83 protein-coding genes and 1 tRNA gene (1 of these 84 cut by a window edge) are annotated in these 83,660 nt (G+C 59.5%); 34 read left to right on the forward strand and 50 right to left on the reverse strand.

What is annotated here, in order from left to right; translation table 11 throughout:
* The 9 genes from ACQRAX_RS16985 to ACQRAX_RS17025 form a co-directional block, all read left to right on the forward strand.
* Nucleotides 1-790, forward strand: partial view of an ABC transporter substrate-binding protein gene (locus ACQRAX_RS16985; RefSeq protein WP_412038700.1) — the 3' portion only. The gene continues 806 nt to the left of window position 1, outside the view; the window shows 790 of its 1,596 coding nt (coding positions 807-1,596); its start codon lies off the left edge, out of view; it ends in the stop codon at nt 788-790.
* 72 nt (nt 791-862) lie between these two features.
* Nucleotides 863-1,873 (forward strand): ABC transporter permease subunit, encoded by a 1,011-nt coding sequence (locus ACQRAX_RS16990; RefSeq protein ID WP_045184696.1) that lies wholly within the window; start codon nt 863-865, stop codon nt 1,871-1,873.
* A gap of 10 nt (nt 1,874-1,883) precedes the next feature.
* Nucleotides 1,884-2,813 (forward strand): ABC transporter permease subunit, encoded by a 930-nt coding sequence (locus ACQRAX_RS16995; protein WP_412038699.1) that lies wholly within the window; start codon nt 1,884-1,886, stop codon nt 2,811-2,813.
* Nucleotides 2,814-2,823: 10 nt separating this feature from the next.
* Nucleotides 2,824-3,792, forward strand: a complete 969-nt coding sequence (locus ACQRAX_RS17000; RefSeq protein ID WP_412038698.1) for an ABC transporter ATP-binding protein — start codon at nt 2,824-2,826, stop codon at nt 3,790-3,792.
* On the forward strand, nt 3,792-4,760 hold the full coding sequence (locus tag ACQRAX_RS17005; RefSeq protein ID WP_412038697.1) for a peptide ABC transporter ATP-binding protein: 969 nt from the start codon (nt 3,792-3,794) through the stop codon (nt 4,758-4,760). Before ACQRAX_RS17000 ends, ACQRAX_RS17005 begins: the two co-directional genes overlap by 1 nt.
* Nucleotides 4,761-4,886: 126 nt before the next feature.
* A complete protein-coding gene (locus ACQRAX_RS17010; RefSeq protein ID WP_412038696.1) occupies nt 4,887-5,696 on the forward strand; it encodes an AraC family transcriptional regulator in 810 nt (269 codons plus the stop codon).
* A 64-nt stretch (nt 5,697-5,760) separates the two neighbouring features.
* Nucleotides 5,761-7,167 carry an NAD(P)/FAD-dependent oxidoreductase gene (locus ACQRAX_RS17015; RefSeq protein ID WP_412038695.1) on the forward strand — a complete coding sequence of 469 codons (1,407 nt, stop codon included), beginning with the start codon at nt 5,761-5,763 and terminating at the stop codon, nt 7,165-7,167.
* A gap of 32 nt (nt 7,168-7,199) precedes the next feature.
* Nucleotides 7,200-7,541, forward strand: coding sequence for a cupin domain-containing protein (locus tag ACQRAX_RS17020; RefSeq protein ID WP_412038694.1), 342 nt, complete (start codon nt 7,200-7,202; stop codon nt 7,539-7,541).
* A gap of 54 nt (nt 7,542-7,595) precedes the next feature.
* Nucleotides 7,596-8,675: a polyamine ABC transporter substrate-binding protein gene (locus tag ACQRAX_RS17025; RefSeq protein WP_412038693.1), complete on the forward strand. Its 1,080-nt coding sequence runs from the start codon at nt 7,596-7,598 to the stop codon at nt 8,673-8,675.
* Between the two features lie 104 nt (nt 8,676-8,779).
* Here the strand turns inward: ACQRAX_RS17025 and ACQRAX_RS17030 are convergent, their stop codons facing one another.
* Nucleotides 8,780-10,363 carry a peptide chain release factor 3 gene (locus tag ACQRAX_RS17030; protein WP_412038692.1) on the reverse strand — a complete coding sequence of 528 codons (1,584 nt, stop codon included), beginning with the start codon at nt 10,361-10,363 and terminating at the stop codon, nt 8,780-8,782.
* Between the two features lie 333 nt (nt 10,364-10,696).
* Between ACQRAX_RS17030 and ACQRAX_RS17035 the strand changes: the two genes are divergently transcribed.
* The 4 genes from ACQRAX_RS17035 to ACQRAX_RS17050 are packed head-to-tail and all read left to right on the forward strand — an operon-like array spanning nt 10,697 to nt 14,134.
* Entirely contained in the window at nt 10,697-11,410 is a 714-nt protein-coding gene (locus ACQRAX_RS17035) for an ABC transporter permease (RefSeq protein WP_412038691.1), read from the forward strand.
* Between the two features lie 14 nt (nt 11,411-11,424).
* Nucleotides 11,425-12,333, forward strand: a complete 909-nt coding sequence (locus tag ACQRAX_RS17040) for a glycine betaine ABC transporter substrate-binding protein (protein ID WP_412038690.1) — start codon at nt 11,425-11,427, stop codon at nt 12,331-12,333.
* Nucleotides 12,330-12,983, forward strand: a complete 654-nt coding sequence (locus ACQRAX_RS17045) for an ABC transporter permease (RefSeq protein ID WP_412038689.1) — start codon at nt 12,330-12,332, stop codon at nt 12,981-12,983. The genes ACQRAX_RS17040 and ACQRAX_RS17045 overlap by 4 nt, the downstream gene beginning before the upstream one ends.
* Entirely contained in the window at nt 12,980-14,134 is a 1,155-nt protein-coding gene (locus ACQRAX_RS17050; protein ID WP_412038688.1) for a betaine/proline/choline family ABC transporter ATP-binding protein, read from the forward strand. The genes ACQRAX_RS17045 and ACQRAX_RS17050 overlap by 4 nt, the downstream gene beginning before the upstream one ends.
* Before the next feature lie 57 nt (nt 14,135-14,191).
* Here the strand turns inward: ACQRAX_RS17050 and ACQRAX_RS17055 are convergent, their stop codons facing one another.
* The 3 genes from ACQRAX_RS17055 to ACQRAX_RS17065 form a co-directional block, all read right to left on the reverse strand.
* Nucleotides 14,192-16,639: a TonB-dependent siderophore receptor gene (locus ACQRAX_RS17055; protein WP_412038687.1), complete on the reverse strand. Its 2,448-nt coding sequence runs from the start codon at nt 16,637-16,639 to the stop codon at nt 14,192-14,194.
* 109 nt (nt 16,640-16,748) lie between these two features.
* Nucleotides 16,749-17,723, reverse strand: a complete 975-nt coding sequence (locus ACQRAX_RS17060; RefSeq protein WP_412038686.1) for a FecR family protein — start codon at nt 17,721-17,723, stop codon at nt 16,749-16,751.
* Nucleotides 17,724-17,740: 17 nt separating this feature from the next.
* Nucleotides 17,741-18,229, reverse strand: coding sequence for an RNA polymerase sigma factor (locus tag ACQRAX_RS17065; protein ID WP_412038685.1), 489 nt, complete (start codon nt 18,227-18,229; stop codon nt 17,741-17,743).
* A 661-nt stretch (nt 18,230-18,890) separates the two neighbouring features.
* On the opposite strand from ACQRAX_RS17065, the gene ACQRAX_RS17070 reads away from it, so the two are divergent.
* Nucleotides 18,891-20,054, forward strand: coding sequence for a type III PLP-dependent enzyme (locus ACQRAX_RS17070; protein ID WP_412038684.1), 1,164 nt, complete (start codon nt 18,891-18,893; stop codon nt 20,052-20,054).
* Between the two features lie 39 nt (nt 20,055-20,093).
* Here ACQRAX_RS17070 and ACQRAX_RS17075 read toward each other — a convergent pair whose 3' ends face one another.
* Both ACQRAX_RS17075 and ACQRAX_RS17080 read right to left on the reverse strand, forming a co-directional pair.
* Nucleotides 20,094-20,852, reverse strand: coding sequence for a tetratricopeptide repeat protein (locus ACQRAX_RS17075; protein ID WP_412038683.1), 759 nt, complete (start codon nt 20,850-20,852; stop codon nt 20,094-20,096).
* A gap of 3 nt (nt 20,853-20,855) precedes the next feature.
* On the reverse strand, nt 20,856-21,536 hold the full coding sequence (locus tag ACQRAX_RS17080) for a Fe2+-dependent dioxygenase (protein ID WP_412038796.1): 681 nt from the start codon (nt 21,534-21,536) through the stop codon (nt 20,856-20,858).
* Between the two features lie 217 nt (nt 21,537-21,753).
* Between ACQRAX_RS17080 and ACQRAX_RS17085 the strand changes: the two genes are divergently transcribed.
* Together ACQRAX_RS17085 and ACQRAX_RS17090 are read left to right on the forward strand one after the other, a co-directional pair.
* Nucleotides 21,754-24,045, forward strand: a complete 2,292-nt coding sequence (locus ACQRAX_RS17085) for a TonB-dependent receptor (RefSeq protein WP_412038682.1) — start codon at nt 21,754-21,756, stop codon at nt 24,043-24,045.
* A 105-nt stretch (nt 24,046-24,150) separates the two neighbouring features.
* Nucleotides 24,151-26,703 (forward strand): PepSY domain-containing protein, encoded by a 2,553-nt coding sequence (locus ACQRAX_RS17090; RefSeq protein WP_412038681.1) that lies wholly within the window; start codon nt 24,151-24,153, stop codon nt 26,701-26,703.
* A gap of 74 nt (nt 26,704-26,777) precedes the next feature.
* Here the strand turns inward: ACQRAX_RS17090 and ACQRAX_RS17095 are convergent, their stop codons facing one another.
* From ACQRAX_RS17095 to trmJ, 21 genes are all read right to left on the reverse strand, one after another.
* Entirely contained in the window at nt 26,778-27,569 is a 792-nt protein-coding gene (locus ACQRAX_RS17095; RefSeq protein ID WP_412038680.1) for an amidohydrolase, read from the reverse strand.
* Nucleotides 27,557-28,705, reverse strand: coding sequence for a pyridoxal phosphate-dependent aminotransferase (locus ACQRAX_RS17100; protein WP_412038679.1), 1,149 nt, complete (start codon nt 28,703-28,705; stop codon nt 27,557-27,559). Before ACQRAX_RS17100 ends, ACQRAX_RS17095 begins: the two co-directional genes overlap by 13 nt.
* A 124-nt stretch (nt 28,706-28,829) precedes the next feature.
* Entirely contained in the window at nt 28,830-30,290 is a 1,461-nt protein-coding gene (gene der, locus ACQRAX_RS17105) for a ribosome biogenesis GTPase Der (RefSeq protein WP_412038678.1), read from the reverse strand.
* Between the two features lie 116 nt (nt 30,291-30,406).
* The gene (gene bamB / locus ACQRAX_RS17110) at nt 30,407-31,558 is read right to left on the reverse strand and encodes an outer membrane protein assembly factor BamB (protein ID WP_045184634.1); all 1,152 of its coding nucleotides are present in this window, start codon (nt 31,556-31,558) and stop codon (nt 30,407-30,409) included.
* Nucleotides 31,551-32,192, reverse strand: coding sequence for a YfgM family protein (locus tag ACQRAX_RS17115; RefSeq protein WP_412038677.1), 642 nt, complete (start codon nt 32,190-32,192; stop codon nt 31,551-31,553). The genes bamB and ACQRAX_RS17115 overlap by 8 nt, the downstream gene beginning before the upstream one ends.
* A 39-nt stretch (nt 32,193-32,231) precedes the next feature.
* Nucleotides 32,232-33,521, reverse strand: coding sequence for a histidine--tRNA ligase (gene hisS / locus ACQRAX_RS17120; protein ID WP_412038676.1), 1,290 nt, complete (start codon nt 33,519-33,521; stop codon nt 32,232-32,234).
* Nucleotides 33,522-33,545: 24 nt separating this feature from the next.
* Nucleotides 33,546-34,655: a flavodoxin-dependent (E)-4-hydroxy-3-methylbut-2-enyl-diphosphate synthase gene (gene ispG, locus ACQRAX_RS17125; protein ID WP_412038675.1), complete on the reverse strand. Its 1,110-nt coding sequence runs from the start codon at nt 34,653-34,655 to the stop codon at nt 33,546-33,548.
* A 3-nt stretch (nt 34,656-34,658) separates the two neighbouring features.
* Nucleotides 34,659-35,693: a RodZ domain-containing protein gene (locus tag ACQRAX_RS17130; protein ID WP_412038674.1), complete on the reverse strand. Its 1,035-nt coding sequence runs from the start codon at nt 35,691-35,693 to the stop codon at nt 34,659-34,661.
* Nucleotides 35,693-36,451 carry a type IV pilus biogenesis/stability protein PilW gene (gene pilW, locus ACQRAX_RS17135; RefSeq protein ID WP_412038673.1) on the reverse strand — a complete coding sequence of 253 codons (759 nt, stop codon included), beginning with the start codon at nt 36,449-36,451 and terminating at the stop codon, nt 35,693-35,695. Before pilW ends, ACQRAX_RS17130 begins: the two co-directional genes overlap by 1 nt.
* Before the next feature lie 13 nt (nt 36,452-36,464).
* Nucleotides 36,465-37,616 (reverse strand): 23S rRNA (adenine(2503)-C(2))-methyltransferase RlmN, encoded by a 1,152-nt coding sequence (gene rlmN / locus ACQRAX_RS17140; protein WP_412038672.1) that lies wholly within the window; start codon nt 37,614-37,616, stop codon nt 36,465-36,467.
* Between the two features lie 28 nt (nt 37,617-37,644).
* The gene (gene ndk / locus ACQRAX_RS17145) at nt 37,645-38,070 is read right to left on the reverse strand and encodes a nucleoside-diphosphate kinase (protein WP_033701183.1); all 426 of its coding nucleotides are present in this window, start codon (nt 38,068-38,070) and stop codon (nt 37,645-37,647) included.
* Nucleotides 38,071-38,161: 91 nt separating this feature from the next.
* Nucleotides 38,162-38,362: a Fe-S cluster assembly protein IscX gene (gene iscX, locus ACQRAX_RS17150; RefSeq protein ID WP_028942766.1), complete on the reverse strand. Its 201-nt coding sequence runs from the start codon at nt 38,360-38,362 to the stop codon at nt 38,162-38,164.
* A gap of 12 nt (nt 38,363-38,374) precedes the next feature.
* Nucleotides 38,375-38,716: an ISC system 2Fe-2S type ferredoxin gene (fdx, locus tag ACQRAX_RS17155; protein ID WP_043864467.1), complete on the reverse strand. Its 342-nt coding sequence runs from the start codon at nt 38,714-38,716 to the stop codon at nt 38,375-38,377.
* 3 nt (nt 38,717-38,719) lie between these two features.
* The gene (hscA, locus tag ACQRAX_RS17160; protein WP_412038671.1) at nt 38,720-40,582 is read right to left on the reverse strand and encodes a Fe-S protein assembly chaperone HscA; all 1,863 of its coding nucleotides are present in this window, start codon (nt 40,580-40,582) and stop codon (nt 38,720-38,722) included.
* A 42-nt stretch (nt 40,583-40,624) separates the two neighbouring features.
* Nucleotides 40,625-41,146, reverse strand: coding sequence for a co-chaperone HscB (hscB, locus tag ACQRAX_RS17165; RefSeq protein ID WP_045184606.1), 522 nt, complete (start codon nt 41,144-41,146; stop codon nt 40,625-40,627).
* An 8-nt stretch (nt 41,147-41,154) separates the two neighbouring features.
* Nucleotides 41,155-41,478: an iron-sulfur cluster assembly protein IscA gene (gene iscA, locus ACQRAX_RS17170; protein ID WP_412038670.1), complete on the reverse strand. Its 324-nt coding sequence runs from the start codon at nt 41,476-41,478 to the stop codon at nt 41,155-41,157.
* A gap of 28 nt (nt 41,479-41,506) precedes the next feature.
* Entirely contained in the window at nt 41,507-41,893 is a 387-nt protein-coding gene (gene iscU, locus ACQRAX_RS17175; RefSeq protein ID WP_040261926.1) for a Fe-S cluster assembly scaffold IscU, read from the reverse strand.
* 46 nt (nt 41,894-41,939) lie between these two features.
* Nucleotides 41,940-43,154, reverse strand: coding sequence for an IscS subfamily cysteine desulfurase (locus ACQRAX_RS17180; protein ID WP_412038669.1), 1,215 nt, complete (start codon nt 43,152-43,154; stop codon nt 41,940-41,942).
* Between the two features lie 42 nt (nt 43,155-43,196).
* Nucleotides 43,197-43,688 (reverse strand): Fe-S cluster assembly transcriptional regulator IscR, encoded by a 492-nt coding sequence (gene iscR, locus ACQRAX_RS17185; RefSeq protein WP_038614519.1) that lies wholly within the window; start codon nt 43,686-43,688, stop codon nt 43,197-43,199.
* A gap of 153 nt (nt 43,689-43,841) precedes the next feature.
* Nucleotides 43,842-44,624, reverse strand: coding sequence for a serine O-acetyltransferase (cysE, locus tag ACQRAX_RS17190; protein WP_412038668.1), 783 nt, complete (start codon nt 44,622-44,624; stop codon nt 43,842-43,844).
* A complete protein-coding gene (trmJ, locus tag ACQRAX_RS17195) occupies nt 44,625-45,398 on the reverse strand; it encodes a tRNA (cytosine(32)/uridine(32)-2'-O)-methyltransferase TrmJ (protein WP_412038667.1) in 774 nt (257 codons plus the stop codon).
* A 145-nt stretch (nt 45,399-45,543) separates the two neighbouring features.
* Between trmJ and suhB the strand changes: the two genes are divergently transcribed.
* The gene (gene suhB / locus ACQRAX_RS17200; protein WP_412038666.1) at nt 45,544-46,362 is read left to right on the forward strand and encodes an inositol-phosphate phosphatase; all 819 of its coding nucleotides are present in this window, start codon (nt 45,544-45,546) and stop codon (nt 46,360-46,362) included.
* Nucleotides 46,363-46,451: 89 nt separating this feature from the next.
* Here the strand turns inward: suhB and ACQRAX_RS17205 are convergent, their stop codons facing one another.
* The 6 genes from ACQRAX_RS17205 to queA all read right to left on the reverse strand — a co-directional run bounded on the left by ACQRAX_RS17205 (nt 46,452) and on the right by queA (nt 52,533).
* A complete protein-coding gene (locus ACQRAX_RS17205; RefSeq protein WP_197875763.1) occupies nt 46,452-47,000 on the reverse strand; it encodes a glycine zipper 2TM domain-containing protein in 549 nt (182 codons plus the stop codon).
* 121 nt (nt 47,001-47,121) lie between these two features.
* Nucleotides 47,122-48,033: a protein translocase subunit SecF gene (gene secF / locus ACQRAX_RS17210; RefSeq protein WP_412038665.1), complete on the reverse strand. Its 912-nt coding sequence runs from the start codon at nt 48,031-48,033 to the stop codon at nt 47,122-47,124.
* 9 nt (nt 48,034-48,042) lie between these two features.
* Complete coding sequence (gene secD / locus ACQRAX_RS17215; protein ID WP_412038664.1) at nt 48,043-49,908, reverse strand: protein translocase subunit SecD; 1,866 nt, start codon at nt 49,906-49,908, stop codon at nt 48,043-48,045.
* Nucleotides 49,909-49,971: 63 nt separating this feature from the next.
* Entirely contained in the window at nt 49,972-50,307 is a 336-nt protein-coding gene (gene yajC, locus ACQRAX_RS17220) for a preprotein translocase subunit YajC (RefSeq protein WP_010223473.1), read from the reverse strand.
* 46 nt (nt 50,308-50,353) lie between these two features.
* Complete coding sequence (gene tgt, locus ACQRAX_RS17225; protein ID WP_412038795.1) at nt 50,354-51,469, reverse strand: tRNA guanosine(34) transglycosylase Tgt; 1,116 nt, start codon at nt 51,467-51,469, stop codon at nt 50,354-50,356.
* 14 nt (nt 51,470-51,483) lie between these two features.
* Nucleotides 51,484-52,533 carry a tRNA preQ1(34) S-adenosylmethionine ribosyltransferase-isomerase QueA gene (gene queA, locus ACQRAX_RS17230; protein ID WP_412038663.1) on the reverse strand — a complete coding sequence of 350 codons (1,050 nt, stop codon included), beginning with the start codon at nt 52,531-52,533 and terminating at the stop codon, nt 51,484-51,486.
* Between the two features lie 108 nt (nt 52,534-52,641).
* Here queA and ACQRAX_RS17235 point away from each other — a divergent pair.
* Nucleotides 52,642-52,726, forward strand: a tRNA-Leu gene (locus ACQRAX_RS17235).
* Between the two features lie 136 nt (nt 52,727-52,862).
* Here ACQRAX_RS17235 and ACQRAX_RS17240 read toward each other — a convergent pair.
* The 5 genes from ACQRAX_RS17240 to ACQRAX_RS17260 all read right to left on the reverse strand — a co-directional run bounded on the left by ACQRAX_RS17240 (nt 52,863) and on the right by ACQRAX_RS17260 (nt 57,963).
* Entirely contained in the window at nt 52,863-55,268 is a 2,406-nt protein-coding gene (locus tag ACQRAX_RS17240) for a TonB-dependent siderophore receptor (protein ID WP_412038662.1), read from the reverse strand.
* 68 nt (nt 55,269-55,336) lie between these two features.
* Entirely contained in the window at nt 55,337-56,287 is a 951-nt protein-coding gene (locus ACQRAX_RS17245) for a FecR domain-containing protein (protein WP_412038661.1), read from the reverse strand.
* Nucleotides 56,284-56,793 (reverse strand): sigma-70 family RNA polymerase sigma factor, encoded by a 510-nt coding sequence (locus tag ACQRAX_RS17250; RefSeq protein ID WP_412038660.1) that lies wholly within the window; start codon nt 56,791-56,793, stop codon nt 56,284-56,286. The genes ACQRAX_RS17245 and ACQRAX_RS17250 overlap by 4 nt, the downstream gene beginning before the upstream one ends.
* A gap of 206 nt (nt 56,794-56,999) precedes the next feature.
* Entirely contained in the window at nt 57,000-57,512 is a 513-nt protein-coding gene (sodC, locus tag ACQRAX_RS17255) for a superoxide dismutase [Cu-Zn] SodC (RefSeq protein ID WP_412038659.1), read from the reverse strand.
* A 259-nt stretch (nt 57,513-57,771) separates the two neighbouring features.
* Nucleotides 57,772-57,963 carry a YhfL family protein gene (locus ACQRAX_RS17260; protein WP_045184564.1) on the reverse strand — a complete coding sequence of 64 codons (192 nt, stop codon included), beginning with the start codon at nt 57,961-57,963 and terminating at the stop codon, nt 57,772-57,774.
* Nucleotides 57,964-58,182: 219 nt separating this feature from the next.
* Here ACQRAX_RS17260 and gabP point away from each other — a divergent pair, with 219 nt between their 5' ends.
* The 3 genes from gabP (at nt 58,183) to ACQRAX_RS17275 (ending at nt 60,463) form a co-directional block, all read left to right on the forward strand.
* Entirely contained in the window at nt 58,183-59,586 is a 1,404-nt protein-coding gene (gene gabP, locus ACQRAX_RS17265) for a GABA permease (protein WP_412038658.1), read from the forward strand.
* A 387-nt stretch (nt 59,587-59,973) separates the two neighbouring features.
* A complete protein-coding gene (locus tag ACQRAX_RS17270; RefSeq protein ID WP_412038657.1) occupies nt 59,974-60,210 on the forward strand; it encodes a hypothetical protein in 237 nt (78 codons plus the stop codon).
* Between the two features lie 16 nt (nt 60,211-60,226).
* Nucleotides 60,227-60,463, forward strand: a complete 237-nt coding sequence (locus ACQRAX_RS17275) for a DUF3077 domain-containing protein (protein ID WP_412038656.1) — start codon at nt 60,227-60,229, stop codon at nt 60,461-60,463.
* A gap of 65 nt (nt 60,464-60,528) precedes the next feature.
* Here the strand turns inward: ACQRAX_RS17275 and ACQRAX_RS17280 are convergent, their stop codons facing one another.
* Together ACQRAX_RS17280 and ACQRAX_RS17285 are read right to left on the reverse strand one after the other, a co-directional pair.
* Nucleotides 60,529-61,617 carry a hypothetical protein gene (locus ACQRAX_RS17280; RefSeq protein ID WP_412038655.1) on the reverse strand — a complete coding sequence of 363 codons (1,089 nt, stop codon included), beginning with the start codon at nt 61,615-61,617 and terminating at the stop codon, nt 60,529-60,531.
* A 143-nt stretch (nt 61,618-61,760) separates the two neighbouring features.
* Nucleotides 61,761-62,972, reverse strand: a complete 1,212-nt coding sequence (locus ACQRAX_RS17285; protein ID WP_412038654.1) for a YeeE/YedE family protein — start codon at nt 62,970-62,972, stop codon at nt 61,761-61,763.
* Nucleotides 62,973-63,072: 100 nt separating this feature from the next.
* On the opposite strand from ACQRAX_RS17285, the gene ACQRAX_RS17290 reads away from it, so the two are divergent.
* Nucleotides 63,073-63,552 (forward strand): GNAT family N-acetyltransferase, encoded by a 480-nt coding sequence (locus tag ACQRAX_RS17290; RefSeq protein WP_412038653.1) that lies wholly within the window; start codon nt 63,073-63,075, stop codon nt 63,550-63,552.
* A gap of 73 nt (nt 63,553-63,625) precedes the next feature.
* The gene (locus ACQRAX_RS17295; RefSeq protein WP_412038652.1) at nt 63,626-64,516 is read left to right on the forward strand and encodes a bestrophin family protein; all 891 of its coding nucleotides are present in this window, start codon (nt 63,626-63,628) and stop codon (nt 64,514-64,516) included.
* Between the two features lie 74 nt (nt 64,517-64,590).
* Here ACQRAX_RS17295 and ACQRAX_RS17300 read toward each other — a convergent pair whose 3' ends face one another.
* Both ACQRAX_RS17300 and ACQRAX_RS17305 read right to left on the reverse strand, forming a co-directional pair.
* Complete coding sequence (locus ACQRAX_RS17300) at nt 64,591-65,232, reverse strand: DUF1109 domain-containing protein (protein ID WP_412038651.1); 642 nt, start codon at nt 65,230-65,232, stop codon at nt 64,591-64,593.
* The gene (locus tag ACQRAX_RS17305) at nt 65,232-65,801 is read right to left on the reverse strand and encodes a sigma-70 family RNA polymerase sigma factor (RefSeq protein WP_412038650.1); all 570 of its coding nucleotides are present in this window, start codon (nt 65,799-65,801) and stop codon (nt 65,232-65,234) included. Before ACQRAX_RS17305 ends, ACQRAX_RS17300 begins: the two co-directional genes overlap by 1 nt.
* Before the next feature lie 210 nt (nt 65,802-66,011).
* Between ACQRAX_RS17305 and ACQRAX_RS17310 the strand changes: the two genes are divergently transcribed.
* From ACQRAX_RS17310 to ACQRAX_RS17325, 4 genes are read left to right on the forward strand one after another with little or no spacing between them, the layout of a single operon-like run.
* Nucleotides 66,012-66,293, forward strand: coding sequence for a BufA1 family periplasmic bufferin-type metallophore (locus tag ACQRAX_RS17310; protein ID WP_412038649.1), 282 nt, complete (start codon nt 66,012-66,014; stop codon nt 66,291-66,293).
* A gap of 31 nt (nt 66,294-66,324) precedes the next feature.
* Entirely contained in the window at nt 66,325-67,176 is an 852-nt protein-coding gene (locus tag ACQRAX_RS17315) for a DUF692 domain-containing protein (protein WP_412038648.1), read from the forward strand.
* On the forward strand, nt 67,173-67,919 hold the full coding sequence (locus tag ACQRAX_RS17320) for an HvfC/BufC family peptide modification chaperone (RefSeq protein ID WP_412038647.1): 747 nt from the start codon (nt 67,173-67,175) through the stop codon (nt 67,917-67,919). Before ACQRAX_RS17315 ends, ACQRAX_RS17320 begins: the two co-directional genes overlap by 4 nt.
* A gap of 38 nt (nt 67,920-67,957) precedes the next feature.
* On the forward strand, nt 67,958-68,431 hold the full coding sequence (locus tag ACQRAX_RS17325; RefSeq protein WP_412038646.1) for a DoxX family protein: 474 nt from the start codon (nt 67,958-67,960) through the stop codon (nt 68,429-68,431).
* Here the strand turns inward: ACQRAX_RS17325 and phnE are convergent.
* Genes phnE through ACQRAX_RS17345 form a run of 4 tightly spaced genes read right to left on the reverse strand, consistent with a single transcriptional unit; the run spans nt 68,428 to nt 71,658 of the window.
* Nucleotides 68,428-69,195, reverse strand: coding sequence for a phosphonate ABC transporter, permease protein PhnE (gene phnE, locus ACQRAX_RS17330; protein WP_412038645.1), 768 nt, complete (start codon nt 69,193-69,195; stop codon nt 68,428-68,430). The genes ACQRAX_RS17325 and phnE overlap by 4 nt on opposite strands.
* On the reverse strand, nt 69,192-70,019 hold the full coding sequence (locus ACQRAX_RS17335) for a PhnE/PtxC family ABC transporter permease (protein ID WP_412038644.1): 828 nt from the start codon (nt 70,017-70,019) through the stop codon (nt 69,192-69,194). Before ACQRAX_RS17335 ends, phnE begins: the two co-directional genes overlap by 4 nt.
* Nucleotides 70,013-70,807: a phosphonate ABC transporter ATP-binding protein gene (locus ACQRAX_RS17340; protein ID WP_412038643.1), complete on the reverse strand. Its 795-nt coding sequence runs from the start codon at nt 70,805-70,807 to the stop codon at nt 70,013-70,015. The genes ACQRAX_RS17335 and ACQRAX_RS17340 overlap by 7 nt, the downstream gene beginning before the upstream one ends.
* Nucleotides 70,804-71,658: a putative selenate ABC transporter substrate-binding protein gene (locus tag ACQRAX_RS17345; protein WP_412038642.1), complete on the reverse strand. Its 855-nt coding sequence runs from the start codon at nt 71,656-71,658 to the stop codon at nt 70,804-70,806. The genes ACQRAX_RS17340 and ACQRAX_RS17345 overlap by 4 nt, the downstream gene beginning before the upstream one ends.
* Nucleotides 71,659-71,780: 122 nt before the next feature.
* Between ACQRAX_RS17345 and selD the strand changes: the two genes are divergently transcribed.
* Entirely contained in the window at nt 71,781-72,815 is a 1,035-nt protein-coding gene (selD, locus tag ACQRAX_RS17350) for a selenide, water dikinase SelD (protein ID WP_412038641.1), read from the forward strand.
* Nucleotides 72,815-73,918: a tRNA 2-selenouridine(34) synthase MnmH gene (mnmH, locus tag ACQRAX_RS17355; RefSeq protein ID WP_412038640.1), complete on the forward strand. Its 1,104-nt coding sequence runs from the start codon at nt 72,815-72,817 to the stop codon at nt 73,916-73,918. The genes selD and mnmH overlap by 1 nt, the downstream gene beginning before the upstream one ends.
* Before the next feature lie 71 nt (nt 73,919-73,989).
* Here the strand turns inward: mnmH and ACQRAX_RS17360 are convergent, their stop codons facing one another.
* Nucleotides 73,990-74,889: a LysR family transcriptional regulator gene (locus tag ACQRAX_RS17360; protein WP_412038639.1), complete on the reverse strand. Its 900-nt coding sequence runs from the start codon at nt 74,887-74,889 to the stop codon at nt 73,990-73,992.
* Between the two features lie 89 nt (nt 74,890-74,978).
* Here ACQRAX_RS17360 and ACQRAX_RS17365 point away from each other — a divergent pair, with 89 nt between their 5' ends.
* Complete coding sequence (locus ACQRAX_RS17365; RefSeq protein ID WP_412038638.1) at nt 74,979-75,458, forward strand: DMT family transporter; 480 nt, start codon at nt 74,979-74,981, stop codon at nt 75,456-75,458.
* Here ACQRAX_RS17365 and ACQRAX_RS17370 read toward each other — a convergent pair.
* From ACQRAX_RS17370 to ACQRAX_RS17380, 3 genes are all read right to left on the reverse strand, one after another.
* Entirely contained in the window at nt 75,455-76,009 is a 555-nt protein-coding gene (locus tag ACQRAX_RS17370) for a hypothetical protein (protein WP_412038794.1), read from the reverse strand. The genes ACQRAX_RS17365 and ACQRAX_RS17370 overlap by 4 nt on opposite strands.
* Nucleotides 76,010-76,011: 2 nt before the next feature.
* Nucleotides 76,012-76,572, reverse strand: coding sequence for a GNAT family N-acetyltransferase (locus tag ACQRAX_RS17375; RefSeq protein WP_412038637.1), 561 nt, complete (start codon nt 76,570-76,572; stop codon nt 76,012-76,014).
* 93 nt (nt 76,573-76,665) lie between these two features.
* Entirely contained in the window at nt 76,666-77,040 is a 375-nt protein-coding gene (locus ACQRAX_RS17380) for a YkgJ family cysteine cluster protein (protein WP_412038636.1), read from the reverse strand.
* Nucleotides 77,041-77,334: 294 nt separating this feature from the next.
* On the opposite strand from ACQRAX_RS17380, the gene ACQRAX_RS17385 reads away from it, so the two are divergent.
* The 4 genes from ACQRAX_RS17385 to ACQRAX_RS17400 are packed head-to-tail and all read left to right on the forward strand — an operon-like array spanning nt 77,335 to nt 83,538.
* Nucleotides 77,335-79,374, forward strand: a complete 2,040-nt coding sequence (locus ACQRAX_RS17385) for a type VI secretion system tip protein VgrG (RefSeq protein WP_412038635.1) — start codon at nt 77,335-77,337, stop codon at nt 79,372-79,374.
* Nucleotides 79,371-79,937, forward strand: coding sequence for a DUF4123 domain-containing protein (locus ACQRAX_RS17390; protein ID WP_412038634.1), 567 nt, complete (start codon nt 79,371-79,373; stop codon nt 79,935-79,937). The genes ACQRAX_RS17385 and ACQRAX_RS17390 overlap by 4 nt, the downstream gene beginning before the upstream one ends.
* On the forward strand, nt 79,934-82,627 hold the full coding sequence (locus ACQRAX_RS17395; RefSeq protein ID WP_412038633.1) for a toxin VasX: 2,694 nt from the start codon (nt 79,934-79,936) through the stop codon (nt 82,625-82,627). Before ACQRAX_RS17390 ends, ACQRAX_RS17395 begins: the two co-directional genes overlap by 4 nt.
* Complete coding sequence (locus ACQRAX_RS17400) at nt 82,618-83,538, forward strand: hypothetical protein (RefSeq protein WP_412038632.1); 921 nt, start codon at nt 82,618-82,620, stop codon at nt 83,536-83,538. The genes ACQRAX_RS17395 and ACQRAX_RS17400 overlap by 10 nt, the downstream gene beginning before the upstream one ends.
* Nucleotides 83,539-83,660: the final 122 nt, after the last annotated feature.

Below are 83,660 nucleotides of genomic sequence, written 5' to 3' on the forward strand. Positions count from 1 at the left end.
CAGTGTAAAAGCCGACCCCAAGTTGAAGGTCGTCGAGATGGAGGCCCTGACCACTGGGTACATCTCGCTGAACACCGAGCACAAATACTTGAGCGATGTACGCGTGCGTAAAGCCATCAACATCGCCTTCGACCGCCAGACTCACGTCGACCAACTGTTCGGCAAAGGCAATGCGCTGGTAGCAGTGAACCCCTACCCTCCAACCTTGATGGGCTACAACACCGCTAACCAGAACCCGCCGCGCGACCTCGACAAGGCCCGCGCCCTGCTCAAGGAAGCCGGGGTACCAGAGGGGACGGTGTTGACCCTGTTCACCCGCAATGGCGGCGGCCCGACCAATCCCAACCCGCGTTTGAGCGCGGAAATGCTCCAGGCGGACCTGGCCAAGATCGGCCTGAAAGTCGATATCCGCATCATGGAGTGGGCAGAAATGCTGCGCCGGGCGAAAAAGGGCGAACCCGATATGGTTTCTGCTGGCTGGGCCGGTGATAACGGCGACCCGGACAACTTCCTCACCCCGCTACTTAGTTGCGATGCGGTAAAAAGCGGGGAGAACTATGCCCGTTGGTGCAACAAGACCTTCCAGGCGTTGATCGACCAAGCTCGCGCAGTGAGCGACAACAATGAGCGTGCAGCGCTCTATGTAAAGGCGCTGGCGGTGTACGATGAAGACCAACCGTGGATCAGCATGGCGCATCCAAAGATGTTCACCGCCATGCGCAACAACGTGGAGGGGTACCACATCAACCCCCTCACCAATAACAACTTCGCCACCACCCAGGTGAAGTAGAACAAGAACGACCACCGTCACCCTACCCGGGTGCCGGTGGCATGCCATACGGCTGATGAGGTACACCAGAAGATGTTTAGTTTTATTGCCCGGCGCCTGGGACTCTTGATCCCGACCTTCTTCGGCATCACCTTGCTGACGTTCGCCCTCATACGCCTGATCCCCGGCGACCCGGTGGAAGTCATGATGGGTGAACGCCGGGTTGACCCGGAAATGCACGCCCAGGCCATGGAGCGCCTGGGCCTGAACAAACCCTTGCCAGAGCAATACCTGGATTATGTCAGCAAGCTGGCCCAGGGCGACCTTGGCGAGTCGCTGCGTACCCGTGAGAGCGTCTGGACCGAGTTTCTCGCGTTGTTCCCGGCGACCCTCGAGCTAGCCCTGGCGGCATTGTTCTTTGCCGGCATCATCGGTCTGCTGGCCGGCGTGATCGCGGCCCTCAAGCGCGGCTCATTGTTCGACCACGGGGTCATGGGTATTTCTCTGGCGGGCTACTCGATGCCGATCTTCTGGTGGGGCCTGATCCTGATCATGTTCTTCTCCGTGAGCCTGGGCTGGACCCCGGTTTCCGGACGTATCGACCTGCTCTACGACATCGAGCCGACAACCGGCTTCATGCTTATCGACACCCTGCTCAGCGATGAAGAGGGCGCCTTCAAGGATGCGCTGATGCACCTGATCCTGCCGGCCATCGTCCTGGGCACCATTCCGTTAGCGGTGATCGCGCGGATGACCCGCTCCTCGATGCTCGAGGTGCTGCGCGAAGACTACATTCGCACCGCTCGCGCCAAAGGCCTGTCGCCCGCGCGCGTGGTATTCGTCCACGGCCTGCGCAATGCCTTGATTCCGGTACTCACAGTGTTCGGCTTGCAGGTCGGCACCTTGCTCGCCGGCGCAGTCCTGACCGAAACCATCTTTTCCTGGCCGGGCATCGGCAAATGGCTGATTGAAGCCATCGGCGCCCGTGACTACCCCGTGGTCCAGAACGGCATCCTGTTGATTGCCTGCCTGGTGATCCTGGTCAACTTCGTCGTGGATATCCTCTACGGCCTGGCCAACCCACGCATCCGTCATCAGCGCTAAGGGCCCCGCCATGACCACCCCACTTGCAAAAGCCATTACCCCCCCGGCCACCACTGTTGACCAGAGCCTGCTCTACCCCTCTCCCTACAAGGAGTTCTGGCACGCGTTTTCGCGTAACAAAGGCGCGGTCGCCGGGCTGATGTTCATGAGCCTGATCGTGTTCTGCGCGCTGTTCGCCCCCTGGGTCGCACCGCACAACCCCAGCGAGCAGTACCGCGACTTCTTGCTCACCCCACCGGTATGGCTCGAAGGCGGCAACTGGCAATTCATTCTCGGCACCGACGAGCTCGGTCGCGACCTGCTTTCGCGGCTGATTCAGGGCTCGCGGCTGTCGCTGTTGATCGGCCTGTCATCGGTGGTGATCTCACTGATTCCGGGGATTTTCCTTGGCCTGTTGGCCGGTTTTTTCCCGCGCATCCTCGGCCCGTCGATCATGCGCCTGATGGACGTCATGCTGGCCCTGCCTTCGCTGCTGCTGGCCGTGGCCATCGTCGCGATCCTCGGCCCAGGCTTGATCAACACCGTGATCGCCATCGCCATCGTCTCGTTGCCATCCTATGTGCGCCTGACCCGCGCAGCGGTCATGGGCGAGCTGAACCGTGACTACGTCACCGCCGCACGCCTGGCCGGCGCCAGCCTGCCGCGACTGATGTTCGTCACCGTGCTGCCCAACTGCATGGCGCCGCTGATCGTGCAGGCCACCTTGAGCTTCTCCTCGGCGATTCTTGATGCCGCCGCCCTGGGCTTCCTGGGCCTGGGCGTACAACCACCCACCCCAGAGTGGGGCACCATGCTGGCCTCGGCTCGCGACTACATCGAACGCGCCTGGTGGGTCGTGAGCCTGCCGGGTTTGACCATTTTGCTCAGCGTGCTGGCAATCAACCTGATGGGTGACGGACTGCGCGATGCGCTGGACCCGAAACTCAAGAATGCCGCCTGAGGAGATCGCCATGTCACTTCTAGAAATCAAGAATCTGAATGTGCGCTTCGGCGATGCCAGCGCGGTACCGGTGGTCGACGGTCTCGACCTGACGGTCAACGAAGGCGAAGTACTGGCCATTGTCGGCGAGTCAGGCTCGGGCAAATCGGTGACCATGATGGCCTTGATGGGTCTGATCGACGCCCCAGGGCGCATCACCGCCGACGCCCTTACCTTCGACGGCACCAATATGCTCAAGCTCAGTGGTCGGCAACGGCGCAAGGTGGTCGGCAAGGATATGGCGATGGTCTTCCAGGACCCGATGACCGCCCTCAACCCGAGCTACACTGTTGGCTTCCAGATCGAGGAAGTCCTGCGCCAGCATCTGGGCCTGCGCGGTAAGGCGGCGCGTCAGCGTGCCCTGGAATTGCTCAAGAAAGTCGAAATACCCGCTGCCGAAAGTCGCCTGGACGCTTACCCGCATCAACTGTCCGGCGGCATGAGCCAACGCGTGGCGATCGCCATGGCCATCGCCGGTGAACCCAAATTGCTGATCGCCGACGAGCCGACCACCGCCCTGGACGTGACCATTCAGGCGCAGATCATGGAACTTCTGCTCAACCTGCAAAAAGAGCAGAATATGGCGCTGATCCTGATCACCCACGACCTGGCCGTGGTCGCCGAGACCGCCAAGCGGGTCTGCGTGATGTATGCCGGGCAAGCCGTGGAAGTCGGTCAGGTGCCGGAACTGTTCGAGGTTCCCGCGCACCCGTACAGCGAAGCCCTGCTCGCTGCGATTCCCGAGCACAGTGAAGGGGCCGAGCGCCTGGCCACCCTCCCCGGTATCGTCCCCGGTCGCTACGACCGCCCTGAAGGCTGCCTGCTGTCGCCACGTTGCCCGTATGTTCAGGACAATTGCCGCCGCCAGCGCCCATCCCTCGATCCTCAGGCCCACAGCCAGGTCCGTTGTTTCTACCCGTTGAACCAGGAGGTGGCGTAATGACCGTCGTCCTTACCGCCCGTGAACTGACCCGTCACTACGAAGTTTCCCGTGGCCTGTTCAAGGGCCATGCCCTGGTCAGGGCACTCAATGGTGTGTCGTTTGAACTGGAAGCCGGCAAGACCCTGGCGGTGGTCGGTGAATCCGGTTGTGGCAAGTCGACCTTGGCGCGGGCCCTGACCCTGATCGAAGAACCCTCGTCCGGATCGTTGAAAATTGCCGGCCAGGAAGTCACCGGGGCGAACAAGGCCGAACGCAAGCAACTGCGCAAAGATGTGCAGATGGTCTTCCAGAGCCCCTATGCCTCGCTCAATCCACGACAGAAGATCGGTGATCAACTGGCCGAACCGCTACTGATCAATACCAGCCTGTCGAAGAGCGAACGGCGGGAAAAGGTCCAGGCCATGATGATGCAGGTCGGCCTGCGGCCGGAGCATTACCAGCGCTATCCGCACATGTTTTCCGGTGGTCAGCGCCAACGCATCGCCCTCGCCCGGGCCATGATGTTGCAGCCCAAAGTATTGGTTGCCGATGAGCCGACTTCAGCCCTCGACGTGTCGATCCAGGCTCAGGTATTGAACCTGTTCATGGACCTGCAGAAGGAGTTCAATACCGCCTACGTGTTTATCTCCCACAACCTGGCGGTGGTGCGACATGTGGCCGATCAGGTACTGGTGATGTACCTCGGCCGTCCGGCGGAAATGGGACCCAAGGAAGATATCTACAACAAGCCGTTGCACCCTTATACCCAGGCGTTGTTGTCGGCCACGCCAACCATCCACCCGGACCCACTCAAGCCGAAGATCAAGATCGCTGGCGAGCTGCCCAACCCGTTGAATCCGCCGTCAGGCTGCGCGTTTCATAAGCGCTGCCCGTATGCCACTGAACGTTGCGCGTCTGAGGAGCCGGCGTTCAGGCAGGTGGGTACACGACAAGTGGCGTGTCATTACGCCGAGCAGTTCCTTTAGGGCTGCCATGCAGTCCATCGCAGGCAAGGCCAGCTCCTACAGGATTGGTATGGGGAGCCGGCCTTGCCAGCGATGGGCCCTGCGAGAGAAGTTGAGCCTGAATCAGCCTTGGGGCACACTCCGACAATGACCCCAGAATCGATCCCCGACGGCCCGCAGCAGACGCCGGAAACCGCCGCTACCGTGATGCGCTATCACCTGTGCTGGAAGCATCGCGACCTGGACGGGGTGATGGCGTTGTTTCATCCCGACATCCAGTACAACGACTACTTCCAGAACCGCGTATTGCACCTCGCCGAACTGCGCGAATACGTGCGCGTCAGCATGCCTAGAGAGGTCGATGAAGACATCGTCCACAGCGATCGCATCCGCGTCGATGGCTGCACTGCTTTTATCCAGTATCAAGTGACCCTGCGCGGTGGCGAAGGGTTGGTGGCCTTTCAATCCAGTGAAGCGATCACCGTGCGCGACGGGCTGGTCTGGCGGGTCAATGAATATGCTTCGCTGGTGCGCGAAGCCAAGGCAGAGTCGGGCCAGAGTGATGCACGCCCAACCATGAGTCGTCTAGGGCTGTCGCCACGGCAGCTGAGTTCCATGGCTCAGGACCTGGAGCAATACTTCCAGCGCCAGCAACCCTACCTTGACCCCGAACTGGACCTGCAACGGGTCGCGCGTGAGAGCGGTTACAGTCGCAACCAGATCTCCTACCTGCTCAATCAGGTGCTAGGCCAGAGTTTCTACCGCTACGTCAACCAGGCGCGCCTGCATCACCTGCTCAGTGGCCTAGATCAGGCACCGAGCACCACCAAGGTCGATGACCTGGCGTTTGCTGCCGGTTTCAACTCGCTGTCGGCCTTCTACAAGTGTTTTCGCCAACACACCGGCCTCTCGCCCAAGGCCTGGGTCAAGCAGAATTCTCTGCGTGCACGCAGCTAAGACAACGCCCCCCGCCAGCTTCTAGGATCGCCCACAGACCGAAACGAATGTGGAGCCGAACAGAATGCAGCCATGGCGCAAGATCAGCCTGTGGATGGACCAGCTCGATGAGACGCTGACCGCCCGCCCAGCCCTGGATCAGGATCTGGACGTGGATGTGTGCATCATCGGCGCCGGGTATACCGGGCTGTGGTCGGCGTACTACCTCAAGCAGTGGGCCCCGCACCTGAGCATCGCCATCATCGAAGCCAATATTGCCGGCTTCGGCGCCTCCGGGCGCAATGGTGGCTGGCTGATGGGCAACCTGCTGGGTGAAGACCGCCTGCTGGCGGACCTATCCCCGGTACAGCGGCGGGCATCGTTCGACCTGCTCCATGCCATCCCCGACGAAGTTCACGCTGTGCTGCAGCGTGAAGGCATCGGCTGCGATTACCGCAAAGGCGGCGTGCTCTATTGCGCGGCGCGCTATCCAGAGCAGGAAACCACCCTACGCAGCTACCTGGACAAACTCTACAAACAAGGCCTGAACGAAAACGACTACCGCTGGTTGAACCCAGAGCAACTGGCAGCGCAACTGCGGATCAGCAAACCGTACGGCGCCATTTTCAACCCCAATGTTGCCACCATCCAACCCGCAAAGCTGGTGCGCGGCCTGGCACGGACGGTAGAGCGTCTAGGCGTGCGCCTGTATGAAAACAGCCCAGTCACTCACTGGCAGGCAGGCGAGGTACGTACCGCCCAGGCACAGATCAAATGCCAGTGGCTGGTACCTGCAATCGAAGGCTACTCGGTCAACTTGCCACCGCTGGGGCACTATCAGTTACCGGTGCAAAGCCTGTTGGTTGCGACCGAACCCTTGCCTGAACAGGTCTGGGAAAAAATCGGCCTGAAACATGGCCAGGCCTTCAGTGAAAACAGCCGCCAGGTCACCTATGGCCAGCGCAGCATCGACAACCGTCTCGTGTTTGGTGCTCGTGGTGGCTACCGGTTTGGTGGGCGCCTGCGCGAAAATTTCGACCTCACCAGCAGTGAAATCGAACTGCGCCGCTACCTGTTTGGCGAACTGTTCCCGCAACTCAAAGACGTCGCCATTACCCACGCCTGGGGTGGCAATCTGGGCATGGCCCGGCGCTTCCAGCCGCACATGCTCTGTGATCGCAAACAAGGCATCGCCCTGGCCGGTGGCTACGGTGGCGAAGGCGTCGGTGCCAGCAACCTGGGGGGACGCACCGTGGCTGAGCTGATCCTCGAACGACGCAGTGAGCTGACCACGCAACCTTGGGTCCATGCCGACAGCACTCTGTCCAGCCTCAAAGGCTGGGAGCCGGAGCCGTGCCGCTGGCTGGGCTACAACGCCATCATCAAAAGTTTCGTCCATGAAGACCAGACCCTCGCCGACCCGACCAGCGCCCCTTGGCGCCGACGCCTGGCCAGCGGCGTGGCCGACTTCATGGAAGGTTTCATGCACTGACCTTTCGTTCCCTCTGCACAGGATCCACCGGTATGAGCATTACCCAGTTCAAGAACACCGACACAGTCGCCTTGCAAGAATCCAATCCGGTCGCCGTGCCCCTGGGCGAACCGGTGTCGGTTGCCTCGGTGACCGCTGTCGAGCGCAGCGACGGTGTCGAAACCGGCATCTGGGAGTGCACTCCCGGTCGTTGGCGGCGGCAGATTGTCCAGCAGGAGTTCTGCCACTTCATCAAGGGCCGCTGCACCTTTACTCCTGATGATGGCGAGCCGCTGACCATCGAAGCCGGCGACGCCATTATGCTGCCGGCTAACAGCACCGGAATCTGGGATATCCAGGAAACCGTGCGCAAAACCTACGTACTGATTTTCTGATCACTTGATCGCCTGCCTCCTTCAATAAAAACAGACAAAGCAAGGAATCCAGACATGCGCCCATTGCTCATCGCTCCGCTGTTGTTGGCCAGTGCCGTTGCTCAGGCCGCCGATTCGGTAAAAATCTACAACTGGTCCAGCTACATCGCCCCCGATACCCTGAAGAACTTCCAGCAGGCCAGCGGTATCGTGCCGACCTACGATGTGTTCGACAGCAACGAAACCCTTGATGGCAAGCTGATGACCGGAAACTCCGGCTACGACGTGGTGTTCCCATCCAACCACTTCATGGCCCGGCAGATCCAGGGCAAGGCGCTGAAGCAGCTCGACAAGAGCCAACTGCCCAATTGGCAGAACCTCAATCCAGTGTTGCTCAAGGCCCTGGAGGTCAACGACCCGGGTAACCAGTACGGCTTCCCATATCTGTGGGGCAGTACCGGGATTGGTTACAACATCGACAAGGTCAAGGCGGTGCTCGGCGACAATGCCCCGGTGGATTCCTGGGACCTGATCTTCAAACCCGAATACATCAGCAAACTGAAAAGTTGCGGCGTGGCCGTGCTAGACAATGGCCCGGAGCTGCTGCCCATCGCCCTCAACTACCTGGGGTTGCCGCACCACAGCCAGGACCCTAAGGACTATGACAAAGCCAAGGAACTGCTGATGAAGGTGCGCCCATACATCAGCTACTTCCACTCGTCCAAGTACACCGGCGACCTGGCCAATGGCGATATCTGCGTAGTGGTAGGTTTCTCGGGCGACGTGTTGCAGGCGAAGAACCGTGCAGAAGAAGCGAAGAACGGCATCAACGTCGGTTACTCGATTCCCAAGGAAGGTGCGCCGATGTGGTTCGACATGGTCGCCATGCCAGCCGATGCGCCGAATGAGAAAGCGGGTTACGCCTACATGAACTACCTGCTGCAGCCTGAGGTGATGGCCAACATCAGCAATCATGTGCAGTACGCCAACGGCAACCTCAAGGCTGACACCCTGGTGGAGCCGGCGCTGAAGGCCAATACGATGATTTACCCGAGCGACGAGATGCTCGGCAAGCTGTATGCACTGGAGGCGATGCCGGCCAAGATCGACCGCATTCGCACGCGGATCTGGACCAGTATCAAAGCGGGGAACTAGGCCTTCGGCCAGCTGTAAGCGGCAAGCTTTTAGCGGCAAGAAAGAGCGAAGTGTGTGCGGTCTGCTCTTTCTTGCAGCTAGAAGCTTACAGCTTGCGGCTTAAATCAGTGATGCTCGCGGGTTGCGCGGAATTTCACATCCGGCCAGCGCTCTTCCATCAGCGCCAGATTGACCCGGGTCGGGGCCAGGTAGGTCAGGTGGCCACCGCCGTCGATGGCCAGGTTTTCCACCGCCTTGTTCGAGAATTCCTCAAGCTTTTTCTTGTCGTCACAGCTAATCCAGCGCGCCGACCAGACGGTGATCGGCTCGTAGCCACATTCGACCTTGTACTCTTCCTTCAGACGGCTGGCGACCACATCGAACTGCAGCACACCAACGGCGCCAAGGATGATGTCGTTGCTGCGCTCAGGGAAGAACACCTGGGTCGCGCCTTCTTCAGCCAGCTGCTGCAAACCTTGGCGCAACTGCTTGGATTTGAGCGGGTCTTTCAGGCGCACGCGGCGGAACAGCTCTGGCGCGAAGTGCGGAATACCGGTGAAACCCAAGGCCTCGCCTTCGGTGAAGGTATCGCCGATCTGGATCGTGCCATGGTTATGCAGGCCGATGATGTCGCCTGCCCAGGCCTCTTCCAGTTGCTCACGCTCGGAAGAGAAGAAGGTCAGCGCGTCGCCAATCCGAACATCTTTACCGGTGCGCACATGGCGCATCTTCATGCCTTTCTCGTAACGGCCGGAACAGATCCGCATGAAGGCGATACGGTCGCGGTGCTTAGGGTCCATGTTCGCCTGAATCTTGAACACGAAACCGCTGAACTTCTCTTCGGTCGGCTCGACGCTGCGCTCGTTGGCAACGCGCGGCAGTGGACGTGGTGCCCAGTCGACGACGGCATCGAGCACGTGGTCAACACCGAAGTTGCCTAATGCCGTACCGAAGAATACCGGGGTCAACTCGCCGCGCATGAACTCGCCCTGGTCGAATTCGTGGCAGGCGCCCTGTACCAGCTCAAGTTGTTCGAGGAAACGCTCGTACTCGTCACCCAGGTGCGTGCGGGCTTCGTCGGAGTCGAGCTTCTCGATGATCTTCACCTCGGTACGCTCGTGGCCGTGACCTGGGGTGTAGACGATGATGTAGTCACCAGCCAGGTGGTACACACCTTTGAAGTCGCGGTAGCAACCAATCGGCCAGGTGATCGGCGCGGCCTTGATCTTGAGGACTGCCTCGATCTCGTCGAGCAGTTCGATCGGGTCGCGGATGTCACGGTCGAGTTTGTTGATGAAGCTGACGATCGGCGTATCACGCAGACGGCAGACGTCCATCAGCGCGATGGTCCGTGGCTCGACCCCTTTACCGCCGTCGAGCACCATCAGCGCCGAGTCCACTGCGGTCAAGGTGCGGTAGGTATCTTCGGAGAAGTCTTCGTGGCCCGGAGTGTCGAGCAGGTTGATCATGTGCTCGCGATATGGGAACTGCATCACCGAGGTGGTGATGGAGATACCACGTTGCTTCTCCATTTCCATCCAGTCGGAGGTGGCATGGCGGTCGGACTTTCGCGATTTCACCGTACCGGCAACGGCAATCGCCTTGCCCATCAGCAGGAGCTTTTCGGTGATGGTGGTCTTACCCGCATCGGGGTGGGAAATAATGGCGAAGGTGCGGCGTTTCGCGACTTCGGCGGCCTGGTTGGTCATGGGAAATCGCCTGGCAGGTGATTCAAAAAAAGGGCGCAGATTATAGCCCAAAACTACCCCTGAACTGAACCGTTGGGTGGATTAACGCTGGCCAAATGCTGCTTCAGATGGGAACCTTTACGGCTGTGGAGGCGTCCACTCCCCTGATTCGCAATCGGTTTTTACCGTTCGTCAGGGGTGATTTCACCGGCAACACGAGCCTGACGAGGCTTCGCTTATGGCGTGTTTCGCTCCGTTTCGGACAACGCGCTGCTTATCGCGATCACACTACCTGTCGCCTGGAATGGCGGCCGCCACGGGAGTGTGCTCGCCGACAATAAAAGGAGTCCGCCTGTGGCTAAAAGCTATGGCAAGGGGCTGATGGGATGTGCCTTTGTGCTCGTCATCCTGGCCCTGCTGATCCACTGGATCGGCATTGATACGATCGCGCATTACCGCGCCGATCTGTGGTTCTACCTGCAAGCACACCTGATCCTGGTGCTGTTATCGATGGTGGCGGCGTTAGCCGTGGGCATACCCGCTGGCATTGCCTTGAGTCGACCACACCGAGTCGACCGCGCCGAACGTTTCATGCAGTTCTTCAACATTGGCAACACCATCCCCCCCCTGGCCGTTCTGGCCATTGCCCTGAGTTTTCTCGGCATCGGTGCAGGTCCTGCGATCTTCGCCTTGTTCCTCGCCTCCCTCCTGCCCATCGTGCGCAACACCTACGAGGGCTTGAAAAACGTTCCCGCCTCGCTCAAGGAAGCCGCCACCGGTATCGGCATGACGCCCCGTCAACGCCTCTGGCGTGTCGAATTGCCCAATGCCGTGCCGATCATCGTCGGCGGTGTTCGGGTGGCCCTGGCGATCAATGTCGGCACTGCACCCCTGTCGTTCCTGATTGGCGCCAACAGTTTGGGTAGCCTGATTTTCCCCGGCATCGCCCTGAACAATCAGCCGCAATTGCTACTCGGCGCTGCCTGCACTGCCCTGCTCGCACTCCTGCTTGACGCCCTGGTGGCGCAAGGCAGTCGACGTTGGCTCGAACGCGGCCTGGCCCACTAAGCGAAGGAACTCCAATGAAAAGAATCGCCTTATTACTGGGCGCGGCGCTACTGTTCTCGGGATTTGCCCAAGCCGCGACAAAACCTGTGATTCGCCTCGGCGCACGGGTCTTCACCGAACAAAGTGTGCTGGCGGAAATCACCGCACGTTACCTCAACCAAAATGGCTTTGATGTGCGCATCACCGGCGGGCTGGGTAGCAATCTGGCGCGCAGCGCCCATGAAACCGGTCAGCTGGACATGGTCTGGGAATACACCGGTGTATCACTGGTGTCCTATAACCACATCGAGGAGCGCATGCCCAGTGCTGCTGCCACTTATGCCAAGGTCAAGGAACTGGACGCGAAGAAAGACCTGATCTGGCTGACACCCTCGAAGTTCAGCAATACCTACGCCCTGGCCCTACCGCGCAAAATCGCCGAGCTGTATCCGCAGGTGAACACCATCAGCGAACTGAACCAGGTGTTGCGCGAAGAAAAGGACCGCACCCATGTGGTCGCCCTGGACACCGAGTTCGCCAACCGCCCCGACGGCCTGGTCGGCCTGACTGAAACCTACGACCTGCAACTGACCCGCCGCAACATCCGCCAGATGGACGCCGGGCTGGTCTATACGGCCCTGCGTAATGGCCAGGTTTTCAGCGGCCTGGTCTACACCACCGACGGGCGCCTGAGCGCCTTCAACCTTAAGTTGCTCGAAGACGACAAACACTACTTCCCCGACTACACCGCAGCGCCTGTGGTGCGTAAGGAAACCCTCGACGCACACCCACAACTGGCGCGCCTGCTCAAGCCCCTGGCCGAGCAACTGGATGATGAAACCATGCGCCAGCTCAATGCCAAGGTCGACGTCGACCATCAGAGCCCAGGCAAAGTGGCCGATGAGTACCTGCGCCAGCACCCACCTGCACAGGAGCAGCCATGACCATGCTCGATACCTTCGCTCACCTGGACTGGGCCCAGGTCCTGCACCTGACCTGGCAGCACATCACCCTGGTCGGCATCGCCGTCAGCCTGGCGATTCTGTTCGGCGTACCGCTGGGCATCCTGATGACCCGTTTTCCGTCCCTCGCCGGGCCACTGCAGGCTGGCGCCACAGTGCTGCTGACCATTCCCTCCATCGCCCTGTTCGGTCTGCTGCTGCCGTTCTACTCCAAGTTTGGTCAGGGTCTTGGGCCATTACCGGCGATCACTGCCGTGTTCCTTTACTCACTGCTGCCGATTCTGCGCAACACCTACCTGGCGCTGACCAACGTCGAGCCAGGAATTCGTGAAGCCGCGCGCGGAATCGGCATGACCTTCGGCCAGCGCCTGCGCATGGTCGAACTACCCATCGCGGTGCCGGTGATCCTCGCTGGCGTTCGTACGGCGGTGGTGATGAATATCGGCGTCATGACCATCGCCGCGACCATCGGCGCCGGTGGCCTGGGCGTCCTTATCCTGACGTCCATCAGCCGTAGCGACATGTCGATGCTGCTGGTCGGTGCCGTATTGGTGAGCCTACTGGCTATCTTCGCCGACCTGCTGCTACAAACCCTGCAACGTGCCCTGACTCCAGAAGGACTGCGCAAATGATCGAACTTCAGAACCTGAGCAAGACCTTTCACGCCAACGGTAAAGACGTCAAAGCCGTCGACGCCGTGAGCCTGACCGTCAATGAAGGCGAGATCTGCGTGTTCCTCGGCCCGTCCGGTTGCGGCAAGAGCACCACGCTGAAAATGATCAATCGGCTGATCACGCCCACTTGCGGCAAGGTGCTGATCAATGGCGAAGACACCAGCGGCCTGGACGAGGTGACTCTGCGTCGGCGTATCGGCTATGTGATCCAGCAGATTGGCTTGTTCCCCAACATGACCATTGAGGAAAACATCACCGTGGTCCCGCGCCTGCTCGGCTGGGACAAGCAAAAATGTCACGAACGTGCGCGCGAATTGATGAGCATGATCAAGCTTGAACCCAAGCAGTATCTGCAGCGCTATCCACGTGAACTCTCCGGGGGTCAGCAGCAGCGAATCGGCGTGATTCGAGCCCTGGCCGCGGATGCCCCCCTGCTGCTGATGGATGAGCCCTTCGGTGCGGTTGACCCGATTAACCGCGAGATGATCCAGAACGAATTCTTCGAGATGCAGCGGGCGCTGAACAAGACCGTAATCATGGTCAGCCATGACATAGACGAGGCGATCAAGCTGGGCGACAAGATTGCCATCTTCCGCGCGGGGAAATTGATCCAGATCGACCATCCCGACACCTTGCTGGCGCACCCAGCCGATGACTTTGTCAGCAACTTTGTTGGCCAGGACAGTACCCTCAAGCGCCTGTTGTTGGTGCGCGCTGAAGATGCGGCGGATAACGCGCCGTCAGTCAGCCCGCAGACGCCGGTCAATGATGCCCTGGAGTTGATGGACGAGCATGATCGTCGCTATGTGGTGGTGACCTGTGAGCAGAACAAGGCCATGGGCTATGTGCGGCGCCGTGACCTGCATCGCCAGCAGGGTACCTGCGCCGACTTCTTGCGCACCTTCAATGCCACCGCTGCGCACGATGAACACCTGCGCATCCTGCTGTCGCGGATGTATGAGTTCAATCGCTCGTGGTTGCCGGTACTGGATGCCGAGCAGGTGTTCTTGGGTGAAGTCACTCAGGAATCGATTGCGGCTTACCTGAGTTCAGGGCGTTCGCGTGGTGGCAAGACCAGTATCGTCTCGCCGGCCGAAGCTGTGGCCTGATCCGCGAAGCCATCGCCGGCAAGGCCGGCGATGGGTCGCGAAAGCGGCCCCTAGCGATCAGAACCCTACACTGGCCTGTACATAAAACGTACGCGGCTCACCCAGGTAGATCCCCGAGTTGTTGTCGCTGGAACGGGTGTAGTACTGCTTGTCGAAGATGTTCTTCACCCCTGCCGCCAGCTTGAGGTTCGACAGCTCCTTACCGAAATCATAGCCACCGCGCGCAGCCCAGGTGACGTAACCGGGAATGTCGCCGTACTGGCCATCAGCACTCGGCTCAGTGATGTAATCGCCATTGAAGCTGCCATCGGCGTTCATCCCGGTACCCGGTGCGCGCTGCTTCGATTGGGCGTAGGCGTCTAGGTTCCAGGTCCAGCGATTGATCTGGTAGCGCAGCCCGGCATTGACGATCTGCCGCGAGTAGAACGGCAGGTCGCGGCCCTTGAAGCCTGGAATCTCGCCTTCATAGGTAGCACGGGTATAGGTGAACGCGGCGTTAGCGCTCAGGCCCTGCAGACGTGGATCCAGGCCCGACAGGTCATAGCGCATCGACGCTTCGATACCCTGGTGCTTGGTCGCACCGAGGTTGGTCCAGCCCACGTCATTGCTGATGTATTGCAGCTCGTCATCAAAGTCGATGTAGAACGCCGTCAGCTCACCACCCCAGGTGCCGTTGTTGTAGCGTGTGCCCACTTCGTACGTCTTGGCCTTTTCCGGCTCCAGGCCATTGGCCGTCTGGTCACCGCTGCCGCCCTGACCCAACTGGAAGTACTGCAGGCTGCCGAACGAGGTCTCGTAGTTGGCAAACAGCTTCCACTCATCCGACAGGTGATACATCACGCTTAGCGCTGGCAACGGCTCGTCGCTGCTGACGCTGCGCTTCTTCTCCTGCACCGGCACTCCGTTGGTGCCGAGCACCGGACGGTCGTGCCAGTCGGTATTGATGTGCTCGAAGCGAATGCCTGGCGTGACGGTCCAGTTGCCAACGTCGATCTTGTCATCGATGTAATAGGCACTCGCCTCAGTGCCACCGGTACGGTCCTGGTACACGTGCCCGTCAGAAGTCGGTGTCTCGACAGGCACGTTATTGATTAGCGCCAGGCGGCTCGCTTGCTCATGCATCGCTTCTTTCAAGTAGCGGTAACCAACACTGACTTCCTGAGTGGTCGGGCCGGCGAAAAAAATCCGCGACAGGCGTGGCTCGATAGCAAACACGTGGTAGCTACGCGGGTACGATGACAGGGTCTTTTGATCTCGGGAGGCGATAGTGCTGCCACGGAAGCTGTCGGTGTAGTAGGTCTGCACTTCAAACTGCGTAAGGTCGTCGATCTGGCGCAGGTACTTGAGCGAGACATCTTTGCGTCGACCACTGAAGTTGTCATAGTCACGATCAGACTGGTACGGATCGTCATCGAACTGTGCCTGGGTCAAGCCACCGGGCATGTCGGCCTTGGCATCGTAGTAGTGGAAGTTCAACCACAGCTCGTCGCTGTCGGTGACCGCCCAATGGGTCTTGAGCAACACGTCATCAATGTCATTGTCGTTATTGCTGCTGCGATAACCATTGCCATTGACCCCGGAATACAGCAACGCCGCCCCCAGACCGTTGTCTGCGGTGCCGCCGAGAAACGCCGACTCAATATGTTTCCAGCCACCATGCCGAGAGGTTTCCATGGTGGTGGACAGCTCACCGGTGGCCTTTTCGGGAATCGCCCGGGTAACGAAGTTGATCACTCCACCAACGTTTTGTGGGCCGTAGCGCACTGAGCCTGCACCTCGAACTACGTCGATGCTGTCGAGGTTGCCTGAGGAAATCGGCGCCATCGACAATTGCGGCTGGCCATACGGGGCAAAGGCTGCCGGGATGCCATCGATCAGTACGGTCGAGCGAGGGGACAAGCGCGAGGTCAGCCCGCGCACGCCGACGTTCAGGGCAATATCACTGCCGCCGGTGCCATTGGAATCCTGAACCTGAACACCCGGGATGCCGCGCAGCACATCCCGCACGTTCATCGCGCCCTGCTCAATCATCGCTTCACGACGTACCACCGTGCGGGCACCGGGGTGGTTCTGCACCACCGTTTCATCGGCATTACCGAGCCAGTCACCAACGACCTTGACGTCAGTCGGTGCCAGCTCAAGGCTGCCGGTGCTCAGGGTGCCGGCACTCTGTGCAGGCTTGAGCACTACCGTGCCTTGGGAGATCTCGTAGGTCAGCCCGCTTCCTTGCAGCAGCGTTTGCAGGGCTTGTTCCGGCGCAAGAGTACCGGACACCGCCGGGGCTTGCTTGCCGGCCACCAGCTCCGGGCTGAAGAACAGTTGCAGCGAGGTTTGCTGGCCCAACTGGCTCAAGGCCGAAGCCAAGGGTTGAGCCTGAATCTGGATGGTGGTCGCAGCTTCGTCGGCGTAGCTGCTGGCAACACCACCACTGACGGCGAGCGCCAACGCCAGAGGCAGCAAACGAGAGCGGGCGGCAGAACGCGGGGAAAACTTGTTGTTGTTCACGTCGTCGAGAAATCCTGAAGGTACGGGATAAATGCCAGCTGCATGCAAATGTAAATGCTTGGCAGTTGCAGTTGACCAGGAAGACGAACAACTGAAAAAAAACCTGAATTTATTTTGAGATTATTTCTTTGGAGCCATCGGCATGGGTCCTGATGGCCACTGGCAGAATGCTCGGCAGGGCCCGTAACAAGGCATCGGTGTCATCGCTACTGAAGGTGCTGCTCAGACGTAACGCCGCCACTTTGCCTGCTGCCACGCGCAAGGGTTGCTCACGGTAACGGGAAACTTCCTCGACCACTTCGCTCAACGGTGCATCATTGAACACCAGCTTGCCATTACGCCAGGCCGTCAGCGCGGCGGCGTCAATGGCATAAGGCCCAGCAACCTTGCCCTGGGCATCAATCTGCGAGCCAAGCCCGGCAGTGAGTAGCGCCTGACTGTCGTCACGGCCTTGAACCCGGACTGAGCCCTGCTCCACCGCAACCCGGGTTCGTGCCGGATCCAGGCGCACATCGAAACGGGTGCCGGTGACCGTGACGGTGCCGTTGGCGGTACGCACGACAAAGGGACGCGTGCTGTCATGGGCGACACTGAACATGACTTCCCCTGCGGCCAGTTCAATGCGCCGTTGCCCGACACTGAAATCGACCCGCAGTTGCGTGCGGCCATTGAGCTCCAGATGCGAGCCGTCTGGCAGCTCAAGTTGGCGTCGCTCACCCAGCGCAGTCTGCAACTGGTCCTGATAGTTGAGCTGATGCTGTTGCCAGCCGAACCAGCTCAACCCCACCGCAACAACGACAATACCAGCAGCCAGCGCCTGCTGAACAAAGCCTCGACGTGGCAGCTGACGCACCGGGTCTTCTTTACACAAGGCCTCTAGACGCGCACGCGGCAACACATCTGCTGCATCCCAGAGCTGGGCGAGCAGATCGTACTCGTACTGATGCTGTGCGTGCTGCGCCAGCCAGGCATCGAGTTGCGCCTGCTGGTCTGCGCCCAAGGCCCCGTCACGGCTGCGGGAAAACCACTGGGCCGCCTGCTCGCGCACGGCCTCGTTGCCACACGTGCACGACTGCTGATTCATGAAAACATTCGCCTGACTCATCTCGTCGACACATCCAGGTGCTCACGCAGATGCCGGAGCGTGCGGATCATATACTTTTCGACCGTGTTCTTGGTCAAGCCCATGCGTTCGGCGATTTCCACCTGGGTCAGCCCCTCAAGCTTCTGCCAGATAAACACCCGCCGGCAGTTGAGCGGCAATTGCGCCAGGGCACGCTCGACGCTGTCTGCCAGCTCAACGGCATGCATGTAGGCCTCCGGGTCACCCTGGGCGTCAGCGGCAGCATCAAAAATACCCTGCTCGATGGTCTGGCGACGGTCTTCGCGACGGTAACCGTCCACGGCGATGTTGCGCGCAGTCTGATGCAGATAAGCGCGTGGCTGCTCGACTCCGGCTTGGTCATTTTCCAGCACCCGGATAAAAGCATCATGGGCCAGATCCTCGGCCTGCTGGCGATTGCGCAACTTGCGCGTCCAGGTGCCAATCAGCTCATGGTAGTGGTCGAGAAAGCCTTTGTGTCGCGACACGATGCGGAGGTCTTCGCCAAGCTGTGAGGAATGACGCGAATAGTAATATTTCTTATTAAGCGCGGCAATCGAAGTTCATGACAGGCGACGAAGCGTGATCGGGGCAAAAAAATGTGTGACAGGCGACGGCCAACATCATCACTGAGCACGGAAAAAAATATGAACGGCCAGCACTTTGTGCTCCTGACGCAGCATGCGCTTTTATAGGCCAAGATCCGAGAGTTTTTTACTTCTTTCGCCGCTAACTTCGACGATTTCGCAACACCAGACCAAACTAGCCAGTTCGCTGAAAGATCCCTGAGCATTTCGGTATTTTTAACGCTTTTGTCATCAAATTGAACATCTACTGTTTACCTGGGTCGGTTACAAAGTGGCTGTGCAAGACCGGGCGACAGACGTGTGCGAAATCGCGACATTTTTTGTTGATCTTGAGCCCCTCAGGTCCTAAAGTTCGCGCCGAACGTCCATGCTGGAAACGATCCATCCGGCTCAAGTACTGACGACGAGACAGCAAGGTCACCCGTAGCTCGCTTCATCACGCACGGTTGACCTTTTTGCTTTCGGCGACATGCCTTGGGAAGTAGGCGAACCAAAGTGGGGATACGGAGGGCGTTCAGTTGCAGCCACTTTTTTATTCAGTTTGCCCATGGAGTTCCTAAGCATGTCGATTCAGGTCGAAGACTACTTCGCGCGCGATACCTTTGAGAAAATGAAGGCCTTCGCCGACAAGAAAGAAACCCCGTTCGTGCTCATCGACACCCAGATGATCAGCCAGGCCTATGACGACCTGCGCGCCGGTTTCGAATTCGCCAAGGTCTACTACGCGGTCAAGGCCAACCCGGCCGTGGAAATCATCGACCTGCTCAAGGAGAAAGGCTCGAGCTTCGACATCGCCTCGATCTACGAGCTCGACAAAGTGATGGACCGTGGCGTTAGCGCTGACCGCATCAGCTACGGCAACACCATCAAGAAATCCAAGGACATCCGCTACTTCTACGAGAAGGGCGTACGTCTGTATGCCACCGACTCTGAAGCGGACCTGCGCAACATCGCCAAGGCCGCGCCAGGCTCGAAAGTTTATGTGCGCATTCTCACCGAAGGCTCGACCACGGCCGACTGGCCGCTGTCGCGCAAGTTCGGCTGCCAGACCGACATGGCCATGGACCTGCTGATCCTCGCCCGCGACCTGGGCCTCGTGCCGTATGGCATCTCGTTCCACGTCGGCTCGCAGCAGCGTGACATCAGCGTCTGGGATGCGGCAATCGCCAAGGTCAAAGTGATCTTCGAGCGCCTCAAAGAAGAAGACGGCATCGAACTCAAGCTGATCAACATGGGTGGCGGCTTCCCGGCCAACTACATCACCCGTACCAACAGCCTGGAAACCTACGCCGAAGAAATCATCCGTTTCCTCAAGGAAGACTTCGGCGACGATCTGCCGGAAATCATCCTCGAGCCAGGCCGTTCGCTGATCGCCAACGCCGGTATTCTGGTCAGTGAAGTGGTGTTGGTGGCACGCAAGTCGCGTACTGCTGTCGAGCGTTGGGTCTACACCGACGTGGGCAAATTCTCCGGCCTGATCGAAACCATGGACGAGTCCATCAAGTTCCCGATCTGGACCGAGAAGAAAGGCGAGATGGAAGAAGTGGTTATCGCCGGCCCGACCTGCGACAGCGCCGACATCATGTACGAGCACTACAAGTACGGCCTGCCGCTCAACCTGGCGATCGGTGACCGTCTGTACTGGCTGTCGACCGGCGCTTACACCACCAGCTACAGCGCGGTGGAATTCAACGGCTTCCCGCCGCTGAAGGCCTACTACCTGTAAGTACCACACCGGGCTGCCCAGCAGCCCATTGCGGGGCGCTCAATGCCCCGCTTCAAGTTGCGCCAAGCGTGTTCGGTAAGCCGATGCCAAGCTGCGGATTTCTGACTGCTCGGCTTGCTCCAGCGCCGGCCCAGCCACCCTCAGAAAATTCGCGTTCCCCCCCGCCAATGCCCGCTGCAGCCAGGCCAGCGCTTCTTCTGTCTGCCCCAGGGCGGCCAGGACGCCCGCATGGCTGAACTGCCCACGAAAATCCCCGGCTTGAGCCGAGCGCTGGTACCAACCCTGTGCCTCCAGGACATTGCCTTGGCAATGCTGGCCTTCCTCCAGGTAGCGTCCCAACAGGTTCATCGACTTGCCATGCCCCTGCTCGGCCGCTTGTCGATACCATGCCTGTGCAGCCTTGTGGTCCTGGCTCACGCCGCGCCCGGTAGCCAGCATATTCGCGTAGTTGTACATCCCCCAGTCGAGCCCCGCCTCGGCCGCCATGCGGTAGTGACGCGCTGCCTGGGCCGGATTAACCGCCCCGCCCCAGCCATGCTCCAGGCAACGCCCGAGCATATTGCCGGCCATTGCACTGCCGCGACTGACGGCAATGCTGAACCAGCGACGTGCCAGATCCGGGTCTTTCTCGATGCCACGACCGTCGAGCAGGATCTGCCCAAGCAATAACTGAGCGTCGACAACGTCCTCTGCAGCTGCGGCCAAAATGGCCTGAGCGGCCTTGGCCGGGCTGTGTTCAAGCATTTGGGCGAACTGCTCGCTGTCCAGCTCCTGGCGATTGCGCAATGCGAATGCCATGACTCAGACCTCAACCCAGCGGCGCAGCAGATTGTGATAGGTGCCGGTCAACTGGATCAGCGCCGGGTGGTCGGGCAGGTCTGCCGTGAGCTGCTGAATCGCGTTATCCATCTCGAACAGCAACGCACGCTGACTGTCTTCGCGCACCAGGCTTTGAGTCCAGAAGAACGCTGCATAACGTGCGCCGCGAGTCACCGGGTTGACCTGGTGCAGGCTAGTGCCCGGGTAGAGCACCAGGTCCCCTGCTGTCAGCTTCACCTGCTGCACGCCGTAGGTGTCCTGAATAACCAGCTCACCACCGTCATAGTCCTCGGGATTGCTCAAGAACAGCGTCGACGACAGATCGGTGCGCACCCGCTCGTGGCTGCCACGGGGCTGACGCAAGGCGTTGTCGATATGAAATCCGAAGTTGCCACCTTCGCGATAACAGTTAATCAGGGGCGGAAACACCTTATGCGGCAAAGCCGCTGACATGAACTGCGGATGCTGCCACAGACGCTCCATCAGCGCAGTGCCGATCTCCTTGGCCAACGGATGGCCCTCAGGCAATTGCAGGTTGTGTTTGGCCTTGGCCGACTGATAGCCCGCAGTGATCTTGCCGTCGGCCCATTCGGTTTGCTCCAGCGCCTCACGGATACGCGTGACCTCCTCTGTGGAGAACAGTCCGGAAATGTGTAGCAGCATGGCGCAGGCACCTGAGAACGGAAAGACGTCAATGATATTGATTCCCATTGACTCACCACAAGTCCTTTCCGAGGGGTGGGACGTTTCAGCAGAGAAAAGCCGCAGTAACAATTTGTAAAGAATGTAAATTTCGAGTGAATAGCAATTCTTCTCAATTGTTACTCATATTTGTTTACATTATATTTCGCGGCCTTGAAACCCGGGGAAGAGGACCACCATGCCGCGTCACTACGTGCCAACCGCTGCTAGTTCACCACGCTTGCTCGCCTCCGCCATTGGAGTAGCGCTTACTGCTACTTCTGCAGGGCACCTGGCTTACGCCGCGGACGCTGAAGCGGCCAACAACGGCGCAATTTCCCTGGATGCCACCAGCGTCACCGGCCAGGCCGAAACGGCCAGCACCGATTACAAAGTCGAGAATGCTTCTTCGCCGAAGTACACCGCGCCGCTGGTCGACATTCCACGCTCGGTGACTGTGGTCCCACAGCAAGTGATCAAGGACACCAACGCCCTCAACCTGCAAGATGCTCTGCGCACGGTGCCGGGCATCACCATGGGTGCCGGCGAAGGCGGCAACCCGTCAGGCGACCGTCCGTTCATTCGTGGCTTTGACTCGCAGAACTCGATGTATCTGGATGGTGTACGTGACACCGGTTCGCAAACCCGTGAAATCTTCGCCATTGAATCGGTTGAAGTCGCCAAAGGCCCGAACTCGGCGATCGGTGGCCGCGGCGCAGCGGGCGGTACCATCAACCTGGTCAGCAAGCGCGCGCACCTGGGCAACGCTGTCGATGGTGGCTTTACCTGGGGCTCGGACCAGACCAATCGCTACACCTTCGATGGCAACTATCAGTTCCTGGATACCGCCGCATTCCGCCTGAACCTGATGAGCCACGAGAGCAACGTCGCCGGTCGCGATGAGGTCAACTATGACCGTTGGGGCGTGGCTCCCTCTTTGGTCTTTGGTCTGGGTACCCCTACCCGCCTGAGCCTGGACTACTACCACGTCGAGAGCGATGACCTGCCAGACTCGGGCATCCCCTACAGCCTGAGGTCCGGCAGTTCGGCCAATCGTACTTCGGCCAATCCAGACAAGCCGACCGATGGTGGTGACAGCGACAACTACTACGGTCTGGTCGGTCGCGACTTCTACAAAACCCGCGCCGATATCAGCACCATTGCCCTGGAACATGACCTGAGCGACTCGCTGACCATCAAGAACACCCTGCGCCACGGCAGCACCTTGCAGGACTACATTTACAGCCAGCCGGATGACAGCAAGGGCAACATCCTCAACGGTGAAGTCTGGCGCCGGCCAAACAACCGCGTGGCCAACACCCGCACTACCACCAACCAGACGGATCTGTTCGGTGAGGTGTACATCGGTGGTTTCAAGAACACCTTCTCTACCGGTATCGAGTTGAGCCGCGAAGCCTCAACCAAAGAAGGCTACGACATCACCGGTTTCCGCGCGGGTAACTGCTCGACGCCTACTGGCAAGATTCCGGGCGTCTGCACCTCATTCCCCAACCCAGACCCGAACGAAGCCTGGGGTGGTGACGTGAGCCGTACCGATGCGGGAGCCGATACCACCAGCAACACCCGTGCTATCTACCTGACCGACACCCTCGAACTGAATCCAGCGTGGCTGCTGACCATGGGCCTGCGCTACGACCATTTCGACACCAAAGCCAAAACCAAAGTGGCAGGCGGTGCAACCAGCTTCAAGACCGAAGACACCAGCGAGTTCGTCACTGGCCAGTTGGGCCTGACCTGGAAGCCTGCAGAAAACGGCAGCGTCTACATTTCTTACGCAACCTCGGCCACGCCGGCTGGCGCCTCGTTGGGTGAAGGCAGCGATGGCAACCCGCTGCTGACCGCCACCACCACCAGTGAGCTGAAACCCGAGGAAACCACCAATTACGAAATCGGCACCAAATGGGACCTGCTTGACCAGCGCCTGAACCTGACGGCTGCGGTGTTTCGCACAGAGAAGGAAAATGCCCGTGTACTGGTCGATGCCAACACCTACCAGAACGCAGGCAAGAGCCGCGTCGATGGACTGGAGCTGACCGCCACGGGTAAGTTGACCAACGCCTGGCAAGTGTTCGCCGGTTACACCTACATGGATGCCAAGCTGATCGACGGTGGCGCACAATCGGTAGGTGGCGTGCTGATCGACGGCTACAACGACGGCAACCAGATGCCTAACACGCCGAACAACAGCCTGACGCTGTGGACCACCTACAACGTCACGTCGAAGTTCACTGTCGGTGGCGGCGCCTTCTACGTCGACGACGTATTCGGCAACGTGACCAACAGCGTGATGGTCGATTCGTACTGGCGCTACGACGCCATGGCCAGCTACAAGCTGACCAAGAACGTCGATCTGCAACTGAACGTGCAAAACCTCACCAACGAGGTTTACTACGACAAAGCTTACGCTGCTCACTACGCCAACCAGGCAGCCGGGCGTACTGCCCTGCTGACCACCAGCTTCCACTTCTGACGGAAGCTGTCTGGCAAGCCCCGTTCATTTCGGTGAACGGGGCTTTTGTGTATCAAGGCATAATGCGCGACGCAAGGGTATTTGCGGCAAGACAAGGTGAAAGATGTGGTGAAGAAGTCGCTGTTCCAACTGCACTGGTTCTTCGGTATCACAGCCGGCCTGGTATTGGCCTTGATGGGCATTACCGGGGCGATCTGGTCGTTTCAGGATGAATTGTTGCGCCTGTTCAATCCCGATGTGCTTAAGGTCGAAGTGCGCCCGGAAGGTGTGTTACCGATGCCCGAGCTGGTGCGCCGAATCGAAGCCGAGCACGGCGACAAGGTGGCAATGCTTCGGGTCGATATCGGCAGTGATACGGCTGCACGCGTGTTCTTCACCCCGCCACCAGGTGAACGTCGGGGCCTGATGCGCTATGCCGATCCTTACACCGGCAGGCTGCAGGGCGAAGTCGCCGGCCAAGGCTTCTTTGATCTGATGCTGCAATTGCACCGTTTTCTGGCCATGGGCGACAGCGGCCGGCAGATTACCGGTGCCTGTACCCTAATGCTGATTTTCTTTTGCCTCTCCGGCCTGTACCTGCGTTGGCCACGCAAGGCGCTGAACTGGCGTGTGTGGCTCACCCTGGACTGGGCCAAGAAAGGTCGCGGCTTCAACTGGGACCTGCACGCAGTCGCCGGCACCTGGTGCCTGCTGTTCTATTTGTTGTTCGCCCTCACTGGCCTGTTCTGGTCGTACGAGTGGTACCGCGAAGGCTTGAACAGATTGCTGGCCGATGGCCCTGCTGCTGGTGAACAGCGCAAGCACGGTGAAGGCCGCGGACGCCCGGGAGGCGCTACGGAAAAAGGCGCCCAGCCTCTGGTAGTCGACTACGATGCCATCTGGAGCAACCTGCAAGCCGCCGCCGGCCCGGCGATGACCAGCTACAACCTGCGCCTGCCGCCTGCTGGCGGACAACCGGCGACCCTCTTCTACCTGCTTGAAGGCGCCGAACACGAGCGCGCCCTCAACACCCTGACCATCGACCCCGCCAACGGTCAGGTAAAAAAGCACGATCGCTACGCCGACAAGTCTTTCAAGGCGCAACTGCTGGCCAGCGTCTACGCCTTGCATGTGGGCAGCTACTTCGGCTTGACCGGACGTATTCTGGTAACCATTTTCAGCCTGACAATGCCGCTGTTCTTCATCACCGGCTGGTTGCTGTATCTGGATCGTCGGCGCAAGAAACGCCAGGTACAGGCAGCACGCAGTTCCCTGACGCCAGCAACACTTGAAGGCGATAGCTGGCTGGTGGGCTTCGCCAGCCAAAGTGGATTCGCCGAACAACTGGCCTGGCAGAGCGCCGGACAACTGCAGGCAGCCGGCTTGGCGGTTCAGGTTCGATCACTGGCCGAATTGAGCGAACACGATCTCAACCAGGCCCAGCGCGCGCTGTTCGTTGTCAGTACCTTTGGCGATGGCGAGGCCCCGGACAGTGCCCGTGGCTTCGAACGCAAAGTGCTCGGCCAACCCTGGAGACTGGACAACCTTAACTACGCCCTGCTCGCCTTGGGTGACCGTCAGTATCCGGAATTCTGTGGCTTTGCCCGACGCTTGCAGGCTTGGCTGGGTGAACGCGGTGCCACCTCGGCATTCGCCCCGGTGGAAGTCGACAGTGCTGACCCCGCGGCCCTGCAGCGCTGGCAGGAGCAGCTTGGCCAATTGACTGGCAGCAAGCCCCCTGCCGCCTGGCAAGCGCCTGCGTACAGTAACTGGACCCTGGTTCAACGTGAATTGATGAACCCCAGCAGCCAGGGCTCGGCCGTCTATTTGCTGGGGCTCAAGGCGCAGCAGCCAGCGCAGTGGCAGGCCGGCGATCTAGTGGACGTCCTGCCGCGCAACAGCCCTCAGAACCTTGCGCTGTTCCTGCGCGGGCTGGGTCTGGATGGCGAAACGCAGGTGCAGGTCGATGGCCTGCAGGAAAGCCTGCTTCAGGCCCTGGCCAGCCGTAATCTGCCCACGAGTCGTGAGCACCTGGTTGGCCTGCATGCCCAGGCTCTGGTCGATGCGTTGATTCCGCTGACGGCGCGGGAGTACTCAATTGCCTCAATCGCCAATGATGGCGTGCTGGAGCTGATCGTACGCCAGGAGCGGCACGCCGATGGCAGCCTTGGCCTGGGTTCCGGTTGGCTGACCGAACATCTGCCTGTGGATAACAGTGTCAGTCTGCGCCTGCGCAGCAACCGTGGTTTCCATCTGCCGGCGCCTGCGACACCGATGATTCTGATCGGTAATGGCACCGGAATTGCCGGGCTGCGCAGTTTGCTCAAGGCCCGTATCGTGGCCGGCGAGCAGCGTAACTGGTTGTTGTTTGGCGAGCGCAATCACGCCCATGACTTTTTGTGTGAAGAAGAACTGCAAGGTTGGTTGCACAATGGCGACTTGGAACGCCTCGATCTCGCGTTCTCACGGGATCAGGCACACAAAGTGTATGTTCAGGATCGCTTGCGCGAACACGCACCAGAGCTTAAACGCTGGCTGGCCGAGGGGGCTTCGATCTATATCTGCGGCAGTCTGCAAGGTATGGCCAGCGGGGTCGATGCGGTACTGAACGACGTGCTGGGTGCCGCCGAAGTTGAACGCTTGATTGAGCTTGGTCGCTATCGGCGGGATGTGTACTAGGACGTGAAGGCCTCATCGCCGGCAAGGCTGGCTCCCACAAGAGCCGGCCTTGCCATCCACCGTTCAGGCTGAGGTCAATGCAGCTCGAACGTGTCAGCGTCCAGATTGGCCGGAAAACGTGTGCGGTAAGCCGCCAAGTCAGCCGAACTCAAGACCACCGTGAACACCCCATCCGCCTCGCCCGCACTCAGTAAGCTTTCGCCCTGGAAATCCAGAACCTGGCTATCGCCCGAGTAAGCAAAGCCTTTGCCGTCAGTACCGACCCGGTTCACCGCGGCGACATAACACAGGTTCTCAATGCCCCTTGCCGGTAATAACCGGTTCCAGTGCTGACGACGCGCTGCCGGCCAGTTGGCGGTGTACAGCAACAGGTCAGTGTCCTGGGCATCACGACTCCACACTGGGAAGCGCAAGTCGTAGCAAATCAGCGTTCTTACCCGCCACCCCTTGACCTCGAACTGCACCTGGCGCTCGCCGGGGGTGTAGTGCTTATGCTCACCAGCCATGCGGAACAGGTGGCGCTTGTCATAGAACAGAATTTCGCCGTCCGGCCGCGCCCACAACAGACGGTTACGGTGACTCCCGTCCGCCGCCTGGATGATCACACTGCCCGTAACCACGGCATCGAGCTTTTTCGCCTGGCTCTTGAGCCACTTGTAGGTCGGACCGCTCTCAGGCTCGGCGAGGCTTTCAGAGTCCATTGAGAAGCCTGTGGTGAACATTTCCGGCAAGATGATCAGATCGGCGCCACGCGCTTGCTCCAACAGGTTTTCGAAATGCTCGTAGTTCGCCAGGCGGTCCTGCCAGGCCAGGGTTGTCTGAACCAGGGCCACTTTCAGATTGGGCAGAGCACTCAGATCGCGCATAGTTTTTCCGCTGCCTGACGCAGCGTCTCCTCGCGTTTGGCAAAACAAAGGCGCACCAGGCGCTGCTCGGGAATCGGTTGCTGGTAGAACACTGATACCGGGATGGTCGCCACGCCGTGCTCTCGGGTGAGCCACAGGGACATCTCGACGTCGTTGAGGTCCGGACGTATTGCCGAATAGTCGACCAGCTGGAAGTAAGTACCGGTAGTGCGGCTGAACTGGAAACGTGAAGTGGCCAGCAGATCGCAGAACAGATCGCGCTTTGCCTGGTAGAACGCCGGTAGCGCTTCAACGTGCTCTGGATGCTCAGCCATGAAATCGGCCAAGGCCCATTGCAGCGGGGTCACACCACAGAAGTTGACGTACTGGTGCACCTTGCGCAGTTCGGCACTCAGCGCCGGCGGCGCGACTACATAACCGGTTTTCCAGCCGGTGACGTGATAGGTCTTACCGAACGAGCTGACAACAAAAGCACGCTGATAAAGCGCTTCAACAGTCAGTACGCTGGCATGCTCAACGCCTTCGAACACCAGGTGCTCGTAGACTTCGTCACTGATCAGGTAGATATCGCGCTCGGCGATCAACAGCGCTAGCTTGTCCAGATCAGCGCGACTGATCAGCGCGCCACTGGGATTATGTGGCGAGTTGAGAATGATCATCCGCGTCCGCGGGCTCAAAGCATCGCTGAGTTTTTGCCAATCAATGGCAAATTGACCGTCGGTGAGCTGCACATGCACGCAGCGCCCACCCGCCAGCTCGACCGCAGGCTCGTAGCTGTCGTAGCACGGGTCGAAGACGATGACTTCGTCACCGGCGCGAATCACCGCATGGATCGCACAGAAGATCGCTTCGGTCGCCCCGGGCGTGATGGTAATTTCGTTCTCGGCATCGACCGCTACGCCATAGCTGCGGGCGATCTTGTTTGCCACTTGCTGGCGCAATGCGGGCAAGCCGGTCATCGGGCAATATTGGTTGTGCCCGGCACTGACATGCCGGCCGACTGCATCGAGCAGGGCCTGCGGGCCGTTAAAATCGGGAAACCCCTGAGACAGGTTCAAGGCGCCGGTTTGCGCGGCGAGTTGGGACATGGTGGTAAAGATGGTCGTGCCGACATTCGGCAACTTGCTGCTGATCATGGAGTCCTCTTTCCTGCTGAACAATCCGGCGGTCAGGGACCGAGCATAGCGGATTGAGTGGTCAGGAAAAAGCGGATGTAGGAGCCGGCGTCGCCGGCTCCTACAGTTTCACCAGCCAGCAACGTTAGCGTTTGTCTTTACGCTTCTTCTCAGCTTTCTTGTGGTGCGACATCAAACGACGCTTCTTGTTGACCTGACGGTCGGTCAAGGTGTTCTTGTTGCCTTCGTACGGGTTATCGCTGCCCTTGTACTCGATGCGGATCGGCGTACCAACCAGCTTGAGCACGCGGCGATAGGTGTTTTCCAGGTAGCGCGAGTAGGACTTGGGGACCTTCTCGACCTGGTTACCGTGGATCACGATGATCGGCGGGTTAGCACCCCCGAGGTGGGCATAACGCAGCTTGATCCGGCGACCGTTGACCATCGGTGGCTGGTGGTCGCTGACCGCATCTTCAAGGATCTGGGTCAGACGGCTGGTCGGCCAGCGGGTGACCGCCGACTTGAAGGAGTTCTGCACCGACTGGTACAGGTTGCCCACGCCAGTGCCGTGCAACGCCGAGATGAAGTGAATGTCGGCGAAGTCGACGAAGAACAGCCGACGCTCCAGCTCGGTCTTCACATAGTCGCGCTCGCCCGGCTGCATGCCATCCCACTTGTTCAAGGCGATGACGATGGCGCGACCGGCTTCCAGGGCAAAGCCCAGCAGGTTCAGGTCATGGTCAACCACACCTTCGCGGGCATCCATGACAAAGATGACCACGTTGGCATCCTTGATCGCCTGCAAGGTTTTGACCACGGAGAACTTCTCGACTTCTTCGTGGATCTTGCCGCGCTTGCGCACTCCGGCGGTGTCGATCAGGGTGTACTTCTCTTCGTTACGCTCGAAGGGAATGTAGATACTGTCGCGCGTGGTGCCCGGCTGGTCATAGACGATGACCCGGTCTTCACCGAGCATGCGGTTGACCAGGGTCGACTTGCCGACATTCGGACGACCAATGATGGCGATCTTGATGCCATCTTTCTCGCTCGGACCAGGAATACGTACCGCTTCCTCGCCCTCGGCGACGTCGGTATCGATCTCTTCTACATTGTCCCGCGGGAAGTCGCTGAGCACAGCCTCCAGCAGATTGTTGACGCCACGGCCCTGAGCACCGGCGACGCCGATGGCGTTACCCATACCCAGCGGCGAGAATTCGGCGATGGCGGTGTTCGGATCGATGTTATCGATCTTGTTGGCCACCAGGATCGAGCGCTTGTTGCGCTTGCGCAGGTGCTCGGAAATCATCTGGTCGGCGGCGGTCAGGCCAGCACGGGCATCAACCAGGAACAGGACCACATCGGCTTCTTCGATGGCCAGCAGCGACTGCTCGGCCATTTTTTCGTCCATGCCGTGCTCGTCACCGGAAATACCACCGGTGTCGACCAGAATGTACGAACGGCCTTGCCAGCTTGCTTCACCGTATTGGCGGTCACGGGTCAGCCCGGACAGGTCGCCGACGATGGCGTCGCGGGTCCTGGTCAGGCGGTTGAACATGGTGGATTTACCGACGTTCGGTCGGCCCACCAGGGCAATTACGGGAACCATGCGGCTCTCCACTTCATAAATTCAGAAAATACAAAGGCCGCTGCACTGCAGCGGCCGGAGTTCGGGCGGCACCCGAAGTGCCGCAGCCCGAGGCCGGTAAGGCCTCAAGCATAGCCTCAGCGGATGGTCAGTGCCTCGAGCTTGCCGCTGTTGCCGTACACATAGATGGTGTCACCCACCACCAGCGGACGGGCGCGCAGGCCATCGCTGTCAATTCGCTCACGACCGACGAAGCGACCGTCGACCTGGCTGAGCAGGTGCAGGTAGCCTTCCAGGTCACCTACCGCCACATAGCTGGAGAACACTTCCGGCGCCGACAACTGACGGCGTGCCAGCGAATCGTTGCTCCACAGTGCGCTGGACGAACGCTCGTCGATGCCTTCCACGGTCCCCGAAGCCAGGCTCACGTAGACGTTACCGAAGCCCTGGGCCACACCGGTGTAGCTGGAAGCATCACGCTGCCACATCACTCGACCGCTCTCCAGGTCCAGGCCGGCAACCCGACCCTGGTAGCTGCTCACGTACAAAGTACCACCAGACAGCAACAGGCCGCCGTCGATATCGACTACGCGGTCCAGCTCCGAGCGACCTTGCGGAATAGCCACACGCTGCTCCCAGACCGGCACACCGTTACGGGTATCGAGGGCCACGACCTTACCGGTCGACAGGCCTGCGACAGCCAGACGGTTGGTTACGATCGGCGCACCGGTACCGCGCAGGGTCAGTACGGCCGGCGTGCTTTCGTAGATCCAACGACGATCACCGGTGCTGGCGTCCAGGCCAATCACGCGGTCGTCCTGGGTCTGCACCACCACCACGTCACCGTTGGTGGCAGGCGGCGCCAGCACTTCACTGGTCACCCGCGAACGCCAACGCTCTTCACCGGTGCTGGCATCCAGGGCGATCACTTCACCGCGCAGCGTACCGAGCATGACCATGCCATAACCTACACCAACGGCGCCGGAGACAGGCAGTTCAAGGTCCTTTTTCCAGGCCACGTCGCCGTTGTTGCGGTCCATCGCCATGACAATGCCAGTGACATCGGCGGCGTAGATGCGATCGTTCTCGATCGCCGGCACCAGCATGTTGAAGGATTCGCCCTGACCGTCACCGATCGAACGGCTCCACTGTTTTTTCAGGACCACCTCTTCGGTGAACTTGGTCAGCTCGGCCGGCGGCAATTCCTTTTTGCTGTTGCTGCTGCAACCCACGGCCAGAAGGGCCAGGGTCAGCACTGCTGCATGTTTCCAACCGATCACGTCACGCATCCCCTTTGGCCAGGTCGTCGAGCTTGAGTTGCAAACCACCGATCGCGGCGTCGTCAGACAGCGCGGCCTTGGCCTTTTCATATGCGCTATGCGCATCAGCAGCGCGACCCAGCTGTACCAGCAGGTCGCCTTTGAGCTCTTCGCGACTGGCCAGGAATGCCTTGTCGGCGTCGCCGTCCAGCAATTTCAGGGCCTCGTCGACCTTGTTCTGGGCAGCCAGGACACGGGCCAGACGCTGACGGGCGATCTCGCCCAGTGTGTCGTCAGCCGGTTTGTCCATGATCGACTTGAGTTCGGCGGCAGCGTCATCCAGCTTGCCAGCCTCGACTGCGACCTTGGCCACGAACAGGCTGCCATACTGGGCATAAGCAGTACCGCTAAACTCGTTCTTGAGCTTGCCGGACAACTCCGCGACCTTGGCCGCATCAGGCTGACCGCTTGGCGTCAGGGTGGTTTCCAGCAGGGCCTGATAGAGGTTCGAGGCGCCTTGCGACTGGTTGCCCTGGTACTTCTGGAATGCTTGCCAGCCGAACACTATTACCAGTGCCAGCAGGCCGCCGGTTACCAGCGGCTTGCCGTTACGCTGCCACCAGTCTTTGAATGCTGCCAGCTGTTCATCATCGCTACTCGACACCCCAATACTCCTTTTCACCAAATCGGCTGTTGACCCGCTTCACGCCTGCGCGAGGGAAGCTTCCAGGTGCTCTGCCAGAGCATCCCAGGCAATGTTTTGTTGTTCGCCCTGGCCACGCAGGGGTTTGAAACCTACCACTTGTTGTGCCAGTTCGTCGTCCCCCAGGATCAAGGCGAACAGCGCGTTACTCTTGTCGGCTTTCTTGAACTGACTCTTGAAGCTGCCAGCGCCTGCGTTAACTTGCAGGCGCAGGTTCGGCAGGCGGTCACGAAGACGCTCGCTCAGGGCCAGGCCCGCCAGCTCTGCCTGCTCACCGAAGGCGCAGAGGTAGACATCAACCTGACGATTGATCGACTCAGGCACCTGTTCCAGGGTTTCCAGCAGCAGGATCAGGCGCTCGATACCCATGGCGAAACCAACGCCAGGGGTCGGCTTGCCGCCCATCTGCTCGACCAGGCCGTCGTAACGGCCACCGGCGCAGACAGTGCCCTGAGAGCCGAGCTTGTCGGTGACCCACTCGAATACGGTCTTGCTGTAGTAATCCAGGCCACGCACCAGCTTGGTGTTGATCACGAACGGAATACCGGCGGCATCCAGACGCGCCTTGAGGCCTTCGAAATGGATCCGTGACTCTTCGTCCAGGTAGTCTTCGAGCTTCGGTGCGCCGACCAGTACCGCCTGGGTATTGGCGTCCTTACTGTCGAGGATGCGCAGCGGGTTGCTCTTCAGGCGACGCTGACTGTCTTCGTCCAGCTGCTCCAGGCGCGCCGAGAGAAACTCGACCAGCGCATCACGGTAGCGGGCACGGGCTTCGCTAGTGCCCAGGCTGTTGAGTTCGAGCTTGACCGCGTCACGGATACCCAGCAGGCCCCACAGGCGCCAGGTAAGCACGATCAGTTCGGCATCGATGTCCGGACCGTCGAGGTTGAAGACTTCAACGCCGATCTGGTTGAACTGGCGATAACGGCCCTTCTGTGGGCGCTCGTGGCGGAACATCTGGCCGATGTACCAGAGTTTCTGCACCTGGCCACCACCGCTGATGCCGTGTTCGAGCACGGCACGCACGCAGGCTGCGGTGCCTTCAGGGCGCAGGGTCAGAGAGTCACCGTTGCGGTCGGCAAAGGTATACATCTCTTTTTCGACGATGTCGGTCACTTCACCGATCGAGCGTTTGAACAGTTCGGTGAACTCGACGATCGGCGTGCGGATCTGCCGATAGCCGTAGGTGTCCAGCAAGCCGGCCACGGTGCTCTCGAAGTAGCGCCACAGCGGGGTCTGCTCGGGCAGGATGTCGTTCATGCCACGGATGGCTTGTAGCGATTTACTCACGAAAAATCCTTACGAATCTGGGTGTCAGCCACGGGCGATCAGCGCCGCGTCGGCTTCGGCCTTTTCGGCCGCTTTCTGGCGGATGAGCCTTTCCAGCTCATCGACCAGGTTGTCATTGGTCAGCTTCTGCGCAGGCTTGCCATCGATGTAGATCAGGTTCGGCGTGCCGCCGGTCAGCCCCACATGGGCTTCCTTGGCTTCGCCAGGACCATTGACCACACAACCGATCACTGCCACGTCCATCGGGACCAGCAAGTCTTCCAGGCGCCCCTCCAGCTCGTTCATGGTTTTCACCACATCAAAGTTCTGCCGCGAGCAACTCGGGCAGGCGATGAAGTTGATGCCACGCGAACGTAAGTGCAGGGACTTGAGGATGTCGTAACCGACTTTTACTTCCTCAACCGGGTCTGCTGCCAGGGAGATACGAATAGTATCGCCAATCCCTTCGGCGAGTAGCATACCGAGGCCAACCGCGGATTTCACCGTACCCGAACGCAGGCCACCGGCTTCGGTGATGCCCAGGTGCAGTGGTTGGATGATCTGCTTGGCCAGCAGGCGGTAGGCTTCGACGGCCATGAACACGTCGGAAGCCTTGACGCTGACCTTGAAATCCTGGAAATCCAGGCGATCCAGGTGCTCGACGTGACGCATGGCCGATTCGACCAGCGCCGCTGGGGTCGGCTCGCCGTATTTTTTCTGCAGGTCTTTTTCCAGGGAACCGGCGTTGACGCCGATGCGGATTGGAATGCCGCGGTCACGGGCCGCGTCGACCACTGCGCGCACACGGTCTTCACGACCGATGTTGCCCGGGTTGATCCGCAGGCAATCGACACCCAGCTCAGCCACGCGCAAGGCAATGCGGTAATCGAAGTGGATATCGGCAACCAGCGGTACGCTGACCTGTTGCTTTATTTTGCCAAAGGCTTCGGCCGCGTCCATGTCCGGTACCGAGACACGGACGATATCGACGCCAGCATCAACCAGGCGGTTGATCTGCCCGACGGTAGCGGCAACGTCATTGGTGTCGGTGTTGGTCATGCTCTGCACGGCGATAGGGGCATCGCCGCCAACAGGAACATTACCTACCCAGATTTTTCGCGATTCGCGACGTTTGATCGGTGATTCGCCGTGCATGACTTATTGTCCCAACTTCAGGCGAGCAGTCTCGCCACTGGTGAACGGCGCAACGTCAACAGGCTGGCCGTTGTAGCTGACCTGCACGCCCCGGGCAAAGCCCAGACGCACCGCAAACGGCGGCTTGCCGGTCAGGTCCAGGCTGTCGCCCTTGCGCTTGATGGCGCTGAACAGCACTTTGCCATTACCGTCGGTGACCGAAGTCCAGCAATCGGCGGTGAATTGCAAGTGCAGTTGACCGCTGCCAGCCGCTGCTGGTGCTGGTGCTGGTACCCCAGGGGTGGCAACAGGAGCGGCCGCAGCCACTGCCGGCGCGACAGGCGCGGCAACCGCAGGGGCCGGTGCAGCAACGGCCGCCGGGGCTGCCGGGGCAATGGGTGCGATGGCTGTCGGGGTGACAGGAGCCACTGCAGTACTGGTGGATGTTTGTGGTGCAGCTGCGTCTTGCCCAGGCTCAGCGCTGACAGGCGCCTGCTCGAGATCCAGCGGAGTGCTATGCGGCTGCTGGGCAGCGTTGACCGCCTGGTCTTCCGGCTCGTCCAGTGGATGAATTTGCGTAGTGCCGTCGGCGCTTTCGACTTCGACATGCTCAAGGGCCATATTGACCAGGTCCTTGCTGCGCTGGCTGCTCTGGTCTTGCCACCAGAAGAAGCCACCACCAATCACCACCACCAACAGCAACAGGCTGACGATGCGCAGGATGTTATGTGACAGCCGCACCGGCTCTTCGATGCGCCCCAGCGCATGCACGTCGCTACCTTGGGCATGGGTGCCGGTGCACTGATCGAAGGCTTGCACCAAGGTAGCCTGGTCCATGTCCAGTAGCTTGGCATAAGCGCGGATGTAGCCACGGGCAAAGGTGTGCCCCGGCAGCTTGTCGAAGGCGCCGGTTTCAAGGTTATTCAGGGAACTCACGGTCAGGTTCAGCTTGCGTGCCACCTCGGCCTGCGACCAGTCCCTGCTTTCACGGGCCTGACGCAGAATGTCACCTGGATTTTCGCGAGTCGCTGCTGCTAATTCGGGATGCGCCGCTTTCATCATTGCTCCGACAGGTATTGCTGATATTCCGGCGTACCGGGATAAAGTCGTTGTAATTGCAGGCCCAGATCGGCGGCCTTGTTCCGTTCTTCGAAAACGTTGGCTAGGCGATTGCCCAGCAATAAGCTGCGGGCACTGTGGTCGCTCAGCTGGCTGAAACGATCGTAGTAGTCGCGGGCCGGCACATAATGCCTGTCTTCGTAAGACAACTCAGCCATTTCCAGCAACGCACGTGGTTGCTGCTGATTGAGTCGCAAAGCTTTTATCAGGTATTCCTGGGCCTGGTCGCGCTGGCCAAGCCGCAGGGCGGTCAGACCGAGGTTCTCGAATACCCGTGAACGCTCAGGATACAGGGTATCGGCCGCCGCTTGGGCAAACATCTGCTGCGCCTGCGCGTATTGCCCCTGAGCATAAAGGAAACTGCCGTAATTGTTACGGGTCCGCGTATCGCTCGGGCGACTGGCCAAAGCCTTGAGGTAGTGACCGCGGGCCAGCTCAGGCTCGTCTTCGGCCTGATACAGCAAAGCCAGGGCGGCGTTTGCAGCGGCATCCTGGCTATCGAGATCGAGGGCTTTTTTCAGTGGTCCCTTGGCCTGTTCGGTCAAACCTTGTTGCAAATAACCCAAGCCCAATTGCACGTAAGCCTGCGCGGCCTGCGCCCGCCCTTCGCGGCTTGCCAACGCGTCCGAACTCCCGCCGGACACGCAGCCTGCAAGCAGGGCGAGCGACAGGATCGACAGCGCGACGCGCAAGGTCATGGAGTTCCTCTCTTCAGTTGCCAGCAGCGCTTTCTTGCACTTGCACATCACCGTCGGCGTTCAACTGACGTACGGCGATATAACGCTCGCTGCGGCGGGTGCGGTCCATCACCTGGCCGACCAGTTGGCCACAGGCCGCATCAATGTCTTCACCACGGGTGGTGCGCACTGTGACGTTGTAGCCGGCATGATGCAGGTGGTCCTGGAAACGACGGATAGCGTTGTTGCTCGGCCGTTCGTAACCGGAATGCGGGAACGGGTTGAACGGGATCAAATTGATCTTGCACGGTACGTTCTTGAGCAGCTCGGCCATTTCCACGGCGTGTTCGAGCTTGTCGTTGACGTCCTTGAGCAGCGTGTACTCAATGGTCAGCACGCGCTTTTCGCCGAGTTGCGACATGTAGTTCATGCACGCTTCGAGCAGCACTTTAAGCGGGTACTTCTTGTTGATCGGCACCAGTTCGTTACGCAGCGCATCGTTCGGCGCGTGCAGCGACAGGGCCAGGGAGACGTCAATGTGCTTGGCCAGTTCTTCGATCATCGGCACCACACCAGAGGTGGACAAAGTCACCCGGCGCTTGGAAATGCCGTAGCCGAGGTCGTCCATCATCAGGTGCATGGCAGCGACCACATTGTCGAAGTTCAGCAGCGGCTCGCCCATGCCCATCATCACCACGTTGGTGATAGCACGGTCGATCTTGGCCGGTACGGTGCCGAACGACTTGTTGGCAATCCACACCTGGCCGATCACTTCGGCGGCGGTGAGGTTGCTGTTGAATCCTTGCTTGCCGGTGGAGCAGAAACTGCAGTCCAGGGCGCAACCGGCCTGGGACGAGACACACAGGGTGCCACGCTTGCCCTGGGGGATGTAGACGGTCTCGACGCAGCTGCCGGACGCCACGCGCACCACCCATTTACGGGTGCCGTCGCTGGAGATGTCCTCGCTGACCACTTCCGGACCGCGAACTTCGGCAACCTCCTTGAGCTTTTCGCGCAAGGCCTTGCCGACGTTGGTCATGGCGTCGAAATCATCGACGCCAAAGTGGTGAATCCATTTCATTACCTGACCGGCACGGAAACGCTTCTCCCCGATAGAGTCGAAGAATTTTTCCATTTCCGGCTGGGTAAGCCCCAACAGGTTAGTTTTGCCAGTCGATGTCGTCATGGATTCACCCTCACCCGTAAGCTTTCGCTTAGCGAGTGGTTACCTCGGTAGCTGCGAAGAAGTAAGCGATTTCGCGAGCAGCAGCGGCTTCGGAGTCCGAACCGTGCACGGCGTTGGCGTCGATGGACTCAGCGAAGTCAGCACGGATGGTGCCGGCAGCAGCTTCTTTAGGGTTGGTAGCGCCCATCAGCTCACGGTTCAGAGCAATGGCGTTTTCGCCTTCCAGAACCTGAACAACAACTGGACCGGAGGTCATGAAAGCAACCAGGTCGCCGAAGAAACCGCGCTCGCTGTGCTCAGCGTAGAAACCTTCGGCTTCAGCTTTGGACAGTTGCTTGATTTTCGAAGCAACGATTTTCAGGCCAGCGTCTTCGAAGCGAGTGGTGATCTTGCCGATCACGTTCTTGGCAACGGCGTCAGGCTTGATGATGGAGAAAGTACGTTGAACAGCCATGGTGAAACTCCAGAAACGTTGAGTGAAGCGAAAAATTAAACCCGCGAATTATACGCGGGTTCCGGGGGATTGCCTAACCTGCCGAGCGCGCTCAGTCGGCTTCTTCGATCCAGGCCGCCTGAATGGCTTCGAGAACCTTCTCGCCGCCACGCTGCGGATCGTCACTGAATTCCGGCAAAGCCAGCACCCACTGGTGCAGATCGACGAAGTTCACATAACGAGGATCGACTTCCGGCTTGCTTTCGGCAAGCTGGATTGCAATTTCAAGTACATCAACCCATTTCAGGCTCATGTCAGCTCCAGATCAATGCGGCGCTTCGGCGGCGTGGTTGAGTGAGTACTTGGGAATTTCAACGGTCACGTCTTCGGTGCCGACCTTGGCCTGGCAGGTCAGGCGCGACGTAGGCTCCAGGCCCCAGGCGCGGTCGAGGTAGTCCTCTTCCAGCTCATCGGCCTCATTGAGCGAATTGAAGCCTTCGCGAATGACGCAATGGCACGTGGTGCAGGCGCAGACGCCGCCGCAAGCGCTTTCAATCTCGATGTGGTTGTCGTGCGCCACTTCTAGAATGGACTTACCTGTCTCAGCCTCCACCACCATGCCATCCGGGCAGAACTTCTCGTGGGGTAGAAAAATCACCTGCGGCATTGGTTACTCCTCGATCTCATTCAGGTTGCGCCCGGCCAACGCGGCTTTTACCGTCGAATCAAGGCGACGGGCGGCAAAGGCATCGGTCACCTGCGACAGACGCTTGGTCTGCTGCTCGATGGCTGCGCCATCGGTGCCGTTGATCAAATCACGCAAGTCTTGCATCTGTTGCTCGATAGCCAGACGCTCTTCGGCGTCCAGCAGACGCTCGCCATCGGCGTCCAATGCGCCCTGCACTGCCTCAAGCAGGCGCTCGGCATCGACCTGGTGTTCACGCAACTGGCGCGCAACCTTGTCGAAACCGGCATGTTCGAAGGAGTCCTTGAGCATGCGGGCAATTTCGCCGTCGGTCAGACCGTAGGACGGTTTGACCTGAATGCTCGATTCAACACCCGAACCCAGCTCACGCGCCGAAACACTTAGCAGGCCATCGGCGTCAACCTGGAAGGTCACACGAATTTTCGCCGAGCCGGCAACCATCGCCGGAATCCCGCGCAATTCGAAGCGTGCCAGGGAGCGGCAGTCACTGATCAACTCACGCTCACCTTGCAGGACGTGAATCATCATGGCCGACTGGCCATCTTTGTAAGTGGTGAATTCCTGGGCGCGAGCGACCGGAATGGTGGTGTTACGCGGAATCACCTTTTCCATCAGCCCGCCCATGGTTTCCAGCCCCAGGGACAGCGGAATCACGTCGAGCAACAGCAGCTCGCCACCATCGCGGCGGTTACCGGCCAGGGTATCGGCCTGGATCGCCGCACCGATGGCGACCACTTGATCCGGGTCGATTTCGGTCAACGGGGTACGGCCAAACAGCGCCCCGACAGCCTCACGCACGCGCGGCACACGGGTCGAACCACCCACCATGACCACCGCACCGACTTCTTTTAGCTCTATACCGCTATCACGAACCGCGCGACGGCAGGCCTTGAGGCTACGGGCGATCATCGGCTCGATCAGTGCATCGAAGGCACCCCGGGTCAGCTCGGCCTGCCAACTGCCATAGATGACCGATACCGAATCGGCATTGGTCAGGGCTTCTTTGGCGGCGCAAGCGGTTTGCAGCAGTTGGCGTTGGGCGCCCGGATCCAGGTCCGAGGACAGCCCGGCCTGCTCGACGATCCAGCTGGCAATTGCGTGATCGAAGTCATCGCCACCCAGGGCGCTATCGCCACCCGTGGCCAGTACTTCAAAGACACCGCCGGTCAGGCGCAGGATCGAGATATCGAACGTGCCACCACCGAGGTCGTAAATCGCCACCAGGCCTTCGGCGTTCTGGTCCAGACCATAGGCCACCGCTGCCGCGGTAGGCTCATTAAGCAGACGCAGCACGTTCAGCCCCGCCAGACGCGCAGCGTCCTTGGTGGCCTGACGCTGAGCATCGTCGAAATAGGCAGGCACCGTGATCACCGCACCGACCAGCTCGCCCCCCAGGGTCTCTTCTGCACGCTGGCGCAGGACCTTGAGGATATCCGCAGAGACTTCCACTGGGCTTTTCGGCCCCTGAATGGTGTCGATGAACGGCATGTGCGACTCACCGCCGACAAAGCGGTACGGTAGCTGCTCGCCCAGTTGCTTGACGTCCGCCAGGCCACGCCCCATCAGGCGCTTGACCGACAGCACGGTATTGAGCGGATCACTGGAAGCGGCGTCACGCGCCCCCTGACCGACATCAATGCGGTCAGCGTGATAGCGCACTGCCGAAGGCAGGATGACCCTGCCTTGGGCGTCAGGCAGGGGCTCGCTACGGCCGCTGCGCAGGGCGGCAACCAGAGAGTTGGTGGTACCAAGGTCAATACCCACCGCCAGGCGACGCTGGTGCGGTTGAGGGCTCTGACCGGGTTCGGCGATCTGCAGTAGGGCCATGCTTATCTGAATACCAGGGGTGCCGCCAGAAGCAGCACCGAGTTAATCGTCGAGGCGCTCTTCCAGCTGGCGCACTTCATAGGCGAGCTTGTCGAGAAACTGCATGCGGCGCATCAGGCGTTCGGCCTGTTCACGCTGCGCAGGATCATCCCAGCAGGCGGCGAAGTCCTCGTTGAGCGCTTCCTGGGCGACTTTCAAGCGGCGCTTGAAGGTGGCAACGCCATCGAGGTCGGCACTGTCCTGCAGATCTTCGAGTTCTTCGCGCAATTGCATCTGCTGCAGGAGAAACTCGGGATCGTGGACGGTGACTTCCTGCGGCACTTCATGACCGCCGATCGCCAACAGGTAGCGGGCACGCCGGGGCGCGCTCTTGAGTGTCTGGTAGGCTTCGTTGAGCGCAGCCGAACGCTCCAGCGCAATGCGCTGCTCACGTTCGGAAGCGTCGGCGAAGCGATCCGGGTGAACCTCACGGGCCAGCTCGCGGTAGCGAACGGCCAACTTGTCGAGATCCAGACGGAAGCCAGGTTGCAGGTCAAACAGGGCGAAATGACAAGGAGTACCCACGCGCAGCCTCAGACGTTGAAGCTTTCGCCGCAGCCACACTCACCGCGCACGTTGGGGTTGTTGAACTTGAAGCCTTCGTTCAACCCTTCCTTGACGAAATCCAGCTCGGTGCCGTCGAGGTAAGTCAAGCTTTTCGGGTCGATGATGACCTTCTCGCCATGGCTTTCGAAGACCTGGTCTTCGCTGTCCGGCTGGTCAACGAACTCCAGCACATAGGCCAGGCCCGAGCAGCCGGTGGTACGCACGCCAAGGCGAATACCAACACCCTTGCCGCGACCTTCGAGGGAGCGCCGCACATGGTTGGCGGCGGCTTCTGTCATGCTGATAGCCATCGAGACTCCTTACCTGCAACAGGCGAACTTAGAGCAAACCTTTCTTCTGCTTGTAATCGCGTACGGCCGCCTTGATGGCGTCCTCGGCGAGTACCGAGCAGTGAATTTTCACCGGCGGCAACGCCAGTTCTTCGGCCAGCTGGGTGTTCTTGATGGTTTCAGCTTCGTCCAGCGTTTTACCCTTCATCCACTCAGTGGCCAGGGAGCTGGAGGCGATAGCCGAACCACAGCCGTAGGTCTTGAACTTGGCATCTTCGATGACGCCTTGCTCGTTGACCTTGATCTGCAGGCGCATCACGTCACCGCAGGCCGGAGCACCGACCATGCCGGTACCGACATCCGGGTCCTCGGCGTCCATCTTGCCGACGTTGCGTGGGTTTTCGTAGTGGTCGATGACCTTTTCACTGTAAGCCATGGTGCAATTCCTTCCTCATCAGAGAGCCGCTCTTGCCGGCGACTACTTAGTGCGCAGCCCACTCGATCTTGGAGATGTCGACGCCGTCTTTGTACATATCCCACAGCGGCGACAGTTCGCGCAGCTTGGTTACGGCCTCGCAAACTTTCTGCGCGGCGTAGTCGATTTCTTCTTCGGTGGTGAAACGACCGAAGGTGAAGCGAATCGAGCTGTGTGCCAGCTCGTCGTTGCGGCCCAGGGCACGCAGCACGTAGGACGGCTCCAGCGAAGCCGAGGTGCAGGCCGAACCCGAAGACACTGCCAGGTCCTTGAGGGCCATGATCAGCGACTCGCCTTCAACGTAGTTGAAGCTCAGGTTCAGGTTGTGCGGGATGCGCGCGGTCATGCTGCCGTTGATGTACAGCTCTTCCAGGGCTTCAACCTGCTGGTAGAAGCGGTCGCTCAGAGCCTTGATGCGCAGGTTTTCGCTGGCCATCTGCTCTTTGGCAATGGCGAAGGCTTCGCCCATGCCGACGATCTGGTGGGTAGCCAGGGTGCCCGAACGCATGCCGCGCTCGTGACCACCACCGTGCATGGTGGCTTCCAGGCGTACGCGAGGCTTGCGGCTGACGTACAGCGCGCCAATGCCTTTTGGACCGTAAGTTTTGTGTGCCGAGAACGACATCAGGTCGACTTTCAGCTTTTGCAGGTCGATTTCGACCTTGCCAGTGGACTGAGCGGCGTCGACGTGGAACATGATGCCGCGGGCGCGGGTCAGCTCGCCGATGGCAGCGATGTCGTTGATGGTGCCGATTTCGTTGTTCACGTGCATGACCGACACAAGGATGGTGTCGTCACGCAGGGCTGCTTCAATCATGGCCGGCGTGATCAGGCCATCGGCGCCGGGCTCGATGTAGGTCACTTCGAAGCCTTCACGCTCCAGCTGACGCGTGCTGTCCAGCACAGCTTTGTGCTCGATCTTGGAAGTGATCAGGTGCTTGCCCTTGGTGCTGTAGAAGTGCGCGACACCCTTGATTGCCAGGTTGTCGGACTCGGTGGCACCGCTGGTCCAGACAATTTCCCGCGGATCGGCATTGACCAGGTCAGCGACCTGGCGACGGGCATTCTCGACCGCTTCTTCGGCTTTCCAGCCAAAGACGTGAGAGCGCGACGCCGGGTTACCGAAGTTTCCGTCGACCAGCAGGCAGTCGCTCATCTTCTGGGCAACGCGTGGGTCGACCGGTGTGGTCGCGGAGTAATCGAGGTAGATCGGCAACTTCATTGAATATCTCCTATCAGGCGGTCGCGCCGCGCGTCGAAACGGTCATTCGACGGCTGACGTCTCAATCTTGTCCAGCTGCGGTGCCCGGCCTGCTATACGACGCAGATCCTGGCGCTGGGCGACTTCTTGTACCTCACGGCGAGTAACAAGGTCAGCCAGGCTGATGCCGCTGAGAAACTCGTGAATCTGCTGGCTCAGGTCACACCACAAGTGGTGGGTCAGGCAGGTATCGCCAGCGTGGCAATCACCCAGCCCCTGGCAGCGTGTGGCGTCGACCGATTCGTTGACCGCGTCGATGACCTGGGCAACCTGAATGCTCTCCATGCTTCGCGACAGCTGATAGCCGCCGCCAGGGCCGCGCACACTGGAAACCAGGCTGCTGCGGCGCAGCTTTGCAAACAGCTGCTCCAGATAAGAGAGGGAGATGCCTTGGCGCTCGGAAATGTCGGCCAGAGACACCGGCCCATGCTGCGCGTGCAACGCCAGGTCGAGCATGGCGGTCACGGCGTATCGGCCTTTTGTAGTCAGTCGCATGGCTAGTAGGTACCACGGGGTTACGGGATGGGAGCGAGTATGCTATTCCCGAGCATTTAAGTCAACTATAAGACCTAGTGCTTTAGTCGGGATTAGCGTAAGACGGCGGCCGAATGATAGCAAACTAAGGGGCGTCTGCGCACGCCCCTTCTGTCAATGCGCCGACGCGTCGCTACGGGCTTCATCCTTGATCTGGGCGAAGTCTTCTTCACGCAAGGCCGGCAGGTCTTTGGCGCAGTAATCGCTGCCCAGATTCTTCAGCGCACCGCACATGTCCTCAAGGCGCCCATCCACCGCTTGCAGGTGATCGAGTAACTGACCAATGGCGCGCGCCACCGGGTCCGGCATGTCTTCGCTGACACCATAGGCGTCAAAGCCGATCTTCTCGGCCATGGCCTTGCGCCTGGCTTCGACCTCGGCGTCAGTCTTGACGATGATCCGCCCCGGAATCCCCACCGCCGTGGCGCCCGCCGGCACAGCCTTGGTGACCACAGCATTGGAGCCGATCTTAGCCCCAGCACCGACAGTGAACGGCCCCAGCACTTTGGCCCCGGCCCCCACCACCACACCATCCTCCAGGGTCGGATGGCGCTTGCCCTTGTTCCAGCTGGTACCGCCCAGAGTCACACCCTGGTACAGGGTGACATCGTCACCGATCTCAGCGGTTTCGCCGATCACAATGCCCATGCCATGGTCGATAAAGAAGCGCCGCCCCACCTTGGCACCGGGATGAATTTCGATACCGGTCATCCAGCGCCCGAAGTTCGATACCAATCGGGCCAGCCACTTCCAATCACGCTTCCACAGCGCATGGGCCGCGCGGTGCAGCCAGATCGCATGCATGCCCGGGTAGCAGGTCAGCACGTCAAAGGCATTGCGCGCCGCCGGGTCACGGTGGAAAACGCTCTGGATATCTTCACGCAGACGCTCGAACATTTACTGATCCTTGCGCTTATGCGGCTCGCCACGGGCCACTTTCTGGGTTTCCGTGAGGATGCCGCGCAAAATACTCATTTCCGAACGGTTGACCGAGCTGCGTCCGTACAGCCGACGCAGGCGTGGCATCAGGTGCTTTGGCTTCTCCGGGTCGAGGAAGCCGATGTCGACCAGGGTCTTTTCCAAGTGTTCGTAGAACAGCTCCATTTCATCCATGGTCGCCAGCTCACTGCTGCGCACCGAAGTCACTTCGAATTTTTCCACTTTCGACGGCTGCCCTTCAGCGGCCAGCCAGGCCATACGCACTTCATAGGCCAGCACCTGGACCGCGGCTCCCAGGTTCAGCGAACTGAAGTCGGGGTTTGACGGGATGTGCACATGAAAGTGACAGCGCTGCAGCTCCTCATTAGTGAGGCCTGCGTATTCACGACCGAACACCAGAGCGATCTCCTCACCCTGGGCGGCGTGCTCGATGACCTTGCTGCCGCATTCACGCGGGTCGACCAACGGCCAAGGGATACGTCGCTCGCGAGCACTGGTGCCAAACACCAGACTGCAGCCGACCAGCGCCTCTTCCAGGGTGGCGACCACTTGCGCACCGGCCAGCACATCATTGGCACCCGACGCACGGGCATCAGCCTCGTGCGAGGGGAAATCCTGTGGGTCGACCAGCACCAGGCGCGACAAGCCCATGTTTTTCATGGCACGCGCAGCGCCGCCGATATTGCCGGGGTGGCTGGTATTGACCAGAACAACACGAATATTTTGCAGCAAGGCGAGCGCTCACAGACACGGAATAGAGGGTGCAAATCTTACAGAAGCGACCGACTTTACGCTACGAAAGCAAATGTGGCCCTTCTTCGCGCAAAGTTTTCTGCTAGAATGTTCGGCTTTCTTTAACGACCCAGGTGAAACGTCCATGCAGCCCATGCTGAATATCGCGCTGCGCGCCGCCCGCAGCGCCAGTGAATTGATTTTCCGCTCCATCGAGCGCCTGGATACCATCAAGGTTGATGAAAAAGACGCCAAGGATTACGTCTCGGAAGTCGATCGTGCGGCGGAGCAGAGCATCATCAATGCCCTGCGCAAGGCTTACCCGAACCACTCCATCTACGGCGAAGAAACCGGCCTGCACGCTGGCAACGGCGAAGAAGGCAAGGACTACCTGTGGATCATCGACCCACTGGACGGTACCACCAACTTCCTGCGTGGCGTTCCACACTTTGCTGTCAGCATTGCCTGCAAATACCGTGGCCGCCTTGAGCACGCCGTGGTGCTTGACCCTGTCCGCCAGGAAGAATTCACCGCCAGCCGTGGCCGTGGCGCCCAACTGAACGGCCGTCGCCTGCGCGTCAGCCCACGCACCAGCCTGGAAGGCGCACTGCTGGGCACCGGCTTCCCGTTCCGCGACAACCAAATGGCTGACCTGGACAACTACCTGGGCATGTTCCGCGCCCTGGTTGGCCAGACTGCTGGCATCCGCCGTGCCGGTGCGGCCAGCCTCGACCTGGCTTATGTCGCCGCTGGTCGTTTCGATGCCTTCTGGGAATCGGGCCTGTCGGAATGGGACATGGCTGCAGGCACCCTGCTGATTCAGGAAGCCGGCGGCCTGGTGAGCGACTTCACCGGCGGTCACGACTTCCTCGAGAAGGGCCACATTGTTGCCGGTAACACCAAGTGCTTCAAAGCCGTCTTGACGGCCATCCAGCCGCACCTGCCGGCCTCGATCAAGCGCTAAGTTTCGATCAGGCACAAAAAAGCACCCCTCGGGGTGCTTTTTTATTGCCTGCAGGAGCAGACTCATCCGCTCCTACGAAAAACGCGCAGTTACTGACCCGGCTGCGCCTGACTCAGCACCAGCTTGCCCTCTTTATCCAGCGGGATCTGCGAGCCCGGGTCACGGTCCATACGGATCTGCCCGACCTTGTCGCCAATCGAATACTTCACGTCATAACCCACAACCTTCTCGCTCAGGTCATTGACCGTGTTGCAGCGTGTTTGTGTGGTCGTGTAGGTATCACGCTCCTGCATGCCTTCCTGCACCTTGTTACCGGCATAACCACCGCCGACCGCACCGGCGACCGTGGCAATCTTCTTCCCGGTACCGCCACCAATCTGGTTACCCAACAGGCCACCCGCCAGAGCGCCGACCACGGTACCGGCAATCTGATGCTGATCCTTCACCGGAGCCTGACGCGTAACAGTCACGTCTTTGCACACTTCGCGCGGGGTCTTGACGGTCTGCTTGACCGGTTGCACCGCCAGCACTTCAGCATACTCCGGCCCACTCTTGACCAGATTGTAGGTGGCCACAGCACCTCCGGCGGTAACACCGACTGCACCCAGAACCGCACCCACCAGCATTGACTTGTTCACGTGAACCTCCTGATCGTACCTGCGGGAACATTGCCCGCCTTCTCCCTGCCTTGGAGCATAAAAAAAGGCGCGAGTTCAATTCTCGCGCCTTCTTCTATGACGAACAGTGTGGGGAAAAACCTTATGGGAGGTCGTCCACACCCTCAGCCTTGGCCGGGGGAATCAGGTCTTCGCTGTTCAGGTTCAGCCAGATCAGCACCACGTTAGCGATGTAGATCGACGAGTAGGTACCCGCCATGACACCGATGAACAGTGCTAACGAGAAGCCCCACAGGTTGTCACCACCGAAGAACAGCAGCGCTGCAATGGCCAGCAAGGTCGACACCGAAGTGGCCACGGTGCGCAGTAGCGTCTGGGTGGTCGAGATGTTGATGTTCTCGATCAGCGAAGCCTTGCGCAGCACACGGAAGTTCTCGCGCACCCGGTCAAATACAACGATGGTGTCGTTGAGCGAGTAACCAATGATCGCCAACACCGCCGCCAGCACCGTCAGGTCGAAGGTGATCTGGAAGAACGACAGGATACCCAGGGTCACCACGACGTCGTGGATCAGCGACAGGATCGCACCCAAGGCGAATTTCCACTGAAAGCGGAACGCCAGGTAGATCATGATGCCGCCCAGGGCCAGCAACATGCCCAGGCCACCCTGATCGCGCAGCTCCTCACCTACCTGTGGACCGACGAACTCAACGCGCTTGACCACCGCCGGGTTGTCGCCACTGACTTTCTGCAGGGCTTCGGAAACGCGATTACCGAGCATCGGGTCGTCGCCTGGCATACGCACCAGCAGGTCGGTGGTAGCGCCGAAACTCTGCACCACAGCGTCCTCGAAACCGGCCTTGACCAGCTCTTCACGCACCTGCCCAAGGTTGGCCGGACGCTCGTAGGTCAGCTCGATGAGCGTACCGCCGGTGAAGTCCAGGCCAAAGTTGAGGCCTTTATAGAACCAGCTAAACAACGCCAGCACGGTAAGAAGCAGGGTGATGCCGAACGCAACGTTGCGCACACCCATGAAGTTAATGGTACGTAACATGGCAGCCCCTTAAACCCACAACTTCTTGATATCACGCCCACCGCAGGTCAGGTTGACCATTGCGCGGGTAACCATGACGGCCGTGAACATCGAGGTGAAAATCCCGAGGGACATGGTAACTGCGAAGCCCTTGACCGGGCCGGTACCCATGGCGAAGAGGATGCCGCCGACCAGCAAGGTGGTCAGGTTGGCATCGACAATCGCCGAGTAAGCACGGTTGAAGCCTTCATGAATAGCGCGCTGCACCGACATGCCATTGGCCAGCTCTTCGCGGATCCGCGAGAAGATCAGCACGTTGGCGTCGACCGCCATCCCCATGGTCAGAACGATACCGGCAATACCCGGCAGGGTCAGGGTTGCACCCAGCAAGGACATCAGCGCCAGCAGCATGACCATGTTACCGGCCAGTGCGACAGTGGCAATTACACCGAAGAAGCGGTAGATGGCCATGATGAACAGCGAGACGAACAGCATGCCCCACAGCGACGCATCGATACCCTTGGTGATGTTGTCAGCACCCAGGCTCGGGCCGATGGTGCGCTCTTCAGCGAAGTACATCGGTGCCGCCAGGCCACCAGCACGCAGCAGCAGGGCCAGCTCCGAGGATTCGCCTTGACCGTTCAGGCCGGTAATACGGAACTGACTACCCAGCGGCGACTGAATGGTCGCCAGGCTGATGATCTTCTTCTCTTCGGTGAAGGTCTGGACAGCGACATCTTTCTCTACGCCTTCAACCATCTGCTTGACGTAACGAGTGGTCGGACGCTGCTCAATGAAAATCACCGCCATGCTACGACCGACGTTGCTGCGGGTCGCACGACTCATCAGCTCGCCACCGTGGCCATCCAGACGGATGTTCACCTGTGGACGGCCCTGCTCGTCAAAGCTGGCCTGGGCATCTGTCACCTGGTCACCAGTGATGATCAAGCCACGCTCGACAGCTGCAGAGCGACCACCTTCACGGAACTCGAAGGTTTCGGTGGTGGCTTTCGAAGCACCCGGCTCAGCGCCCAGACGGAATTCCAGGTTGGCGGTTTTACCGAGGATACGCTTGGCCTCGGCAGTGTCCTGCACGCCTGGCAGCTCGACCACGATGCGGTTGGCACCCTGGCGCTGAACCAGCGGCTCGGCTACGCCCAACTCGTTGACCCGGTTACGCACCGTGGTCAGGTTCTGCTTGATCGAGTATTCACGGATTTCCGCGACCTTGGCCGGGGTAATCGCCAGACGCAGCACCGACAGGCCATTACGCTCGGTGGCGGTCAGTTCGAAATCGTTGAAATTCTTGCGGATCAGGCTGCGCGCCTGTTCGCGGGCGTCTTCATCGGAGAAGCCCAGTTGAATGCCGCCATCTTGTTGCGGCAGGCTGCGATAGCGCACGCGCTCTTTGCGCAGCAGGCTTTTGACTTCGCCTTCGTAGACCTTCAGGCGAGCCTGCATGGCTTTGTCCATGTCTACTTCGAGGAGGAAGTGCACACCACCGGACAGGTCCAGACCCAGCTTCATCGGGCCTGCGCCCAGGTTGCGCAACCATTGCGGAGTGGTCGGAGCCAGGTTCAGTGCGACTACGTAGTCATCGCCCAGTGCCTTGCGCACAACATCCTTGGCTGGCAGTTGATCTTCCTGTTTGGTCAGACGCACCAGCGCGCCTTTGCCCTTCTCGCCCAGGCTCGCGGCCTTGACCTGGATACCGGCCTCGACGAGCGCTTTGCTCACGCGATCGAGATCCGCCTGAGTGACCTGCAGCGCCGTACTGGCACCGCTGACCTGGACGGCCGGATCATCAGGGTAGAGGTTGGGAGCGGAATAAATAAAACCGATCGCCAGTACCACCAGGATCAGTGCGTATTTCCACAGAGGGTATTTGTTCAGCATCACGCCGCCCGTTCAAGACGCGGGGCGCCTTGCGCGCCCCGTCGATTGGTAAAAAACTGAAACTTAGATCGCTTTGAGCGTACCTTTTGGCAGGGTCGCGGCAACGGCGCCCTTCTGGAACTTCAGTTCAACGTTGTCGGACACTTCCAGGACCACGAAGTCATCGGCAACTTTGACGATCTTGCCAGCGATACCGCCGTTGGTGACAACTTCATCACCTTTTTGCAGGTTGCTCAGCAGGTTTTTCTGCTCTTTGGCACGTTTGGCCTGTGGGCGCCAGATCATCAGATAGAAGATGACCAGGAAGCCAACCAGGAAAATCCACTCAAAACCGGTTCCGGCTGGGCCGGCGGCAGGGGCAGCGGCGTCCGCGTAAGCGGCAGGGATCAAAAAGCTCATTTAGCACTCCAGTTGCAATCAGTACTTGTTAGGGATCGACAAAACGTCAGTCCAAGGGCGGCACAGGCAGCCCGCGCTTGGCGTAAAAGGCATCGACAAAGACGGCCAATGTACCTTGTTGAATAGCCTCGCGTAAACCAGCCATCAACCGCTGGTAATGGCGCAAGTTATGGATCGTATTCAACATACTGCCCAACATTTCGCCGCACTTATCCAGGTGATGCAGATAAGCACGGGAGAAGTTCTGGCAGGTGTAGCAGTCACAGGTCGGATCCAGTGGCGAATCATCATGGCGATGGAACGCGTTGCGGATTTTGATCACGCCTGTATCGACAAATAGATGGCCATTGCGCGCATTGCGTGTGGGCATCACGCAATCGAACATGTCGACGCCGCGGCGCACACCCTCAACGAGATCTTCCGGCTTGCCTACCCCCATAAGGTAACGAGGTTTGTCAGCCGGCATCTGGCCTGGCAGGTAATCCAGCACCTTGATCATTTCGTGCTTGGGCTCGCCCACCGACAGGCCGCCGATGGCCAGGCCGTCGAAGCCGATCTTGTCCAGGCCTTCGAGCGAGCGCATGCGCAGATCCTGGTGCATGCCACCCTGAACGATACCGAACAGCGCTGCGGTGTTGTCACCGTGGGCATTCTTCGAGCGCTGGGCCCAGCGTAGCGACAGCTCCATGGAGATGCGCGCGACATCTTCATCGGCTGGGTATGGGGTGCATTCGTCGAAGATCATTACCACGTCGGAGCCCAGGTCACGCTGGACCTGCATCGACTCTTCCGGGCCCATGAACACCTTGGAGCCATCGACCGGCGAGGCGAAGGTCACGCCCTCTTCCTTGATCTTGCGCATGGCACCCAGGCTGAACACCTGGAAACCACCGGAGTCAGTGAGGATCGGGCCCTGCCATTTCATAAAATCGTGCAGGTCGCCGTGGGCCTTGATCACCTCGGTGCCTGGGCGCAGCCACAGGTGGAAGGTGTTGCCGAGGATCATCTGCGCGCCGATGGCTTCAATGTCGCGTGGCAACATGCCCTTGACCGTGCCATAGGTGCCCACCGGCATGAACGCCGGGGTTTCGACCACACCCCGAGGGAACGTCAGGCGGCCACGACGGGCCTTGCCATCGGTGGCCAGCAATTCGAAGGACATACGACAGGTGCGACTCATGCTTGATCCTCGGGGCCGCGCGGCGCCGGATTGCGGGTGATGAACATGGCATCACCATAACTGAAGAAGCGGTATCCGTTGTCGACCGCCGCCGCATAGGCAGCCATGGTCTCGGGATAACCGGCGAAGGCCGAAACCAGCATCAACAGCGTGGATTCAGGCAAATGGAAGTTAGTCACCAGGGCATCGACCACATGGAACGGCCGGCCCGGAAAAATAAAGATGTCGGTGTCGCCGCTGAACGCCTTGAGCACGCCGTCACGGGCGGCGCTTTCCAGCGAACGCACGCTGGTGGTACCAACAGCGATGACACGCCCGCCACGGGCACGACAGGCAGCGACGGCATCGACCACGCCCTGGTCAACCTCCAGCCACTCTTTATGCATGTGGTGGTCTTCAATACGCTCGACCCGCACCGGCTGGAAAGTGCCAGCGCCAACATGCAGGGTGACAAAGGCAGTTTCCACGCCCTTGACGGCGATCTTGCCCAGCAACTCTTCATCGAAGTGCAGACCGGCGGTGGGCGCTGCAACGGCCCCGGCACGCTCGGCATATACCGTTTGATAACGCTCGCGGTCGGCGCCCTCATCCGGACGGTCGATATAGGGTGGCAGCGGCATATGCCCCACGCGGTCGAGCAACGGCAACACTTCTTCGGCAAAGCGCAGCTCGAACAGCGTGTCGTGACGGGCGACCATCTCGGCCTCGCCACCACCGTCGATGAGAATCTGCGTACCTGGTTTTGGTGACTTGCTCGAACGCACATGGGCCAACACCCGATGACTGTCGAGCACCCGCTCAACCAGAATTTCCAGCTTGCCGCCGCTGGTCTTTTGGCCAAACAATCGCGCCGGAATTACCCGGGTATTGTTGAACACCATCAGGTCGCCCGGGCGCAGGTGCTCGAGCAAATCGGTGAACTGGCGATGAGCCAGCGCCCCGCTCGGCCCGTCCAGGGTCAACAGGCGGCTGCTATGGCGCTGCGCCAACGGATGGCGAGCGATCAGGGAATCAGGAAGCTCAAAGGAAAAATCAGCGACGCGCATGATGGTGTTCGGTTTGACAGGGCCGCAAAGTTTAGCCGAAAAGTCGAAAATTGACCATGAAACCTGATTGACCAACGGTAGAGGTCTCTCTATACTTCGCCGCCACAAGCCCTGATGGCGGAATTGGTAGACGCGGCGGATTCAAAATCCGTTTTCGAAAGGAGTGGGAGTTCGAGTCTCCCTCGGGGCACCAAATCGCAGTACACAGATATCCAAGGATGTCTGAGCAACACCCCCAAGAGCCCGCTAACTGCGGGCTTTTTGGTTTCTGGGGTTTAATCCCGACCATTGCCAAGCCACCCATCCATGGGCGTTACGCAAGCATCGAATCAAAAATCGACGGTCGCCGACAGCAGATAGGTGCGTGGCGTGGAGAGGGTCAGCCCCGGCTCGCTGTCGTCCGAAGCGCCAGCAGAGCTCCAATAGCGTTTGTCTGCCACGTTCTCGATGTTGGCGCGCAGGGTGACGTTCTTTTCATCGACCTTGAAGGCGTAGCGAGCGCCCATGTCCAAACGTTCCCAGGAATCAATTTCCTTGCCGTTGGCCTGGTCCAGATACTGCGAGCTGGAATAGATACCACGGCTGGTCAACGTCAGGCCCTGCACGCTCGGCACGTCCCACTCGGCACCCAGGTTGATGTTGTACTCGGGCGTGGCCGGGGCGCGGTTGCCATCGAAGGTGCCATTGGTGGTGTCAGTCAGTTCACTGTCGATGTACATCACGCCGCCGAGCAGACGAAAACCTTTGAGCGGTTCACCGAACACACTCACTTCCACACCCGTGTTCTCTCGCTTGCCGTTCGGGCCGAAAACGCGCGTCGTGGCGTTGGTCTCGTACGCAGGCTGTTTGATCCGGAACACCGCGGCGGTCACGGCAAACGCACCGGCGTCATACTTAGCGCCAACTTCGACCTGGCGGCTGATGAACGGCGGGAAGATCTCATCCTCGTTCAACGAAGTTGATGGCGCGATCTTGCCCTGGCTCAAGCCTTCCATGTAGTTGGCGTACAACGACAGTTCTTCGGTTGCCTTAAACAGGATGCCGCCTGACGGCGAAACCTTTTCCTCATCGTAAGCTGTGTCGCCTTTGACATCGTCCGACCAGTCATCAACCTTCACCCGCTGCCAGCGGGCGCCAAGTGTCAGCAGCAGTCGGTCGTCGAAGAAACCCAATGTGTCAGACAGTGCCACGCTACTGAAGCGGTTCTCGGTATAAACCTCGGGATCGAAGCGCGTGGGTCTGGCAGGCGTTGGTGTTTCCACCGGATCGTAGATGTTGCTAGGGGCTGCGGCATAGCGAGAACCGCCATTCTCGAAGTCCATGTAGAAGTAGCTGGCACCCAAGTTGACTTGGTGGCTCACCGGGCCGGTATGAAACCAGTTGCGCACCCCGGCTGTAGCCGTGCGGACATTTTCGTCACGGGTAAAGTCACGCGGTTGAACGCTGAAATCACCGGCATCATTGCTGACCGACACGGCATGGCGAAGAAACTCATGGTTGCTTTTACGTGCCCCCACACCGCCGTACAGCAAGACGGAATCGCTGACATCAAATTCGCCATTCACCGTACCGAAGGTGTCGTTGGTACTCGCCTTGCTCCAAGGCTGCGCATAGTTGTCGCGGACATCGCTGGCATGCGGAACCTGCGCCTTTGCATTGACCTGCACACGTTCTTGCGGCGCGTCGGTATCACGCTCGGTGCGGCCGATATCCGTCGACAGCCGCAGGCGCTCACCGCGAAAATCCAGGCCGAGGACGGCCAACTCGCGGTCGACACTCTGGTGATCCCAATCGGTATCGCCGGACTGTTTCACACCATTGAAACGTATGCCGAACTTGTTGTCTTCACCAAAACGGCGCCCGACGTCCACGGTACCACCGACCTGGCTGTCAGACGCGTAGCTCCCGGTGAACGAGGTGATGGGTTTGTCGGTCGCGCGCTTGGGCACCACGTTGATACCGCCCCCCACGCTGCCCCGCGGCGAGATGCCGTAGGTGAGCTGGCTCGGACCTTTGAGGATGTCGACGCGATCGGCCATTTCCATGTCGATCGTGTAGGTCGGCAGGACACCGTAGAGACCGTTGTAGGCGACATCACTGTTGAACAGGCTCAGCCCGCGAATAGTGAACTGCTCGTAACGCCCACCTGCCGGGTTGGTGGCGCGAACCGAGGGATCGTTGGCGATCAGGTCGCCCAGGGTACGCGCCTGCTGGTTCTTGACCACCTCGCTGGTGTAGGTGGTCATGCTGAACGGTGTTTCCATAAAATCATTGGAGCCCAGCAATCCTTGCGAACCACGGCGCGCGACCTGGCCACCGGCATATGGATAGCCGTGCTCCGAATCAAAGGTACCGACAATCGAGGTGGCCCCCAGTTGCAAGTTGCTGCCTTCTGGCGCCGGGGTCAGGATGTACGCTTGTTCACCCACCGGCTGCAGTTGCAGACCGGACCCCTGCAACAACCGCGCGAAACCTTCCTCGACCCCGTACTCGCCGGACAGACCATCGCTATTGCGGCCGCTGACCAAGGCCGGATCCACCGACAGGCTGACCCCGGAAAGCCCGGCGAAGCGGGTCAACGCGGCACTCAGACTGCCGGCCGGGACCTGATAACTGCGCCGCTCAGGGGTGTCGTCAGCCCAGCTCTGTGACATCAACAACGGAGTGGCACTCAGGCTCAACATGAAGCTCAACTGCAACAACGGACGCAAACGACTCGGGAATACTGCGGGCATTGGTAGAAGCTCTCGTTTTTTGTTCACTTACCTGGAATGACCAGCGAGGCGAAAAAAAGGGACAGGCTTCAGGCAGTATTTTTACGAGGAACCAGCGTTACCCAGAATCGGGTGCGTGACTGCACCTCCAGCGGCAGGCTCGCGGCCAGCAACGAAAGCACTCGATCAGTATTGTCGAGGCGGAAGCTGCCGGTAATGCGCAACGCTTCCAGCGCCGGATCCCAACGCAGCAGACCGGAACGATAACGGCTCAACTCGCGCAAGAAATCGCCCAACGGCTGGTTTTGTGCCATCAGCACGCCACTGCGCCAGTCGGGAAGCAATACATCGAACACCGCCACCGGCCCCGCACCACTGGCGTGCAGACTGAGCTGCTGCCCAGCTCGCAAGGTTATCGCCGGGCCTTGCGAGGGTTTGAGCTGCACCGAACCGCTGACCACCGAAACCCGGCAATCACGCTCGCTCAGGCGCACGCAGACTTCGCTGCGGCTGACGATGATGCGACCGTAAGGGGCCTGGATCGTCAAAGGCGCACTACCCGGCACCTTCAGCGCAATTTCGCCGCGTACCAGTGTTACCAGGCGGGCCGCGAGGTCAACATTCACCGCGCTGTCGGTATTGAGCTGCAACGAGCTGCCATCGGCCAACGGCAACTGCTTGAGTTCGCCAGTGCTGGTGCGCAGATCGGCGCGCCACATATCCAGCGGCAACTGACGGCTGATCAACCAGGCGGCCGGAACCAATGCCACCACCCCGAGCGCCTGCTTGAGCGCAGCGCGGCGTGCGGGATCCGGACGATCCAAGGTGGCCATCGCCAACGCCGAAGGCATGGCGCTGAAGCGCTGGCGTAACAATTGCGCCTTTTGCCATGCGTTTTCGTGGCTGCTGTGACTGATGCGCCAGTTGTGCAGGCGGACGTGATCGTCTGCGGTCGCATCACCGGATTCCAGCAGCGTCAGCCACTGCGCCGCAGCACGCGCGACTTCACGGGCTTCATTGGACGGTGCGGTACGCATCACAGATCCAGCAACAGGCAATGCTCATACGCCTGGGCCATGTAGCGCTTAATAGTGCGTTCGGACACTTTCAAGCGTTCGGCAATTTCCCGGTAGCCTAAGCCTTCGAGCTGACTCAACAGGAACGCACGGCGCACGGTCGGCGCCAGACCATCGAGCAATTCGTCCATTGCTTGCAGGGTTTCCAGCAGGACCCAGCGCTGCTCCGGCGACGGCACGTATTCTTCAGGCAGGTTCGCCAGGGCGTCCAGGTAGGCCTGTTCAAGGCTGCGACGGGTGTAGAAGTTGCTCAGCAGGCGTTTGCCGACGGTCAGCAAATATGCACGGGGTTCACGCATTTCCACGATTGACTGCGAACTGCCGAGCACCCGCAAAAAGGTGTCCTGACTCAGATCGGCCGCATCCCACGCATTGCCCATGCGCCGACGCAGCCAACTCTCCAGCCAGCTTCGGTGGTCACGGTATAGCGCGTGCAGGCTGTGCTCCGGTGGCGTCGCCGCTTCAATCATGACAAAGGACCCTGCGCGAAATTAGAACTCAAATGAGATTGATTCTAATTAATAACATTCCGCAACACAAAGACCTTTTAGAGCGGATGCGCTCACTCGATGCCAAAGAGAACATGACTTGATGACAACCCCTACCCCGGCAGCGACGCATCAAACCCAACGCACAGAAAAGCCGACTTCAATGTCAGCTTTTCTGTAGCCGCGACTTACTTCACCACCCCACACGCAATTCTCGCCCCACCTCCACCCAACGTCTGCGGGTGATCACTATGATTGTCGCCCCCGGCATGTACCATCAGTGCATGCCCCTTGAAGTCCTCAATGTTCAGACGAGGTGCCAGGACCGGATAGGTCGCCGTACCCTTGTCACTGACGTAAAGCGCCGGCAGATCGCCTTGGTGTCCACTGTCATCATAAGGCCCCTTGTGAAGCTTGCTGCTGCCCGGATCCCAATGCCCACCCGCAGCGCCAGCCGGCGTGTTCGTGCCTTCAACCATCGCCGCGGCGCAGGAAGGCTTTTCATGCAGGTGGAAGCCATGCACACCGGCTGGCAGGTCGCGCAGGTTCGGGGTCAACAAAGTGCCGTAGCGATTTTGCTCAAGGCTGATGGTGCCGATGGGCTTGGCGCTGCCGTCGGCTTTCATCAAGGCCATTTCGACTGTCTGCGCCTGAGCGGCAGCGGACGCGATCAATAACGTGGTGAACCAGAATACTTTCATGTGAAGACTCCATTGCCTGTCATGGGACCGAAGCGACCCACCTTAGCAATGGAGGCTGACTTAACACGCAGGGTTCCATTTCCAGGGTACTCAGCCACACCCAGGCCCCTCTCCCACAAAAACAGACAAGGCAGCACTACTTGTCGTAACCGCTGCCGAGCCACGAGCTCATCCAACCGCCCAATAAAAACCCCCTGCACCATCGGTAGCAGGGGGTCTCGATTAAGCCGAAATCGGACTAATCAGCGCGTCGCTAAAATCACTGCGGCTGAGGCAGTTTATCGATAGGACCGCAGCCGCCAATAACTTTAGAGATAGAAACCGAAGGGTGGAACAGGTAGTCATACGAGCAATTCTTTTGCTGGTTATATACCTGACCAGTGCAGCCGGACAGCAGGGCAACACCAGAAACCATGGCAGTAGCGACGGCTACTTTGAACAGCTTTTTCATACAAAAATCCTTTAATTTATGAAGCGCCATCATAGTGATGGCGGCGGGATTATACACAAAACCTCCCCGCAACTTGCTCTGGCCAATGGCGCAATCGGACTCAAGCACGGCGCAATCGACAAACCCACGCGCTAATGCACCTAGGTAATGTGACTTGGCCTTTTTCAACCGTGCATTCAGTCACGCGTCCCAAGATCAAATACAACGAGAATAAGCACAATGATCAGCCTGGGCTCCGAGGATTCGAAAGGTCAGTTGGCGCAGGGCTTCAAGCCTCGCCACGTCACTATGCTTTCAATTGCCGGCATCATCGGAGCCGGGCTGTTCGTCGGCTCCGGGCATGCGATTGCCGCCGCCGGTCCCGCCGCGATACTGGCCTATTTCTTGTCTGGCCTGCTGGTCATTCTGGTAATGCGCATGCTCGGCGAGATGGCCGTCGCTAACCCGGACACCGGATCGTTTTCCACTTACGCCGATCAGGCCATCGGGCCGTGGGCCGGGTTTACCATTGGCTGGATGTACTGGTGGTTCTGGGTACTGGTCATTCCTATCGAGGCCCTGGCCGCCGGGCATGTCCTCAATACCTGGTTTCCTCAGGTCGAGGCCTGGTTGTTTGCCCTGCTGTCGATCATTGCCTTGGCAGCAACCAATCTGTTCAGTGTCGCCAAGTACGGCGAATTCGAATTCTGGTTCGCCCTGTTCAAGGTGCTGGCAATCATCGCCTTCATCGGCCTCGGTGCTGCGGTGTTGGTCGGTTGGGTGCCGGACCGGGAAGTCAGCGGCTTCAGTCACCTGCTCGCTGAACACGGCGGTTTCGCGCCCAATGGCGCCTCGGCAGTGGTTGGAGCGTTCATTACGGTGATGTTCAGTTTTATCGGTATTGAGGCCGTAACCATCGCCGCCGCCGAGTCGCAAAGCCCGGCGAAGAATATTGCCAAGGCCACCCGCTCGGTGATCTGGCGAATCGGCGTGTTCTATCTGCTGTCGATCGCGGTGATTATTTCCATCGTGCCCTGGAATGATCCGCAACTGGCTTCGGTGGGGTCATACCAGCGAGCGCTGGAGCTGATGAACATCCCCCACGCCAAGTTCATGATGGATGTGGTGGTGCTGGTTGCCGTGGCCAGTTGCATGAACTCGTCGATCTACATCGCTTCACGCATGCTCTATTCCCTGGGCAAGCGCGGCGAGGCGCCCCGGCAGATCAAGGTCACCTCTAAAGCGGGGGTGCCCAGGGCGGCCGTTTTCGCCAGCACCGTGTTGGGTGCGGTGATCACCGTCGTCAGTTATTTCGCTCCGCCGAGCCTGTTTCAATTCTTGCTGGCCAGCTCAGGCGCCATTGCTTTGCTGGTGTACCTGGTCATTGCGATCTCGCAGTTGCGCATGCGCAAGAGGCTGCTGCGGCAAAACGTTCAACTCAACTTTCGTATGTGGCTGTTCCCCTGGCTTACCTACGCGGTGATTGCCTTCATCGTCGCCGCGCTCGGGGTCATGCTGGTGACGCCCGAACACCGGGCCGAGGTGACGACCACCATCGGCCTGGCGCTGATCATCTCATTGCTCGGCATTGTGCTGACCCGCCAGCACGGGCAACCGGCGCGAGTCAGCTCCACGGTTCAGTAAACCGTCACACAGCTCTTCAGCCCGATCCAGCTCATGTTCGCGGGCTGAAGTATCTCAGCGAGTTGAAGTAGGCATTAGGGAAAAGGTTGATGGTGTCAGCTACTTCGCTATTTCGTGTAGTCCTTTTCCCAAGCATAATCCGCGGGCATTGCAGCTGTTGCGCCCGCTTCGGTAGCTGCCTAGTCTTGGGCGGTCGTTGCCAATTCAACGACCGGTTTTGACAGACCGCTTCATACTTAGGCGCTACAACTGTCGCTATGGCAGCTGTACGTGGGGCACACTCGTGTGCGCCGGGTTCCTAAGTCCCTGGTCTGTCAACCCGCGTACGGCTGCCACCCATTCGTTTGACAGCGGTAAGTGGCAGCTCCACTGGCTTAGGAGTTGACCATGCTGAAAATCGTTCCCGATCCCCCGCTGCTTCCCACCGATTCCCCTCATTTCCTTGAAGACACCCTGGTCTATGCCTCAGAGCATCTGAGCTGCGCCCTGATCGTAAGCCAGCAAGCGGCGTTGCTTCACCCTGATGCGCACGGGCAAATACTTGTGCGTACAGCGGTGCATGAAATAGAGGCAGCGCGAAGACGCGTCGAGCTGGCGTTGGCTTGCATTCAGAGAAGTGGTTGATTGCGGGGATCACTTCATGACCTGGAAAACCGCTGGCGCAGTTGCCTTCGCCCATCATCAGCTGTTTCGCATCAACCCGGGCATTCCCGCTGAGCACGCACTAGAGCAGGCCTCGTTGCTCATGGCCTGCGTGAACAGGTTGACCGCAATGGGTGCCACGGATGAAGACCAGAGCCTGGTGTGGGCCGCGCATCTTCTCGGCGAAATGGCCAAGGCGATTGTTGATGACGTAAGCCTGGGTTTATCTCAATAGCGCTTGATGCTGGCCCAGGTCTGTCCTGGGCCAGCATTGCTCATGACGCTGCAGCGGAGCGAAAGTCAAAAACCTACCACCGTATAGGCAAATTCGTTCGGCCCACTGGCAATCCCGCAGGATGAGGAGTCAATCTGCATCCGGTCATCATCATGTACGATCAGCAAGTGTGCCTGATCTAGCACTTCCAGCCCTTCCGGTTTATTGACAAACTTCACCGGCAGACCATCTTCCGTGCGCACCAGTTGCGGCGACAAGCTGTCGCCTTCAAGCAACCCTCTCAAGGGTATCGACCAGAGGTAGCCACTGATGTTTTCTTCATCTTCAAAACTGGTCAATGCATAGAGGCGGTCTTGGTTGTAACGATCAAATTCAATAGACGACAGACCTAGATCCTGGGGTACTTGCTGAGTGTGGTGTGGCACGAACTCGAAGATCAGCTTGAACGGTGACGTAAACTGCAGCACACCGTTATCCAAGGAGAACGTGGTCGCCAATATCCGAAAAACTTCGCGGGCTTCCTTACGGTTTGCTCCTTGTTTGCGAATACCGACCAGTAAACGGTTACCCGGCGCGACGGACAGGCCTTCTACCTGAAAAAATTCTGCACCCAATGCTTGCGACATCTGCTCGCGTAAGGCCACTGAGCTGGCAACACCCTGGCGCACTGAGAGTGAGGCAATATCAACGCGTCCTGGGGCATCTGCAGGCCAGTAAACAATAGTGTTGTAATTATCGAACCCGGCATCACTGTCAGTACCCACCCTGCTGAACGCAGTACTGGCGATGACGTAACGGCCATCCAGCGTTGTGGTTAACGCTTCGAATTGCTGCGCCTGCTTGAGGACTGGAGCATTCAGGTACTCGGGAATAGCGTCAACAATTCGGTTGTTTTCCAGAGCCCGCGTGAAGATTGGAGAGCGTGAATTTCCCGGGAGCATTTTGTCATTGGCAAGTATGAGTGTGTCGCCCACCCTGGCGACGGCGGAAACCTCGCAAAGCACGCCACTGGTCTGACCAGGATCAAGGGCTTTGTCAGCACAAGTGGCAGTCGCATGCTCAAGCCACTTCACTCGCTCAGGTAGGGTTGAGGCGTAGGCGGAGGAAACACTCGAACTGATCAAGCCAACTAACATCAGCGTTTTGATATGCATAGTCATGACTCCTTGTCTGACGGGGGTACCGAAGCCCGGCCCTTGCACTATCACTGTTGCTCAACGTGCAGTTGAATCTGGAAACTTTTCAAGGTCCATTGAGACCTGGCCTGAGCGTGCTCAAGGCCAGTACTCATCACAACTCAACACCCATTCAGGGCTGCCGGGCGGCGTTCGCCTTCAAAAAAAAACGGCCGAATGCGCACCCCGATCACGTTGCCGGCATAGGCGGCGATCAACCACAACCAGCCATGCAGGCTTCCTGAGGCGATGCCGCTAAAGTACGCACCGATGTTGCAACCGTAGGCCAGGCGCGAACCGTAACCCAGCAGCAGACCGCCGATCACTGCAGCCACCAGCGAGCGCGTAGGGATGTTCAGATTGGGGGCAAAGCGACCGGCCAAGCCGGCAGCCAGTAACGCACCGAGGACAATACCGATATCCATCACCGTGGTGACATCCTCCCACAGCGGTGAGGCCAGCGCCTTAGCGTTAGCCGGCACCTGCCAGAACGCCCAGCTACCTACCTCTACACCCAGGCCACCGAGGGTTTTCGCGCCCCACAAGGCAAACGCCGAGGTGATCCCCCACGGGCGCCCAGCCAAGGCCAGGGTCACGTAGTTGAGCAAGGCCAGGGCTACAGCGCCCCAGAGCAACGGCCAAGGCCCTCGCAGAAAGCGTCGAAACCCTTGGCGTTCGCTGCGCGGAGCGGTTTCGAGCAGACCATGTCGACGACGCTCCAACAGCACGGTTAGCCAAGCAATCAGCGCGAATACAACCAGACTCACCAGCAAGGCTGGCAGCAGACCAAATTGCTGGACAATCGAAGTGGCCGGGAATGACGGCAGAGCGAACCACCAGTCAACATGATGAGTCGCTGTCACCGAACCGATGATGAAGAACAGCAAGGTCACCAGCATCCGTGCGTTACCGCCGCCCACAGTAAACAGGGTACCGGAAGCGCAACCGCCGCCCATTTGCATGCCGATGCCGAAGATGAAGGCACCGAACACCACCGAAACGCCTGCCGGCGCCACCAGTCCTTTAACCGGTTGACCGAACAAGGTTCCGGCATCCAGTGCCGGGAAGAACAGCAATACGGCGATGGTCAACATCACCATCTGCGCCCGCAGCCCGGCGCCACGGCGCTCGTTGATGAACACTCGCCAGGCGGAGGTGAAACCAAAGGCGGCGTGGTACAACGTCAGACCTAATGCGGCACCGACGATCAGCAGCAACACTTGATTGCTGCCGACATTGGCCTGGAGGAACAAGGCACCAATCAGCAGCAGTGCCAAGGCGAACAATGGCACACCGAAACGACGTTCAGGCACGATGGGGGCAGAAAGACTCATGGCAGTATCCGGGTGGCGGGTTTACAGGCGGCGATTGTACCTCCACACATCGCCTGGCAGTGTAGGATTCCTGCCACCGCCCCCTTGAGCGAGCCACTTTATGCAGCTGACTCATCGCCCTGTCCAGGCCCAGGACATCGCCAGCATTTGCCGCTTCCCCCAAGGCCCCGACGAACTGTTTTACATGTTCCCCAAGGCCAATTACCCACTGACATCAGCACAATTGAACGACGCCATCACTCAGCGCGTTGGCTCATCTGTGGTGGTGGGCGAAGGCAAGGTGCTGGCCTTTGCCAATCTCTACAAAGCTGAACATAACGGCATCTGTGCCTTGGGCAATGTCGTAGTAGCACCCGCTGCCCGCGGCCACGGCGTGGCGCGCTATCTGGTGCAAGCGATGATCGACCTGGCGCGCAAGCAATTCAATGCCCGCGAAGTCTGGGTGTCCTGCTTCAACAACAACACCGCAGGGCTGTTGCTGTATCCACAGCTGGGCTTTGTGCCCTTCGCCATTGAAGAGCGCCAGGGACCGGGCAATACCCGAGTGGCATTGATACAGATGAAGCAGGCGTTGCAGTGAATCGATGAGCTGCGACGAACCTTGAGCGCGCCATGGCGTCCGAACCTGTGCATCCGCCGTTCGAGGTTCACCTGTGAAAGACGTCATCACCCGCAAATATCGCCTGATCGTTAAAACCCTCGGTTACGTCGGCTGGTCGTTGTTCTGGCTACTGATCTGGGACGTACTGGTGACCATCGATTTCATGCTGTTCTTCAACAGCAAGTTCACCCTGCCACTGATGCCCTTGACCCTGCTCGGTTCGGCGCTGGTAGTACTGGTCAGCTTTCGCAACAGCAGTGCCTATAGCCGCTGGTGGGAAGCGCGGACCTTATGGGGTGGGCTGGTGAACAGTTCACGCAGTTTCGCCCGCCAGGTGCTGACCCTGATCGACGACCAAAGCGATGGCGTCAATCCGATCAAGGCAACGCTGTTGCGCCGCCACGTTGCCTATGTCAATTGCTTGGCCGCGCATCTGCGCGGTGAGCCATGCCCGGATGAGCTGATGGCGTTCATCCCGCCCGAGGAATTTGACCGCCGTAGTCGCTCGAACAATTTCGCCAACGACATCCTCACCGGATCGGCAACCTTGCTGGCACGTGAATACAAGGCCGGCCGCCTGGACAGCATCCGCCTGGCACGGCTGGAGTCGACTCTGGTCGACCTGTCCAACAGCCAAGGTGGCATGGAGCGTATTGCCAATACACCACTGCCCTACCCTTACGTGTATTTCCCGCGTTTGTTCATCTCGCTGTTCTGCCTGATCGTGCCGATCGGCCTGGTTGAGTCGCTGGGCTGGTTCACCCCGCTGGCCTCGACGGTGGTGGGCTTTATGCTGCTGGCCATCGAACGCATCGGTACGGATCTGCAAAGCCCGTTTCGCATAAGCGAGCATCAGATCCAGATGGACAACATTTGCGAAACCATCGAGCGCAATCTGGAGTCGATGCAACGTGATGCGCAGTGTCAGGAGTTGATTGGCTAATGCTAAATCTTGTCCGTCACCGGGCTAGATGGTCTGTACAAGGGGCCAGTCAAGACAGTTGCTCTCACAATAAATCACCAGCGCAACCAGCGAGGCCCGAGCAACGCACCTAGCAGCGTCGGAATGGCCATCCCAAGCACGTACCAGACACCCCAGAACGGCACCTCCATCTCCGGGCAATGCAGGCAGTAAGCCAAGGTCGCCGTGGAACTGGCCAACAGGCCGGCGACACCGCCGGCCAGACGCAAGCGTGTCGGGGCAAGCCCACGCATCACCCGCAACAGCGCGAAGAATCCCGGTATCGACAACAACACAATATTGAACGGACAGGTCCGCCAGGTACGGCCAAAGATCAGGCTCAATTGCTGGTCCTCCGGCACCCCGCTCAGCACCAGCAGCGTTGCCGCCCAAACGCCGAGTACCGGCATCCCGATGCCGCCCCAGCGTACGCCGACGTCAAAGCCAGGGCGCGCCAGGCGAATGAACACCAGCAGTGCCGCGACCACCAGCGTGGCCGGCAAAGCCAGTTTGGCCCAGAACAACGGGGTCGTTGCCACCTCAACAATGTCGGTACGCACGCCGAACACCACCACCATCAACAGGCACGCCCCCACCACGGCGACCAACATGGCCAGGCTCAAACGACGCGCGAACTGCCACCGGTCAATCGGCTCGATGCCAGTGGCAAGCAAGGAAATCAGGTCGTCAGTTTTCATCATGTACCTCGAATCATCGCGGCGAGTGCCTTGAGCCCCCGATGTATACCGACCTTCACCGCTGAACCGGACAGCCCGGTCAGTTCAGCGGTTTCCTCGACCGACAAGCCCTGAAGCTTGACGCTCATGATCGGAAGACGCTGTTTGTCCGGCAATTGTTGTAACAGTTTACCCAGGTCGCGCTGGGCTTGCGCCGGCTCTTGCTCATCCTGGGCAAACAATTCATCGCTACCATCCAGTGGATCGTTCAAGGCCTGCCGACGGCCCTGGCCACGCAGATGGTCAGCCATTTTATAGCGGGCAATAGCCTGCACCCAAGCGGTTAGCGGCTGTTCGCGCTGATAGCTGTGACGGGCGTTGTGCACCGCCAGCAGCACCTCCTGAAGCAGGTCTTCCAGATCATCTGGGCGAGCATACAGGCGTTTGCGCAAAAAGCTACGCAGGTGTCCGCTCAGTTGCTGCAGAAACCGCCGATACGCCTGCGCATCACCGTCCAATCCTGATACCAGCAAGCCTTGTAGCGCCGCCTCACGCGCGCGCAACATTTCACTCTGAGTAGTTCGATCCATCTTGGGCTCTGGTTACAGGGTCTGAAAGAAAGAGTCTGGAAGCCAGACAGCGTTGCTTGGAACCTTAGCGGCATTAGCTGTTTACCGAACAGAGGCAAAGTTGCCCAAAAAATTTCTACAGCACTGTAACCCCTCGGCAAATCCCGACGAACTACCTCACGAGCCGTAAGCAAATCTGCCCGGCCCCCCAACCTTTTGGAGTATGTCGTCATGAAAATTTTCGCCGCTACCGCTGCTGCCCTCGCTTTCTCATCGATTGCCGGGACTGCCATTGCTGCCTCCTCCACCGACGCCCCGGCGCCTGCCATGGAGAAATGTTACGGCGTGTCCATGGCCGGTAAAAACGACTGCAAAGCAGGGGCCGGCACCAGCTGCGCAGGTACTTCAAAAATGGATTACCAGGCCAACGCCTGGAAAAACGTACCCGCCGGCACCTGCACCTCGATCAAGACCCCCAATGGCATGGGTTCGCTGACGCCAAAACAGTCCTGATTCATAACTACCCGCACAGGGCGAAGCGACCATGAACAGTTTCTCTACGCCACCCGCCGAGGTCTGCCTGGGCGCAGGCCTGGGGCTCAAGGCCGAACATTACGAACATGCCAATGCCTGTGAAGCCCCTGGATTGTGGTTCGAAGTTCACCCGGAGAACTACATGGTCGCAGGCCCCAGGCTCACCTGGCTGGAGACCATCGCCGAGCGCCATCCGCTGTCCTTGCATGGAGTGTCACTGTCACTGGCCGCAGACCAGTTGCCTGACGCCGAGCACCTTTATCGGCTCAGGGCCCTGGTCAACCGGGTTCAACCACAGCTGATTTCGGAGCATCTGGCCTGGTCCACATGGCAAGGCCAGTACCACCCTGACCTGCTGCCGTTCCCGCGTAGCCAGGCAGCGCTGTTACGCATTGTCGACAACATTCACTACGCCCAGGACATCCTGGCCCGTCCACTGGCCCTCGAGAACCCCAGCCACTACGTGCATCTGGAGGGTCACGACTACAGTGAGATCGACTTTCTCAGCGAGCTGGCCCAACGCACCGGCTGTAGTATGTTGCTGGACATCAACAATGTTCACGTCAGCGCCCACAACATGGGCTTTGAGGCCCACACCTATCTGGACGCGTTTCCAGCGCACCTGATCAGCGAAATACACCTGGCTGGATTCAGCCAGGACGCTAACAGTGACCTACTGATCGATTCCCATGACGCGCCCATCGCCGCTGAAGTCTGGGCACTGTATCGGCATCTGTTGCAACGAATCGGGCCGCGCCCGACGTTGGTAGAACGTGATGATCAGCTTCCGCCATTCGAAACGCTGCTGGCTGAGCGCAACACCGCCCAGCGCCTGCTCGAAAGCCTCGGGAACCGGCCATGAACAACTCATCACTAGGCGCGTTCCAGTCAGCCTTCATTGACGCCTTGTATGGCCATCCGGAGTCGGCGAAATTACTGCCACTGACCCAGCAGACGGGTTTCACGGTATATCGCAACACGGTGTTCAAAGGTTGTGTCGACGCCTTACAGGCCAACTTCCCGGCCGTCGAACGATTGGTTGGCAGCGACTGGTTTCGTGCCGCAGCAGCCGTTCACGCCACGCAAACACCGCCCAGCGATGCGCGTTTGATTCTTTACGGTGAACACTTCGCAACGTTCCTCGAACACTTCAAGCCCGCGCAAAGCCTGCCTTACCTGGCGGATGTGGCACGCGCTGATCGTTTGTGGATTGAGGTTCACATTGCGCCTGAAGACAGTGCTCTGGACCTGGCCGCAATGACCAAAATCAGCCCCGAAGACCTTGGCCAGCAACACTTGCGGCCGCGACTCGACGTACGCTGGCAGTGGTTCAGCGGGCAACCGATCTACAGCATTTGGCACTGCAACCGCCAAGCCTTGGCGTTGCCCGAACCCCTTGTCTGGGTGAGCGAGGGACTACTGTTGCGCCGTCAGGGCGGCCAAGTGCTATGGCAATCGTTGAGCGAGGCTGAATGCATCTTTCTCGACGCCTGTGCTGCCGGTCAATCACTGGAAGAGGCCGCCCACACTGTACTGACTTTCGATTCGACACTGGACTTCACTACCCTGCTCGGCCGCGTGCTCGCGGCCGAGGTACTTACCTGAACAGCCCCTGGCCAGCACGGCCTCGATTGGAGCACACCATGCACTCGCTCAGTGATACCCCGCACAAACACCCCGCCGACGACAGTACTCGCTGGTCGCGTTGCGCCGAGCAATTGCACGGATTGATCAGCGACTCGTTGCTATCGCTAGTCGCACGTCTTGGTATCGCCGCGATTTTCTTTCTTTCAGGACGAACCAAGGTCGAAGGGTTGTTGAGCATCCCCCCCAGTACTTATGAGCTGTTTCGTACCGAGTACATGCTGCCTGTGCTATCACCCTGGCTAGCTGCACATCTGGCCACCTATGCCGAGCACCTGTTTCCGCTGCTGCTGGTGCTCGGCCTGTTCACCCGCTTTGCCGGCTTGGCGCTGCTGGGCATGACCCTGGTGATCCAGGTGTTCGTGTACCCCGATGCCTGGCCTACTCACCTGAGTTGGGCGGGGTTGCTGTTGGTGGTGATCGGTCGCGGTGGCGGACGCTGGTCGCTGGATCGCTACCTGGGCATCCGCTAGGCCCGCACAAATCGCTGGCGGAGCAAATCGCTCAAGGCATCCACCAGCAACACCAGCACCAGCATGGCCATGATCACCGTGCTGGCCTGGGCTTCCTGGAACAGGCTCAAGGTGGTGTAGAGCATCTGCCCCAACCCTCCGGCACCGACAAAACCGAGCACACTAGCCATACGAATGTTGTTTTCCCAGCGGTACAGGCTATAGGCCAACAATTGCGGCCAGAGGTTAGGCAAAGTACCGAAGCAGAACGCCGTGACCTGGCTGCCGCCCTGCAGGCGAATGGCTGCGGCCGGTTCTGGCGGGGCATTTTCCAAGGCCTCGGCAAACAGTCGGCCCAGTACACCTGAGGTGTGCAAGGCCAACGCCAAGGTCCCGGCATTCGGTCCCAGGCCCGCAGCCAGTACCGTCAGTGCGGCCCAAACCAACTCCGGTATCGCCCGCAGGGCATTGAGCAACAACCGCGCGGCGCCCTGCAGCGGCCAACCAAAACGCCCGGCGGCCGGCAAGGCCAGCAGCAAACCGAGGATGATCGCGAGCAGTGTGCCCAGGCCGGACATGGCCAGGGTCTCCAAGGCGCCTTTGCCGACTGCCCGCAAATGCTCTGGGCTCAGGTCGGGGCCGAGGAAGCGTGCCGCATAAGCGCTCATCTGCCCCAGGCCGCCCTCACCAAACAGTGCCTGCAAGTCGAGACTCAAGTAGGCGAACGAGCCCGCTACTGCCACCAGCAAGGCCAGGACCAACGCGGCATTGATCAGCCTTCTCATGCCAATCTCCCACGCAACAAGCGGCTGAGTTGGTCGGCCAGCCACACAAGCACCAGGAAGGCCAACAACATACTCGCCACCTCGGCCCCTGCGAACATGCGCATCGACAAGTCGATTTGCTGCCCCAGGCCGCCAGCGCCGACAAAGCCCATCACCACCGAAGCACGGATCGCGCACTCCCAGCGATAGACCGTGTAAGACACAAGCTCCGCTGCGGCATCCGGTAAAATGCCGTAGCAGAATGCACTCAGACGGCTGCTACCGGCCTGTAGCAACGCGTGGGCCGGACGCTGGTTCACCGACTCGAATATTTCCGCATACACCTTGCCGAGCATGCCGCTGTAAGTGATGGCAATGGCCAGCACACCGGCGGTCGGCCCCAGGCCCACAGCGCGGACGAACAGCAAGGCCCAGACAATTTCCGGCACACTGCGCAAGAAGATCAGTAACCCGCGCACCGGCAGGCGCACCGTGCGCGACCAGAACCCCAAGCGCCCACCGCGCGAGGCGGCGCCCAAGGACAATGCACGACTGGCCAATAGGCTGGCCGGAATCGCCAGGAGCAACGCCAAGGCCATGCCGGCTGTGGCCACCGCCAGCGTTTGCAGCGTGGCCTGCCACAGCAAGGCAAGAAACTCGGGATCATGCGCTGGCGGCCAAAAAGCACTGACAAAATTGCCCATCTCGCGGCGGTTTTCAGCCTGCAGCAGGACACCAGGATTGAGCTCACTCAAGTGAATACCGGGCCACAGCAAGGCGATCGCCAGCAGGCTCAGCAGCAGCCTGGGTAGCGCGGCCGGGTCGCGTTTGTCAGCCGTCAGCATCGTGGAATCTGCACGTTCAGCGTTGGTAATGGCACCGGCGGTGAGGCCAGATGTTCGTTGGCGTACAGCGCATCGAGCATTTCACTCGTGACCTCTCTAGCCGGCCGGTCAAACGCGACCCGCCCTTCGCGAATACCGATCACCCGCGGAAAATGCGCGAGCGCCAGCTCCACCGCGTGCAAGCTGGCGACCAGGGTAATACCGCGTTCACTGGCATGCTGATTGAGGGTTTTCAGGCTATGTTCGGCCAGCACCGGATCCATGGCCGAGACCGGTTCATCGGCGAGCAGCAGCGCTGGTTGCTGATACAACGCCCGGGCAATACCCACGCGCTGCAACTGCCCGCCGGACAATTGCCCGCATTGGGCGAAGACCTTGTCAGCCATGCCCAGCCCAGACAGCACCGCACGTACCCCAGGTACATCCGAGGGGTACAACAGGTTGAGCAGTCCGCGCAGGGTACTCCACTGCCCCAGGCGCCCGGCTAACACCGCAGTCACCACGCGCTGGCGAGGTGGCAGCGGCGGTGCCTGATGGATCAGTCCGATCCGCGCTCGCAATCGCTGGCGCGCATGCGCTGACAGCCGCCACGGCGCCTCACCAAGCAACTCGACGCTGCCGGTGGTCGGCGCCAAGGCGCTGGCGATCAGTTGCAGCAAGCTGGACTTGCCTGCCCCCGAAGGACCGATGATTGCTACGCGTTCTCCGGCCTCCACGCGCAAGTCAATCTCATGCAGTGCCTGGACCTGACCATGACGCAGACTCGTACCCTTGAGCTGGATTGTCACTTGAGCAGCTCAGCAGCGCGAGCAGCCTCCTCGATGCCTTTATAGTTGTCCGGGCTGGTGGCGATGAAACGGCTGGCGGCCTGTAGATCAAGGATCGCCTTATCAGCTGGTTTGGCTGGATCGAGGTCGAGGAAGGCCTGCTTGATCTTCTCTTTCAACACCGGGTCGAGGCTGCCACGCACGGTCCAGTTGTAGTCGTAGTAGCTTGGGGTAGTGGCGAACACCTTGACCTTGTTGGTATCGACCTTGCCCGAAGCTACCAGTTTGTCCCAAACACTGGCGTTGAGCACACCAGCATCGACCTTACCGGCCTGGACCCAGGCAGCGGTGGCGTCATGGGCACCGGAATAGGCAACCCGGCTGAAATAGGTCTCAGGCTTGATGTTGTCGTCCTTGAGCATGAAGTAGCGCGGCATCAGGCTACCGGACGTAGACGAAATCGAACCGAAGGCAAAGGTCTTTCCCTTGAGGTCGGCCAAGCTCTTGATCTCTGGGTTGGCGGTGATGAACTTGCTGGTGAACTTGGCGTCTTGCTCACGCTGCACCAGCGGCGTTGCGGTCGGACTCTTCAGGTGCACTTGCACAAAGGTGAAACCGCCCAGCCAGGCCATGTCCAGACGGTCAGTGGCCAATGCCTCGACCACAGCCGGATAGTCCGACACCGGTACGAACTCGACCTTCATGCCCAGCTTTTGCTCGAGGTACTCGCCCAGCGGCTTGAACTTGCGCAGCAGTTCGGTCGGGGCCTCGTCAGGGATGGCACTGACCTTCAGAACATCGGCCGCCTGGGCCAGGTAAGACGTGCAAGACAGCACGAGGCCGGCGAACAGCGCCAGGGGACGTTTGAGCATGGGGATTCTCCGGTTCAATAGCGGGGAAAGAGCCAGCGTAGGGCTGGCCCCAGAATTATAAGAGGCAACGGCACAAAGACCAGCTTTGCTACAATCGGCCTTCACGATTTTTCGAGGTGCGTATGAGCGAGCCGATTCGTCTGACCCAGTACAGCCATGGCGCCGGTTGCGGCTGCAAGATCTCTCCGAAGATGCTCGAGGTGATTCTCGCCGAAAGCGGTACCCAGGCGCTGGACCCGAACCTTTGGGTTGGCAATGCCTCGCGCGATGACGCGGCAGTTTACGCCCTCGACGACGAGCGCGGCGTGGTTTCGACCACCGATTTCTTCATGCCGATTGTCGATGACCCCTACGACTTCGGCCGCATTGCCGCCACCAACGCGATCAGCGATATCTACGCCATGGGCGGTGACCCACTGATGGCCATCGCCATTCTCGGCTGGCCGATCAATGTGCTGGCCCCGGAAGTGGCCCGCGAAGTGATTCGCGGCGGTCGCGCAGTGTGCGCCGAGGCGGGTATTCCATTGGCTGGCGGCCACTCCATCGATGCCCCCGAGCCGATCTTTGGCCTGGCGGTGACTGGCGTGGTGCAAAAGCGCCACATGAAACGCAACGACACCGCAACTCAGGGCTGCCGCCTGTACCTGACCAAACCACTGGGCATCGGCATCCTCACCACCGCCGAGAAAAAGTCCAAACTGCGTGATCAGGACAAGGGACTGGCCCGCGACTGGATGTGCACCCTCAACACGCCTGGCAGCCGCTTCGGCAAGCTGGCAGGCGTCAAGGCCATGACCGACGTTACCGGTTTCGGCCTGCTGGGTCACTTGGTGGAACTGGCCGACGGTAGCGGTTTGAGCGCGCGTCTGAACTACAGCGCCGTGCCGCGTCTGCCAAGTGTCGAACATTACCTGACCGAAGGCTGTGTACCTGGCGGCACCTTGCGCAACTTCGACAGCTACGGTGAAAAGATCGCTCCACTGACCGACGAGCAGAAACACCTGCTGTGCGATCCGCAAACCAGCGGCGGCCTGCTGGTTGCAGTGGTGCCTGAGGGTGAAGCCGAATTTCTCGCTGTCGCCGCCGAACTGGGCCTGAACCTGGCACCGATCGGCGAGCTGGTTGAGCGACAGAGCCATGCGGTTGAGGTGCTGTAATGCGTGACAACAGCTCCGACTATCGCCACCTGTTTCTGCATGACGTACCCATGATGGACATGCGCGCCCCGATCGAATTTGCCAAGGGCGCCTTCCCTCATGTGATCAACCTGCCGCTGATGAACGACCTTGAGCGGCAAAAGGTCGGCACCTGCTACAAGCAGCAGGGCCAGCAAGCCGCCATTGCCTTGGGCCATCAACTGGTCAGCGGCCAGAGCAAAGATGAACGTGTCGCCGCCTGGGCCGCATTCGCTCGGGCCAATCCTGAAAGCTACCTCTACTGCTTTCGCGGCGGTCTGCGTTCACAGATCGTCCAGCAGTGGCTCAAGGACGAAGCCGGAATCCAGTACCCAAAGGTGGTTGGCGGCTATAAGGCCATGCGTAACTTCCTGCTTGAGACCACTCAAAGCGCAGTCACCGCATGCGATTTCGTCTTGATTGGCGGCCTGACCGGCACCGGCAAGACTGAAGTACTGCAGGTGCTGGACAACGCCCTGGACCTGGAAGGCCACGCGAACCATCGCGGCTCCAGCTTCGGCAAGCGCGCCACTGGTCAACCCGCGCAAATCGACTTCGAAAACCGCCTGGCCATCGATGTGCTGAAAAAGCGCGCCCGTGGTATCGAGCAGTTCGTCCTTGAAGATGAAGGGCGCATCGTCGGCAGCTGCTCACTGCCCCTGGAACTGTACCAGGGCATGCAGCAGTATCCGCTGGTATGGCTGGAAGACAGCTTCGACAATCGCGTCGAGCGCATCCTCGGCGACTACGTGATCAACTTGTGCGCCGAGTTTGTTGCCCTTCATGGTGATGAACAAGGCTTCCCACTGTTTGCCGAACGCCTGAACCAGAGTATGAACAACATCCTCAAGCGCTTGGGTGGTGAGCGTTACCAACGTCTGTCAGGCCTGCTGCAACAGGCCTTGGAGGAGCAGCAGCGCAGTGGCGCGGTTGACCTGCACCGGGGCTGGATCAGCGGTCTGCTCAGTGAGTATTACGACCCGATGTACGCATTCCATCGCGACAGTAAGGCCGGGCGCATCGAGTTTTCCGGCGACCAGGCCGAAGTACGCGAATACCTGCTGGCTCGCGCGGCCCGACACTGATGCAGGCACCGCGTATCAGCTGACACCGCGTCGATGCCATCACTAGCAAAGCTGGCCACAAGCAAGTGTAATCACTGACAGAGCGCAGCCACTCGCTCGCGCAGCCAGCGATGCCCCGCCTCGCTCTCCCGGCGCTGATGCCAGGCCTGCTGAAAGCCAAAAGCCTTGATCGCCAGTGGCGGTTCAAAGCGGCGCAGACACGGGTCGAGTTTGCTGCTGTCGAGGCTGCGCCGGGCAACGGTAAGAATCAGGTCGGTACCGGCAATCACCTCTTGCGCCGCAGCCCAATGCGGCAATGCTAAAGCGACACGGCGACGGGCGCCGATCGCCGTGAGCGCCAGATCAATCTCGTTGTCGATGCCCGGGCGAACCGCCACCAACACATGCGGTCGCGTCAGCCAATCAGCCAGCGTGAGCCCGCCGCGAGGCGGCAAGCCACTGCGATCGGCGATACAGGTAAAGCGCTCTTCAAACAGGGTTTCAACCCGAAGCTCGGCGGCAATGTCGGGAAATACGCCAAGCGCCAAATCCGCCTCCCCGTCGAATAAATGCCCGAGCATCGCCTCGCGGCTACCCTGAATGACTACCAGATCAATCCCCGGCGCCTCTTCGCGCAGCACACGCATTAGCCCCGGCAATACCACCCGGGCACCATAATCCGACATGGCCAGACGAAAACTGCGACGCGTCTTACGTGGGTCAAAGCCGGGATCGGTCAACAAGTCGTCAAGCTGCTCCAGGGCTTGCTGCAACGGCTCGAGCAAGGCCTGAGCACGGGCGGTGGCCTGCAGGCGTCCGCCACGACGTACCAGCAGCGGATCGGCAAACAGTTCACGCAACTGCGCCAGTGCATGACTGACCGCCGGCTGACTGCGGTGCAACCGCAAGGCAGCCCGCGATACGTGTTGTTCGACCAACAGTGCATGCAGCGTGAGCAACAAATTCAGATCAATACGCCGCAAATCATCCATCAGGCGAATAACTCCCGTGCACCATTCGAATTTCCATTAACCACATGGATAGCCAAGACTTTACCAAACCATTTTCACGGAGTCTTGCCATGAACCTGTCATTCGCCCCTGCCGCCCTGCTTCCACTGGCCATCGCCCTGCTGGCGGGTGCCGCAGTGCCCTTCCAGGCCGGCAGCAATGCCGCCCTGGGCCGCCTGCTCGGTCATCCGTTGTGGGCAACACTGGTTTCACTGGCAGTCAGTGTGCTGATGGTCATTCCCGCCCTGCTAATCTTGCGCGCGCCACTGCCGCAGGTCGCGGCATTGACCCAAGCGCCCTGGTGGGCCTGGCTTGGCGGTGTGGCCGGGGTCGCCTACATCACCGCGGCGCTGATGCTGACCCCACGTTTGGGCGCTGCCGGGTTCATCGTCTGCGTGATCGCAGGTCAAGTAGTCTCATCCCTGCTGATCGATCAATGGGGCCTGATGGGCTTGACGCAGCGGCCAGTGAACGGCCTGCGTCTGGCTGGGGTCGGGCTGATCGTAGTCGGCATGCTGGTGGTGCAATGGGGAACTTCGACGGCGCGCTAGATGGTGTCCGGGCCAAGGGGTTGGATGTAGGGCGGCGGCTCCAGGGCCCGATTCATTTCGAATCGCAGGCTAGGGGCCTCGATAGCGAAGCTGATCACCACCCCCAAGACCACTACCAGAACACCTTCCAGCCAATGCCAGCCAGGTATCACGGCCCCCCGCCGGGCCTGTTGGCACCACCAGGCTTGCCCCAGGCAAAACGCAAAGATCGCCAGCAACCACAGGTAAAAACCCGGAGCAAAGTGCGTCAGGTTGACGAAGTTATAGCTGCGATTATCAGGCATCCGGTCAATGCCGAAGCTGGTCAACCCCAGGTACAGCGCGCCCAATCCCAGAACCAGCGATAGCCATCGCCAGCGCCGATGCGCAAGGATTGCCAGCCCCAACAAGGGATTGGCGAACCAGCCAAATATGCCGAACACCAGCCCCCAAGGACCATACAACAGCGCCTGCAATGCGTGCAGGCGACCGTCGCCGCTGAGGTACATGGCGTTGAAACACAGGCTCGACAAGAACAACAGTAAGGTGATTACAACGTAACGGCGGGCGATGATCACTGATCACGCTCGAACAACAAGCCGTAAAGTCCCGAGTCGGATAATTCGCCGGCTACACACCAGCGTTCGCGGAGCACACCTTCAAGCACAAAGCCCAGGCGTTCCAGGGTCCGTGCTGAAGCGCTGTTACGCGGGTCGATCTCGGCCTCAAGACGGCGCATTTTCAAGTCTCGGGCCAAGTAGTGAACGAAGCGCTCAAGCGCTTCGCTCATAAAGCCCTGCCCCTGGGCACTGCTAGCCAGGCAGTAACCGATTTCGCCGCGGCGCGAGTCGCTGTCGAAATTGCAACACTGGCACATGCCGATCAGCTCATTGCTGTCACGACGATAGATACCCAGCTTGAGCAACTGGCCCTGATGGTAGCCTTGACGGTCAGTTTCCAGTGCTGCCTGGGCCTGGGTCAGTTGATTCCAGGGCGCATGATTCCAGAAGCGCATGACCTGCGGATCAGCCATGATCGCCAACCAGGCAGCGGCATCCTCTGCCTGCATGGGCCGCAAGTGCAGACGCGGGCTTTCAAGGCAAAGATCGAGAGGAAACGCGTGGGGATACGACACGGGTAGAACTCCTGTTCTGGCCGAAGAGCCGCACAGTCTACCGCAAGGTTGCCAGGCGCTGGTTGTCAGTACAGCGCCCTGGCTTTATAGCCTTCAGGCTACTTCAGCCCCCTCGTGTGGCCAGATCGGCTCGTTGGCTTCCAGCGGTGGCAAACCATAGGCAGCCCGGGCTGCGTCGCAACTGGGGTTGTGCTGACCATCGACCCAGGATGCCTCGAATTCGCGGCAAGGGCTGGAGCGCTGCTCATAAAGGCCACAACTGACCCCTTTACCTATTTCACCCTCAAGGCCAATACAGCGGCAGGGTTTGCTGTCGGTGCCGATCATTGCTACCCGAGTAGGGTTGATCTGTACCACCAGATCGTCGGGCACCAAGCCTCCCGCCGATGCGCACTCACCCCAGAAAAAAGACACACGGAAAAACCCGCAGCAGGCGCCGCAGTTCAAACAAGGATTATGTTCGGACATGATTAGGAGACGGGGGTAAGTTTATCGTTATTGGGAGAAAACCCGTCGCCATTCTATGCTTCGCCAGCGCTTTGAGAAGGGGGCACCTGCAGAAATATCGCGTCTCTGACAGGCGGTTGATTCCGCGTGTTGGTCGCTCAAAATCCTGAAGTAAAGAAAATTCGCACAGATGCTTAGGACGCATCCTGCATCAATTCCCATGTCGCCTTGTTAGCGTGCTCGAAAAATTGAGCTTGCTCAGGCAATGGCTTGCGCATCGCCTTTTGCTTTCCCTTTCAGCTTAAGGATAAGTGTATGTTCGCACCGGCCAATGCTGCGCTTTTCGAGCTACAGATCCCCACGGTTCGCAACGACTTCAAAGTGCTGGCTTTCAGCGGTACTGAAACCATCAGCTGCCTGTATGCGATCAGCGTCGAGCTGGTCAGCGAGTACCCTGATTTCGATCTGGAAAGCCTGCTCGGTCAGCCGGCGTTCCTGCGCTTTGGCTTGCAGGGTGAAGGGGTTCACGGGCATATCGAAGATGTTCTGGTCGGCGAATCCGGCAGGCGCCTGACCCGCTATCAGCTGACCTTGGTGCCCGCGCTGCACTACTTGCAATTCAGCTACAACCAGCGGATTTTCCAGCAACTGACGGTGCCGCAGATCGTTGCCCAGGTGCTCAAGGGCCATGGCATTCAGGCCGATGCTTTTGTCTTTCATGTCCGCACCAGCCCTAAACGTGAATACTGCGCTCAATATTTTGAAAGCGACTACGAGCTGATCCTGCGGCTGTGCAGTGAGGACGGGATTGCCTGGCACCACCAGCACAGCCCGGACGGCCATCGGCTGGTGTTCACCGACGACCAGACGTTTTTCCCCAAGCTTGGCGCCACGCCGTATCAGCAAGGCAGGGGTCTGGTGGCGGACCACCCGGTCATCAGCCAGTTCTCCCGGCGCTTCAGCACCCGCACCAGCACGGTCACGCGCCGCGGCTATGACTTGCAGCGGCCAAGCTTGCTGCTGGAGAGCCAGTTCACCGCCGAGTTCAGCCCGGAGCTTGAGGACTACCGCTACCCGTTGTCGATGGACACCGAGAGCCTTGGCAGGCAACGCGCTCGCCAGGCCCTGGAGCGGCACCGCTGTGACTACCAGTTGGCCGAAGGTCAAAGTGACCAACCATTTCTGCGCAGCGGCCACTTCTTCGACCTGACCGAGCACCCGCGTAAAGACTGCAACGACTTGTGGCTCTTGCTCAGCGTCACCCATGAAGGTAAACAGCCGCAGGTGCTTGAGGAGTCAGTCAGCAGCGACAGCCAACCCGAAGACGACTTCAGCCAAGGCTATCGCAACAGCTTCAGCGCTATTCCCTGGAACGTGTTCTACCGGCCACCGCTGGTGACCCGCAACGCCGTGCTGGTCAGCCAGACCGCCCGGGTTACCGGGCCGGCCGGGGAAGAAATCTTCTGCGATGTGTACGGGCGGGTCAAAGTCGAGTTCCACTGGGACCGTACCGAACTGAACAGCGACAATAGCAGTTGCTGGCTACGGGTAGCGTCCAGTTGGGCTGGACAGGGTTTTGGCGCGGTGACCCTCCCGCGCATCGGCATGGAAGTGCTGGTCACCTACCTGGAAGGTGATCCCGACCAGCCGTTGATTACAGGTTGCGTACCCAACAGGCTCACACCGCAGCCCTACCCGTTGCCCGCGAACAAAACCAAGACCGTGCTGCGCAGCCGCAGCTCGCCCGCCAGTGGCGGTTACAACGAACTGTCGATTGAGGACCGCAAAGGCCAGGAGTTGATCTACCTGCGTGCCCAGCGCGACCTGGAGCAAAAGGTCGAGAATGACAGCCGCCTGGAAGTCGGTAACGAGCGCCGGGAAACCATCAAGGGCAACAGCATTGCGGTACTGGAAGCTGAAGACCAGCGCACGGTGAGCGCTGACCGAAAAGTTGAGCTCAAAGCCAACGACTATTTGCACATTGCCGACAGCAGCCATACCCGCATCGGACAAACGCTGGCGATTGAAGCGGGTCAGCAACTGCACCTAAAAGCAGGGGCCCAGGTGATCCTCGATGCCGGCGCCAGCATCACGTTGAAAGGCGGTGACCAGCACATCGTGATCGGTCCTGGGGGAATTTTCAGCAGCGTACCGATAGTCATCGGCGGCGTACCAGCAGCGGCGATGCCTGCGGTGTCGGCGATGCCTGTGGCCGCGCTGACAACCAGCGTCAGCGCCGTCCCCATGGAAGCCCTGCTCAAACAAAACGCGGTTTTCCGTGAGGCCAGTTCTGGCATTTGTCCGGTGTGTGATGCCGCCCAACAACAGCTGGACACCGAGGAGCTACACGCATGACGTCCATGCCCCCGACCAAGGGACTCCTCCTGCTTGACGGTGCCCAGTATGACGATGCCTTTGATTGTCTGAACCAACACTACGGTTCAGACAATCCCCGCCCCCTGTTCAAGGGAACCCCATACGAACCCATTGCCGGGGCCGGGCCATTTTTACTCGATGCCTCATTCGGCAGTGCCGCCTATAGCGCGTGGTGGGGCGGCGGCGATTTGCAGCATGGTGTATGGCTGGCCACTGTTAAAAGCGCCCACCAATTACTGCCAATCCTGCAACGGCGCTTACGCATTTTTGATGAGCAGCAAGGCGAATATTGGTTACGCCTGGCTGATGGCCCCGTACTCAATCGCGCCCACTTGGCAGGTGCCCAATGGCCTGCTGGCTTCTGGTTTGGCGTGGATAGCGTCTGGCTGAGACACAACGGCGCCTCGGTGTGCGCCTGGACGAACGAAGCGCCTGAGCGTGATGTTGCTCCGGCAGATAAAGGTCTAGCGGCACAAATCACCCTGCCCAACGCGCTCATGCATGCGCTCAGCCTGCCGGCCAACACGGAACAACCTTCATGAGTCAATCTATTCAAGCGCCATACGGGACGTGCCCGCTTTTCGCTGCGGTGTTGCCGCTGCGCTATGCCTTGGGGCCCACGGCAGCTGTCGATGTCAGTGCCTATGAGTTGCCGCCTCTAAACGGTCAGTTTCCCGAGCTTGGCCCGCGTCATCCTGACCTGAGCGGGCAAGACCTGAACTACACCTCACGCTTGCTGCGTGATGGTTGGCTCTACGTTTGGGAGAGCACACCCCCCAAGTTGGTGGAGTACCAGGTCGAATCAGCTCAACTCACCCAAACCTCACGGGCAGGACGGGTAATTGATACCCGGACGCAACCCCACCTACTGCTCAGAGCGGGCGCGTCGGCCGGTTTGGTGTGGTCACCGGTTCGTTGGAGTGAGCCGCAGTACCAAGCCGCCAAACACGACCCTGCTGTGCGTCAGCGCATCATGCGTACGTTTGTGCCGGGAGTGGCGCCGCTCAGTGGCCAAATTGGCGCGATCAAAACGCATATTGGCGAATACAGCGATGCCACGCGCTACGGCTGGAGCAGTGAGCCTGCAACGGAACACGCACCCGCCTGGCCGAACATGCTCCGGCAAATGGCACGTTGCGAACAGCACACTTACGCACTAATCGATGACGCATGGGGTGTGCTGCTCGATCTCGCCGCACTAATGCGCGCGCGCAAGGCAGGATTTGACAACTATAAGGAACATCACGCCGAAGAGTGGGCCATTGCAGGTGTTTTAAAGTCGTTGATGGACAGTGATGAGCAATTGAAATCGCAGTTGCGCTTGATCACCCGCTATGAGGAGTTGAACCGCGTCTGGGACGACCAGAACACCCAAGAATACAACTATACCGTCGACATGCGCCGACTGGCGCAGCTCTGGGTCGATTGGTTCAACACCGTGCAAGTGAATGGCCCGTCCAGTATGGACACCGCCTGCGGCCACTTCGACATCACGCTGCCAGCCAGTCGCGAGGCATTGGAATTGCACTTCGCTGCTGCCTGCCTGGGCCCGGCCAGTACCAGTACAGGCGCCAAAGCCATAACCTTGAGCCTTGAAGGTAATGCGCAAGGCAAACCCTGGTTGCTCTGGGCATTGCTTGGGTTAACCAAGAGGCTTGGCATTGGTGAAATAAAATACCTGATCGATCTGAGTGATGCGGCTCACGACAATGGAGCCTCAATCAAAGAGGGCATCACTCAACTGACGAAAGCCGTTGGTTATGCAGAGGCGCTGAACAAGACGGCTGAAAAGCTCGCTCAACTTGCTCCGGCCTCCAGCATGGAAACCTTGTTTCTATCCCTCGCACCTGCTGCCGGGCTGCACTTGCACCAAGCGGAAAATGCCGCCAGCACTGCCGGGCGCATTTACATGGCCGCCGCGTTGGCCCGCAGTGATCAGCGCATTCAGACCTTGGCCATCACACCGCGGCAACTGGGCGAGTGGTACAGCGACCTGATAGGCACCCGCAACACACTGCCCGCCAGACTCAACGTCGCCCCCTTAGCCAGTGCGGTGAGCGAAAGCATTCCGTTTATGCACCTGGTACCGGCGAGTACCAAGCTGCCGCCATTACCGGTCAACCTCGCCGCGGGCGCTGATCTGGGCAGTGTGTTTGATTTGAAAAGTGCATTGAGTAAGGCGCCGGTCAAGTCGATTGTGACGTTGGTGGCTGGGGTGAATTTTGTTTGGGCGGCGGGGCAGCTTTATGACAAGCAAACTTTCCAAACTAGATTTAGTGCGGCCGGTGCTGCGCTTGGTATTGTTGCAGCGGGCACAGCGGTCATCCAACGGGCGGTAGAGGTTGACTGGTCTTTGGCTGTCCGCCAGAGCGGTGGCATGTCAATTTCATCTCGGCTACTTTTGGCCAAGGCGTTGGGGAGCGCCGCCTACACTGCTTTGGCGCAAGGCGTCTTTTTAGCGTTCGACGTCGTGCTTTATGGAGTAGACGCCTTTGAAGCCTACAAAGAAGGCGACTTTGACACCATGTCCGCGAACTTGGTAGTGGCTGGCGCGTCACTGGCCAGTATCAGGATTCAGGTCCATGCATTCCGGGCATTTCGAGCCGCACGGGCCGCGGTGATAGCCGGGGATGCAGCAACTATTGCCAGAGGGCTCAACGTAGTACCACACCTGGGCGCCAAATTACTGAGCCTCACAGTAGTGATTGTAGGTGGGGTCCTTGCCCGTCTATATACGGCAGACTCGGCGCTGGAAAAATGGGTGAAAAATTGCCGCTTTGGTATCCGCCCGGACAACACCTGGTCAAACAGCTACATCCTTTCCATGGACAATCTATACCCCATTCTGTTTCCCATCAGCGTTGACGCTTACCGGCTGACAGAAATTCACCCTTATCAAGGGCAAGTTACCTCCACGTATCTGATGCTGAATTTGCCAGGGGAAAATGTGTCGCTGACCGACGCCATGATTTATTTCACCGGCCAGGAAGTTTGGGGCGACACCCTCGGGTATTACGTCGATCAAATCAGAAAGGTCGAGTGGACAGGTAAAGACTTTGCTCGGCATAGCGGCACCCGCATTCCTGTGCCAGCCGGCATAACGCCTTATCGCCGTGTTTACCATGAGGACGGTGTTAGAGACTTGCGGCGTATAGAGGGCGAATTAATCTATTCCCCGAGTGAAGGCCTGACGCTGCCCGCGTTGAAAATCACGGAACGAGCATGGATATGAATGCGCCAGAACAACCCCGAAACAACTCCACGTCCACGGTAATACTTGAGGCGAACAAATCGACGGGGGAACAGCCGATGGAGTTGTTTATCGTCGATGAGCACACGGAGCATTATTTAACTTTGCTAGCAGGCGGAGATTCTGATCGAGGGCTGTTAACAGGAGTATTAGGGGGAGCCGGTGGATGTGCATCGGTGGGTCTTACTCTAATGCTGGCTATGCAAGGTATTTTCGACCCCATCATGCTTACTCTCGGTATTTGTTTATTTCTAGTACCATTCCTATGGGAAACCTTACGTCCATTACCCCTCCCTATCCTGTTCAATCGCCGCACCCGCGAAGTATATTTCGATCATGACGGCGAACTATTCCACACCCCGTGGGACAGTATTTCCGCCGTGGCCAATGAGTTTCAGCTCGCTGGCGCCCAAATCGGTAGTATGCAAAGCGCTTCGCTTGAAATTCGAGTGTGTAAATTTAAACAACCGGAAAAGGCCTTGATGATTAGCCTCGGCGCGCCCTTTGGGAAGTCACTGGCGATGCAAAAAAGCTTCTGGGAGTACATCCGTGCCTACATGAACAACGGCCCTTACTTCGACGAACATGGAAATCATAGTGAATCTGATTCGTTCGTAAAAAGCCAGTTGGCCGTAAGATTCAAAATGAGCGATAGCTTCAAACACACACTGGCGCAGATAAAACAGGCGAAAAAAGAGGCAGGCGGAAGGAACTATTTAGGCGCTAGTGATGTTGCAAAGCTGATACTCGAACCAATGCTTTACCCCCTTGATCGGATCAAGGAATTCACCTACAACATTGCAAAGCGCCGTTCCCGTAATCTCTGGCCAAGCGTTGTTACTGAGCGCTTGAAATCCAATGGCCCCACCACGCGCCTTGTTGATCTTGAATGAATTGGATATGAGCACGTCAGAACAATCCCAATACAGCCCCTCACTCACGGTAATACTTGAGGCGAACAAATCGACGGGGGAACAGCCGATGGAGTTGTTTATCGTCGATGAGCACACGGAGC

This window comes from Pseudomonas sp. UM16, from assembly GCF_050312595.1.
In the GTDB taxonomy this organism is placed as follows: domain Bacteria; phylum Pseudomonadota; class Gammaproteobacteria; order Pseudomonadales; family Pseudomonadaceae; genus Aquipseudomonas.

Coding starts and splice junctions, on each gene's coding strand:
- ACQRAX_RS17345 (WP_412038642.1), bottom strand. CDS start 71,658: ATGCTCAAACGTCCCCTGGCGCTGTTCGCCGGCCTCGTGCTGTCTTGC.
- yajC (WP_010223473.1), bottom strand. CDS start 50,307: ATGAGCTTTTTGATCCCTGCCGCTTACGCGGACGCCGCTGCCCCTGCC.
- ACQRAX_RS17260 (WP_045184564.1), bottom strand. CDS start 57,963: ATGAAAAAGCTGTTCAAAGTAGCCGTCGCTACTGCCATGGTTTCTGGT.
- queA (WP_412038663.1), bottom strand. CDS start 52,533: ATGCGCGTCGCTGATTTTTCCTTTGAGCTTCCTGATTCCCTGATCGCT.
- phnE (WP_412038645.1), bottom strand. CDS start 69,195: ATGAGAAGGCTGATCAATGCCGCGTTGGTCCTGGCCTTGCTGGTGGCA.
- ACQRAX_RS17060 (WP_412038686.1), bottom strand. CDS start 17,723: ATGAATCAGCAGTCGTGCACGTGTGGCAACGAGGCCGTGCGCGAGCAG.
- ACQRAX_RS17325 (WP_412038646.1), top strand. CDS start 67,958: ATGCACTCGCTCAGTGATACCCCGCACAAACACCCCGCCGACGACAGT.
- ACQRAX_RS17075 (WP_412038683.1), bottom strand. CDS start 20,852: ATGGCATTCGCATTGCGCAATCGCCAGGAGCTGGACAGCGAGCAGTTC.
- ACQRAX_RS17020 (WP_412038694.1), top strand. CDS start 7,200: ATGAGCATTACCCAGTTCAAGAACACCGACACAGTCGCCTTGCAAGAA.
- ACQRAX_RS17400 (WP_412038632.1), top strand. CDS start 82,618: ATGGATATGAATGCGCCAGAACAACCCCGAAACAACTCCACGTCCACG.
- fdx (WP_043864467.1), bottom strand. CDS start 38,716: ATGCCGCAGGTGATTTTTCTACCCCACGAGAAGTTCTGCCCGGATGGC.
- ndk (WP_033701183.1), bottom strand. CDS start 38,070: ATGGCTGTTCAACGTACTTTCTCCATCATCAAGCCTGACGCCGTTGCC.
- ACQRAX_RS17365 (WP_412038638.1), top strand. CDS start 74,979: ATGAACCTGTCATTCGCCCCTGCCGCCCTGCTTCCACTGGCCATCGCC.
- ACQRAX_RS17040 (WP_412038690.1), top strand. CDS start 11,425: ATGAAAAGAATCGCCTTATTACTGGGCGCGGCGCTACTGTTCTCGGGA.
- ACQRAX_RS17085 (WP_412038682.1), top strand. CDS start 21,754: ATGCCGCGTCACTACGTGCCAACCGCTGCTAGTTCACCACGCTTGCTC.
- rlmN (WP_412038672.1), bottom strand. CDS start 37,616: ATGACGACATCGACTGGCAAAACTAACCTGTTGGGGCTTACCCAGCCG.
- selD (WP_412038641.1), top strand. CDS start 71,781: ATGAGCGAGCCGATTCGTCTGACCCAGTACAGCCATGGCGCCGGTTGC.
- tgt (WP_412038795.1), bottom strand. CDS start 51,469: ATGTCCTTCGAATTGCTGGCCACCGATGGCAAGGCCCGTCGTGGCCGC.
- ACQRAX_RS17300 (WP_412038651.1), bottom strand. CDS start 65,232: ATGAAAACTGACGACCTGATTTCCTTGCTTGCCACTGGCATCGAGCCG.
- ACQRAX_RS17030 (WP_412038692.1), bottom strand. CDS start 10,363: ATGACCAACCAGGCCGCCGAAGTCGCGAAACGCCGCACCTTCGCCATT.
- ACQRAX_RS17070 (WP_412038684.1), top strand. CDS start 18,891: ATGTCGATTCAGGTCGAAGACTACTTCGCGCGCGATACCTTTGAGAAA.
- ACQRAX_RS17280 (WP_412038655.1), bottom strand. CDS start 61,617: ATGCATATCAAAACGCTGATGTTAGTTGGCTTGATCAGTTCGAGTGTT.
- iscA (WP_412038670.1), bottom strand. CDS start 41,478: ATGGCTATCAGCATGACAGAAGCCGCCGCCAACCATGTGCGGCGCTCC.
- der (WP_412038678.1), bottom strand. CDS start 30,290: ATGGTTCCCGTAATTGCCCTGGTGGGCCGACCGAACGTCGGTAAATCC.
- ACQRAX_RS17385 (WP_412038635.1), top strand. CDS start 77,335: ATGTTCGCACCGGCCAATGCTGCGCTTTTCGAGCTACAGATCCCCACG.
- iscU (WP_040261926.1), bottom strand. CDS start 41,893: ATGGCTTACAGTGAAAAGGTCATCGACCACTACGAAAACCCACGCAAC.
- ACQRAX_RS17290 (WP_412038653.1), top strand. CDS start 63,073: ATGCAGCTGACTCATCGCCCTGTCCAGGCCCAGGACATCGCCAGCATT.
- mnmH (WP_412038640.1), top strand. CDS start 72,815: ATGCGTGACAACAGCTCCGACTATCGCCACCTGTTTCTGCATGACGTA.
- ACQRAX_RS17100 (WP_412038679.1), bottom strand. CDS start 28,705: ATGATCAGCAGCAAGTTGCCGAATGTCGGCACGACCATCTTTACCACC.
- ACQRAX_RS17310 (WP_412038649.1), top strand. CDS start 66,012: ATGAAAATTTTCGCCGCTACCGCTGCTGCCCTCGCTTTCTCATCGATT.
- ACQRAX_RS17390 (WP_412038634.1), top strand. CDS start 79,371: ATGACGTCCATGCCCCCGACCAAGGGACTCCTCCTGCTTGACGGTGCC.
- gabP (WP_412038658.1), top strand. CDS start 58,183: ATGATCAGCCTGGGCTCCGAGGATTCGAAAGGTCAGTTGGCGCAGGGC.
- cysE (WP_412038668.1), bottom strand. CDS start 44,624: ATGTTCGAGCGTCTGCGTGAAGATATCCAGAGCGTTTTCCACCGTGAC.
- ACQRAX_RS17015 (WP_412038695.1), top strand. CDS start 5,761: ATGCAGCCATGGCGCAAGATCAGCCTGTGGATGGACCAGCTCGATGAG.
- ACQRAX_RS17080 (WP_412038796.1), bottom strand. CDS start 21,536: ATGCTGCTACACATTTCCGGACTGTTCTCCACAGAGGAGGTCACGCGT.
- ACQRAX_RS17250 (WP_412038660.1), bottom strand. CDS start 56,793: ATGATTGAAGCGGCGACGCCACCGGAGCACAGCCTGCACGCGCTATAC.
- ACQRAX_RS17005 (WP_412038697.1), top strand. CDS start 3,792: ATGACCGTCGTCCTTACCGCCCGTGAACTGACCCGTCACTACGAAGTT.
- ACQRAX_RS17270 (WP_412038657.1), top strand. CDS start 59,974: ATGCTGAAAATCGTTCCCGATCCCCCGCTGCTTCCCACCGATTCCCCT.
- ACQRAX_RS17180 (WP_412038669.1), bottom strand. CDS start 43,154: ATGAAGTTGCCGATCTACCTCGATTACTCCGCGACCACACCGGTCGAC.
- ACQRAX_RS17025 (WP_412038693.1), top strand. CDS start 7,596: ATGCGCCCATTGCTCATCGCTCCGCTGTTGTTGGCCAGTGCCGTTGCT.
- ACQRAX_RS17000 (WP_412038698.1), top strand. CDS start 2,824: ATGTCACTTCTAGAAATCAAGAATCTGAATGTGCGCTTCGGCGATGCC.
- ACQRAX_RS17285 (WP_412038654.1), bottom strand. CDS start 62,972: ATGAGTCTTTCTGCCCCCATCGTGCCTGAACGTCGTTTCGGTGTGCCA.
- ispG (WP_412038675.1), bottom strand. CDS start 34,655: ATGCACGGCGAATCACCGATCAAACGTCGCGAATCGCGAAAAATCTGG.
- ACQRAX_RS17275 (WP_412038656.1), top strand. CDS start 60,227: ATGACCTGGAAAACCGCTGGCGCAGTTGCCTTCGCCCATCATCAGCTG.
- ACQRAX_RS17395 (WP_412038633.1), top strand. CDS start 79,934: ATGAGTCAATCTATTCAAGCGCCATACGGGACGTGCCCGCTTTTCGCT.
- ACQRAX_RS17130 (WP_412038674.1), bottom strand. CDS start 35,693: ATGAAAGCGGCGCATCCCGAATTAGCAGCAGCGACTCGCGAAAATCCA.
- ACQRAX_RS17095 (WP_412038680.1), bottom strand. CDS start 27,569: ATGCGCGATCTGAGTGCTCTGCCCAATCTGAAAGTGGCCCTGGTTCAG.
- ACQRAX_RS16990 (WP_045184696.1), top strand. CDS start 863: ATGTTTAGTTTTATTGCCCGGCGCCTGGGACTCTTGATCCCGACCTTC.
- ACQRAX_RS17315 (WP_412038648.1), top strand. CDS start 66,325: ATGAACAGTTTCTCTACGCCACCCGCCGAGGTCTGCCTGGGCGCAGGC.
- secD (WP_412038664.1), bottom strand. CDS start 49,908: ATGCTGAACAAATACCCTCTGTGGAAATACGCACTGATCCTGGTGGTA.
- secF (WP_412038665.1), bottom strand. CDS start 48,033: ATGTTACGTACCATTAACTTCATGGGTGTGCGCAACGTTGCGTTCGGC.
- ACQRAX_RS17335 (WP_412038644.1), bottom strand. CDS start 70,019: ATGCTGACGGCTGACAAACGCGACCCGGCCGCGCTACCCAGGCTGCTG.
- iscR (WP_038614519.1), bottom strand. CDS start 43,688: ATGCGACTGACTACAAAAGGCCGATACGCCGTGACCGCCATGCTCGAC.
- ACQRAX_RS17305 (WP_412038650.1), bottom strand. CDS start 65,801: ATGGATCGAACTACTCAGAGTGAAATGTTGCGCGCGCGTGAGGCGGCG.
- ACQRAX_RS17240 (WP_412038662.1), bottom strand. CDS start 55,268: ATGCCCGCAGTATTCCCGAGTCGTTTGCGTCCGTTGTTGCAGTTGAGC.
- iscX (WP_028942766.1), bottom strand. CDS start 38,362: ATGAGCCTGAAATGGGTTGATGTACTTGAAATTGCAATCCAGCTTGCC.
- ACQRAX_RS17380 (WP_412038636.1), bottom strand. CDS start 77,040: ATGTCCGAACATAATCCTTGTTTGAACTGCGGCGCCTGCTGCGGGTTT.
- pilW (WP_412038673.1), bottom strand. CDS start 36,451: ATGACCTTGCGCGTCGCGCTGTCGATCCTGTCGCTCGCCCTGCTTGCA.
- ACQRAX_RS17320 (WP_412038647.1), top strand. CDS start 67,173: ATGAACAACTCATCACTAGGCGCGTTCCAGTCAGCCTTCATTGACGCC.
- ACQRAX_RS17045 (WP_412038689.1), top strand. CDS start 12,330: ATGACCATGCTCGATACCTTCGCTCACCTGGACTGGGCCCAGGTCCTG.
- hscA (WP_412038671.1), bottom strand. CDS start 40,582: ATGGCCCTACTGCAGATCGCCGAACCCGGTCAGAGCCCTCAACCGCAC.
- bamB (WP_045184634.1), bottom strand. CDS start 31,558: ATGCGTGACGTGATCGGTTGGAAACATGCAGCAGTGCTGACCCTGGCC.
- ACQRAX_RS17010 (WP_412038696.1), top strand. CDS start 4,887: ATGACCCCAGAATCGATCCCCGACGGCCCGCAGCAGACGCCGGAAACC.
- ACQRAX_RS17050 (WP_412038688.1), top strand. CDS start 12,980: ATGATCGAACTTCAGAACCTGAGCAAGACCTTTCACGCCAACGGTAAA.
- ACQRAX_RS16995 (WP_412038699.1), top strand. CDS start 1,884: ATGACCACCCCACTTGCAAAAGCCATTACCCCCCCGGCCACCACTGTT.
- suhB (WP_412038666.1), top strand. CDS start 45,544: ATGCAGCCCATGCTGAATATCGCGCTGCGCGCCGCCCGCAGCGCCAGT.
- sodC (WP_412038659.1), bottom strand. CDS start 57,512: ATGAAAGTATTCTGGTTCACCACGTTATTGATCGCGTCCGCTGCCGCT.
- ACQRAX_RS17360 (WP_412038639.1), bottom strand. CDS start 74,889: ATGGATGATTTGCGGCGTATTGATCTGAATTTGTTGCTCACGCTGCAT.